Raw genomic sequence first — 114086 nt, 5'->3', positions numbered from 1 at the left:
GTGCTGATGTTGGCCGGCGTGCTGATCGGCGAATACCTCGCGCCTTGGAGCGAAAATATCGGCCAGGCCAGCCGCTCCATGGCCCAGGGCGGCGGCGAAGCGCAGAGTTCCAAGCGCGGCGTGTGGCACCGTCAGGGCAACGAGTTCGTCCACATCAACGCCGTGCAACCCAACGGCGTGCTGTATGGCGTTACCCGGTACGAGTTCGACAAAGAGCGGCACTTGCAGTCGTCGAGCTTCGCCAAGAAGGCGCAGTATCAGGGCGACCATTGGCAGCTCGAAGACGTTGCGACCACCGTATTCCATGAGCGCAACACCGAAGTGGTGCAAACCCCGACCGAGCGCTGGGACGTGCAGCTGACGCCGCAACTGCTCGGCACTGTGGTGCTCGAGCCGGAAGCGCTCTCTGTGACCGGTCTGTGGCGTTACATCCATTACCTGGCCGACCAAGGCTTGGCTAACGGCAAATACTGGCTGGCGTTCTGGACCAAAGTGCTGCAACCGGTGGTGACCGCCGCGTTGGTGCTGATGGCCATCTCCTTCATCTTTGGTCCGCTGCGTTCGGTGACGCTCGGCCAGCGCGTGTTTACCGGCGTGCTGGTGGGCTTTGTGTTCCGCATTGCCCAGGACCTGCTCGGCCCATCGAGCCTGGTGTTCGGCTTCCCGCCGTTGCTGGCCGTGCTGATCCCGAGTTTGATTTGTGCGGTGGCCGGGTTCTGGATGTTGAGGCGAGCGGGGTAAATCTCGCGCAAAGAAAAGCCGGCTTAATGCCGGCTTTTTTGTGGGCCGATGGTGAGGCCGCGATGCTTTAGCTCTTTTTCTTCTTCGGAATATGCACCAGCCGCGTCTCCGAATAGATGTCATGCCAGCTGCGTTTTTGCTTGTCCCAGAGCGCCCATAGGAAACCCAGCCCCAGGCACAGCCACGACGCCATCGACACCATAAACCGCAGCAGTGCTTGCCAAAGGCTGATGGCGCTGCCGTCGGCGTTCTGCACGCGCACGCCCCACACTTGCATGCCGAGGGTCTGGCCGGAGTGAGTCCAGAACTTGGCGAAGAAGGCGAAAATGGCCAGCAGCACCACCGTGGAAAAGACCGGATCAACATCCAGCGCTCGGTTGTTGGCCAATTCCTGCAAACGCTCGCTGCCGAAAATCAGGCGCAGCACCACCTGCTGATAGAGCAGGCCGGTGACGATGGCGATGGCCACGCACAACAGAAAGTCATAAAACATCGCGGCAAGGCGGCGGGGCAGGGCGACAGGGGGGAAGTCACCCTGGGGCTGGAGAAGACGTTTGGACATGCAAGGCTCGCGGTGAGTGAAAAGCGCGAGGCACTTTACTGCAAAAGTGGTGTTGGGAAAAAACTCGCTGTCTCGTCGGCCGGCTCTGTTGTAGGAGCAACCTTGGTCGCGAACCCTGCAAACCTCGGCGAATGGCGTTTCCAGGATTCGCCAGCAAGCTGGCTCCTACAACAAAAAGCCCCGCACTTGGCGGGGCTTTTTGTTTCGCGTTCGGATCAGCCGATAACTTGGACTTGATCTGCTTGCAGGCCTTTTTGACCTTGTACCGAAACGAAGCTGACTTTCTGGCCTTCTTTCAGGCTCTTGAAGCCGTCGCCTTCGATAGCGCGGAAGTGCACGAACAGATCCGGACCGCTTTCTGGAGTGATGAAACCAAAACCTTTCTCGTCGTTAAACCACTTGACGGTACCGTTCTGACGATTCGACATATCTTATTTCCTTGGAACTTGAGTTGATGACAGCCTCGGTTTTCTATCGAGGGCTGGACTGGTTGCAGGGAGTAAGAAAAGCCGAGCGGGATGTAGCAAATCGAAGATCTACTGCACCAGGTCGCGATTCAACGGCGACCCATGCAAACACAGTGGGCGAAAAGATACGCCAACTTTATGCCGAAAAACAACCCCCGGAATTAGCCCGTACAGCGCCTGAATACGGTGCTTCCAGAGCTTTTTGGCATAGCTTCAAAACCGCTCGGAATAGCAACTGAGTGTCGGCTGGAACACGCTTGTAAAGTCACCATGCGGTAATTGACTCGTGGAAATTTCCGAGAATACAATTAGCTTGCTAACTAATTAATTTTCTCGTGTTTCCGATGACCCTCGACGCTCTCCAGCTCAGTATCAGCAGCGGCATGGTAACGACCGCGCGCCATTGGCGACGCATTTGCCAAGCCACGCTGGCCAACTATGGAATTTCCGAAGCCTGTGCCGTGCCACTGCTGATGATCGTGCGCCTGGGCGATGGCGTGCGGCAGGTGGCAGTGGCGCAGGCGGCGGGGTTGGAAAGTCCCTCTCTGGTGCGCTTGCTTGACCAACTCTGCCGCGCCGGTCTGGTCTGTCGCTGCGAAGACCCCGACGACCGCCGCGCCAAAGCCCTAAGCCTGACGCCGCGCGGTCGCGAGCTGGCCGAGTCGATTGAAACCGAGCTGGTACGCCTGCGCCGAGACGTGCTCAAAGACATTCCCGCCGCCGACCTCGAAGCGACGTTGCGCGTGATGCGTGCCTTTGAAGACGCCGGCCGAAATCAGAATGGGGCGCCGACATGACCGGCTTCTTCGCCGGCATGCCACCGGCGCGCGACTGGTTCTACGGCGTGCGCACCTTTGCCGCCTCGATGCTCGCGCTGTACATCGCGATGATCATGCAGATGCCGCGTCCCTATTGGGCGATGGCCACGGTGTATATCGTCTCCAGTCCCTTTGTCGGCCCCACCAGTTCCAAGGCGCTGTATCGCGCGGTCGGCACATTTGTCGGCGCGGCGGCGGCCGTGTTCTTCGTGCCGATGTTTGTGCAGGCACCGTTGATGCTTTCAATAGTGGTGGCGCTGTGGACCGGCACGCTGCTGTTCTTGTCGCTGCACCTGCGCACGGCCAACAGCTACGCGCTGATGCTTTCGGGCTACACGTTGCCGCTGATTGCTCTGCCGGTGGTGGATAACCCCAGCGCAGTGTTCGATATCGCGTCGTCGCGCACGCAGGAAATTTTTCTGGGCATCGTGTGCGCCGCTGTGGTGGGCGCGGTGTTCTGGCCGCGTCGCCTGGCACCCGTCTTTATGGACGCTGCACGGGCCTGGTTCGCCGATGCCACACGCTACAGTCAGCACTTTCTTACCCGTGGCGCCTCGCCGGCCGAGGTGGGTTCTTTGCGCGCGGCCATGGTCGCCAGTTTCAACTCGTTGGAGCTGATGATTGGCCAACTCCCCCACGAAGGTGCGCAACCGCAGACGGTGCGCAACAGCAAAGAGCTGCGTGGGCGGATGATTCATCTACTGCCGGTAATCGACGGCCTGGACGACGCGCTGATCGCCATCGAACGTCGCTCGCCCGATCTGGTCGCGCTGCTCGCGCCGCTTCTGGAGCAGACCCAGCAGTGGCTCCTGAGCACCACCGAAGACGCTGACCCCGCCCGCTGGCGCGCCGTGCGCGACCAACTTGAAGCGCTGCAGCCCAGCACCGAAGCATTGGATGAGCGACGGCAATTGCTGTTGTCCAACGCGCTGTATCGGCTGGGTGAATGGATCGACTTGTGGCAAGACTGCCGCAGCTTGCAGCACGCGCTGCTGCTGGATGACCAAACTCCGTGGCGCGCGGTTTATCGCCACTGGCGCCTGGGTCGGTTAACGCCGTTTTTCGACCGGGGTCTGATGCTGTATTCAGTGGTTTCCACCGTCAGCGCGATCATTGTCGCCTCCTTGTTGTGGATCGGACTGGGCTGGACCGACGGCGGCAGCGCCGTCATTTTGGCCGCCGTGGCCTGCAGCTTTTTCGCTGCGATGGACGACCCGGCGCCGCAGATTTATCGGTTCTTTTTCTGGACTGCGATGTCGGTCTTGTTTGCCAGCCTCTACCTGTTTCTGATCCTGCCAAACCTGCACGACTTCCCCATGCTGGTGCTGGCGTTTGCCGTGCCTTTTATTTGCGTGGGCACCCTCACCGTGCAGCCGCGCTTTTACCTGGGCATGTTGCTGACCATCGTTAACACCTCCTCGTTCATCAGCATCCAGGGCGCCTACGACGCCAACTTCATGACCTTTATCAACAGCAACCTCGCCGGGCCGGTGGGGCTGTTGTTTGCGTTTGTCTGGACCCTGGTGATGCGCCCGTTTGGCGTGGAGGTGGCGGCCAAGCGCATGACCCGTTTCAGCTGGCGCGACATCGTCGCTCTCACCGAACCGGCGACGTTGGCCGAGCACCGGCGTATGGGCGTGCGCATGCTCGACCGGCTGATGCAGCATTTGCCGCGCCTGACTCAGACCGCTCAAGACACCGGCGGCGCGTTGCGTGATTTGCGCGTGGCGCTGTGTTTGCTCGATGTGCTGGCGTATCTGCCGCGCTTGCCGCAGGCCGCGCAGGGCCAGTTGCAACAAGTGGTGGCAGAGGTGGGTGAGTACTTTCGCGCCTGCCTGAAAGCGGGTGAGCGCCTGCCGGCACCCGTGGGCCTGCTGATGACCATGGACCGGGCGCGACGGGCGCTGAATGTGTCCGCCTGCGCCGACGCCGAACAGGCGCGCTTGCACAGCTTGCTCGCCCTCAGCGGTTTGCGTCTGGCCTTGCTGCCCGGCGCGGAAGTGCTGGTTGAGGCGGGTCAGGAACCGGAGCAACTTCCTTACGGTATCGATGGAGCGTCTTTGTGATCGGTGATCTGGATATCAGCGGCGTGTTTCTGCCCACGCTGTTGGTGATGATGGCGTTTACCTATGTGTTGTACCTGTTGGTGCACGGGCTGTTGAACCGCGCGCACTTCTATCGCCTGGTCTGGCACCGGGCCCTGTTTAACGTTGCTCTGTATGCCGTGCTGCTTGGTGCGGTGGATGCCATTTGCCGAAGCCTGATGCTATGAAAAAACCGATGTTGACCTTGGGCCGTGTGGTCCTGACGTTGTTAATGGTGACCCTGGCGGCCGTCGTGGTGTGGCGCATGGTGATGTATTACATGTTCGCGCCGTGGACGCGCGACGGGCATATTCGCGCCGACGTGATTCAGATTGCCCCCGATGTGTCTGGCCTAATCGAAGGCGTGAATGTGCATGACAACCAGCCGGTCAAGCGCGGCGATGTGCTGTTCACCATCGATCAGGAGCGCTTCACCTTGGCGCTGCGTCAGGCCGAAGCCAGCGCCGCCGAACGCAAGGAAGCGCTGGCCCAGGCGCAGCGTGAAGCCAAGCGTAATCGCGGGTTGGGTAATTTGGTGGCGCGCGAACAGTTGGAAGAAAGCCAGTCTCGCGAGAGCCGCGCGCAGTCCGCCGTAGCCGCCGCGCAGGTGGCGGTGGATGCCGCCAAACTGAACCTGGAGCGCTCAGTGATCCGCAGCCCGGTCGACGGCTACCTCAACGACCGGGCGCCGCGCGCCCATGAATTCGTCACAGCGGGCCGGCCGGTGCTGTCGGTGGTCGACAGCGAGTCGTTCCATATCGACGGTTATTTCGAAGAAACCAAGCTGCAGCACATTCGCGTCGGCCAAGCCGTGGACATTCGCGTGCTCGGCGACAACACCCGCCTGCGCGGCCACGTGCAAAGCGTGGCCGCTGCGGTGGAAGACCGCGATCGCAGCAGCGGCAGCAACCTTCTTCCAAACGTGAACCCGGCATTCAGTTGGGTGCAATTGGCCCAACGGATTCCCGTGCGCATTGCGCTGGACGAAGTGCCAGCGGACTTCCGCATGATTGCCGGGCGCACGGCGACGGTGTCGATTATCGAGGGCAGCGACAAGGCGGAGCCTGGGCAATGAAGCGCTATGCAGTGATCGGCTTTGCCACGGTGCTGTCCGCCTGCCAGGCGGTTGGCCCGGACTACCAGTTGCCCACTGATGCGGCGGTCGCCCGTGGCGATTTGCAGGGGCAATTGGCAACGGGCAATAGCGACGTGGTGTCGGCGCCGGTGCCGGCGGATTGGTGGCGGCTTTACCAGGACGCGCGCCTGGACCAATTGGTGCAGCAGGCGTTGGCGTCCAACACCGATTTGCGTGTGGCGGCCGCAAACCTGGCGCGTGCCCGCACGCAGGTAGAACAGGCGCAGGCCGAAGGTGGCTTCAGCGGCAGCGCGCGGTTTGGCGCGGAGCGTTTGCAGGAGTCTGGCGAGGCATTCCTGCTGGAGGAGAAAGTGCCGGTGGCCAACATTGGCAGCGGTTCGATCAACACCTCCTACCAGTTCGACTTGTGGGGCACCTTGCAGCGCGGTATCGAGTCGGCGCAGGCAAATGCCGATGCGGCTCAGGCGGCAGCGGACACGGCGCGCATCACCCTGGTGGCCGAAGTGGTTCGCGCCTACACCCAGGTGTGCGCCGCCAATGAAGAGCGGCACATCGCCCAGCAGTCGTTGGACTTGCAAGAAAAAGGCGTGACCCTGGTGCAACGCCTGCGCGATGCCGGGCGCGGTGACGAAACCCAGGTGACGCGCACGCAAACCCAGTTCAAATCGCTGCGCGCGGAAATGCCGCGCTACGACGCGGCACAGCAGGCGGGACTGTTCACGTTGTCGATGCTGGTTGCCAAGCCGGTCAGCGAGCTTCCAGCCGGGGTGAGCGACTGCGCCGAGCTGCCGCATATCGCCCAACTGGTGCCAGTGGGCGACGGCGCGGAGCTGCTTAAGCGGCGTCCGGATATTCGCCAGGCCGAGCGCAATCTGGCCGCCGCCACGGCGAAGATTGGCGTGGCGACCGGGCAGCTTTATCCAAACATCAGCATTGGCGCGACGGTCGGTACGGTGGGCATTCTTGAGCACCTGGGCGAGCCGGCGACTAATCGTTGGGGCTTCGGTCCGCTCATCAGCTGGACCATTCCCACCAACGGCGCTCGAGCCCGCATTCGCGAAGCCGAAGCGGCGACGCAGGCGGCGCTGGCGCATTTCGACGGTGTGGTGCTTAACGCCGTACGCGAAACGCAGACAGGACTGGTGCAATACAGCGCCATGCTTGACCGTCGCGACGCCTTGGCTGACGCCGAGCATTCGGCGCAGCAGGCGGCGGACCAGACGCACCAATTCTTCCAGGCCGGCCGCGCGTCGTTTCTTGCCGACCTGCAAGCGACTAGAACCTACACCGACATGCGCGCGCAGTTGGCTGCGGCCAATACGCAAGTGGCGATGGCGCAGATCAATTTGTTCTTGGCGTTGGGCGGGGGTTGGCAGAAGCCGTAGAGCAAAAGCTTCGCGAGCAAGCTCGCTCCTACAGATTGCGCGCGTGTAGGAGCGAGCTTGCTCGTGAAGCGCTTTATAAAAACGCAGGCATAAAAAAAGGCCTTGCTTAGCAAGGCCTTTCTAATGTGCTTGGTGCCCCGGGGGAGACTCGAACTCCCACTCCTTTCGAAAACGGATTTTGAATCCGCCGCGTCTACCAATTCCGCCACCAGGGCACATAGGGCGCGCAGTATAGGGAGAGGTTTGCGTGTGGTCAACGGGGTCGCGTGGTGAATTTTGCGTATTTCCGTTAAACTTCGCGCCCCTGAAAAATGACCTCCCACCATGCGTGTTGCCGATTTCAATTTCGAGCTGCCAGACGCCCTGATTGCGCGTCACCCCTTGGCCGAGCGCCAGGGCAGCCGCCTGCTTTGCCTTGACGGCCCGACCGGCGCTTTGGCGCACCGTCAGTTTTCCGATCTGCTGGAGTACCTGCGGCCGGGCGATTTGATGGTGTTCAACAACACCCGCGTCATTCCCGCGCGCTTGTTTGGCCAGAAGGCCTCTGGCGGCAAACTGGAAGTGTTGGTGGAACGCGTGCTGGACAACCGCCGCGTGCTCGCCCACGTGCGCTCAAGCAAATCGCCGAAACCGGGCTCGACCATTCTTATTGATGGCGGCGCTGAAGCGCAGATGCTCGCGCGCCACGATGCGTTGTTCGAGTTGGGCTTCAACGAAGACGTATTGCCGCTGCTCGAGCGCGTCGGCCATATGCCGTTGCCTCCTTATATAGATCGCCCCGACGACAACGCCGACCGCGAGCGTTATCAGACCGTGTACGCCGAGCGTGCCGGTGCAGTGGCGGCGCCTACCGCCGGCCTGCATTTCGATCAACCGTTGCTGGAAGTCATCCGCGCCAAAGGTGTGGTCACCGCGTTCGTGACGCTGCACGTTGGCGCGGGCACTTTTCAGCCTGTGCGCGTGGAAAAGATCGAAGACCACCAAATGCATAACGAGTGGCTGGAAGTGACCGAAGAGGTGGTCGAGGCCGTCGCTGCCTGCCGCGCACGGGGCGGCCGGGTGATTGCAGTGGGGACCACCAGCGTGCGCTCGCTGGAAAGCGCGGCGCGCGATGGCCAGCTCAAACCGTTCAGTGGCGACACCGACATCTTCATCTACCCCGGCCGGCCGTTTCATGTGGTCGACGCCTTGGTGACCAATTTCCATTTGCCGGAATCGACATTGCTGATGCTGGTTTCCGCATTTGCCGGCTACCCGCAAACCATGGCGGCCTACGCCACGGCCATTGCCGAGGGTTACCGATTCTTCAGTTACGGTGATGCCATGTTCATTACCCGCAACCCCGCCGCGCGCGGACCCGAGGAGCACGCATGAGCCGCACCTGCCGCATGACATTCGAACTGCTGGCCACCGATGGCAAAGCCCGCCGTGGTCGCCTGACCTTCCCGCGCGGCGTTGTCGAAACGCCGGCGTTCATGCCAGTGGGCACCTATGGCACGGTGAAGGGCATGCTGCCGCGCGACATCGAAGCGATTGGCGCGCAGATGATCCTCGGCAATACCTTCCACCTGTGGTTGCGCCCTGGCATGGAAGTCATCAAACAGCACGGCGACCTGCATGACTTTATGCAGTGGAAGGGTCCGATCCTCACCGACTCCGGCGGCTTTCAGGTGTTCAGCCTGGGCGCCATGCGCAAGATCAAGGAAGAGGGCGTGACCTTCGCCTCGCCGGTCAACGGCAGCAAAGTGTTCATGGGCCCGGAAGAATCGATGCAAGTGCAGCGCGATCTCGGCTCCGATGTGGTGATGATTTTTGACGAGTGCACGCCGTATCCGGCCGACCTCGACGTGGCGCGCACCTCCATGGAACTGTCGTTGCGCTGGGCCAAGCGTTCGAAGATTGCCCATGGCGACAACACCGCCGCACTGTTCGGCATCGTTCAGGGCGGCATGCACCAGGACTTGCGCATGCGCTCGCTGGAAGGCCTCAGCGAAATCGGCTTCGATGGCTTGGCCATTGGCGGCTTGTCGGTTGGCGAGCCGAAGGAAGAGATGATTCGCGTGCTGGACTACCTGCCAGGGCAGATGCCGGCGGACAAACCGCGTTACCTCATGGGTGTTGGCAAGCCTGAAGACCTGGTCGAAGGTGTGCGCCGTGGTGTGGATATGTTCGACTGCGTGATGCCCACGCGTAACGCGCGCAATGGTCATTTGTTTGTCGATACCGGCGTTCTGAAAATTCGCAATTCGGCTCATAAGCAAGACAACAGCACGCTTGATCCGACCTGCGATTGCTACACCTGCCAGAACTTCTCCCGGGCCTATTTGCACCACTTGGATAAGTGCGACGAAATGCTCGGTAGCATGTTGAATACCATCCACAATTTGCGTCATTACCAGCGCCTGATGGCTGGTTTGCGCGAGGCTATTCAACAGGGTACATTGGCCGCCTTCGTCGATTCCTTCTACGCCCGGCGCGGTCTCACCACACCGCCGCTGGACTGATCGTTTACCTTATAAAAGAATCTTTAACAGGAGTTTTACATGGGCTTTTTCATTTCCGACGCGCTCGCTGAAACGGCACCAGCCGCTGCTGCTGGCCCGGTGGGCGGCGACAGCATGTCGATCATTTTCCTGGTCGGCTTCATGGTCATTTTCTACCTCATGATCTGGCGCCCACAGGCCAAGCGCGCGAAAGAGCAGAAGAACCTGCTGAGCAATCTGCAGAAGGGCGACGAAGTAGTCACCTCCGGTGGTATCGCCGGCAAGATCACCAAAGTGACTGACGATTTCGTGGTTATCGAAGTTTCCGACACCGTTGAACTGAAAATTCAGAAAGGCGCCATCGGTGCCACGTTGCCCAAGGGCACTCTGAAAGCCATTTAAACTTCACAATTTTTACCATTCGACGGGGCGCTAAAGGCGCCCCGCGTCATAAGCGGGCGGCGTCATGCTGAACAAATACCCTCTGTGGAAATACCTGCTGATCGTCGCGGTTCTGGTGATCGGCTTCATTTACTCTGCGCCGAACCTGTACCCGGATGACCCGGCCGTACAGATCAGCGGTGCCAGCACCGCGTTGCAGGTCGGCCAGGCTGATCTGGATCGCGCGAGCAAGGCGCTGACTGACGCAGGTATCGAGGTCAAAGCGGCCACGTTGGCTGCGCAGGGGAAGGGCGGCCTGATCCGTCTGGTCAAGAAAGAACAGCAACTGCCAGCCAAAGACGTCGTTCGCAAAGTGATGGGCGACGACTACGTGGTGGCGTTGAACCTGGCGCAAACCACGCCGACCTGGCTGCGCAACCTGGGCGCCAGCCCGATGAAGCTGGGTCTGGACTTGTCCGGTGGTGTGCACTTCCTGCTGGAAGTGGACATGGACAAAGCGCTGGACGCGCGTCGCAAAGTGTACGAAGGCGATGTGAAGAGCTTGCTGCGCAAAGAGCGCGTGAAGTACCGCAGCCTGCCTGAGCAGGGCGGCGCCATTCAGCTGGGCTTCAGTGACGACGAGTCGCTGACCAAGGCGAAAACACTGATCCGCAAAGATTTCACAGATTTCCAGGTGACCGAAGTCGAGCGCAATGGCATGCAAGTGCTGCGTCTGGAAATGACGCCGGCCAAGCTGGCTGAGATTCGCGAATACTCCATCAAGCAGAACTTGACCACGGTACGTAACCGCGTCAACGAACTGGGTGTGGCCGAACCGCTGGTTCAGCGCCAGGGTGCCAACCGCATCGTGGTTGAGCTGCCGGGCGTGCAAGACACCGCCGAAGCCAAACGTATTCTCGGTAAAACCGCCAACCTGGAGTTCCGTCTGGCGGCTGGCCCTGATGCGACCAAGGCGACCACTGAGTCCTTTGAGTTCCGCGAGCCGGGTCGTCCGGCTGTGCCGTTGGAGCGTGGCTTGATCATTACCGGTGATCAGGTGACCGACGCCTCGGCCAGTTTCGATGAGAACGGCCGTCCGCAAGTAAACATCCGTCTTGACGGCCATGGCGGCGAACTGATGAGCCGCGCCACGCGCAGCAACGTCGGTCGTAGCATGGCGGTGATCTTTATCGAGCAGAAGCCGACCACGCGCTATACCAAGCAAATGGTCAACGGCGTCGAGCAAGACGTAGCCGTACAGACGTTTAAAGAAGAGAAGAAAATCATCAGCCTGGCGACCATTCAGTCGCCGCTGGGAAGCCAGTTCCGTATTACCGGTCTGGAAGGCAAGGGCGAATCGTCTGAGCTTGCCCTGCTGCTGCGTGCTGGTGGTTTGGCGGCGCCGATGTACTTCGCCGAAGAACGCACCATCGGCCCGAGCCTGGGTGCGGACAACATCACCAAAGGTATCGATGCTTCGCTGTGGGGCATGCTGCTGGTGTCGCTGTTCATCATCTGCATCTACCGCTTCTTCGGTGTGCTAGCCACTGTGGCGCTGGCCTTCAACATGGTCATGCTGTTGGCGCTGATGTCGCTGTTGGGCGCTACGCTGACCTTGCCAGGTATCGCCGGTATCGTGTTGACCATGGGTATGGCGGTGGACGCCAACGTACTGATCTTCTCGCGGATACGCGAAGAGATTGCCAATGGCATGTCGGTGCAGCGCGCGATTCACGAAGGTTTCGACCGCGCCTATGCCGCGATTCTCGACGCCAACCTGACCACGCTGTTGGTCGGTGGCATCCTGTTCGCCATGGGTACCGGGCCGATCAAAGGCTTCGCGGTGACCATGTCGCTGGGTATCGTCACTTCGATGTTCACCGCCATCATGGTTACCCGCGGCATGGTTAACCTGATTTTCGGTGGTCGTGACTTCAAGAAGTTGTGGATTTAAGGGGCCGCTATGAAACGTACGATTAAGTTTATGGCCGTGCGCAACATCGCGTTCGGCTTCACCGTGCTGCTCACCGCCATCGCGTTGTTCAGCTTGTTCCACAAGGGTTTGAACTACGGCCTGGACTTCACTGGCGGTACGCTTATTGAACTGACCTACGAGCGCGACGCGAACCTGCTACAGGTGCGTGAAGAACTGCAAAAGGCCGGTTTCAACGATGCCGTGGTGCAGAGCTTTGGTGCTGCTAACGAATTGCTGGTGCGTATGCCCGGCGATGATCCACAGCTGGGCACTCGGGTTGCCGAGGCACTGCGCGCGGTAGACGGCGATAACCCTGCGACCGTCAAACGCGTTGAGTTCGTTGGCCCGCAAGTAGGTGAGGAGCTTCGCGACCAGGGCGGCTTGGGTATGTTGCTGGCCCTGGGCGGCATCATGCTTTACCTGGCGTTCCGCTTTCAGTGGAAGTTCGGGCTTGGCGCCATCGCCTCGCTGATCCACGACGTGATCGTGGCGATGGGCGTGATTTCCTACTTCCAGATCACGTTTGATCTGACCGTGCTGGCGGCAGTGCTGGCGATCATTGGTTACTCGCTCAACGACACCATCGTGGTATTCGACCGTGTGCGGGAAAACTTCCGCGTGCTGCGTAAAGCCACGCTGATCGAGAACATCGACATTTCCACCACGCAAACCTTGCTGCGCACCATGGCGACCTCGATTTCGACTTTGCTGGCCATTGCAGCGCTGTTGTTCTGGGGTGGCGATAACCTTTACGGTTTCTCCATCACCCTGTTTATCGGGGTGTTGGCCGGTACCTACTCCTCGATTTACATCGCCAACGTGGTGCTGATCTGGCTCAACCTGAATGTTGAAGACCTGATTCCACCGGCTACCACTGAAGCGGTTGACGAACGCCCCTAAGCGTCCCGTCCAACTGGAAGCCGCGGGCGCGCTCATAGCGCTCCGCGGTTTTTTTTCGTCGGCAGTTTTGAACTGGCTGTAGGAAATAGACTCCAAGGCTAGGAGAAAGGCGCTACGGCGTCTCGGTGTGAACCAGGAGGTTAAAGTGAACAAGTCGATGCTAGTTGGTGCGGTGCTGGGCGCGGTAGGTGTTACCGCCGGAGGTGCTGTTGCAACTTACAGCTTGGTGGGTGGCGGTCCTGAATACGCGCAAGTGCTCGCGGTGGAACCGATCAACGAAACCATCAAGACTCCGCGGCAAGTTTGCAAAGATGTAACCGTCACTCGGCAAAAACCGGTCAAGGATCAACATCAAATCGTCGGTAGCGTATTGGGCGCTGTGGCAGGTGGTCTGCTCGGTAACCAGGTTGGCGGCGGTAACGGCAAGAAAATTGCCACCGTAGCGGGTGCGGTTGGCGGCGGTTATGCCGGTAACAAGGTGCAGGAAAACATGCAGTCCAATGACACCTATACCACCACCGAAACCAAGTGCAATACGGTCACCGACACCAGCGACAAGCTGGTCGGCTACAACGTGAAGTATCAGTTGAAAGATAAAGTGGGTCAGGTGCGGATGGATCGTGATCCGGGCAGCCAGATTCCGGTCGATGAAAAAACCGGTCAGCTGATTCTGGGTCAGAACCAGCCCGTCCAGCAGTAAGAAAAAAGCGTCCTTCGGGACGCTTTTTTTCGCCCATAAAAAAACCGGCGCATGGCCGGTTTTTTTATCGCCCTAAGGCTTAGCGTTTTTGCTGAGCCGACAGGTGCGGCTGAATGGCTGTCAACACTGCCTTGAAGCATTTGGTGTTGCCCGCTACCACGTGGCCCTTTTCGAGGAATTCGTGGCCACCCGTGAAGTCGCTGACCAAGCCGCCCGCTTCCTGAATCAGCAGCACGCCTGCAGCCATGTCCCATTCCGACAGGCCCGCTTCCCAGAATGCATCGAAACGGCCAGCGGCCACGTAAGCCAAGTCCAGGCTAGCCGCGCCGGCGCGGCGGATGCCGGCGGTTTGGCCGACCAGGCTGCGGAACATGCCGAGGTAGTTGTCGAGACCGTCCATTTGATCGTCGCGGAACGGGAAGCCCGTGCCGAGCAGGGCGCCTTCGAGGCTGGTGCGACCGCTAACGCGCAGGCGGCGGCCGTTCAGTTGGGCGCCGCGGCCGCGGCTGGCGGTGAATTCTTCTTGGCGAACCGGGTCGAGAACGACCGCGTGTTCGAGGCGGCCACGGTATTTGCAGGCGATGCTGACCGCGAAGTGCGGGATGCCACGCAGGAAGTTGGTGGTGCCGTCCAGTGGGTCGATGATCCAGAGGTAGTCTTCGCCGTCGCCACTGCCGGCGTGCAGGCCGGTTTCTTCGCCGAGGATGGCGTGGGTTGGGTAGGCTTTGCGCAGCGCGGTGATGATGCTGGTTTCAGCGGCGCGGTCCACTTCGGACACGTAGTCCTTGGCGTCTTTTTCGTCGACCTTGATGGTGTCCAGGCGCTCGATGGAGCGGAAGATCAGTTCACTGGCGCTGCGGGCGGCGCGCAGCGCGATATTCAGCATAGGCTGCATGGAGGGTCACCTGGGTCGTTAAAGAAAGCCGAGCATTCTAACAGAAAACCATAGATGAAGAAGGCCCACCTGGCGTGCGCATGGTGTTTGCAAAGTCGCTTCTGTAAGATTTGCCTCCCTTTGTTGTCCGTGTGAGCGCTTTCGTTGCTGGAAAATATCCGCGTCGTTTTGGTCAATACCAGTCATCCCGGCAATATCGGCGGCGCCGCGCGGGCGATGAAAAACATGGGTTTGTCGCGCCTGGTGCTGGTCGATCCGCAAGACTTTCCCAGCCACGAAGCCAGCGCCCGGGCGTCCGGTGCCGATAGCATTCTTGAAGCTGCACACGTTGTCGCCACGCTCGAAGAGGCGCTGGTTGGCTGCACGCTGGTGCTGGGAACCAGTGCGCGCGATCGCCGAATGCCGTGGCCCATGCTCGACCCTCGTGAGTGTGGCGTGCACGCCGTCGAACGTGCCGCCGAAGGGGGCGAGGTGGCGCTGGTTTTTGGTCGCGAATATGCCGGCCTTACCAATGAAGAATTGCAGCGTTGCCACTACCACGTACACATTCCGTCCGACCCCGACTTCAGCTCCCTTAACCTTGCTGCTGCCGTGCAGGTGCTCTGTTATGAGGTGCGTATGGGGTGGCTGGCCAGCCAGGGGCAAAGCAAGCGCGCGGAGAAAACCGAAGTGGCGTCGCCGCGTAGCGAGCAGTTGTCGACTATGGACGAGTTGGAGCGGTTTTACGGCCATCTGGAAGCGACGCTGGTGCAGATCGGTTTTCTGGACCCGGAAAACCCCCGGCATTTGATGTCGCGTTTGCGTCGGCTGTTTGCCCGAAGCGCGGTGAGCCAGTCGGAAATGAATATTCTGCGCGGCATTTTGACCGAGACTCAAAAAGCCGCTCGCGGTGAGCCACACAAGCGGAGAAGTGACGATGTTTGAGCGCGTACGAGAAGACATTCAAAGCGTATTCCACCGAGACCCGGCGGCGCGTAACGCTTTCGAAGTTCTGACGTGCTACCCGGGTCTGCACGCCATTTGGTTGCATCGCCTGTCTGGCTGGTTGTGGTTGGCCGGCTGGAAATGGCTGGCGCGGATGGTCTCGAACTTCGGTCGCTGGTTGACCGGCATCGAAATTCACCCAGGCGCAAAAATCGGCAAGCGCTTCTTTATTGACCACGGCATGGGCATCGTCATCGGCGAAACCGCCGAGATTGGCGACGACGTTACCCTTTATCAAGGCGTGACCCTGGGCGGCACCAGTTGGAACAAAGGCAAGCGTCACCCAACATTGGAAAACGGTGTGGTAGTGGGAGCGGGCGCCAAGGTGCTCGGGCCGTTCACGGTTGGCGCGAACGCCAAGGTTGGCTCCAATGCGGTGGTAACCAAGCCGGTGCCGGCCGGTGCGACGGTTGTCGGCATTCCGGGGCGCATCATCGTCAAGGCTGATGACGAAGCAGAAGCAAAGCGCCAGGCCATCGCCGAAAAGCTCGGGTTCGACGCTTATGGCGTCAGTCCTGACATGCCTGATCCCGTGGCCAAAGCCATCGGCCAGATGCTCGATCACCTGCAGGCGGTAGACGGTCGCCTGGAAGGCATGTGCTCGGCGCTCAAGGCGCTGGGTAGCGATTATTGCGCGAAAGATCTGCCGACATTGCGTGACGAAGACTTCAACGACGTCTGCAAGGGTCTGGACGACAAGCCCGCCGCCTGACGCGCGCCGCTATGCGTTTTTTGCTATGATTCGCGCCCTTCATTTTGCGCAATCCCGAGTGTTTTAATCGGTCTTATAGTTGACCTAAATACTCGGGAATAGCATACTTACGGCATATTCAGTGATCTTGCGGTACAAGCCATGCGACTGACTACCAAGGGCCGTTACGCCGTGACCGCCATGCTCGATTTGGCACTTCATGCCCAGCATGGTCCGGTTTCTCTGGCGGATATTTCCGAGCGCCAGGGCATTTCCCTGTCTTACCTCGAGCAACTATTCGCCAAATTGCGTCGCGGAAATCTGGTTTCCAGTGTGCGCGGTCCCGGTGGCGGCTATCAATTGTCGCGCGATATGGGCGGCATTCAGGTTGTGCAGGTGATCGATGCTGTCAACGAGTCGGTCGATGCCACTCGCTGCCAAGGCTTGAGCGGTTGCCACGATGGCGACACCTGTTTGACTCACCATTTGTGGTCCGACCTGAGCCAGCAAATTCACGAATTTCTTAGTGGTATCAGCTTGGCCGACCTTGTCACCCGTCACGAGGTGCAAGACATCGCCAGGCGCCAGGATCAGCGTCACTGCTCAGGCAGAACGCCTCGCATGGATAAAATTGAAGCGTCCGCCATCGATTGAGTAGGGCGCCAGGCTGACCGGCCTACACCTGATTAGGAGACATCAATGAAATTGCCGATTTATCTCGATTACTCCGCGACTACACCGATTGATCCTCGTGTGGCGCAGAAAATGAGCGAATGCCTGTTGGTCGACGGTAACTTCGGTAACCCGGCCTCGCGCTCCCACGTGTTCGGCTGGAAAGCTGAAGAGGCGGTGGAAAACGGTCGCCGTCAGGTGGCTGAGTTGGTAAACGCCGACCCGCGCGAAATCGTCTGGACTTCCGGTGCTACCGAGTCGGACAACCTGGCTATCAAGGGTGTGGCGCACTTCTACAAGAGCAAGGGCAAACACATCATCACCTCGAAGATCGAGCACAAAGCGGTGCTGGATACCACGCGCCAACTTGAGCGCGAAGGTTTCGAAGTGACGTATCTCGATCCGCAAGAAGATGGCCTGATCACCCCGGCCATGATCGAGGCGGCCCTGCGTGAAGACACCATTTTGGTGTCGATCATGCACGTCAACAACGAGATCGGCGTGATCAACGACATCGCGGCCATTGGTGAGCTGACTCGCTCGCGCGGCGTGTTGTTCCACGTCGATGCGGCTCAGTCCACCGGCAAGGTCGATATCGATCTGAGCAAGCTGAAGGTCGATTTGATGTCCTTCTCGGCGCACAAAACCTACGGCCCTAAAGGCATCGGTGCGCTGTACGTCAGCCGTAAGCCACGTGTGCGTCTGGAAGCTCAGACCCATGGCGGCGGTCATGAGCGCGGCATGCGCTCCGGCACCTTGGCCACTCACCAAATCGTCGGCATGGGCGAAGCGTTCCGTATCGCCAAAGAAGAAATGGCCCAGGAAAACCAGCGCATCGCTGCCCTGAACGAGCGCTTCTTCAAGCAGGTCGACGGCCTGGAAGAGCTGTATGTGAACGGCAGTAGCACCGCCCGCGTGCCGCACAACCTGAACCTGAGCTTCAACTATGTGGAAGGCGAGTCGCTGATCATGGCGCTTAAAGACCTGGCGGTTTCGTCTGGTTCGGCCTGCACCTCAGCCTCCCTGGAGCCTTCGTATGTACTGCGCGCCCTGGGCCGCAACGACGAACTGGCACATAGCTCGATCCGTTTCACCTTCGGCCGTTTCACCACCGAAGAAGAAGTTGACTACGCCGCAGCCAAAGTACGCGAGGCAGTTACCAAACTGCGCGAGCTGTCGCCGCTGTGGGACATGTTTAAAGAAGGTGTCGATATTTCCAAAGTGGAATGGGCGGCACATTAATTAGCTGCCAATAAGAGCGGCACCTGCTCCTGATGAGAGAGAAATGAATCATGGCTTATAGCGAAAAGGTCATCGACCACTACGAGAACCCGCGCAACGTCGGCAAGATGGACGCGGAAGATCCTGATGTCGGCACCGGCATGGTCGGCGCGCCGGCGTGCGGCGACGTGATGCGTCTGCAGATCAAGGTTAACGAGCACGGCGTTATTGAAGACGCCAAGTTCAAAACCTACGGCTGCGGTTCGGCTATCGCCTCCAGCTCCCTCGCCACCGAGTGGATGAAGGGCAAAACCCTGGATGAAGCCGAAACCATCAAGAACACCCAGTTGGCTGAAGAGCTTGCTCTGCCACCGGTGAAGATCCACTGCTCGGTACTCGCCGAAGACGCCATCAAGGCGGCCGTTCGCGACTACAAGCAGAAGAAAGGCCTGCTCTAACCAGCAGTCGTTTGCGACTAAGGAGTTCTCATGGCTATCAGCATGACCGAAGCGGCGGCCCAACACGTACGCCGCTCCCTCGACGGGCGTGGCAAAGGTGACGGTATTCGCCTGGGTGTTCGCACCACCGGCTGCTCGGGCCTGGCCTACGTCCTGGAGTTTGTCGACGAAGCACAAGGCGAAGACCAGGTGTTCGAAAGTCACGGCGTGAAAGTGATCATCGACCCGAAAAGCCTGGTGTACCTCGACGGTACTGAACTGGACTTCGTCAAAGAAGGTTTGAACGAAGGCTTCAAGTTCAATAACCCCAACGTGCGCGGCGAATGTGGCTGCGGCGAGAGCTTCAACATCTGAGGCTGGCTGTGGGCACCCCTTGTCACTTTGCATTGTTTGACCTGCAACCCAGCTTCCGTCTGGATCTTGAGCAGTTGGCTACGCGGTATCGCGAGCTGGCGCGCAGCGTGCACCCCGACCGTTTTGCCGACGCTTCTGAGCGCGAGCAACGGTTGGCGCTGGAGCATTCGGCGAGTCTCAACGAGGCCTACCAGACGCTGAAAAACGCGCCAAAACGGGCGCGTTATCTGCTGGCGTTGCGTGGCCACGAGCTGCCGCTGGAAGTCACCGTGCAGGATCCCGAGTTCCTCATGCAGCAAATGCAATGGCGTGAGGAGCTTGAAGACTTGCAAGACAGCGCCGACCTGGCCGGTGTCGCCACATTCAAGCGCCGCTTAAAGGCTGCTCAGGATGAGCTGAACGACCGTTTTGCCGCCTGTTGGGATGAGAGCGCGCGTATCGACGAGGCCGAACGCCTGGTCCGCCGCATGCAGTTCCTCGACAAGCTCAGCTACGAAGTGCGCCAGTTGGAAGAGCGCCTCGACGATTAATTCCGCGCCGCCCAGGCGGCGCGCCTGATGCGCAGACAAGCATGGCATTACTGCAGATCGCTGAACCCGGGCAAAGCCCGCAACCGCATCAACGGCGTTTGGCCGTTGGTATTGACTTGGGCACCACCAACTCGCTGGTAGCGGCGTTGCGCAGTGGCGTTTCGGCGCCCATCGCCGACGCCGGTGGCGAGGTCATCCTGCCGTCCGCCGTGCGTTATCACAGCGATCACGTTGAGGTCGGGCGCGCTGCCAAGGCGGCCGCCGCCAGTGATCCGTTCAATACCGTGCTGTCGGTTAAACGCTTGATGGGTCGCGGCCTGGCAGATGTGAAGCAGCTCGGTGAGCAGCTGCCTTACCGTTTTGTCGGTGGCGAATCGCACATGCCCTTTATCGAAACGGTGCAGGGCGCCAAAAGTCCGGTGGAAGTGTCTGCCGAGATTCTCAAAGCACTGCGTGTGCGTGCCGAAGCTGCGTTAGGCGGTGACTTGGTTGGCGCGGTGATCACCGTTCCGGCTTACTTCGACGATGCACAGCGCCAAGCCACCAAAGACGCCGCCCGCCTGGCTGGCCTCAACGTGTTGCGCCTGCTTAACGAGCCGACCGCCGCAGCCGTGGCCTATGGGCTCGATCAAAAAGCTGAAGGCGTAGTCGCCATTTATGACTTGGGCGGCGGCACCTTCGATATTTCGATTTTGCGCCTGACTGGCGGCGTGTTCGAAGTGCTCGCCACCGGCGGCGACACCGCGCTTGGCGGCGACGATTTCGACCATTCCATTGCTGGCTGGATTGTTGAGCAGGCGGGTATTTCCACCGACATCGCCCCCGGTGAGCAGCGCGGTTTGTTGCAGGCCGCTTGTGCTGCCAAAGAAGCGCTGACCGACGCCGATTCTGTGAACGTCAGCTTCGGCGACTGGAGCGGTGAGCTGTCACGCGCCCATTTCGATAGCCTCATCGAGCCCATGCTGCAACGCAGCCTCAAAGCCTGCCGCCGCGCCGTGCGTGACGCAAACATCGAAGTGGATGAGGTTAAAGCTGTGGTCATGGTCGGCGGCTCGACTCGCGTGCCGCGTGTGCGTACGGTGGTGGGCGAGCTGTTTGGCCGCACGCCGCTGACCGATATCGACCCGGATCAAGTGGTGGCCATTGGCGCCGCGATTCAGGCCGACACCTTGGCGGGCAACAAACGCAATGGCGAAGAGCTGCTGTTGCTAGACGTCATTCCGCTGTCCCTGGGGCTGGAAACCATGGGCGGCTTGATGGAGAAAGTCATTCCGCGCAACACCACGATTCCGGTTGCCCGCGCGCAAGACTTCACCACCTATAAAGACGGCCAAACGGCCATGATGATTCACGTGCTGCAAGGCGAGCGCGAGCTGATCAGCGACTGCCGCTCCCTGGCACGCTTCGAGCTGCGCGGCATTCCCGCCATGGTGGCCGGCGCGGCGAAAATTCGTGTGACCTTTCAGGTGGATGCCGATGGCCTGCTCAGTGTTGCCGCACGCGAATTGGCGTCCGGCGTTGAAGCCAGCATCCAGGTGAAGCCGTCCTACGGTCTCACCGACGGCGAAATCGCCCGCATGCTTCAGGACTCGTTCCAGAACGCCGGCGATGACAAGGTCGCCCGCGTTTTGCGTGAGCAGCAAGTGGATGCGCAGCGTTTGATCGAGGCCGTTCAAGCCGCGCTGGAAGCGGACGGCGAGCGGTTGCTCGACGCCGAAGAGCGCATGGTCATCGACCTGCAGATGCAGGAACTGAGTGAATTGATGAAAGGCTCGGATGGTTATGCCATTGAGCAGCAGACCAAGCGCCTGTCGCAGGTCACCGACGCCTTTGCTGCCCGCCGTCTGGACTCGACGGTGAAAGCCGCGCTGGCAGGGCGCAATTTGAATGAAATTGAGGACAACTGATGCCGCAGGTTATTTTTCTGCCCCACCCGAAATTTTGCCCTGAAGGCATGGTTGTCGAGGCTGAACCGGGCACTTCCATTCTGGATTTGGCGCATGAGCACCATATTGAAATGGAAAGCGCCTGCGGCGGCGTCTGCGCCTGCACAACCTGCCATTGCATCGTGCGCGAAGGGTTCGATTCGCTGGAAGAAGCGGACGAGCTCGAGGAGGATTTTCTCGACCGTGCCTGGGGGCTTGAGGCCCAGTCGCGTCTGGCGTGTCAGGCGATCGTTGGCACCGAAGACATTACTGTCGAAATTCCGAAATACTCGCTCAACCACGCCGCCGAAGCGCCGCATTGATTCAAGGAAGTGTCATGAGTCTGAAATGGACTGATGTTCTGGAAATCGCTATTCAACTGGCTGACAGCAAGCCCGACGTGGATCCGCGCTACGTCAACTTCGTCGACCTGCAGCGTTGGGTCGCTGCATTGCCTGAGTTCAACGACGATCCGCAACGTGGCGGTGAGAAAGTATTAGAGGCTATTCAGGCGGCGTGGATCGAAGAAGCCGATTGAATTCACCTCGGTTGGCGCACCACAGCTGGGCGCCAGCCCTACGCATTTAACAGGAACCCGCGTATAATTCGCGGGTTTAATTTTTGGCTTAACTCTCAGTTTCTGGAGCTTCACATGGCTGTTCAACGCACTTTCTCCATCATCAAGCCCGACGCCGTTGCTAAAAACGTAATCGGCGAAATCGTTACCCGTTTCGAAAAAGCCGGCCTGCGCGTCGTAGCTTCGAAAATGAAACAACTGTCCAAAGCTGAAGCTGAAGGCTTCTACGCTGAGCACAGCGCTCGTGGCTTCTTCGGCGAGCTGGTTGCTTTCATGATCTCCGGTCCGGTTGTTGTTCAGGTTCTGGAAGGCGAAGACGCCATCGCCAAAAACCGCGAACTGATGGGCGCGACCAACCCTAAAGAAGCTGCTGCCGGCACCATCCGCGCTGACTTCGCTGACTCGATCGACGCCAACGCCGTTCACGGTTCGGACTCCGAAGCCGCTGCTGCTCGCGAAATTTCGTACTTCTTCGCTGCAACCGAAGTAACTGCACGTACTCGCTAATCAGCGAACGGGCGAGGGTGAAGACATGACTGAAGCTACCGGCAAAATCAATCTCCTGGGTCTGACCCAGCCTGAGATGGAACAATTCTTCGACTCTATCGGGGAGAAGCGTTTTCGTGCCGGTCAGGTGATGAAGTGGATTCACCACTTTGGCGTCGATAATTTCGCCGCCATGACCAATGTCGGCAAGGTCTTGCGCGAAAAGCTCGAGGCCCGTGCCGAGATTCGTGGGCCGGAGGTGGTGAGTGAAGACATCTCCACCGACGGCACCCGCAAATGGGTCGTGCGTGTGGCCTCTGGCAGCTGTGTCGAGACCGTATACATTCCCCAAGGCAGTCGCGGCACCCTCTGCGTTTCCTCGCAGGCCGGTTGCGCGCTGGATTGCAGTTTCTGCTCCACCGGTAAACAAGGTTTCAACAGCGATCTGACGGCGGCCGAAATCATCGGCCAGGTGTGGATCGCCAACAAATCGTTCGGCAGTGTGCCGGCGAAAATTGATCGCGCCATCACCAACGTGGTGATGATGGGCATGGGCGAACCGCTGTTGAACTTCGACAACGTGGTTGCCGCCATGCACCTGATGATGGACGACCTCGGCTACGGCATTTCCAAGCGCAAGGTGACGTTGTCTACCTCCGGCGTGGTGCCGATGATCGACAAGCTCGGCGAAGTCATCGACGTGTCCCTGGCGCTGTCACTGCATGCGCCTAACGATGCGCTGCGCAACACACTCGTGCCGATCAACAAGAAGTATCCTCTGGCGATGCTGCTCGCGGCTTGCAAGCGCTACGTGGCGCGGCTTGGCGAAAAGCGTGTGTTGACCATCGAGTACACCTTGCTCAAAGACGTCAACGACCGCACCGAACACGCTGAGGAGATGATCGAGCTGCTCAAGGACATTCCTTGCAAGATCAACTTGATCCCGTTCAACCCTTTCCCCCATTCCGGTTACGAGCGGCCCAGCAACAACAGTATTCGCCGCTTCCAAGACCTGCTGTATAAAGCAGGGCACAACGTCACCGTGCGCACCACGCGCGGCGAAGACATTGATGCTGCTTGCGGGCAACTGGTTGGCCAGGTTATGGATCGCACCCGCCGTAGCGAGCGCTACATTGCCGTGCGCCAACTGAGCAACGAGGCTGACGCTCCACGTACCGCTGCAAACCGAACCTAAGGTAGGACACCTATGACATTGCGCACTGCGCTGCTGCTTCTGTTCACTGGCTTACTGTTTGGCTGTGTCTCGACGGGTCAGGTCGACCCGATGAAAACCGACAAAGGGCGTGACGAAGCGCGTGATGCGTACATTCAACTGGGCATCGGCTACCTCAATCAAGGCAACACCGAGCAGGCCAAGGTGCCGTTGAAAAAGGCCTTGGAGCTTGACCCAAGCAATGCTGACGCCAATGGCGCGCTCGCCATCCTGTTCCAAACCGAAATGGAGCCGGAACTGGCCGATGAGCATTTTCGTAAAGCCATCTCCAGCCGTCCGGATCCGCGCTTTCTGAATAACTACGGGGCATTCCTGTACGAGCAAGGCCGTTACCAGGAAGCCAAAGATCGCTATCTCGAAGCGGTAAAAGACAACATGTACCCGGAGCGCTCGCGGGTGTTCCAGAACCTTGGCCTGGTTTCTTTGAAACTCAAAGACCGCGCCCAGGCCAAACAATACTTCGAGCGTTCGATTCGCCTGAACAAACGACAGGCACGCCCGCACTTGGAGCTGGCCAAGCTGGCCTATGAAGACAAGGAATACGTGCCCGCGCGCAAGTATTACGACGCCTTCAGTAAGCTCACCGAACAAAATGCTGAAAGCCTGCTGCTTGGCGCTCGACTGGCCAAGATCTTCGACGACCGCGACAAAGCGGCGACGCTTGGCCTGCAGCTCAAACGTCTCTATCCCGGTACGCCGGAATACAAGCAATACATGTCGGAGCAATGATGAAAGCGGTGCATCCAGAAGCTCTAGCGGTCTCTCGCACTAACCCCGGCGAGACGCTGCGCAAGGCCCGCGAAAACCGGAACTGGTCGCTGGCCGACGTGGCCGGTCAGCTCAATCTGACCACCCAACGCCTCACCCAATTGGAAGCTGGACAGTTCGATCAACTGCCAGGCCACACGTTCGCGCGCGGTTATGTGCGTGCCTACGCCAAGCTGCTGGGCATGGACCAAACCCTGATCGTTCAGGAGTTCGACCAATACACCGGCACCGATGCCACCGGCAGTAGCGTGCATGGCCTGGGGCGTATCGAAGAGCCCATGCGCCTTTCGCAAAACTTGCTGCGTATCGTGTGCCTATTGCTGTTGCTGGCCATGGTGGCGGGTGGTTTCTTCTGGTGGCAGGACCAATCCGCTGGGCGCACCACTGAAACAGGCGGCATCAGCCTAGGCCATGTTGAAGTCGATGGCGCCGATGGCAAAACTGAAATTCACCCGTTGGACGAGCCGGAAGATCAGGCGGTGGTCGACGCCGAAGGCGCCGAAGAAGCCGTGCCCGCCGAGGTGTCGCCTGAAGTCGCGATGCAGCCGGAAGCCCCTGTCGCTCAAGCCCCGGTTACAACGCCCCCAGTCACAACCGCGCCAGGCGCAACGGCCCCGTCCGTAGCGAGCCCTGCACCGGCCGCTCCCGCTTCCGCGCCGTCACCCACACAAGCGCCCGCCGCCCCGGCTGTGCCTGCAGGCCAGACACCTCAGGCCGCGCCCGCTGCGCCGGTAGTGGCCGCTGCTGGTGAAGGCGTAGTGGCGTTGGATTTCAGCGCGAACTGCTGGATCCAGCTCACCGATGGCAACGGAAAAGTTGTGGTCAGCGGTTTGAAACGCGCCGGCGAAAAGCTCGAAGTCTCTGGCAAAGCGCCGCTTGAACTGCGCCTGGGTTATGCCCGCGGCGCGCAAGTGCGCTTCAACGGTCAGGCCGTTGACGTAGCGCCGTTCACCAGTGGCGAAACCGCCCGTATCAAGTTGGGACAATAACCATGCACGCCGAATCGCCAATCATCCGTCGCGTCTCGCGCAAGATCTGGGTAGGTTCCGTACCGGTCGGCGGTGACGCGCCGATTGCTGTGCAGAGCATGACCAACACCGACACCTGCGACGTTGCGGCCACCGTCGGTCAAATCCGTCGCCTGGAAGAAGCCGGCGCCGACATCGTGCGCGTTTCCGTGCCGGATATGGACGCCGCCGAAGCCTTCGGCAAAATCAAATTGCAGAGCAACGTGCCGCTGGTGGCCGACATTCACTTCGACTACAAAATCGCCCTGCGCGTGGCTGAGTTGGGTGTTGACTGCTTGCGTATCAACCCGGGCAACATCGGCCGCGAAGACCGCGTGAAAGCCGTGGTTGAAGCCGCACGCGACCGTGGCATTCCAATTCGCATCGGCGTGAACGCCGGCTCGCTGGAAAAAGACCTGCAAAAGAAATACGGCGAACCGACCCCTGAAGCGCTGGTGGAGTCGGCCTTGCGCCACGTCGAGCACCTCGACCGTCTGAATTTCCCCGACTTCAAGGTCAGCGTCAAAGCGTCCGACGTATTCATGGCCGTGGCGGCTTATCGCCTGCTGGCCAAGCAAATCGAGCAGCCGCTGCACCTGGGTATCACCGAGGCTGGCGGCTTGCGCTCGGGAACGGTGAAGTCGGCCGTGGGCCTGGGCATGCTGCTTGCCGATGGAATTGGCGATACCATCCGCATCTCGCTGGCGGCAGACCCGGTGGAAGAGGTGAAAGTCGGGTACGACATCCTCAAATCCCTGCGCTTGCGCTCGCGTGGCATCAATTTTATTGCGTGTCCAAGCTGCTCTCGCCAGAACTTCGACGTGGTGAAAACCATGAACGAGCTGGAAGGGCGCTTGGAAGACTTGCTGGTTCCGCTGGACGTGGCCGTAATCGGCTGTATCGTCAACGGTCCTGGCGAGGCCAAGGAAGCCCATATCGGCCTCACTGGCGGTACGCCGAATAACCTGGTGTACATCGACGGCAAGCCCGCTTCAAAGCTGACTAACGAAAATCTGGTGGATCAGCTTGAACAGATGATTCGCCAGAAAGCGGCCGAAAAGGTCGGAGCCGACGCAGCGCTTATTGCCCGCGGCTAATAAGAAGAACTCTAAGGATTCTGTGTGAGTAAGTCCCTGCAAGCCATTCGTGGCATGAACGACATTCTTCCGGAGCAAACCCCGCTCTGGCGCTACTTCGAAAACAGCGTCGCTGGTTTGCTCGACGGCTATGGCTATCGCCAAATCCGCATGCCCATCGTCGAAGCGACCGAGCTGTTCAAACGCTCCATCGGCGAAGTAACCGACATCGTCGAAAAAGAGATGTACACCTTCGACGACCGCAACGGCGATTCCCTGACCCTACGCCCGGAAGGCACCGCCAGCTGCGTTCGTGCCGTGCTTGAACACGGTATTTCCGGCGGTGGCCAGGTGCAGAAACTCTGGTACATCGGTCCGATGTTTCGCCATGAGCGTCCGCAAAAAGGACGCTATCGCCAGTTTCACCAAATCGGCGTGGAAGTGTTCAACCTCGACGGTCCGGACATCGACGCGGAATTGATCATTCTGACCTGGCGCCTGTGGGGCCTGCTGGGCATCCGCGATGCGGTGAAACTCGAGCTCAACAGCCTGGGCACCAGCGAAGCGCGCGCCACCTACCGTGACGCGCTCGTGCAGTACTTATCCGCGCGTGCCGATCAGCTTGATGAAGACAGCAAGCGCCGTCTCCACAGCAATCCATTGCGCGTCCTCGACAGCAAAGTGCCGGAAACACAGGCGCTGCTGGTCGATGCACCGAAGCTGGCTGACTACCTCGACGACGCCTCGCGCCTGCACTTCGAAGGCTTGAAGACCCGTTTGGACGCCGCCGGTATTCCGTATGTGCTTAACAGCAAGCTGGTGCGCGGCCTGGATTACTACAGCAAAACCGTCTTCGAATGGGTCACCGACAAACTCGGCGCCCAAGGCACCGTGTGTGCCGGTGGGCGCTACGATGGTCTGGTCGAGCAAATGGGCGGCAAGCCCACGGCCGGCGTGGGTTTCGCCATGGGTATCGAGCGTCTGATTCTGCTGCTCGAAACCCTGGAAAAAGTACCGGAAGAAATTGCGCGCCAAGTCGACGTGTACTTCTGTGCATTTGGCGACGCGGCCGAACTGGCCGGGCTGCAACTGGCCGAGCGTCTGCGTGATCAGATTCCGGGCCTGCGCCTGGTGGTTAACGCCGGCGCCGGTAGTTTCAAAAGCCAGCTGAAGAAAGCGGACAAAAGCGGCGCGTTGTTCGCCGTGGTGCTGGGCGAAGACGAATTGGCTCAGCAAGTGGTAGGTTTCAAACCGCTCCGTGGTCAGGGCGAACAAGAAAATATTGCCTGGGATGCTCTGGCCGAGCGCCTGGTAACCCGCTTGCAACAGGCGTGACAGCGGGTTCAAAACACAACCGGTGTGAACACCAGGTTTGAGCATTCAGCAGGTTTAAGGAGCATTGGCGTGTCGAGTACCGAAGACGAACAACTGGCGGATATCAAGGATTGGTGGAACCGCAACGGCAAACCCCTGCTGACCGGTGGCGTGCTCGCCCTGGCAGTCGTGGCGGGCTGGAATTACTGGCACAAGTACCAGACCTCCCAGGCCCAAAATGCCTCGATGCTTTATCAGCAACTGCTGGAAACCACTTTTGACCCAGCCGGCAAACCGGACGTCGCTAAAGTGGCCGAGCTTTCCAACAAGCTTAAAGCCGATTACGCAGGCACTTATTACGCGCAGTACGCCAGCTTGTTTGCGGCGAAAATCGCGGTGGACGCCGGCAAGCTCGACGATGCCGCTGCAGAGCTGAAAACAGTGGTCGACAAGCCTGTTGACGCCACTATTCAGGAGCTCGCACGTCAGCGTCTGGCCCGTGTTCTGGCTGCTCAGAACAAGGCTGAAGAAGGTCTCAAGCTGCTTGATGGCGATGCGGAAAAAGCATTCGTTGCCAGCCGCGAAGAGCTGAAAGGCGACCTGCTGGTCAAAGTCGGCCGTGCCGATGATGCCCGTGGCGCTTATGAAAAGGCCAAGGCAGCCCTGTCCGATGAAGCGGCAGTGGGTGGCTTGCAAATGAAGCTCGACGATCTGGCCAAAGGGGATGCGTGAAGTGATGCGCTGGAAATATGCCGCACTGCTGGCCCTGGCCGTTCTTGCCACGGGTTGCAGCAGCACTAGCAAGAAAGAACTGCCACCAGCCGAGCTGCCCGACTTCACCGAAGAAGTTGAGCTGAAAAAAGAATGGAGCCGCTCGATTGGCGATGGCCAGGGCGACACGTTCAACATGCTCGTGCCTGCCATTGATGGCGACACCATTTTCGCCGCTGACGTCAACGGCGAAGTCATGGCCATCAACCGTTTCTCCGGCGACAAGCTGTGGGAAACCGACCTCGACCTGCCGGTATCGGGTGCCGTTGGCGCCGGTAGCGGTCTGGTACTGGTCGGCACGCTGAAGGGCGAAGTGGTTGCCCTGGACGGTGCGACCGGCGAAGAGAAATGGCGCGCCAAGGTCACCAGCGAAGTGCTGGCACCGCCGGCCACCAACGGTGATGTGGTCGTGGTGCAAACCCAGGACGACCGCATCATTGGCCTGGAAGCCAGCAGCGGCGCTCAGCGCTGGATCTACGAAAGCACCCCAGCGGTGCTGACCCTGCGTGGCACCGGCGCCCCTGTCGTTAACGACCGTCTGGCCTTCGCCGGCCTGTCAACCGGCAAGGTGATTGCTCTCGACACCCAGCGCGGCTTGCCGGCGTGGGAACAGCGCGTTGCCGTGCCACAAGGTCGCTCCGAGCTGGACCGCGTGGTCGATATCGACGGCGGTCTGCTGCTTTCGGGCAACACCCTGTACGCGGTGACTTACAACGGTCGCGTCGCCGGTCTTGATGCGAGCAATGGCCGCATCATCTGGCAGCGCGAAGCGTCGAGTAACGTCGGCCTGGCCGAGAGCATCGGCAGCGTTTACCTCTGCCTGGCCAATGGCACCGTGGAAAGCGTCGATGAGCGTTCCGCTTCGGCGCTGTGGAGCAATGAATCCTTGGCGCGCCGTGAGTTGTCGGCGCCGGAAGTGTTCTCCAGCTACATTGCCTTTGGTGACTTCGAAGGCTATTTGCACTTGGTCAGCCAAGTAGACGGTCGTTTTGTCGGGCGTACGCGCATCGACAGCGACGGTCTGCGTGCTCGGCCATTGGTGGTCGCCGACTGGCTGTACGCCTTCGGTAACAGCGGTGAGTTGGTTGCGCTGACCATCAAGTAGGTGGGGCTCAGCGGGCGGCTCCCACTATGGAGCAACCCGTTGGCTAACCTACGCTTCATGAGTCCGGCCGCTGCCGTTCGACGGTAGCGGCCTTTGTGTTTTCTGCAATTGAGTGGAGGGGCCGCATGGTTCCCGTAATCGCCCTGGTGGGCCGTCCTAACGTCGGCAAGTCCACCTTATTTAACCGCCTGACCCGAAGTCGCGACGCCATCGTCGGCGACCTGGCTGGTCTGACCCGTGATCGCCAGTACGGTGAAGCCAAATGGCAAGGGCGAACCTACATCCTGATCGACACCGGCGGTATCTCCGGTGACGAGCACGGCATGGACGAAAAAATGGCCGAGCAGTCGCTGCTGGCCATTGAAGAAGCTGACGTAGTGCTGTTCCTCGTGGACTCGCGCGCAGGCTTCACCGCCGCCGACCAGATGATTGGCGAGCACCTGCGCAAGCGCAACAAGACTTCCTACGTGGTCGCCAACAAAGTCGACAACATCGACCCCGACCTGGCGCGCGCCGAGTTCGCCCCGCTGGGCATGGGCGATGCGATTCCAATCGCCGGCGCCCATGGCCGCGGTATTGCGCAGATGATGGAAATTGCCCTGGGCAGCTTTCCTAAAGATGACGCCGAAGAGCCGGAAGAAGGCGAAGAGGAAGTGGTGGCCGAAGGTCAGGAAGCCAAGCGCATTCCGGGCCCGAGCGAAAAAGACGGTATCAAGATCGCCATCATTGGCCGGCCTAACGTCGGCAAGTCGACGCTGGTAAACCGCATGCTCGGCGAAGACCGGGTCATCGTCTACGACCAGCCCGGCACCACCCGCGACAGCATCTACATTCCCTTCGAGCGTAACGAAGAGAAGTACACCCTGATCGACACGGCCGGTGTGCGCAAACGCGGCAAGATCCACGAAGAGGTGGAGAAGTTCTCCGTCGTTAAAACCCTGCAAGCGATCAAAGACGCCAACGTCGTGATTTTTGTAATGGACGCCCGCGAAGGCGTGGTCGATCACGACCTGAACCTGCTGGGTTTCGCCTTGGAATCGGGCCGTGCTCTGGTGATCGCACTGAACAAGTGGGACGGCATGGAGCCGAGCGAGCGCGATTACGTCAAAACCGAGTTGCAGCGTCGCCTATTTTTCGTCGATTTCGCCGACATCCACTTCATTTCCGCACTGCATGGCACCGGCGTGGGCAACCTGTACCAGTCGGTGCAGAACGCTTTTAAATCCGCTGTTACGCGCTGGCCTACCAGCCGTCTGACGCAGATTCTCGAAGATGCCGTCAGCGAGCACGCTCCACCCATGGTTGGCAGCCGTCGCATCAAATTGCGCTACGCCCACTTGGGCGGTGCCAACCCGCCGCTGATCGTGATTCACGGTAACCAAGTGGAAGCGGTGCCGAAGTCATACGTTCGGTACCTGGAAAATACCTACCGCCGCGTTTTGAAACTGGTCGGCACGCCGATTCGCATCGAATTCAAAGGCGGCGAGAACCCGTACGAGGGTAAGAAAAACACCCTGACGGATCGCCAGGTAAACAAGAAACGCCGCCTTATGTCGCACCACAAGAAGGCTGACAAGAAGCGCCGCGACAAGAAGTGATGGGTTCGGCATCGATCGGCTGCGCGTCGGCATTGCTGGCGCTGGGGTTGTGGGGCTGCGCAGGTTTGTAGATCAAAAGCATCGCGGCTGAAGCCGCTCCTACAAAAGGCCCGCCGTTGAGGTTTGTGTAGGAGCTTCAGCCGCGATCCCTGCAAACGGCAAGCTCAAGCATTGGCGGCAAAAACGGTTATAGCGATAGACGAAAGGGCACCTGCGGGTGCCCTTTTTCGTGTCCGACCGATCCGTTATCCTCGCCCGTCATGGCCGCACCAGAGCCATCAATGCTCACACCAGGAAGACGTGATGATCACCAGCAAGTTGCCCAACATCGGCACCACCATTTTCACTCGCATGTCTCAGTTGGCTAACGAGGTCGGTGCGCTGAATCTGTCCCAGGGCTTCCCGGACTTTGATGGTCCGCAGGCACTGCTCGATGCGGTCGCCCGCCATGTTCACAGTGGGCATAACCAGTACGCGCCGATGACGGGCCTGCCCGCTTTGCGTGAGCAGGTGGCGGCAAAGATCGCAGCTTGCTACGGCCGACACGTTAGCGCCGACAGCGAAATCACGATTACTCCTGGCGCGACCCAGGCGATTTTTTGTGCGATTCAGACGCTGATTCGCCCGGGCGACGAGGTGATTGTTTTCGACCCGAGCTACGACAGCTATGAGCCGTCGGTTGATCTGGCCGGTGGGCGCTGCGTTCATATCCCGCTCAGCCAACCGGACTTCGGCATCGACTGGCAGCGTCTGGCCGATGCCATTTCCCCGCGCACCCGTTTGATCATCCTCAACAGCCCGCACAACCCCAGCGGCGCGCTTATTTCGCGCGCCGACCTGGACCAACTGGCCGAGCTGATCCGCGACCGCGATATCTACCTGATCAGTGACGAGGTGTACGAACATCTGGTGTTCGATGGCCGCACGCATGACAGCGTGCTGGCGCATGACGAGCTGTACGAGCGCGCGTTTGTGGTCAGCTCCTTCGGCAAGAGCTACCACGTCACCGGCTGGAAAACCGGCTACGTGGTCGCCCCGCCCGCGCTCAGCGCGGAACTGCGCAAAGTGCATCAATACGTCAGCTTTTGTGGCGTCACTCCGTTGCAATGTGGATTGGCTGACTTCATGGCGGCGAACCCGCAGCACGTAAATGAGCTGCCGGCGTTCTACCAAGACAAGCGCGATCTTTTCTGTGATCGCCTGCAATCTTCGAAATTTCGCTTCACCCGCACGGCCGGAACCTTCTTCCAGCTGGCCGACTACTCGGCCATTCGCGACGATCTGGATGACGTCGCCATGGCTGAGTGGCTCACCCGCGAGCACCGGGTTGCGGTCATTCCTATTTCAGTGTTCTACCAAGAACCGCCGCAGGGCTTGCGGCTAGTGCGGTTCTGCTTTGCCAAACGTGAAGAAACCCTTATTCAAGCCGCGGAGCAGCTATGTCGGATTTAACCAGCGGACGCGACATCAGTAGTCTTCCTGACCTCAAGTTGGCGCTGGTGCAAACCACGCTGGCCTGGCACGACCCGGCGGCCAACTTTAGCCACTTCGAGGCGTTGCTGGAGCAAGCCCACGGCGCGCATTTGGTGGTGCTGCCGGAAATGTTCACCACCGGTTTTTCCATGGACTCCGCCACCTTGGCCGAGCCGGAGGAGGGCACCACGTACGCCTGGCTTCGCCAGCAGGCCAAACGCCTGGATGCGGTTATCACCGGCAGCGTGATCATTCAGGCCGCCGACGGCAGCCACCGCAATCGCCTGTTATGGGCGCGCCCGGATGGCGAGATTTTGCATTACGACAAGCGCCATCTGTTCCGTATGGCCGGCGAGCACAAGCACTACAGCCCGGGCGAGCGCCAGGTGCAGATGGAGCTGCACGGCTGGCGGATTCGACCGCTGATTTGCTACGACTTGCGTTTTCCCGTGTGGAGCCGCGACCCCCATAACACCGACCTGTTGCTTTACACCGCCAACTGGCCGGCGGCGCGCCGTCTGCACTGGAATCGGCTGCTGCCGGCGCGCGCCATTGAAAACCTCTGTTTCGTCGCCGCCGTGAACCGTATCGGCAGCGACGGTAAAGGCCACCCTTATAGTGGTGACAGCCAGGTGCTCGATTTTCAGGGCGAGCCACTGCTGGAGGCGAACGCTGGCGATGGCGTGTTCAGTGTTGTGCTCAAAGCGGCTGACCTGGCCGCTTATCGCACGCGCTTCCCGGCGTATCTGGATGCTGACGCCTTCACGCTTTAACCCGCCGACTAACAGCGGCGTTAGAAGCGAAGCAGGCCGGCCCGGGGCAGGATTTCATTGTTCTCCATCAGCATCCCGCCTTCAGTGTTCAACTCTGAAAGCCGGCCTGTGATGTTCAGTGACTCAAGCCCGTGGATGATTGAGTCACGCCGGTTGTGCACGATGTCGGCGGTTATGCTGACTTGCAGGCCATCGAGGGTCGACTCCTGGTCGTTAGTCGCTTTTTTTCCGGCATCGATAACAAGGTTGCCGCCGCTGCTGATCATCGATTCCGTGCGGTTGTAAAAATCGCCCGCGGAGGTCAGCGTAAGGTCTTCCCAAGTCGTCAGAATTGCGCCGTGCTCGTTGATAAACGACTGACCACTGCTCATGGTCAGATTGCCCGTGCTGAAGATCATGCCGGTGTTGGTCAAGTTGCCCTTGGCCGTGACCGATGTTGTTCCGCCCGAGTCAATCTGCGCCGCCGTTGTCACGCTGGTACCTGCGTTTAACTCGATGTTGCCTGAAGCGGCTATGGTCGAATCGGATTCGCTGTGCAGGCTGCTTTTGGAATCAATGCGGATATCACCAAGCGAAGCAAGGCGCGCTCCGCTGTCGAGTTGGAACGTGTAGGCGGCTAGGTCTATGTGTCCGGCAGCCGTTACGTGGCTGGCATTCACCAAATAAAGATCGGATTTCATCAACACATCACCGCCGGCCGATACGGGGTTGTGCAGGTAGATACTCTCGTCTGATGAAAGTTGAATGTTGCCGCCGGCGAACAGGCCAGGCTCGTGGGCAAAGGACTGAGGCGGCTGGACGTCGCCACTCGCTTTCACGATCTCGATGTCACCACTGGCCCGTATGACGATGTCGCCACTCACATGCATCGCTCCGGCATGACGCACGCCAGGGCCTTCTTCGGTGCTGATCAATGCGATGTGGCCGCCGTACATGGCGCCGGCGGCGGAACCATCAATTGCAATCTCCGGCCGGCCTTGGTCGGCCCTGGCACCTTTGCTGATGCTGCGGTTGAGCACATCGTATTGGTTGGAGCCGGCGATGAGCTGGACGTCTGCAGTGGCGTGCGGCGCGCCGATGCTCCCATTCAAAACAATGGCGCGGGCGATCACGTCGAAATAGCTGAGGCCGCTGGTGTCGACGCCAGCAGCATTGATCACCACCCTGTTGCCATTGGCGGGGACGCTCAGCTTAAGCCCATCGGCGCCGTTCGGGATTGCCGTAGTGGCCGCGAAGCCTCTGACGTTGAGGGTGGTTACGCCGTTGAGCGTCAGGCCATTGGGGTTGGCAATAATGAGGTCGGCGCGGGCGCCGAACACCTCAAGAATGCCTTCGATGTGGCTGGGCTGCATGCCCGTTACTTCGCCGAGAATCAGGGTAGCGTTGGTGCTCAGGTTTGGGTTGGCGGGCAGTGCGCCGGCCAACTGACTTTGTCCGTGCTCCGTGCTGTTGTTGAAAACCACACCCGGATTCTTAACGTCAAAGTGCTCGAATCGATTGTGGGAAATGCCGTGGCTGTTGGGCGCCACAATGTTAATGACTGGCACGCCCGATGCGGAAACCGTGGAGACAGGGAGTTCCGCGCGGCCGGTGATCACGATTTCGGCCGGGGCGAGGCTTGAAAAACACGCCGCGGCTAAGGCGAGTAACGAAGAAAGCGGCGGGGTGCGGCCTGGAAGTAACCGCGACGATTGGTGATGCTTTACGTTGTTTATGGGTTTCAAAGCGCTGTTCTCTATCTTGATTAATTGAGACACAGGCTAGCCACCTCGGATTTTGCTTATGCAGCACGGCTCGCTGCGGGCCGTAGGTAGTCTCTTTCTTACCCCAGGTTTTGGTGTAAGAAAACTCTGCTTGGATGTCTAGCACAACGAAAAAGGGCAGCCCATGGGCTGCCCTTTTCTCATCACGTTTACATCATTCTGCCAGAGCCACTTCTGGTGTTTCCGGTGGCTTTGGCAGCGACGACAGCAGCGCCATGATCAGCGCCGCCAGATAGGGCAAGGACTGCACCAGCAGCATCGCCACCCAGAACTTAACATCGTTGCTTGGGAAGCCCTGAACGATGCCGATGCCCACCGCAGCGCCCCACAGCAGCAGCATGATGAAGACTTCCTCACGCGCTTCGGCCATGGCCACCATAAAGCCGTGGCTGGAGCGCATTTTCGGCGTGCGGAAGAACGGGATGCTGGTGGTGAAGAAGCCGTACAGCACCGCCTTGGCGATGGTGTGCGACAACGCCAAGCCAGCCAGCGCCGCGCAGAACGCATCCTTCAAGTTAACGCCAACCGCGCGCTGATAGAGGAACACGATCTTGCCGAATTTGAAGAAGAACAGTGCCAGTGGCGGAATAGCGAAAATCAGCAACGGCGGGTCAACCCGCTGCGGCACGATAATCATCGCTGCCGACCACAACAGGGCGCCTGCGGTGAAGAAAATATTCAAACCGTCGGCAACCCACGGCAGCCAACCGGCGACGAAGTGGTAACGCTGACCGCGTTTGAGCTCGGTTTCTTTACCGCGGAACAGTTGGCGGGCATGGCCTTTCATAATCTGAATGGCGCCATAGGCCCAACGGAAGCGCTGCTTTTTGTAGTCGATAAAGGTGTCGGGCATCAGGCCCTTACCGAAGCTGTCGTAGGCATACGCAGCGGAATAGCCTTTTTCGAATACGCGCAGGCCCAGCTCGGCGTCTTCGCAAATGGTCCAGTCGGCCCACTTCAGTTCGTCCATTACGGTGCGACGAATCATGGTCATGGTGCCGTGCTGAATGATCGCGTCGCGGTCGTTGCGGGTCACCATGCCGATGTGGAAGAAGCCTTTGTACTCGGCGTAGCAGAGCTTTTTGAAGGCGCTGCCATCTTGGTCGCGATAGTCCTGCGGCGATTGCACCACGGCGATTTTCGGATCGGCGAAGTGCGGCACCATGTGCTTGAGCCAGTTCGGGTCGACGCAGTAGTCCGAGTCGATAACCGCCACCACTTCAGCATCCGGCGCGGTGTGCGGCAGGATGTAGTTCAGTGCGCCGCCTTTGAAACCATGCAGCGGCGCCACGTGGAAGAAACGGAAACGCGGGCCGAGCTCTTCGCAGTAAGCCTGTACCGGTTCCCATACGGCCGGATCTTTGGTGTTGTTGTCGATGATCAACACTTCAAAGTCGGGGTAATCGAGGGCGGCGAGGGCGTCGAGGGTTTGTTTCACCATCTCCGGCGGCTCGTTGTAGCACGGCACGTGAATCGACACTTTCGGCCGGTACGTGCTGTCGCCGCTCACGGGAATAAACGGACGGCGGCGCTTGTGAACCCACACCGCCTCGGCCAGTTCGTGCGCCTCGGTAAGCAGCACGATAAATACGCCGATAGCACCCACGCCCAGCAACAAGCCGACCGTGAGGCTGAACCAGGTGCTGTATTGCTGGCTGTAGTCGTAGCCGATCCACACCAATACCGAACCGCCGGCGAAAGCCACGAAGGTCAGGAAGGTGCGACCGCGTTGGCGCAGGGCGCTGCCGTCAATCAGCAGCAAGGCCAGGGCCAGCATCGCCAGTACCACCGAACCGATGGCCAATACGCGCCACTGCGGAATAGCGACAACCGGGCCTTCAAACGCGAACTTCTGTTGGCGCGCGGCGTTAAACACGCCCCAGTACGCACCTACGGAACCTTCGTCGCTGGCCTTCCACGGTTGGTCAAAGGCTTCGATCACGAAGTAGTTGTAGCCTTTGGCGTTCAGCGTGTTGACCAGGGTGCGCAGGTAAATGGCCTGGTCCGCCTGGGTGGCGTCCGCACCGCCGCGCATACGGCCGTTGCTCGGCCAGCCCACTTCCGACAGCAGCAATGGTTTTTTCGGGAAGATCCGTTTCAGGTCGCGCGCGCGGTCGAGCACGAACTGCGTGGAGTCTTCCATGGGAATGAATTCCCAGTACGGCAGGATGTGCGCGGCCACCAGGTCGGTGTGGTTAGCCAACTGGGGGTATTTCTCCCAGATGTGCCACTGCTCCGAGGTCGTCACCGGCACTTTCACCTGCGCGCGAACGCGGTCGATGAAGCTCATCAGTTGCTTGGGCGTTACTTCGCGGCGGAACAGCGCCTCGTTACCCACCACCACGCGAACGACGCTGCGTGAGGAGTTGGCGATTTCAATACCACGGGCAATTTCGCGCTCGTTGCGCTCCTCGTCCGGGCTGATCCAGATGCCCAAGGTGACGCGCAAACCGAACTCTTCGGCCAGCTTGGGAATGTCGCCCAAGGAGCCGTCCACCGAATAGGTGCGCACGTTGTCGGTGTGCTTGCTGAGAAGACTGAGGTCTTCACGCATTTGCTCGTCGGTGGGGTATTGATCTTTCTGCGGGTTCTGGTCGAGCCGGAACGGCGAGAAGGAAAAACCGGAGATTTGTTCAGGCCAATCCGGTGCACTGACCGGACGGTTATACAGTGCCCAGATACCGGTGAAGAGCGCGGCGATTGCCACGAATACCACCAGGTTGAGTCCAAATTTACGCGATGACATAGACGTTTCAGGTTCCAAAGGGTGGAACGGAGAGGTGCCGGCGAGCGCCGGTCGGCGCGCATCCTACTCCGGCGATAAATGGCTGTATAGCTCAGCTCATTTACCCGGTTTTATCGCCCGCAAACCTTGGTCAGCGCCGTCTGTCATTAGTTCGCCATCAGCCAGAACGCGCGGGATCCATCGGTGTGCAGTACCGGTGGCAGTTAAGCATAAGCAGGCATCGCTGCGCACGCGCCAGGCCATACTCAAACGTGCGCGACGGCACGCGCTGAAGCAGGCGTTTTACCGTCGGTACTTGGGCCTGGCGACCGCGCTCCCTATAATGCGCGCCGATTTGCCGGCTGCCCGCGCTAAGCGGGTGCCGTTATAGAGGTGCTGTGATGAGTACAGATGAACAACGCTTTGGCGGCATCGCCCGCTTATATGGTCGCGACGGTTTGGCGCGCCTGGGGGCCGCTCACGTCGCCGTGGTCGGCATCGGTGGCGTTGGCTCATGGACGGCCGAAGCGCTGGCGCGCAGTGGCGTCGGCGAAATCTCGCTGTTCGACCTGGACGACGTCTGCGTCAGCAACACCAACCGGCAAATCCATGCACTGCAGGGCGCGATTGGCCAGTCCAAGGTCGAAGTCATGGCTGAGCGCATTCGCGCGATCAACCCCGCTTGCGTGGTGCACGCGGTCAGCGACTTCGTCACGCGCGAGACCATGGCGCAGTACATCACCGTGCAGCTCGATTGCGTGATCGACTGCATCGACAGCGTGAACGCCAAGGCCGCGCTTATCGCCTGGTGCAAGCGCCGCAAGATTCAAATCATCACCACCGGAGGCGCGGGAGGGCAGATTGACCCGTTGTTGATTCAGGTTGGCGATCTGAACAAAACCGTCAACGACCCGCTGGCCTCCAGCGTGCGTTCGGCGCTGCGCCGCGACTACGGTTTTTCCCGCACGCCGGGCCGCCATTACAGCGTTCCGTGCGTGTATTCGCGCGAGCAGCTTCGCTATCCCAAGCCCGACGGCAGCATCTGCCTGGAGAAGAAGTTTGTCGGCGATGGTGTGAAGCTCGACTGCGCCGGCGGCTTTGGTGCGGTGATGATGGTGACCGCCACCTTTGGCATGGTGGCGGCGGCCAAGGCGGTGGATAAGTTGGTGGCCGGGGTCCGTCGGCCTTCGGAGCGGATGCCGGGGTAAGCGCAACGCTTTGAGTTGAGGTGTTGGGGGCGGATGCGTTTCCTGTGGCGGCCAATCGCGGCTGAAGCCGCTCCCACAGGTTGTTCGTGCTTGTGTACCAAGAAACTTACCGAGTTGTGACGTGCTTTTCACAGCGCCTCAGGCACACTGCAAGCGCCTCCGGTTCGCCGGTTTTCTTGCGGATTTCTTCATGTCCTATCCCTCGTTCAAGGCGCGTCGCCTGCCTGTCACATTGCTGTTGTCCACCGTGCTGCTGGGCGCCTGCGCCAGTAAGCCCAACGATTTGCGTAACCCTCACGAAGCTATCGCGGCTTTTGCCGATAAGTCTTACCAGGCGCCGATTCATGGTCCCGTCCAGGGCTGGGAGGCGCAGTTCACCGTGGCCGAACAACCCATCGACGTCACCTGGCTAGCCCCGGCGCAGGGCGCTGCGCCAGCGCCGTTAGTGGTGTTCTTGCCCGGCCTCGGTGAAGGCGCGGGCGCGGGGCTGCAATGGCGTAAGGCGTGGGCGCAGGCGGGTTACGCCGTGGTGTCGATTCAGGCGCCGCAGGTCGGTCGCGGCATTTATTCCAGCAGCGAGGCGCAGGCCGGCACCTTTCGCGGTATCGCTCAGCGCGCCTATGCGGATCCCGCGTTGAAAGCACGCCTCAACGCCGTTGCGCAGGTGCTTAATCAATTGCGCGTACGCGGCCAGGGTGGTGACGCGCAGGTGGCGGGTGTCGACTGGAACACGCTGGCCGTCGCCGGCTACGACCTGGGCGCGCAAAGCGCTGCGGCGTTGGCAGGCGACAGCATGCTCCCCGGTTGGCAGCCCAAAGCGGTGCTGCTGCTAAGCCCCTACGTCGGCCCCGGCGTTGCTGCCGCGCGCGTCGATGTACCGTTGCTGAGCGTGACCGGCCCCCACGATGAGGACCCGTTCAGTTGGGTGGAATCTCCAGAGCGGCGCCAGGCCATTTGGCGAGGCAATCCCAATCCTGGCAGCTATCAGTTGATCGCGAAAAATGCCCAGCATCCTTTGTTCAGCGGTTCGTTGGACGAATTACCTGGGCCAGACGATGCCGAGCAAAAACGCCCGCCCCGTGACCCTGACCTGGGCGCCGGCGCAGGTGGTCGCGACGGCACCAGCGGCCCGCCCGGCGCCGACGGTGGCGAAACGCCGAAGCGTCGTCCGCGGCCCGACACCATGGGCCACGGGCAAGACAGTCAGAACTGGTTTGATGCCCATCAAGTCGCCAACGTACAGGCGGTGAGTACGGCGTTTCTCGACGCCACGCTGCGTCAGTCGGCCGAAGCCAAAACGTGGCTGGGTACTGAGGCGGCCAAGGCCATTGGCCCGGCTGCGTCTATCGAGGCGCGTTAGCGGTCAGTTCCGCCATACGCGTGAGCACGGCTTGCAAGCCGTTGCTGCGCGAGGGCGACAGGTGACGGGCCAGGCCGAGCTGGGCAAACCAGTCGGCCAGGTCGAGCTGTTTCAGGTCGTCTGCCGCTAGGCCGTTAACCCGCACCAATAACAGCGCCAGCAGCCCACGAATCAGGCGGGCATCGCTGCTGGCGCGAAATTGCCAGCCGTCACCCTGCTGCGCGCCCACCAACCACACCTGGCTCTCGCAGCCGGTGACGCGAGTGCCCTCGGTGCGTTCCTCGTCAGCCAGTGGCGCCAGCTGTTCGCCCCAGCTCATCAGAAGGCGGGCCCGTTGTTCCCAACTCATCGGTTCGCTGAAGGCCGCCAGGGCGGCGTGGGCAGCGCTCGGCAGGTTCATTGCAAAATCTCCAGAGCCTGGTCCAGCGCGGCGAAAAAGCGCTGCAAATCGCTGCTGTCGTTGTACAGGGCTAACGATGCGCGAATCGCACCCGGCAACCCCAGGCCACGCAATAAAGGCATTGCACAGTGGTGGCCAGCGCGCACGGCGATGCCTTGCTCGGTGAGCAAGTGCGCCAGGTCGGCGCTGTGCACGTCTTCCACCACAAAGCTGGCCAGCGCGATGTCCGGCTCGCCTAACAGGCGTACGCCAGCGCGAGCTTTGAGGCCGGCCACCAACTCTTGATGCAGGGCCGTTTCGTGGGCGAGCACCGCGTGCGCGTCGAGGCTGGCGAGGTAGTCCAGCGTCGCGCCAAGGGCAATCACGGAGGACACCGCTGGCGTGCCAGCTTCGAACCCGAGCGGGGCCGGGCGGAACTTGGCGGTGTAGTAGTCGGTTTGCAGCAGCATTTCGCCGCCGAACTGCCACGGCAGCACGCGTTCCAAGGCGGCGGCGCGGCCATAGAGCACGCCCACGCCGTCCGGGCCGTAGAGCTTGTGGCTTGAGCACACGTAAAAGTCGCAGCCCAGTTGCTGCACGTCGTGGCGACCATGAACCACGCCTTGGGCGCCATCAATCACGGTGATGGCGCCATGGGCTTTTGCCAGGACCAGCAACTCATTCACCGGTTGCCAGGTGCCGAGTACGTTGGACAGTTGGCTCACCGCCAACAAACGCGTGCGCGGGCCGATCAATTGCTGGGCAGCCGCCAGATCGATGCGCCCCTCAGTGGTGATCGGCAACACAATCAACGCCAGGTCGCGACGCTGCGCCAGTTGTTGCCAAGGCAGCAAGTTGGCGTGGTGCTCCAGGGCGCTGATGACTATTTCATCGCCAGAGTGGAAGTGCTCTTCGAGCCCATAAGCCAGCAGGTTCAGCGCTTCGGTGGCGCCGCGGGTAAACACGATTTCCTCACTGCTGGCGGCATTCAACCAGCGCGCCGCTGTGCCCCGGGTTGCTTCAAACGCGCGCGTGGCTCGTTCGCCCGGCAAATGCTGGGCACGGTGCACGTTGGCCGCGCCCGCGCTGTAGTAGCCGAGCAGCGCATCGATCACGGCTTGCGGCTTCTGTGAAGTGGCGGCGCTGTCGAGGTAGGTCTGGCCTTCGGCAGCGAGGGCAGCGAGGGCGGGGAAGTCAGAGCGCCAGGGAGAATGGATGAGCATCTGAGACCCTGGGTCGATTTACGGAAGGGGTGGACCGGCACTGCGCTTCGGCCGCGAGGCTTTTGCTTAAAAGCTCGCGGCTGAAGCCGCTCCTACAGGAGTCGTCGGCGTCTGTTGGATCAGTTGTGCGCGTGCAGGGCTTCGTTGAGTTCGATCGCGGTTTTGTGCGATTTGGCTTCAACGGCGCCGGTCTGCGAGTTGCGACGGAACAGCAAGTCTGGCTGGCCGGCCAGATCGCGAGCCTTGAGCACTTTTACCAGTTGGTTCTGGTCGTCCAACAGCGCGACTTTGGTGCCGGCCGTGATGTACAGACCCGACTCTACGGTATTGCGGTCGCCCAACGGAATGCCGATGCCGGCGTTCGCGCCGATCAGGCAGCCTTCGCCCACGCTGATAACGATGTTGCCACCGCCAGACAACGTGCCCATGGTCGAGCAACCGCCGCCCAGATCCGACCCTTTGCCCACGAACACGCCAGCCGACACGCGGCCTTCGATCATGCCTGGGCCTGCGGTGCCGGCGTTGAAGTTGATAAAGCCTTCGTGCATTACCGTGGTGCCTTCGCCCACATACGCGCCGAGGCGGATACGCGAGCTGTCCGCCAGACGCACGCCAGCAGGCACGACGTAGTCAGTCATTTTCGGGAATTTATCCACCGAGAACACTTCCAGCAGTTCGCCCTTGAGGCGCGCTTCCAGTTGACGTTCTGCCAGTTCGCTTAGGTCGACCGCGCCCTGGCTGGTCCACGCCACGTTCGGCAGCAGCGGGAAAATGCCGGCCAGGCTTAGGCCATGTGGCTTGACCAAACGGTGGGAGAGCAGGTGCAGCTTCAGGTAAGCCTCGGGCGTGGACGTCAACGCGGCGTCTTCGGCCAGCAGGGTCGCCACCAGCGGGCGCTGGCTTTCGGCCAGGCGGGTGAGCAGGGCGGCTTGCGCGGCATCGACATTTTTCAGCAGGTCGGCCAGTTCGCCAGCCTGATTGCTGGTGAAAGCGACCGCTTGGTTGCCGCCGCTGTAGCCGAGTTTGGCGCTGACTTTGGCGACCAGTTCTTCGGACGGGTTGAGCAGCGGCAGGGCGTAGAACACTTCCAACCAGTTGCCTTCGCGGTTTTGAGTGCCGACGCCGAAGGCCAGGCTGAACAGGGAATTGGACATAGTGTTTCCTCTTGCTGAATTAGGTCGACGCGCCGGTTGGCGGCGGTTGTCACGGTGTTATTGCGCGTGCCTGGTCATGGCCAGGCCACGGGTTATTCGCGGTGCAAGTGCCCTACTTGAAAGCGGCCGAATAGCTATCAGGCTGGAAACCGAGCAGGGTTTTGCTGCCCAGGTCGAGCACCGGGCGTTTGATCATCGACGGCTGCGCCACCATCAGCTCAATCGCCTTGCTCTGGTCGAGGTCGCTTTTGTCAGCGTCGCTCAATTTGCGAAATGTGGTGCCGGCGCGGTTAAGCACTTTTTCCCAACCATGTTCGTTGCACCATTGCTGCAAATGCTCACGGTCGATGCCTACGGCTTTGTAGTCGTGAAAGGTGTAATCGACCTTGTGCTCGTCCAGCCAGGTACGGGCTTTTTTCATCGTGTCACAGGCTTTGATGCCGTAGAGGGTGATGCTCATGCGTTTGCCTTGTTCTGAAGGAAGGCGCGAATCCGCGTGGCGGCTTCCACGCATTCGGCCAGCGGGGCGACCAAGGCCATGCGCACGCGGCCGGCGCCGGGGTTGAAGCCGTCGACCTCGCGAGAAAGATACGAGCCAGGTACCACCGTCACGTGTTCCTGAGCGAACAATTCACGGGTGAAGTCGGCGTCGTCCATCGGCGTTTTCGCCCACAGATAAAAGCCACCGTCCGGGCGCTGCACGTCCATCACCGGCTGCAGTATGTCCAGCACGGCGTCGTATTTTTCCCGGTACAGGTCGCGATTAGCGCGCACATGGGCTTCGTCGTTCCAGGCGGCCACGCTGGCCAGCTGGGTTTGCACCGGCATGGCGCAGCCGTGGTAGGTACGGTACAGCAGGAATGATTTCAGGATTGCGGCATCGCCGGCGACGAACCCGGAGCGCAAGCCCGGCAGGTTCGAGCGCTTGGACAAACTGTGGAACACCACGCAGCGGGCGAAGTCACTGCGACCCATAGCGGCGCAGGCGCTGAGCAGGCCGGCCGGTGGATTGGCTTCGTCGAAATACAACTCGCTGTAGCACTCGTCGGCGGCGATCACGAAATCGTACTGGTCGGCCAGGCTGATCAGCTTTTGCAGTGTTTCCTGTGGAATCAGCGCGCCGGTCGGGTTGCCGGGCGAGCACAGGAACAGAATCTGGCAGCGCTGCCAGACGTCGGCCGATACCGCGTCGAAGTCCGGGTTGAAGCCGTTCTCTTCCAGGCACGGCAGGTAGTGCGGCTTGGCACCGGCCAGCAGGGCCGCGCCTTCGTAGATTTGGTAGAACGGGTTCGGGCTGACCACCAGACCGTCATCGCTGCGCTGCACCACGGTTTGCGTGAAGGCAAACAACGCTTCGCGCGTGCCGTTGACCGGCAGCACGTGGCGCGCGGCGTCGAGCCAGCCGGCCGGCACGTTGAAACGCCGCTCGCACCACTGCGCAATCGCCTCGCGCAGTGCGGGAATGCCCAGCGTCGTTGGGTACACCGCCAACTGGTCGAGGTTGTCACTCAGGGCCTTGGCGACGAAATCGGGCGAGCGGTGTTTGGGCTCGCCAATCGACAAGGCAATGGCGCGTTTGTCGGCCGGCGGCTGAGCACTGGCCAGCAGGGCGCGGAGCTTTTCAAACGGGTAGGGCTGCAGGTTGTTCAGGGCGTCATTCATGTGCGGCGTGTCGTTCTATTCAAATACTGATTCGGGAAAGCTCGACCCGATTGCCGTCGGCATCGGAGAGCTGTTCGATGATCGCGTCCTGCAAGCGGGCACACAGGTCGGGATCGGAAAGCGGTTGGTTGCGCGCATCGGTGACAAAAAACACGTCTTCCACGCGCTCGCCCAGGGTGGCGATCTTGGCGTTCTGCAACGACAAGTCGAAGTCGAGGAATATCTTGCCAATGCGGGCCAGCAAGCCAGGGCGGTCCGGGGAGGTCAGCTCCAGCACAGTGACCGGGCGCCCGGCGTCGTTGGAAATGATCACCTGCGGGGCGAACGCGAAGTGCTTGAGCTGACGCGGCACGCGGCGCTGGATGATGGTCGGGTAGTCATCCGGATGGCTCAGGGCGCTGACCAGCCCTTCGCGAATTTCCTTGATGCGCACCGGGTTATCGCCAATCGAGCCGCCATCGGCGTCGAGCACCACGTAGGTGTCGAGGGTGAACTGGCTGGTCGAGGTAATCACGCGGGCGTCATGGATGTTCAGGTTCAACTGGTCCATGGCCGCCACGGTTACAGCAAAGAAGTCGTGCTGGTCAGGCGCGTAAATGAAGATTTGCGTGCCGCCTTCGAATTCTCGCTGGGTCGTTTCCTTGATCAGCACCAACGGGTCGTGCGCGGAGCTGTGTTGCAGGATGGCGTCGGTGTGCCAAGCCACGTCGCCTGCGGTGTGGCGCAGGAAATAGTCATCGCCCAATTGCGACCACAGCTGTTCGGCGTCGTCGGGGTCGGTGCCGCTGCGCACCAGAATGTCGAGCGCCGCGTTTTGGGTCTGGCGAATCTGTTCTTCGCGGTCGACCGGATGCTCCAGCCCACGGCGCAACGCGCGCTTGGTTTCGCTGTACAGCTGGCGTAGCAGGCTGGCGCGCCAGGAGTTCCAGAGGGTCGGGTTGGTGGCATTGATGTCGGCGACAGTGAGCACGTAGAGGTAATCGAGGTGCACCTGGTCACCCACCAGTTGGGCGAAGTCGTGGATCACCTGCGGGTCGGACAGGTCTTTGCGCTGGGCCGTGGTCGACATCACCAGATGGTTCTGCACCAGCCAGACGATCAGGCGGCTGTCCCAGGCGGGCAGCTGATGCCGTTCGCAGAAGGCCTGGGCGTCTACCGCGCCAAGCTCGGAATGGTCGCCGCCGCGACCTTTGCCGATGTCGTGGTACAGGCCGGCCAGGTAAATAAGCTCGGGCTTAGGCAGCGTGCCCATCAGCTTACTGGCGAGCGGAAATTTCTCGGAAATCGGCGTGTACTGCAGCTTGCGCAGGTGCTTGATCAAATTCAGCGTGTGCGCATCGACGGTGTAGATGTGGAACAGGTCGTGCTGCATTTGCCCAACGATGTCGCCGAACTCCGGCAAGTAACGGCCGAGAATGCCGTAGCGGTTCATCCGTCGCAGGTTGCGATGAATGCCGATCTCGCACTTGAACAGTTCGATAAACAGGCTGGTGTTGCGGATGTCTTTGCGGAACTCGTCGTCAATCAGGTGCCGGTGTTCACGCAGCAGGCGCACGGTGTCGGCACGCACGCCTTTGATTTCCGGGTTCTGCGCCATCAGCACAAACACTTCGAGAATCGCGAACGGGGTGCGCTTGAAGACGTTGGACGACGTGACTTCGATGTAGCCGTCGCGCAGCTGGAAGCGGCTGTTGATCGGCAGTACCTGGCGACCCTCTTCGCTGCGCAGAATCACCTCTTCGAAGTGCTGCACCACCAGCTCACTGAGCTCGGAAATGCTCATCACCACGCGGTAGTAGTTCTGCATAAAGTGTTCGATGGCCAGCTTGCCGTTGCTGTCTTCAAAGCCCAGCAGCGTGGCGATGGCGCGCTGGTGGTCGAACAGCAAACGGTCCTCGGCACGGCCGGCGAGCATATGCAGGGCGTAGCGCACCTTCCACAAAAACTCTTGGGAAGAGGCGAGCAGAGAGTATTCGCTTTCCAGCAAAAAACCTTGGCCGACCATGGCGTGCAGGTTGAGCGTGCCGAAGTGGCGGCGGGCTACCCACAGAATGGTCTGAATATCGCGAAGGCCACCGGGCGAGCCTTTGACGTTTGGTTCCAGGTTGTACTCGGTGTCGTTGTACTTGGCGTGGCGCGCGGTTTGCTCGGCACGCTTGGCCAGGAAAAACTCTTTGCTGGGCCACATCTTGCTGGTGCTGGTGACCTCGATCATGCGTTGGCGCAAGCGCTCCGGCCCAGCAATGGTGCGGCTTTCCATCAGGTTGGTGACAACCGTGAGGTCTGCCTGCGCTTCGGAGGCGCATTCGTCTACCGAACGAACGCTTTGGCCTACTTCCAGGCCGATGTCCCAGAGCAGCGTGAGAAAACGCTCAATGGAGTCGCGGAAAATCTCGTGATCCGCGCTGTCGAGCAACAGCAGCAAGTCGATGTCCGAATACGGGTGCAGCTCTCCGCGGCCATAGCCGCCGACCGCCAGCAGCGCGATATCGGCGTCTTCGCTCCAATCGAACTGCGCCCAGGCCTCCCGCAGGATCTGGTCAATGCACCACGCGCGGTCTTCGACCAGCCGACGAACGTCGCGGCCTTCTTTGAAGCGCAGGTCCAGCACCTCATGGGCGCGGCGGATGGCCTTCTTGAATGCCGCGATGGGGCTGGCTTTCAGCGCCAGTTCCGCCTGGAACTGGCCGCGGTCGAACAACTCGGGATCCACCTGCGGCATTCAGCAGCTTTCCTTTCTATCTATAGGGGAGCGGGCGTTGGAGCAACGATGCCTCAGGCCGACGTGCGGGCAATGGTGTCGTCCGAGCGCAGGGTGAAGATTTCGTAGCCGGTGGAGGTCACCAAAATGGTGTGTTCCCACTGCGCCGAGAGCTTGCGGTCCTTGGTGATCGCGGTCCAGCCGTCGCCCAGCAAACGGGTTTCGGCACGGCCCTGGTTGATCATCGGTTCGATGGTGAAGGTCATGCCTTCCTTTAATTCCATGCCGGTGCCCGCGCGGCCGTAGTGCAGCACTTGCGGTTCTTCGTGGAACACCTTGCCGATGCCGTGACCGCAGTACTCACGCACCACGGAGAAACCGTTCTTCTCCGCGTGCTTTTGAATGACTTCGCCGATGTCGCCCAGGCGCGTGCCGGGCTTGACCAACTCGATGCCTTTGTACATGCATTCCTGGGTGATCTTGGACAGGCGCACCGCCCATTCAGGGACGTTGCCCACATGGAACATTTTGCTGGTGTCACCGTGGTAGCCATCTTTGATCACGGTGATATCGATGTTCAACACGTCGCCGTCTTTCAGCGGCTTCTCGTTCGGAATGCCGTGGCAGACCACGTGGTTGATCGAGGTGCAGATGGACTTGGGGTAGCCCTTGTAGTTCAGCGGGGCGGGAATGGCCTGTTGAACGTTGACGATGTAGTCGTGGCAGATGCGGTCGAGCTCGTCGGTGGTGACACCGGGCTTGACGTATTCGCCGATCATTTCCAGCACTTCACTGGCCAGACGGCCGGCGATGCGCATTTTTTCGATTTCTTCGGGCGTCTTGATAGTGACGGTCATACACACTCTCTCAGCGCCCGTTGGCGCCTGGCAAAAATACGGAAAGCGCGATTCTAGCATTGGGAAAGGGCTATCTAGCCACTTTAGGGGTGAGCCCTACGGGCATTGCCGGCTTTCCTTATAGTAATAGGGCGCTGGGGCTGAAGCGGTTGCGGCGTTTCGAGCAACTTTTCGGGTTCCGTTCCAGCGCCTCCTGTGCTATAAAGTGCGCCGCTTTCAGGGCAGCAGTCCGAAAGCCTAAACCCCACACACGTATCGACACGATGGCCTGGGTGCCTTTCAGTTAATTGCTCGCAGTTAATTGCTGGAGGTTGGTCATTGGGATACGTGGAGGCCTAACCCGACTTATCAAGGAACTATCATGTCCCAAGTCAATATGCGCGATATGCTGAAGGCCGGTGTGCACTTCGGCCACCAGACCCGTTACTGGAACCCGAAAATGGGCAAGTACATTTTCGGCGCGCGCAACAAGATCCACATCATCAACCTCGAAAAAACCCTGCCAATGTTCAACGACGCGCTGTCGTTCGTTGAGAAACTGGCTTCGGGCAAAAACAAAATTCTGTTCGTCGGCACCAAGCGTTCCGCTGGCAAGATCGTTGCTGAAGAAGCAGCACGTTGCGGTTCGCCGTACGTCGATCACCGCTGGTTGGGCGGCATGCTGACCAACTACAAAACCATCCGTCAGTCGATCAAGCGTCTGCGTGATCTGGAAGTTCAGTCGCAAGACGGCACTTTCACCAAGCTGACCAAGAAAGAAGCGCTGATGCGCACTCGTGATCTGGAAAAACTGGACCGCAGCCTGGGTGGTATCAAGGACATGGGCGGCCTGCCTGATGCCCTGTTCGTAATCGACGTTGATCACGAGCGCATCGCTATCACCGAAGCTAACAAGCTCGGTATCCCGGTTATCGGCGTAGTCGATACCAACAGCAGCCCGGAAGGTGTTGATTTCATCATCCCAGGTAACGATGACGCCATCCGCGCCATCCAGCTGTACATGGGTGCAATGGCTGACGCAGTAGTGCGTGGCCGCAGCAACGCCAACGGCGGCACCGACGAATTCGTCGAAGCCCCGGCCGCTGCTGAACAAGCTGAAGGCTGAGTAGGCCGCGTCTAGCGTCTCTCGGTTAGCAAAAAGGGGGCTAGGCCCCCTTTTTGCCACCTTAGAATTGATCATCATCCGGCTCGCCGGGTGGGACTTATCCAAGAGGATTTCGAAATGGCAGAGATTACTGCAGCGCTGGTTAAAGAACTGCGTGAGCGTACTGGCGAAGGCATGATGGATTGCAAAAAGGCCTTGACCAAGGCTGGCGGCGACATCGAGAAAGCCATCGACGATATGCGTGCTTCGGGCGCCATCAAGGCTGCCAAGAAAGCCGGTAACGTGGCCGCCGAAGGCGCCATCGCGGTTAAAGTTGCGGCCGACAACAAGCGCGCCGTGATCATGGAAGTGAACTCGCAGACCGACTTCCTGGCTCTGCAAGACGACTTCAAGAAATTCGTTGCTGACAGCATCGACCAGGCTCTGGCCGAAAACCTGACCACCGTTGAGCCGCTGATCGCTGCTCGCGAAACTGCCCGCGTTGAGCTGGTGGCCAAGGTTGGTGAGAACGTCAACATTCGCCGTCTGACCGCTGTTGAAGGCGACGTGCTGGGTGCTTACGTTCACGGCAACAAAATCGGCGTGATCGTTTCGCTGAAAGGCGGTACTCCTGAACTGGCTCGCGACATCGCTATGCACGTTGCTGCCAGCAACCCTGAGTTCCTGCTGCCATCGGAAGTTTCTGCTGAAGCCATCGAGCGTGAGAAGGGCGTTTTCCTGTCCCTCAACGAAGACAAGATCAAAGGCAAGCCAGCCGAGATCGTTGAGAAGATGGTGGCCGGTCGTATCTCCAAGTTCCTGGCTGAAGCCAGCTTGGTAGAACAGGCTTTCGTTAAGGATCCAGAAGTCACCGTTGGTGCTCTGGCCAAGAAAGCCGGCGCTGAAATCGTTTCCTTCGTACGTTACGGCGTAGGCGAAGGCATCGAAAAAGTTGAATCGAACTTCGCTGACGAAGTAGCGGCTCAACTGGCTGCCAGCAAGCAGTAAGACGGGTTTCAAGCTGTCGCCCCGAAGAGGCTGCCCGCTCACGCGCGCAGCCTCTTTGTCGAAGTGGGGCCGACAATTGCATGTGTAAGCGGTATTGGTGCACTGTGCTGCACCAATTGCCATGGGCGCTGTCCAAGCGCTCGATCAATGCGGGCATATAGCCTGTTCAGAATTCAAACGCCGCAGGAGAGACACGCATGGCTCAGCAGGTGAGTGGTCGCCAACCTCGCTACAAACGCATTCTGCTCAAACTTAGCGGCGAAGCCTTGATGGGATCCGAAGATTTCGGTATCGACCCCAAGGTGCTCGACCGTATGGCCCTTGAAATCGGCCAACTGGTCGGTATCGGTGTTCAGGTAGGCCTGGTGATTGGTGGCGGTAACCTGTTCCGCGGCGCGGCATTGAGCGCTGCCGGCATGGACCGTGTCACCGGCGACCACATGGGTATGCTGGCCACGGTGATGAACGCCCTGGCCATGCGCGATGCGCTGGAGCGCTCGAATATCCCCGCTATCGTAATGTCGGCGATTTCCATGGTTGGCGTGACCGACCATTACGACCGCCGCAAAGGCATCCGTCATTTGAATTCCGGCGACGTAGTGATTTTCGCTGCGGGCACCGGTAACCCGTTCTTCACCACCGACTCCGCAGCGTGCCTGCGCGCCATCGAAATCGATGCCGACGTGGTGTTGAAAGCGACCAAGGTGGACGGCGTGTACACAGCCGATCCATTCAAAGACCCGAACGCAGAAAAGTTCGACAAGTTGACCTACGACGAAGTGCTTGATCGCAAGCTCGGCGTGATGGACCTGACGGCCATCTGTCTGTGTCGCGATCACAAGATGCCGCTTCGGGTCTTCAATATGAACAAGCCCGGCGCACTGCTTAACGTAGTAGTGGGCGGCGCGGAAGGAACCCTGATCGAGGAAGGCGAGCAATGATCAACGAAATCAAGAAAGATGCCCAAGAACGCATGCAGAAAAGCCTGGAATCGCTTGTCCACGCTTTCAGTCGCATCCGCACCGGCCAGGCGCACCCAAGCGTGCTCGGCGGCGTGATGGTGCCTTATTACGGCGCCGACACCCCGCTGAACCAGGTCGCCAACGTGACCGTTAAAGACTCCCGTACCCTGCAAATCGTCGCCTTCGAGCGCAACATGCTCTCGGCTGTCGACAAGGCCATCCAGAGTTCGGGTCTGGGCTTGAATCCAACCAACCTGGGCGAGCTGCTGCTGGTGACCATGCCGGCGCTGACCGAAGAAACCCGTCGCGGTTTCACCAAGCAAGCCCGTGACGCCGCTGAAGATGGTCGCGTAGCCGTACGTAATATCCGTCGTGATGCGCTGAGCCAACTGAAAGATTTGGTGAAAGAGAAAGAAATCAGCGAAGACGAAGAGCGCCGCGCGGCTGACGACATTCAAAAGCTGACGGACAAGTTCGTCGCCGAGATCGAAGTAGCCGTTAAGCAGAAAGAAGCGGATTTGATGGCCGTTTGACGGCCGGTTTCGTCATGGAAAAGACCGTAAAGGCCGGCTCGCCGGGCGTGCCACGACATGTGGCGATCATCATGGATGGCAATAACCGCTGGGCCAAGAAGCGCCTGCTGCCTGGCGTTGCCGGGCACAAGGCCGGCGTCGATGCGGTGCGTGCAGTCATTGAAGTGTGCGCCGAGGAAGGCGTTGAAGTGCTCACCCTGTTTGCCTTTTCCAGTGAGAACTGGGACCGGCCGGCAGATGAAGTGGGCGCCTTGATGGAGCTGTTTCTTTCGGCCCTGCGGCGCGAGGCCCGGCGACTGAATGCCAATGGCATCAGCTTGCGCATCATCGGCGACCGCTCGCGCTTCCACCCTGAGCTGCAGAGTGCAATGCGCGAAGCCGAGGCGTTAACTGCCGGCAATGATCGGTTTGTCCTGCAAGTGGCGGCCAACTATGGCGGCCAGTGGGACATCGCTCAGGCCGCTCAGCAGTTGGCGCACCAGGTGCAAGCCGGGCATCTTCGTCCCGAAGACATCACTCCGCGTTTGCTTCAGGGTTTGCTGGCAACCGGCGATCAGCCCTTGCCCGACCTGTGCATCCGCACCGGGGGCGAGCACCGCATCAGCAACTTCCTGCTCTGGCAGCTTGCTTATTCCGAGCTGTATTTCTCCGACCTGTTCTGGCCGGACTTCAAACACGACGCCATGCGCAAAGCGCTGGCCGATTACGCTACCCGCCAGCGTCGCTTTGGTAAGACCAGCGAGCAGGTGGCAGCGGAGGCTCGCGCACAATGTTGAAGCAACGAATCATCACCGCCCTGATTCTGGCCCCCATCGCCCTGGGTGGATTTTTCCTCCTCAGTGGCGCGGCGTTCGCCTTGTTCATCGGTGCGGTGGTTACGCTCGGTGGCTGGGAATGGGCGCGTCTGGCGGGCTTCAATGCGCAGGCCGCCCGTGTGGGTTATGCGGCCGTTGTAGCGGTGTTGCTGTTCGGGCTTTATCACATTCCTGCTCTGGCCCCAGTGTTGCTGTTGCTGGGCATTGTCTGGTGGGTGGCGGCGACGTTTCTGGTTATCAACTTCCCGGAAAGCAGCCGCTACTGGACGTCTACGCCCATTAAGCTGGTGATTGGCTTGTTGGTTCTGCTGCCGGCCTGGCAAGGCCTGGTGCTGATCAAGCAGTGGCCGCTGGCGAACTGGCTGATCTTTGCGGTGATGGTGCTGGTGTGGGGCGCTGACATTGGGGCTTACTTTTCCGGTCGCGCCTTTGGCAAACGCAAGCTGGCGCCCAAGGTCAGTCCCGGCAAAAGCTGGGAAGGCGTATTCGGCGGCTTGCTGACCTGTCTGCTGATCGCTATCGGCGTGGGCGTTTACCGCGGTTGGAGCGCTGGTGAGTTCGCTCTGGGATTGGCGGGTGTGGCGCTGGTGGTGATGGTTTCCGTAGTGGGCGATCTCACTGAAAGCATGTTCAAGCGCCAAGCCGGCCTGAAAGACAGCAGCAATTTGCTGCCCGGTCATGGCGGTGTGCTTGACCGCATCGACAGCCTGACCGCCGCCATCCCGATGTTTGCCGTATTGCTCTGGGGCGCTGGCTGGGGTTCGCTGTGACTCAACCGCAACAGATCACCGTGCTGGGAGCTACCGGCTCCATCGGCCTGAGTACGCTCGACGTCATTGCTCGTCACCCGCAGCGTTATCAAGTGTTTGCCCTGAGCGGTTTCTCCCGTCTGGCTGAGCTTGAAGCGTTGTGCCTGCTCCATCGCCCGTGCTACGCCGTGGTCGCCGATGCAGTCGCCGCCAACGGCCTGCGCTCAGCGCTGCAGGCAGCAGGTCTGGCCACTCAGGTGCTGGAAGGGGAGGGCGGCCTTTGCGAAGTGGCGGCGCACCCTGAGGTTGACGCAGTCATGGCGGCTATCGTCGGCGCGGCGGGTTTGAAGCCTACGCTGGCGGCAGTCGAGGCGGGCAAGAAGGTATTGCTGGCCAATAAAGAAGCGTTGGTAATGTCCGGTGCGCTCTTTATGCAAGCCGTGCGCAAAAGCGCTGCGGTGTTGTTGCCCATCGACAGCGAGCACAACGCGATTTTCCAGTGCCTGCCTACTGATTACGCGCGCGGTCTTAATAATGTAGGCGTGCGCCGAATTCTGTTAACCGCCTCGGGCGGGCCATTTCGTCAGACGCCGTTGGGCGATCTTCAGCACGTAACTCCCGAGCAAGCCTGCGCCCATCCCAACTGGTCCATGGGCCGCAAAATTTCCGTCGACTCCGCCAGCATGATGAACAAAGGCCTCGAGCTGATTGAAGCGTGCTGGCTGTTCGACGCACCGCCCTCGAAGGTCGAGGTGGTGATCCACCCGCAAAGCGTTATTCACTCGCTGGTCGATTATGTCGATGGCTCGGTGTTGGCGCAGTTGGGTAACCCGGACATGCGCACGCCCATCAGTCACGCCTTGGCCTGGCCTGAACGCATTGACTCCGGCGTGCTGCCCTTAGACCTCTTTGCCATCGCCCGTCTGGATTTTTTGCCGCCCGACGAGCAGCGCTTCCCTTGTTTGCGCCTGGCGCGGCAGGCTGCCGAAGCCGGCGGAACGGCACCCGCTGTATTGAATGCGGCAAACGAAGTGGCGGTGGCGGCGTTCCTTGAGCGGCGCATTTGTTTCCCAGAGATCGCGAGTATGATTGACGCGGTCTTGAATGCTCAGCCGGCGGTGCCGGTCGACAGTCTCGACGCCGTGCTGGCGGCTGACGCCAGTGCACGCGTTCAGGCTGAGCATTGGTTGAGTCACCACGGGCGCTAAGCCCGGAGGATGTAAATGAACATGCTGTATATGGTTTGCGGTCTGCTGGTCGCCCTGGGCGTGCTGGTTACCTTCCACGAGTTCGGCCATTTTTGGGTCGCTCGCCGCTGTGGTGTGAAGGTGCTGCGTTTCTCCGTAGGTTTTGGCACGCCGCTGGTGCGCTGGCATGACCGACACGGCACCGAATTCGTTGTGGCCGCCATCCCACTGGGTGGCTACGTGAAAATGCTCGATGAGCGCGAAACCGACGCGGTCATCGCGCCTGAAGATCTTCCTTTCACTTTCAACCGCAAGCCGGTGCTGCAGCGCATCGCCATTGTGTCTGCCGGTCCGATCGCTAACTTCCTGCTGGCCATCTTCTTCTTCTGGATTCTGGCCATGATGGGCAGCCAGCAGGTTCGTCCGGTGATCGGTGCCGTCGAACCGCAGAGCCTGGCGGCGCAGGCAGGTCTGAAAAGCGGACAGGAAATTCTCGCGGTTGATGGCGAACGTACGAGCGGTTGGAGTGCGATTGGTCTGCAATTGGTGCGTCGACTGGGCGAGACCGGGCAGATTTCCGTTCAGGTGCGCGAGCCTGGTTCGACCACCGAGACGGCTTATCAGGTTCAGTTGCAGGACTGGCTGAAAGGCGCCGATGAGCCCGATCCCATTTCGTCTTTGGGCATTCGCCCTTGGCGCCCGGTGCTTGAGCCGGTGCTCGCGACCCTTGATCCTGATGGCCCGGCACAAGCTGCCGGCTTGAAAGTCGGTGATCGCCTACTGAGTCTTGATGGCGCGGCGTTGAGCGACTGGCAGCAACTGGTGGACGGCGTGCGACCGCGTGCCGGTCAGCGCGTGGTGCTGGCGGTTCAGCGCGACGGCCAATCGCTTGAAGTGCCCGTCACGCTCGCCTCCAAAGGCAACGACAAGGCCCAGTCGGGCTATCTCGGCGCAGGTGTGCAGGGCGGTGAATGGCCGGCCGATATGCTGCGCGAAGTCAGTTTTGGTCCACTGGAATCCGTGTCTCAGGCGCTGAATCGCACCTGGACGATGAGCCTCTTGACCCTTGATTCCCTGAAGAAAATGCTCTTTGGTCAGCTCTCGGTAAAAAACTTGAGCGGGCCGATAACCATTGCTAAAGTGGCGGGCGCTTCGGCCCAGTCCGGCCTAGGGGATTTTCTGAATTTCCTGGCTTACCTGAGCATTAGTCTGGGGGTTCTCAATCTGTTGCCGATTCCCGTGCTTGATGGGGGGCACCTGCTTTTCTATCTGATCGAATGGGCGCGTGGTCGTCCAGTGTCGGAGCGAGTGCAGGGGTGGGGGATGCAGATCGGCATCAGTCTGGTGGTTGGCGTGATGCTGCTGGCGCTGGTTAACGACTTGAGCCGGTTCTGAGTTTCAGCGAAACACCGTTCACCGAATTACAAAAAGTGCCGCAATCGCGGCAGATTTTTTATCGTCAGTTGGAATAAGAAAGGACTTCATGAAACGTCTGCTGCTGCTACCTGTGGTGCTCTTCGCACTGATGATCGCCGAAGTTCACGCCGAGTCCTTCACCATCTCCGATATCCGCGTCAACGGCCTGCAGCGGGTTTCCGCCGGCAGCGTGTTCGGCGCCTTGCCCCTGAACGTAGGTGAAACCGCTGACGACCGCCAATTGGTCGAAGCCACCCGCTCGCTGTTCAAAACCGGTTTTTTCCAAGACATTCAGCTGGGTCGTGACGGCAACGTGCTGGTCATCACCGTGGTTGAGCGCCCGTCGATTTCCAGCATCGAAATCGAAGGTAACAAGGCAATCACCAGTGAAGACCTCCTTAAAGGTTTGAACCAGTCCGGACTGTCTGAAGGCGAAATTTTCCAGCGCGCTACCCTCGAAGGCGTGCGTAACGAACTGCAGCGTCAGTACGTGGCTCAGGGCCGCTACTCGGCCGAGATTGAAGCCGAAGTTATTCCCCAGCCGCGCAACCGCGTCGCGCTGAAGATCAACATCAACGAAGGCACCGTGGCGGCCATCCAGCACATTAACGTGGTGGGTAACACCGTGTTCCCGGATGAAGACCTGGTTGATCTGTTCGAGTTGAAAACGACCAACTGGCTGTCGTTCTTCAAGAACGACGACAAGTACGCCCGTGAAAAGCTTTCCGGTGACTTGGAACGTCTGCGCTCCTACTACCTGGACCGCGGCTACATCAATATGGACATCTCTTCCACCCAGGTATCCATCACCCCGGACAAGAAGCACGTCTACATCACCGTCAACGTTGATGAAGGCCAGAAGTACAGCGTTCGTGAAGTGAAGCTCAGCGGTGACCTCAAAGTGCCTGAGGACGAAGTCAAAGCGCTGTTGCTGGTGAAGAAAGGTCAGGTGTTCTCGCGCAAGCTGATGACCACCACCTCCGAGCTGATCACCCGCCGCCTGGGTAACGAGGGTTACACCTTCGCCAACGTTAACGGCGTACCGGAAGCTCACGACGACGACCACACCGTATCCATTACTTTTGCCGTTAACCCTGGCAAGCGTGCTTACGTAAACCGCATCAACTTCCGCGGCAACACCAAGTCCGAAGACGAAGTGCTGCGTCGTGAAATGCGTCAGATGGAAGGTGGTTGGGCTTCTACTTATCTGATCGACCAATCGAAAACCCGTCTTGAACGTCTGGGCTTTTTTAAAGAAGTGAACGTCGAAACGCCGCAAGTGCCGGGCACCGACGACCAGGTTGACGTGAACTACAGCGTGGAAGAACAAGCCTCCGGCTCGATCACCGCCAGCGTCGGTTTCGCCCAGAACGCCGGTCTGATCCTCGGTGGTTCGATCAGCCAGAACAACTTCCTGGGTACCGGTAACAAGGTCAGCATTGGTTTGACCCGCAGCGAATACCAAACCCGTTATAACTTCGGCTTCGTTGATCCCTACTGGACCGTCGACGGTGTGAGCCTGGGCTACAACGCCTTCTACCGCACCACTGACTACGATGAGCTCGATACCGACGTATCCAGCTACGCCGTGGACAGCTTTGGTGGTGGCGTGAGCATCGGCTACCCGATCAGCGAAACCGCGCGCCTGACCTTTGGTTTGACCGTGCAGGAAGATGAGATCAAAACCGGTGACTACACCGTTGACGAAATCATCAACTTCCTCGATCAGGAAGGGGACAACTTCCTCAACTTCAAAGGCTCCGTCGGCTGGTCCGAATCCACCCTGAACCGTGGCGTGTTGGCCAACCGTGGTCACTCGCAAAGCCTGGTGCTGGAAAGCACCATTCCAGGCAGCGACTTGTCCTTCTTCAAGTTGGACTACCGCGCGCAGATCTTCGCGCCGCTGACCACCAACACCACCATGCGTTTCCATACCGAACTCGGTTATGGCGACGGCTACGGTTCCACCTCCGGCCTGCCGTTCTACGAGAACTACTACGCCGGTGGTTTCAACTCGGTTCGCGGTTTCGAAGACAGCAGTCTCGGCCCGCGCAGTACTCCGAGCTTCGTGCCTGGCGGCGGTCGCGACAAATACGGTCGCTACACCGACCCGGACCAAGATCCGCTGCCGTTCGGCGGTAACGTGTTGATCCAGGGTGGTGCGGAATACCTGTTCCCGCTGCCTTTCGTGAAAGATCAGCGTTCCCTGCGTACCTCGTTGTTCTGGGATGTGGGTAATGTGTTCGACACCAACTGCAGCTCCACGCAGAAAAATCGTGGGGACAGCGGTTGCGATCTCGACCTGAGCAGTCTGGCCAGCTCCGTGGGTGTTGGCGTGACCTGGATTACTGCGCTGGGTCCGCTCAGCTTCAGCTTGGCCATGCCAATCAAGAAGCCGGACGATGCAGATACACAAGTGTTCCAGTTCTCTCTCGGTCAGACTTTCTAATTACCTGATCACACAACAGTTTTGCAGGAGTACATCGTGCGCAAGTTGATTCAGTTGGTATTGTTAAGTGCTGCCGTTCTGGCAGGTCCGGCTTTCGCCGACATGAAAATTGCTGTGCTGAACTATCAGCAGGCGCTGCTCGAGTCGGACGCGGCGAAGAAGTACGCCGTCGATGCCGAGAAGAAGTTCGGTCCGCAGCTGACCAAGCTCAAATCCTTGGAAACCAGCGCCAAAAGCATTCAGGATCGTCTGGTTAAAGAAGGCGAGAAAATGCAGCAAGGCGAGCGCGAGCGTCTGGAGCTTGAGTTCAAGCAAAAGGCCCGCGACTTCCAGTTCCAGTCCAAAGAGCTGAACGAAGCCAAAGCCGCTGCTGACCGTGAAATGCTGAAAAAGCTGAAGCCAACTCTGGATAAGGCCGTTGAAGACGTCATCAAAAATGGCGCCTTCGATCTGGTGCTGGAGCGCGGTGCGGTGATCGATGTCAAACCTCAGTACGACATCACCCGCCAAGTCATCGAGCGCATGAACCAGTCGCGTTAATCATGACAGCTTTGGTTTTCTCCCTCGGCCAACTGGCCGAGCGCCTCGGCGCTACGTTGCGTGGCGCCGAGGACACTCGCATCACCGGCCTGGCTACCTTGCATGAGGCAGGCCCGGACCAGCTGAGTTTTCTCTCCAATCCCCAATACCGCAAATACCTTGCCGACACCAAAGCCGGCGCGGTGTTGCTGACGGCTGCGGATGCCGAGGGCTTTGCAGGCGCGGCGCTGATCGTGCCGAATCCTTACCTGGCCTACGCCGAACTTTCCCATCTGTTTGATCGCAAGCCGCGCGCGGCTGCCGGTGTGCACGCCACAGCGGTAGTGGCTGACGATGCGCTGATCGACGCGACCGCCAGCATTGGCGCGTACGCGGTCGTCGAAAGCGGCGCGCAGGTCGGTCCAGGCGTTACCGTTGGCGCTCAGTGCTTTATCGGTGCGCGCACGGTGATCGGCGAGGGCGGTTGGCTTGCTCCACGTGTGACGCTGTATCACGACGTGCACATTGGTAAGCGCGTGGTCATTCAGTCGGGCGCTGTTATCGGCGGCGAAGGCTTTGGCTTCGCTAACGAAAAAGGCGTGTGGCAGAAAATCGCGCAAATTGGCGGCGTCACGCTGGGTGACGACGTCGAAGTCGGTTCCAACACCACCATCGACCGTGGTGCGCTGGCCGACACCATCATCGGTAACGGCGTAAAGCTGGATAACCAGATCATGATCGCCCACAACGTCCAGGTTGGTGATCACACCGCCATGGCCGCCTGCGTGGGCATTTCCGGCAGCACCAAAATCGGTAAGCACTGTATGCTTGCCGGCGGCGTTGGGTTGGTCGGGCATATCGAGATTTGTGATGGTGTGTTTGTCACCGGTATGACCATGGTTACCCGTTCCATTACCGAACCCGGTTCGTATTCTTCCGGCACCGCCATGCAAACGGCTGCGGACTGGCGTAAAAGCGCTGCCCGTTTCCGCAACCTGGATGACATGGCCCGTCGCCTGCAGCAGCTAGAAAAGCGTCTGGCCGCCGTGACCCCGGCCGACGATGCTTCATCTGATGCGTGACTGACAGCATTCGTCAGTCCCCTTCCTCTCTTACAGGCTTTTCCGAACATGATGGACATTAACCAGATCCGCGAATACTTGCCGCACCGCTACCCGTTCCTGCTGGTAGACCGTGTGGTCGACTTGGATGTGGCAGACACCAAGACCATTCGCGCCTACAAGAATGTCAGCATCAACGAGCCTTTCTTCAACGGCCACTTCCCTGAGCACCCGATCATGCCGGGCGTGCTGATCATTGAAGCCATGGCCCAAGCCGCCGGCATCCTTGGTTTCAAAATGCTCGACGTGAAACCTGCCGATGGCACGCTTTACTACTTCGTAGGCTCGGATAAGCTGCGTTTTCGTCAGCCCGTGACCCCGGGCGACCAGCTGATTCTTGAAGCCCGTTTCATCAGCAGCAAGCGCAGCATCTGGAAATTCGAATGCCGCGCGAGCGTTGATGGCAAGGAAGTATGCTCGGCAGAAATCATCTGTGCGGAACGCAAACTATGAGTTTGATTGACCCTCGAGCGATCATCGATTCGACTGCCAAACTGGCCGACGACGTCGAAGTCGGTCCTTGGTCGATTGTTGGGCCTGGTGTAGAAATCGGTGCGGGCACGGTGATCGGGCCCCACGTGATTCTCAAGGGGCCGACGCGCATTGGTAAGCACAACCGCATTTACCAGTTTTCGTCTGTGGGCGAAGACACGCCGGACCTGAAGTACAAAGGCGAAGACACTCGTCTGGTCATTGGTGACCACAACGTGATCCGCGAAGGCGTGACCATTCACCGTGGCACCATTCAAGACCGCGCCGAAACCACCATCGGCGATCACAACCTGATCATGGCGTATGCCCATATCGGTCACGACAGCGTCATCGGCAACCACTGCATTCTGGTCAACAACACCGCCCTGGCCGGTCACGTGCATGTGGACGACTGGGCGATTTTGTCCGGTTTCACGCTGGTGCATCAGTTCTGCCACATCGGCGCCCACAGCTTTTCCGGCATGGGCACCGCGATTGGCAAAGACGTGCCGGCCTACGTCACCGTATTCGGTAACCCGGCCGAAGCGCGCAGCATGAACTTTGAAGGCATGCGCCGTCGCGGTTTCAGCGAAGAGGCGATCCAGGCGCTGCGCCGCGCTTATAAAGTGGTGTATCGCCAGGGGCTGACCGTCGACAAAGCGCTCGCTGACCTGGCCGATTCGGCTGCCCAATACCCGGAAGTCGCCGTGTTCATCGACTCCATCAAAGCCTCTTCTCGCGGCATCACTCGCTGATCATGGCGGGTCCAGTACGCATCGCCATCGTTGCCGGTGAGGCTTCGGGCGATATTCTCGGCGCCGGCCTGATGCAGGCACTCAAGGCGCAACATTCTCAAGTCGAGTTCATTGGCGTTGGCGGTCCGCGCATGCAGGCCGAAGGGTTGACGTCGTATTTCCCAATGGAACGCTTGTCGGTCATGGGCCTGGTGGAAGTGCTGGGTCGCCTGCCGGAGCTGCTGTCACGGCGCAAACGTCTGGTGCAGACCTTTATTGCCGCCAAGCCAGACGTGTTCATCGGTATCGACGCGCCAGATTTCAACCTCGATCTCGAACTCAAACTGCGCCGCGCCGGCATCAAGACCGTGCACTACGTAAGCCCATCCGTTTGGGCCTGGCGGCAAAAGCGCGTGCTGAAAATTCGCGAAGCCTGCGACCTGATGCTGACCCTGTTCCCGTTCGAGGCGAAGTTCTACGACGACCATCAGGTGCCGGTCCGCTTCGTCGGCCACACGCTGGCGGATGCCATTCCGTTGGAAGCCGACCGAGCCGGTGCACGCGCTGAGCTGAATCTTCCAGATGATGCGCCGGTCGTGGCGCTGATGCCGGGCAGTCGCGGCGGGGAAGTGTCGCGTCTCGGCGGCCTGTTCCTCGATGCAGCGGTGCGGTTGCGCGCGCTGCGCCCCGGCGTTCGTTTTGTGTTGCCGTGCGCCAGCCCCGAGCGCCGCACGCAAATCGAAGCACAGCTGGCAGGCCACGATATTCCTGTGACCCTGCTCGACGGCCAGTCGCATACCGCTTTGGCCGCCTGCGATGCGGTGCTTATCGCCTCGGGCACCGCGACCCTTGAGGCGCTGCTATACAAACGGCCGATGGTGGTGGCGTACCGCGTAGCGCCGATGACCTACCGCATTCTCAAACGCATGCTGAAAAGCCCGTACGTGTCGCTGCCCAATCTGCTGGCCGGCCGACTGCTGGTACCCGAGTTGCTGCAAGACGACGCGACGCCGGATGCCCTGGCAAACACCCTGGCCCCGCTGTTGAGCGGCGGCGAAGCGCAAACCGAATTGTTCGACCAGATTCACCGCACCTTGCGCCGCGACGCCTCCACCGAGGCTGCAAAAGCGGTGCTGGAATTGGCGGGAGCACGCTGATGCAAATGGGCCTGGATTTCACCTTGGTTGAAGAGTTGGTTGCCGGCGTCGATGAAGTCGGTCGCGGGCCGCTGTGCGGCGCGGTGGTGACGGCGGCGGTGATCCTCGACCCGACGCGGCCGATTCTCGGGCTCAACGATTCAAAGAAACTCACCGAAGCCAAGCGCGAACTGCTCTTCGATGAGATCAAGGAAAAAGCCTTGGCCTGGTGCATCGCCCGCGCTGAAGTGGAAGAAATCGACGAACTGAATATTCTGCACGCCACCATGCTGGCGATGCAGCGTGCCGTTGAAGGCCTGAGCGTGACGCCGCGCCTGGCGCTGATCGATGGCAACCGTTGCCCGAAACTGAAGGTGCCTAGCGCTCCGGTGATTCAGGGCGACGCTCAGGTGCCGGCCATTGCTGCCGCGTCCATTCTGGCCAAGGTCAGTCGCGACCGGGAGATGCAGGCGCTCGACCTGATCTACCCCGGCTATGGCATGGCCACGCACAAGGGCTATCCCACGCCGGCGCATCTGGAAGCCTTGCAGCGCCTGGGCCCGACGCCGATTCATCGGCGCTCGTTCGCGCCTGTTCGTGTGCTGGTTGAAGCGGCTGCGCTGATCAAGGTTTAACAACCGCAAGCTGATGTTTGCGCCAAGGCCCGGTACAATCCGGGCCTTGTCGTTTTTGCGCTTTATAGGATCAGCATGCCGGCCACTTTTGTTCACCTGCGTTTGCATACCGAGTTTTCCCTGGTCGATGGTCTGGTACGGGTCAAGCCTTTGGTCAAGGCTGCCGCCAGCTCCGGTATGCCGGCCGTGGCGGTGACCGACCAGCGCAACCTGTGCTCGCTGGTGAAGTTCTACAAAGCGGCCATGGGCGCCGGCATCAAGCCGATTTGCGGCGCTGACCTGATGCTCGCCAGCAAAGACGAAGACGGCCCGCTGAGCCGCATGACCCTGCTGGTGATGAACGCCAAGGGTTATCGCAATCTCACCGAATTGATCTCGCGCGGTTTCACCGAAGGCCAACGCAATGGCGAAGTGATCATCGAGCGCGAGTGGGTGAAAGAAGCCTCGGAAGGACTGATCGCCTTGTCCGGTGCGAAAGAGGGCGAGATCGGCCTCAGTTTGCTCGCCGGCAATCTTCAGGAAGCCGAAGCCAGCCTACGCGAATGGCAGGACGTGTTCCCGGATCGCTTCTACCTCGAGCTGCAACGCACCAGCCGTACTAATGACGAAGAATATTTGCACCTGGCCGTCGACCTGGCCGGTCGCTGCGACGCGATGCTGGTGGCCACCAACGACGTGCGCTTCATCAAGCAGGGCGACTTCGAAGCCCACGAAACCCGCGTCTGCATCGGTGAAGGCCGCGCCCTCGACGACCCGCGTCGCGCCCGCACCTACAGCGATCAGCAATACCTGAAGTCGCCGGAAGAAATGTGGGAGCTGTTTAGCGACATTCCCGAAGCGCTGGAAAATACCGTCGAAATCGCCAAGCGTTGCAATATCGAAATTCTGCTGGGCAAGAGCTTCTTGCCGAACTTCCCCGTGCCCGATGGCATGACCATGGACGAGTTCTTTCGCAAGATCTCGTTCGAGGGTCTGGAAGAGCGCCTGGCGGTGTTGTGGCCGAAAGAAACCACGCCCAACTACGAAGAGAAGCGTCAGGTTTACATTGATCGGCTGAATTTCGAGCTGGATATCATCATCCAGATGGGCTTCCCCGGTTACTTCCTGATCGTGATGGACTTTATCCAGTGGGCCAAACGCAACGGTATCCCGGTCGGCCCGGGCCGGGGGTCAGGTGCCGGTTCGCTGGTGGCCTATGTGCAAAAGATCACCGACCTGGACCCGCTGCAGTACGACCTGCTGTTCGAACGCTTCCTGAACCCGGAACGGGTGTCGATGCCCGACTTCGATATCGACTTCTGCATGGACGGCCGCGACCGCGTTATCGAATACGTGGCCCAGGCCTACGGGCGCAACGCGGTTAGCCAGATCATCACCTTCGGTACCATGGCCGCCAAGGCCGTGGTGCGAGACGTGGCGCGGGTCCAGGGCAAGTCGTACGGCCTGGCGGATCGTTTGTCGAAGATGATTCCGTTCGAGGTCGGCATGACCTTGGAAAAAGCCTACGAGCAAGAAGAAGCGCTGCGCGATTTCCTCAAGATTGACGAGGAAGCGGCGGAAATCTGGGAGATGGCCAAGAAGCTTGAAGGCATCACCCGTAACGTCGGCAAACACGCCGGTGGTGTGGTTATCGCGCCGACCAAACTCACTGACTTCGCCGCGATCTATTGCGATGACGAAGGCGGTGGTCTGGTTACCCAGTTTGACAAAGACGACGTGGAAGCCGCCGGCCTGGTGAAGTTCGACTTCCTCGGCCTGCGCACCCTGACCATCATCGACTGGGCGCTGAAAACCATTAACCGCGAGCAGGCCAAGGCTGGCCTGGAACCGCTGAACATCGATTTCATTCCGCTAGACGACAAGCCGACCTACGCCTTGCTGCAAAAGGCGGAAACCACCGCCGTGTTCCAGCTTGAATCGCGCGGCATGAAAGAGCTGATCAAAAAGCTCAAGCCCGACTGCCTGGAAGACCTCATCGCACTGGTGGCCCTGTTCCGCCCGGGCCCGTTGCAGTCCGGCATGGTGGATGACTTTATCAACCGTAAACACGGTCGCGCTGAATTGGCGTATCCGCATCCTGACTATCAATACGACGGCTTGCGCCCGGTACTGGCGCCGACTTACGGCATCATCCTGTACCAGGAACAGGTGATGCAGATCGCCCAGGTCATGGCCGGCTACACCCTCGGCGAGGCGGACATGCTGCGCCGCGCCATGGGTAAGAAAAAGCCCGAGGAAATGGCCAAGCAGCGCGGCGGTTTCATTGAGGGTTGCGCGAAGAACAATATCGACGCGGACCTGGCCGGTAACATTTTCGACCTGGTGGAAAAGTTCGCCGGTTACGGCTTCAACAAATCTCACTCCGCCGCCTATGGCCTGGTTTCGTACCAGACGGCGTGGCTGAAAGCGCATTACCCGTCGCCGTTCATGGCGGCGGTGTTGTCGGCGGATATGCACAACACCGACAAGGTGGTTACGTTGATCGAGGAGTGCCGCAGCATGAAGCTGCGCCTCGATGCGCCGGATGTGAACACCTCGGAATTTAAATTCACCGTGAACGACGATGGCCGCATCGTCTACGGTCTAGGCGCCATTAAAGGCGTGGGCGAGGGGCCGGTGGAGGCGATAGTTGAATCGCGCCAGGCCGGTCCGTTCAAAGACCTGTTCGACTTCTGCGCCCGCGTTGACCTCAAGCGCATCAACAAACGCACCACTGATGCGCTCATTCGCAGCGGCGCGCTGGATCGTCTGGGCCCGTATTTCCACGACGAAATCAAAGCCTACCAAGCCAACATCGACCGCAATCGCGCGGTGCTGTTGGCGTCGATGGAAGAAGCCATTCAGGCCGCCGAGCAGACTGCCCGCAGCCATGACAGCGGCCACGCCGACCTGTTTGGCGGCGTGTTCGCCGATACCGATGCCGACGTCTATGCCAAGCACAAGAAGGCCAAAGAGCTGTCGCTGAAAGAACGCCTGCGCGGCGAGAAAGAAACCCTCGGCCTGTACCTGACCGGTCACCCGATTGACGAATACGAAGGTGAAATCCGCCGCTTCGCCCGCCAACGAATTATTGATCTGAAACCCGCCCGCGACAGTCAGACCATTGCGGGCTTGATCGTTAACCTGCGCGTGATGAAGAACAAGAAGGGCGACAAGATGGGCTTTATCACCCTCGACGATCGCTCGGGGCGCATCGAGGCCTCGCTGTTTGCCGAGGCCTTCAACTCGGCGCAAGCCTTGCTGCAAACCGATGCGTTGGTGGTGGTGGAAGGCGAGGTGAGCAACGACGACTTTTCCGGCGGCCTGCGCCTGCGGGCCAAGCGCGTGATGAGCCTGGAAGACGCGCGTACGGGCCTGGCCGAAAGCCTGCGCGTACGGGTGAAAAGCGATGCCTTGAAAGGTGATCGCCTACGCTGGTTGGCGGAGCTGTGTAAGCGTCACCGTGGCGGTTGCCCTATCACGCTCGACTACACCGGCAGCGAAGCCAAGGCGCTGCTGCAGTTCGGTGAAGGCTGGCGCATCGACCCGGCCGATGGATTGATTCAAACATTGCGTGACCAGTTCGGGCGCGACAACGTCTTTTTGCACTATCGCTAGCAAGTACCACTTGATCGCTAGTAAGCGAGCGGCGCCGAGCGCCATTTTTACTCTCGACCTGAATGCGCCTGTTCCCGTAAGGTAAGGCGCTCAACGGACTCAGCCGCCGGCCCCTGGCCAGGCGCAAGACGGATGACTATGAACCCGAATTTTCTCGATTTCGAACAGCCGATTGCCGATCTCCAAGCAAAGATCGAAGAGCTGCGCCTGGTCGGTAACGACAACTCGCTGAACATCAGCGATGAAATTGCCCGTCTGCAAGACAAGAGCAACACGCTGACCGCCAGCATTTTCGGCAGCCTCACCAGTTGGCAAATCGCCAAGCTGGCCCGCCATCCCCGTCGACCTTATACGCTCGACTACATCGAACATATCTTCACCGAGTTCGACGAACTGCACGGCGACCGTCACTTCTCCGACGACCCGGCCATCGTCGGCGGCGTAGCGCGTTTGAATGACCAGCCGGTGATGGTCATCGGTCACCAGAAAGGCCGCGAAGTGCGTGAGAAGGTTCGCCGTAACTTCGGTATGCCGCGTCCTGAGGGGTACCGCAAAGCTTGTCGTCTGATGGAGATGGCTGAGCGTTTCAAAATGCCGATCCTGACCTTTATCGACACGCCCGGCGCCTATCCAGGTATCGACGCGGAAGAGCGCGGCCAGAGTGAGGCAATTGCCTGGAACCTGCGCGTGATGGCGCGGCTGAAAACCCCGATCATCGCCACCGTTATTGGCGAAGGCGGTTCCGGTGGTGCATTGGCCATTGGCGTATGCGACCAACTGAACATGCTGCAGTACTCCACCTACGCGGTGATCTCGCCAGAAGGCTGCGCGTCCATTTTGTGGAAAACCGCCGAGAAAGCGCCGGACGCTGCCGAGGCCATGGGCATTACGGCTGAGCGCCTGCGAGGCCTGGGCATCGTCGACAAAGTGATCGACGAGCCGTTGGGTGGCGCACATGCGGCCCCGGCCGTTGCTGCTGAATCGATCCGGGCGGCCCTGAGCGAGCAGCTTCAATCGCTGCAAAAGTTCGATATCGATGGGTTGCTGACCCGCCGTTACGAGCGCCTGATGAGCTACGGCGTCTAAGGTGAAGCTTCACGCCAGGTTGCTAGCGGGTCTGGCACCCTGGCGCAGCGCACCGGCCTGGCATGTGGCTTTGTCCGGTGGGCTTGATTCCACCGTGTTGCTCCATCTTCTGGCTACGCTCGGGAAAACCGAGCGCCTGCCGCCTCTCTCTGTCCTTCATATTCATCACGGCCTTCAGGCTGCGGCCGACGCGTGGCCGGCCCATTGCCAACAGCTGTGCGATGGTCTGGGCGTGCCGTTGCGGGTGGTTAATGTGCACGTTGCTGCTGGCGCGAGCGTCGAGCGCGCAGCGCGCGAAGCGCGGTACCAGGCATTCGCCCAAGTACTGCGGCAGGGCGAGGTACTGCTGACGGCGCAGCACCGTGATGATCAGGCTGAAACGCTGCTGTTCCGCTTGTTGCGCGGCGCCGGGGTGCGCGGCCTGGCGGGCATTCCGCCAAGTCGGCCGTTGGCGGCCGGTGTGGTCGTGCGGCCGTTGCTGGATTGCTCGCGCGCCGACCTGTTGGCGTACGCGCTCGAGCATGGCCTGCGATGGGTGGAGGATCCCAGCAATGGCGACACCGGTTTTGCCCGCAATCATCTGCGTCATCAAGTCTTTCCCCAACTCGCCGTGCACTGGCCGCAAGCGGCGCAGACCATGGCGCGTACGGCTGCGCATTTGCGCGAGGCGCAGGGGCTGTTGGATGACCTGGCCGCGCTCGATCTCGCCCCTGCGCAAAGCGCCAATCCGCTGCCGTGGCTGAACGTGCCGTCGCTTGAATTGCAGCCGCTGCTCGGCCTTTCCCCCGAGCGCCAACGCAACGCGCTGCGCCATTGGCTCGCGCCGCTGACGCTGCTGCCAGACAGCGAGCATTGGGCCGGTTGGAACGACCTGCGCGACGCGGCGGGCGATGCGAAACCAGTGTGGCGTTTAGCCGATGGCGAGCTGCATCGCAGTGGCGGGCGGCTGTGGTGGCTCGCGGGCAGTTGGCTCGCGGCACCCGAGCCGGCACCCGAGTGGACGCATCCCGGCCAGCCGTTGGCCTTGCCCGGCAATGGCGAGCTGCACATTGAGGGCGAGGCGCCGCAGGGTCCGTTGCGCGTTTGTTATCGCCAGGGCGGCGAAGTGATGAATGTGCCAGGCCGGGGGCATCGCGACCTCAAACGGCTGCTCAACGAACACGCCATGCCGACATTTGTGCGCAAGCGATTGCCCTTGTTGTATCGCGGCGACGAGCTTCTGGCGGTGGCAAACCTGTCTGCAATCCGCGGCCCTGCTGACGCTGGCTTGCGATTGCACTGGCAGCCACCGACGAATGACCAACGTTTGAGCTGAAAGGGTAGTTCCGGTAGACTACGCTCCCGTCTCATACAGCTAATGCGCAGGCCTTCCGGTTCTCTGCACGGCTATCAATTTTCAAGGCACGGCCAACAGGCTTTGCTGGTAATGGTGGGCAGCAGCCCTCCTTCAGCTTTCCCCGGCGGCGCAAACCGCCTAAACGCAGACTTCTAGGGTTTTTCATGACGCGCTACATATTCGTCACGGGCGGTGTTGTTTCTTCATTGGGGAAAGGCATCGCCTCGGCTTCATTGGCGGCTATCCTGGAGGCGCGGGGCCTGAAGGTCACGATGCTCAAACTGGACCCTTATATCAACGTCGATCCGGGCACGATGAGCCCGTTCCAGCACGGTGAAGTGTTCGTCACTCACGACGGTGCCGAGACCGACCTCGACCTGGGCCACTACGAGCGGTTCATCCGCACCACCATGACCAAGGGCAACAACTTCACCACCGGCCGCGTCTACGAAGACGTGCTGCGCAAAGAGCGCCGTGGTGATTACTTGGGTGCGACCATTCAGGTCATTCCGCACATCACCGACGAAATCAAACGCCGCATCATCAAGGGTGCTGGCGATGCCGACGTGGCCATGGTGGAAATCGGCGGTACCGTTGGCGACATCGAGTCCCAACCGTTCCTCGAAGCCATTCGCCAACTGCGCGTGGAAGTGGGCGCCAAGCGCGCCATGCTCATGCACCTGACGCTGGTGCCGTACATCGCCACGGCTGGCGAAACCAAAACCAAGCCGACTCAGCATTCGGTAAAAGAGCTGCGCTCCATCGGCCTGCAGCCAGACGTGCTGATCTGCCGTTCCGACCACCCGATCGACGTGTCTTCGCGCCGCAAAATCGCCCTGTTCACCAACGTGGAAGAGCGCGCGGTAATCGGTCTGGAAGACGTCGACACCATCTATAAAATTCCTTCCGTGTTGCACGCCCAGGGCCTGGACGATTTCGTGGTCGAGCGTTTTGGCCTGGAATGCGGCGGTGCCGATTTGTCCGAGTGGGAGCGCGTCGTCGACGCCAAGCTCAACCCGGAAAAAGAAGTCAACATCGCCATGGTCGGTAAGTACATGGAGCTGCTGGACGCTTACAAATCGCTGATTGAAGCGATGAGCCATGCCGGCATCCAGAACCGCACCAAGGTCAATCTGCGCTACATCGACTCTGAAGACATCGAGCAAAAAGGCACCGGCCTGCTTGAAGGCGTGGACGCCATTCTGGTGCCCGGCGGCTTCGGTCTGCGCGGCGTGGAAGGCAAGATCACCACGGTGCAATACGCTCGTGAAAACAAGATTCCGTACCTGGGCATCTGCCTCGGCATGCAAGTGGCTGTTATCGAGTTCGCCCGTAACGTGCTGGGCTGGACCGACGCCAACTCCACCGAATTCGACAAGGTCAGCGGCTATCCGGTCGTGGGTTTGATCACCGAGTGGGAAGACGCCGGCGGCGGTGTGGAAATTCGCACCGAAGCCTCCGACCTGGGCGGCACCATGCGCCTCGGCGCGCAAGACTGCCATCTGGAAGCGGGCTCGAAAGTATTCGACTGCTACGCCAAAGAAACCATCGTCGAGCGTCACCGTCACCGCTACGAAGTGAACAACAACCTGCTGCCGCAACTGCAGGACGCCGGCTTGAAAATTACCGGTCGCTCCGCTGACGGCGCGCTGGTGGAAGTGGTTGAAGCGCCGGATCACCCGTGGTTCGTGGCCTGCCAATTCCACCCCGAGTTCACCTCCACTCCGCGCGATGGTCACCCATTGTTCAGTGGTTTCGTTAACGCCGCACTGGCGCAGAAAGCGAGAAAGGCATGACCCAGAAAGTCGTCAAAGTTGGCGCCATCGAAATCGCCAACGACAAACCCTTCGTGCTGTTCGGCGGTATCAACGTTCTAGAGTCGCGCGACCTGGCCATGAAGGCCTGTGAAGAGTACGTACGGGTTACCGAAAAGCTCGGCATCCCTTATGTATTCAAAGCCAGCTTCGACAAAGCCAACCGCTCCTCCGTCAGCTCCTTCCGTGGCCCAGGCCTGGAAGAGGGCATGAAGATTTTCGAAGAAGTGAAGAAGACCTTCGGCGTGCCGGTCATCACCGACGTGCACGAGCCCGAGCAAGCGGCGCCAGTCGCTGCCGTGTGCGACATCATTCAGTTGCCCGCTTTCCTGTCGCGTCAAACCGACCTCGTCGTGGCCATGGCCAAGACCGGCGCGATCATCAACATCAAGAAAGCCCAGTTCCTCGCTCCGCAAGAAATGAAACATATCCTGGCCAAATGCGTCGAAGCCGGGAATGACCAGTTGATCCTGTGCGAACGCGGTTCCAGTTTTGGCTACAACAACCTCGTGGTAGACATGCTCGGCTTCGGCATCATGAAGTCGTTCGAATACCCGGTGTTCTTTGACGTGACCCACGCTCTGCAAATGCCGGGCGGGCGCTCCGATTCGGCAGGCGGTCGTCGTGCGCAAGTAACCGACCTCGCCAAAGCGGGCATGAGTCAGGGCCTGGCGGGCTTGTTCCTCGAAGCCCACCCGGACCCGGACAACGCCAAGTGCGACGGTCCGTGCGCCTTGCGTCTGGACAAGCTGGAGCCGTTCCTTACCCAGCTCAAAGCGCTGGATGATCTGGTCAAGAGCTTCCCGCCGATTGAGACTGCCTAAGCGCAGGAATCTTCGGTAAAGTGCCGCTCGGGCGAGCTCTGACCCGTGAGTCAGAGAGTCGTCGAGCGGGCTGGTTTTGTTCCAGGCAGCCTGCATCAACCTCTCTGCAGCGCCGTTTTCGTCAAATTTTGGAGTGTTAACAACAATGGCAAAGATCGTCGACATCAAAGGTCGTGAAGTTCTCGACTCCCGTGGCAACCCGACCGTCGAAGCGGACGTCATTCTCGACAACGGCATCGTCGGCAGCGCGTGCGCACCCTCGGGCGCTTCCACCGGTTCGCGCGAAGCGCTGGAACTGCGTGATGGCGACAAGAGCCGTTACATGGGCAAAGGCGTGTTGAAAGCTGTGGCCAACATCAATGGCCCGATCCGCTCGTTGCTGCTGGGCAAGGACCCGGTTGATCAGAAGGCTCTCGACCAGGCGATGATCGCCCTCGACGCCACCGAAAACAAAGCCAGCCTGGGCGCCAACGCCATCCTCGCTGTGTCGCTGGCCGCTGCCAAAGCTGCCGCACAAGACCAAGACCTGCCGCTGTACGCCCACATCGCCAACCTCAACGGCACCCCCGGCGTTTACTCCATGCCGGTGCCGATGATGAACATCATCAACGGCGGCGAGCACGCGGATAACAACGTCGACATCCAGGAATTTATGGTTCAGCCGGTTGGCGCGAAAACCTTCGCCGATGGCCTGCGCATGGGCACTGAAATTTTCCACCACCTCAAAGCCGTCCTGAAAGCGCGCGGCCTGAGCACTTCGGTGGGTGACGAAGGCGGTTTCGCACCGAACCTGGCTTCCAACGAAGACGCGCTGGCTGCCATCGCCGAAGCCGTTGCCAATGCCGGTTACAAGCTGGGCACCGACGTGACCCTGGCCCTGGACTGCGCTTCGAGCGAGTTCTTCGAAGGCGGCAAATACGACCTGGCCGGCGAAGGCAAAGTGTTCGACGCCGCCGGTTTCGCTGACTACCTGGCTGGCCTGACCCAGCGTTACCCGATCATCTCCATCGAAGACGGCATGGACGAGTCGGACTGGGACGGCTGGAAAGTGTTGACCGATAAGATCGGCGACAAAGTCCAACTGGTCGGCGACGATCTGTTCGTCACCAACACCAAGATCCTCAAAGAAGGCATCGACAAGTCGATCGCCAACTCGATCCTCATCAAGTTCAACCAGATCGGCACCCTGACCGAAACCCTGGAAGCCATTCAAATGGCCAAGGCTGCCGGTTACACCGCCGTGATCTCGCACCGTTCGGGCGAAACCGAAGACAGCACCATCGCCGACCTGGCCGTGGGCACTGCTGCCGGCCAGATCAAAACCGGCTCGCTGTGCCGCTCCGACCGCGTGTCGAAGTACAACCAACTGCTGCGTATCGAAGAGCAGTTGGGCGCAAAAGCACCGTACCGTGGTCGTGCCGAGTTCCGCGGTTAATTCGCGGATGGTAAAAAGGGGCAGCGCGAGCTGCCCTTTTCATTGAGATAGTTATTTTGCGTAGCCCTTACTGGTTATTCGTCGTTCTGATCCTTGTGCTGGCAGGTCTGCAGTACCGCTTGTGGGTGGGCGAGGGCAGCTTTGCGCAGGTCACCGACTTGCAGCGACAAATCGCCGAACAAAAGGGCGAAAACGAAAACCTGCTGGAACGTAACCGTATCCTCGAAGCTGAAGTCATGGAGCTGAAGAAAGGTATGGAAACCGTGGAAGAACGTGCCCGTCACGAACTGGGCATGGTCAAAGAGGGCGAAACCCTCTATCAGCTAACCGAATGACCTCGCCTGCTTTGCCTGCCTTCTGGGCTTTGATCCCGGCCGCAGGCGTCGGCGCCCGAATGCTCGCCGACCGGCCCAAGCAGTATCTGCAACTGGCTGGTAAAACCATTCTCGAACATACCCTCGACTGCTTCCTCGACCACCCGCAATTGCGCGGCTTAGTGGTGAGTTTGTCGGTGGACGATGCTTATTGGCCGACGCTGCCCTACGCCAGCAACGAACGCATCCAACGTGCCGATGGCGGCGCCGAGCGTGCCGGCTCGGTGCTCAACGGCCTTATCCGATTGGCCGAACTGGGCGCCGGTGAAAACGACTGGGTGCTGGTGCACGACGCCGCGCGGCCGAACCTGTCGCGCTACGACCTCGACCTGCTGCTCGCCGAACTGGCAAACGACGAGGTCGGCGGCTTGCTGGCCGTGCCAGCGCGCGACACCTTGAAACGTGCCGGTGCCGATGGCCGCGTGGCCGAGACGGTCGACCGCTCGGTGATCTGGCAGGCCTTCACCCCGCAAATGTTCCGCCTCGGCACATTGCACCGCGTGCTGGCGGATGCGCTGGTTTCTGGCGTTCGGGTCACCGACGAAGCCTCGGCTATCGAATGGGCCGGGCAAGCGCCGCGCTTGGTTGAAGGGCGGGCGGATAACCTCAAAGTGACACGGCCGGAAGACCTTGAGTGGCTGCGTCAGCGCTGGGCGCATAAGCGCTAACGGCCCCGATCGAGGTCCTTTAGGAGCGGCTTTAGCCGCGATGCTTTTCAAATCACAAGCATCGCGGCTAAAGCCGCTCCCACAAAAAAAGACAGTTCAGTTGCTCACCCCAAATGCCCCAACCCCGCCTTCAGGTGATCCACCAACTGCCTCACCTTCGGCGACAAATGCCGCTGCTGCGGATACAACGCCCACACCGCGGTATTCGGCGCCTGATGCTTCTCCAGCAATGACACCAGCGCACCGCTGCGCAAGTGCTCCTGCACGTAATAGTCCGGCAACTGGCACAACCCCAATCCTTGCAGCGCCGCATCCAGCACCGCCTGCCCGCTGTTGCAGCGCCAGTTGCCGTGCACGCGCTGCGACACTTCGCGGCCTTCCTGCTGAAAACTCCAACTGTCGCTGCTGCCGATCAGGCAGTTGTGCTGGTTGAGCTCCGACAGGCTGTGCGGCCGCCCATAACGCTGCACATAGCTGGGCGCCGCGCACAGGTACATGCGGCGCGGCGCCAGGCGCGTGGCCACCAGTCGTGAGTCTTGCAGGCGCCCCAGGCGAATCGCCAGGTCGAGGCCGTCCTGCACCATGTCGAGGGTGCGGTTGCTCAGTTCGATGTCCACTTTCAACTGCGGATGGCGGCTCATGAATTGCGTCACCAGCGGCACTATAAAGCGCTCGCCGTAGGCTACCGCGCAGGTCATGCGCAGCAAGCCTTTCGGCTCGCTGCCCAAGTCGCCGACCGCGCGCAGCGCTTCTTCGCGGGCATCTTGCAGGCGCTGGCAATGCTGCAGAAACGTTTGCCCCGCTTCGGTCAGCGCTACGCGCCGGGTGCTGCGGTAGAACAGGCGCGTTTGCAGGCTTTCTTCGAGGCGAGCGATCTGCCGACTGACTTGCGAAGACGACAGCCCCAGCCGCTGAGCCGCTGCGGTGAACTGCCCGCACTCGGCCACCGCGACAAACTCGTCCAGCCCTTCCCAACTGTTCATGACGCGCTCCGTCCAGTGTCCCCAAATGCCGCGATTATCCCTCAATGGCAATAATGTTTTGCTAACTCCGCGATTATTTACGGTAAGCACTGTGGACTACACTTTGCGCCACTGCTTAAACCTGCTGGAGAGCGACCATGATCAAGTCCCGTGCTGCCGTAGCCTTTGCCCCGAACGAGCCGTTGAAAATTGTCGAAGTCGACGTCGAAGCGCCGAAGGCCGGCGAAGTGCTGGTGCGCATTGTCGCCACCGGGGTGTGCCATACCGACGCGTACACCCTGTCGGGCGCTGACTCCGAGGGCGTGTTCCCAGCCATTCTCGGCCACGAAGGCGGCGGCATTGTTGAAGCCGTTGGCGAGGGCGTGACCTCGGTAAAAGTCGGCGATCACGTGATTCCGCTGTACACCGCCGAATGCCGCGAATGCAAATTCTGCAAATCCGGCAAAACCAACCTGTGCAGCTCGGTGCGCGCTACTCAAGGCAAGGGCCTGATGCCCGATGGCACCAGCCGCTTCTCTTACCAAGGCCAGCCGATTTACCACTACATGGGCTGTTCGACCTTTTCCGAGTACACCGTGCTGCCGGAAGTGTCGCTGGCGGTCATTCCGAAAGAAGCGCCGCTGGAAAAAGTCTGCCTGCTGGGCTGTGGCGTCACCACCGGCATCGGCGCCGTATTGAACACCGCAAAAGTGGAAGAGGGCGCCACCGTGGCCATCTTCGGCTTGGGCGGCATCGGCCTGGCGGCGATCATCGGTGCAAAAATGGCCAAGGCTTCGCGCATCATCGCCATCGACATCAACCCGGCCAAATTCGACGTGGCCCGCGAATTGGGCGCCACCGACTTCGTCAATCCGAAGGACTACGACAAGCCGATTCAGGACGTGATCGTCGAACTCACCGATGGCGGCGTGGATTACAGCTTTGAATGCGTCGGCAATGTGCAACTGATGCGCGCGGCGCTGGAATGCGCGCACAAAGGTTGGGGCGAGTCGGTGATCATCGGCGTGGCCGGTGCCGGTCAGGAAATCAGCACCCGTCCGTTCCAACTCGTTACCGGTCGCGTCTGGCGCGGTTCGGCATTCGGCGGCGTCAAAGGCCGCACCGAGTTGCCGAGCTACGTGGAGAAAGCGCAGAAGGGCGAGATTCCGTTGGATACCTTCATCACCCACACCATGGGGCTGGACGAAATCAACGAAGCCTTCGACCTGATGCACGAAGGCAAAAGCATTCGCACCGTTATCCACTACTGATCCCAGGGCGGGCTTTCCCATGACCCTTGAAATCGTTTCCAGCAACAAAGCGTTCGGTGGCTGGCACAAGCGTTATCGCCACCGCTCCAGCTCGCTCAACTGCGACATGGTGTTTGCCGTCTACCTGCCGCCGCAGGCCGAGCAGGGCGCCAAGCTGCCGGTGTTGTACTGGCTCAGCGGCCTGACCTGCACCGATGAAAACTTTATGCAGAAAGCCGGTGCCCAGCGCCTGGCGGCCGAGCTGGGCTTGATCATCGTCGCGCCGGATACCAGTCCGCGCGGCGAAGGTGTGCCAGACGACGCAGCCGGCGCTTATGACTTCGGTCTGGGTGCGGGCTTTTACGTCAACGCCACGCAGGAACCGTGGGCGCGCCACTATCGGATGTACGACTATGTGGTGCAGGAATTGCCCGAGCTGATCGAAGCCAACTTCCCGGTTTCTGACAAACGCGGCATCAGCGGCCACTCCATGGGCGGCCACGGCGCGTTGATCTGTGCGCTGAAAAATCCGGGGCGTTATCAGTCGGTGTCGGCGTTCGCGCCGATTGCCAACCCGCTGAACTGCCCGTGGGGCGAGAAAGCCCTGGGCAATTATCTGGGTGCCGACCGTTCCCGTTGGCGTGAATGGGACGCCAGCGTGTTGATCGCTGATGCCAGCGAAAAGCTGCCGATTCTGGTGGACCAAGGCGACCGCGACGATTTCCTCGAAGGGCAACTCAAGCCTCAGGCGCTGGAAGCAGCAGCCAAGGCGGCGGGCCATCCGCTGACCCTGCGGATGCAGCCGGGGTATGACCACAGCTATTACTTTATCGCCAGCTTTATTGATGACCACTTGCGCCATCATGCGGCGGCGTTGAAGTAGCACAGGGGCTGAGACCCCGATTGCCCGATCGAGGCTGAAGCCTCTCCTACAAGAATCGCGGTTCTCATGTAGGAGAGGCTTCAGCCTCGATGCTTTTGCGCTACCTGTTTCAAGTGCCAGCGGCGCTCACGGGGTCCTTCGGGTAAACTCGCGACTTTTCCCAGGACCCCTCGGCTCATGCGTATCGGCCACGGCTACGATGTTCACCGCTTTTGCGACGGCACCTTTATTACCCTGGGTGGCGTGAAGATTCCTCACAAGTTCGGACTGCTTGCCCATTCCGATGGCGACGTACTGCTGCATGCCTTGAGCGATGCCTTGTTGGGCGCTGCGGCGCTTGGCGATATCGGCAAACATTTCCCCGATACCGACCCGAACTTCAAAGGCGCCGACAGTCGAGTGTTGCTGCGTCATGTGGTCGGGCTGATCAAGGCCAAGGGTTGGAAAGTCGGCAACGTCGACGCCACCATCGTTGCCCAGACGCCAAAAATGGCACCGCATATCGAAACCATGCGCGCCGCCATCGCTGCTGACCTTGAGGTCGCGCTGGATCAGGTCAACGTCAAAGCCACCACCGAAGAAAAACTCGGGTTTACCGGCCGTGAAGAGGGCATCGCCGTACACGCGGTCGCCCTGTTGGTAGCGCAATGAACGAACTCGAATTGCTCGGCCCTCGTGCCTATGGTGAAGCGGCCGGGCGCGCGGTGCTCAAGGCCACTGCCGAAGATTTTCAAGTCGACGAAGTGCTCGACATCCCGCTCGCTGGCGAAGGCGAACACTTGTGGCTGTGGGTGGAAAAACGCGGTCTGAATACTGAAGACGCCGCGCGCCGCCTGGCTAAAGCTGCTGGCGTGCCGTTGCGCATGATCAGCTACGCCGGGCTCAAAGACCGGCAGGCCCTGACCCGTCAATGGTTCAGCCTGCACCTGCCAGGCAAGGCCGACCCGGATTTTTCCGCCGCGCAAAGCGACAGCCTGATCATCGTCAAAACCGCACGGCACAAACGCAAGCTGCAACGCGGCGCCCACTCGGCCAACGGTTTCACCTTGCGCCTGACCCAACTGCAAGGCGACAGCGCGACCCTCGACGCGCGGCTGGAACAAATCAAAGCCCATGGCGTGCCGAACTATTTCGGTGAGCAACGCTTCGCCTATCAGGGCGGCAATGTGGTGCAGGCCCGCGATTTCGCCAGTCGCGGCGAGCTGCCGGACGCGCGCAATGTGCGCTCGCGTTTGCTCTCGGCGGCGCGCAGTTACGTGTTCAATCAGGTGTTGGCCGCACGTGTCGCCGACGGCAGCTGGCAGCGTGCGCAGGTCGGCGACTTGCTGGCCTTTACTGACAGCCGCAGTTTCTTCCCGGCCGGTGAGGCCGAGTGCAGCGACCCGCGTCTGGCCATTCTCGATCTGCATCCCACCGGCCCGTTGTGGGGCGAAGGGGTGTCGCCTTCCGCCGGTGCGACCCATGAAATCGAGCAAGCGGTCGCGGCAAAAGAGGCGGCGTTGTGCGACTGGTTAATCTCTGCGGGCATGGCTCACGAACGGCGTATCCTGCGCCTCCCCATCGGCGGTTTGACGTGGCATTATCCCGAGCCTGACATTCTGCAACTGGAATTCGTCTTGCCGGCTGGATGCTTCGCCACCGCTGTGGTGCGTGAAATCGTCGAGTTGTTGCCGGCAGGGCAGACGGACAACTCATGCGTATTCTGATTTCAAACGACGATGGGGTGATGGCTCCCGGCCTCGCCGCGCTGCATGGCGCGCTGGCGGATTACGCCGAGTGCGTGGTAATTGCCCCCGACACGGACAAGAGCGGCGCCAGCAGCTCGTTGACACTCGATCGTCCGCTGCACCCGATGGTATTGCCCAACGGTTTCATCAGCATCAACGGAACGCCAACTGACTGCGTGCACCTGGGCCTCAACGGCTTGTTGCCCGAGCTGCCAGACATGGTGGTTTCCGGCATTAACCTGGGCGCCAACCTGGGCGACGACGTGTTGTATTCCGGCACCGTGGCGGCCGCGCTCGAAGGGCGTTTTATCGGCTGCCCAGCCTTCGCCTTTTCTTTGGTTTCCCGGCAAACCGACAACCTGCCGGCCGCTGCGTACATCGCCCGCCGTTTGGTGGAAGCGCGAGACAAACTCGATTTGCCGCCGCGTACCGTGCTCAACGTGAACATTCCCAACTTGCCGCTGGACCACATTCGCGGCATTCAGCTGACGCGCCTGGGCCATCGCGCCCAAGCCGCAGCGCCGGTGAAGGTGGTTAACCCGCGCGGCAAGGAAGGCTATTGGATTTCGGTGTCGGGTGACGCGGAAGACGGCGGCCCCGGCACCGACTTCCATGCGGTGGTGCAAGGCTACGTGTCGATTACGCCGCTGCAACTGGACCGCACCTTTAACGAGGCGTTTGCAACGATCACGCCTTGGTTGGAGGGGTTGCTCTAATGTCGCGCGGGCAAGACGATCTGCAACACCGTGGTATCGGCATGACCTCGCAGCGCACCCGCGAGCGCCTGATTCAACGCTTGTACGACGAAGGCCTCTCCAACGCCCGGGTACTTGAGGTTATTCGCCGCACGCCGCGTCATCTGTTTGTTGATGAAGCCTTCGCGCACCGTGCGTACGAAGACACCGCGCTGCCCATCGGCCATAACCAGACTATCTCGCAACCTTATATGGTCGGGCGCATGACCGAGCTGCTGTTGGCGGCCGGGCCCTTGGACAAAGTGCTGGAAATCGGCACCGGCTCCGGCTATCAGACGGCGGTTTTGGCCCAATTGGTTGAGCGAGTGTTCTCCGTGGAGCGTATCCAGGCTCTGCAAGAACGCGCGAAAGAACGATTGCTGGCACTCAACCTGCGCAACGTGGTCTTTCGTTGGGGTGATGGCTGGGAAGGCTGGCCGGCACTGGCCAGTTACAACGGCATCATCGTGACCGCCGCTGCGGCTGAAGTGCCACAAGCGCTGCTGGATCAACTCGCCCCAGGGGGGCGTCTGGTGATTCCGGTTGGCGCGGGCGATGTTCAGCAACTGATGTTGATCATCCGTGAAGAGCACGGCTTCTCCCGTCATGTGCTGGATGCGGTGCGTTTCGTACCTCTTCTGAACGGCCCTACCGCTTGAGTTGGGCGAGGGTGGCACTACTTAAGTATGGGTTTTGTCGTTTTACATTTTTCAACAGTCACCGGAAAGGGAGAGGCGGGTGAGTCTCACAGCCATTCAGCAGTGGATTTGCATCGCAGGCGCCAGACGTCTGGTGAGTGGCTGGGTCCTTGGAGTGTTACTGGTCGGTTGCAGCAGCACCCCACCTGGTGGTGTCCGTGTGGTGGATCGCACCGCCGGCGGCTCGACTACCAGCACCAGTGCGGCCACGCCGCAGCGTCCCGCGACGACTACCGGCCAATACCGCGTCCAGCGCAGCGATACCCTTTATTCCATCGCCTTCCGTTTCGGCTGGGATTGGCGCGCGCTAGCCGCGCGAAACAACATTCCAGCGCCGTACACCATCAAGGTCGGTCAGGTGATCCGCTTCGACGGCGGGCGTTCGCCAACGGTAGTCAAAGGTCCGATGGCAACAGCCAATAACGGCAACAAGCCGCCCTTGGTGGTGGTGCCGACCAACACCGTTCCGGTCATCGCCAGGCCCGCCCAACCCCCGGTTGTTACCACGCCAGCGACCACGCCAGTGCAGGCTGTGAGTCGTTCTGCTACAGGCTGGGCATGGCCTACAGGCGGGGCATTGATCGGTAAATTCTCCTCAAACGGTAGTTTGAATAAAGGAATTGATATAGCTGGGGAATTGGGCCAGCCTGTTCTTGCCGCGTCGGATGGTTCTGTTGTGTACGCCGGAAGTGGATTACGGGGCTACGGCGAATTAGTGATCATCAAACACAGCGATACCTACGTAAGCGCTTACGGTCACAACCGCAAGTTGCTGGTAAGGGAGGGACAGCAAGTCAAGGTCGGGCAGACGATTGCCGAAATGGGTTCCACCGGCACCGATCGGGTGAAGCTCCATTTTGAGATTCGCCGACAGGGTAAACCTGTGGATCCGCTGCAATTTTTGCCTGCGCGTTGAAAGGTTGTCAGCCCGCTCCAGCCACGTAGGCCGGACGGGCTCAGGGATTGCCATGGATTAAGGTGATGCCGGGGCTTATGTCGAACTCAGCAAGGGATAAGAACAATGGCACTCAACAAAGAAGCGCCGGAGTTTGACTTGGATGATGACGTGCTGCTCATGGAGCCCGGCATCGTCTTGGACGACGTGCTTAACGATGAGCCGGAAGCTCCGGCTAAACGCACGAAGGCCAAGCAGTCCACTGCGGTCAAGCAACACAAATACATCGACTACACCCGGGCGCTAGACGCCACTCAGCTTTACCTCAACGAAATCGGTTTCTCCCCCCTCCTGACTCCCGAAGAAGAAGTCCATTTTGCGCGGCTGGCGCAGAAGGGCGACCCTGCGGGCCGTAAGCGCATGATCGAAAGTAACCTGCGCCTGGTGGTGAAGATTGCCCGTCGGTACGTCAATCGGGGCTTGTCCCTGCTGGACTTGATCGAAGAAGGCAACCTTGGGCTGATTCGGGCGGTTGAGAAGTTCGATCCTGAACGCGGTTTCCGTTTCTCCACTTACGCCACGTGGTGGATTCGGCAGACCATCGAACGCGCGATCATGAACCAGACGCGCACCATTCGTTTACCTATTCATGTGGTCAAGGAGCTAAACGTCTACCTGCGCGCCGCGCGCGAATTGACGCAGAAACTTGACCACGAGCCCTCCGCCGAGGAAATCGCCAACCTGCTGGAAAAACCGGTCGGCGAGGTCAAGCGCATGCTTGGCCTCAATGAACGGGTGTCCTCGGTCGACGTTTCGCTTGGCCCGGACTCCGACAAAACCCTGCTCGATACCCTGACCGACGACCGCCCGACCGATCCCTGCGAATTGCTGCAGGATGACGATCTCTCGCAAAGCATCGATCAGTGGCTCTCGGAGCTGACCGACAAGCAGCGGGAAGTGGTCGTCAGACGTTTTGGTCTGCGCGGTCACGAAAGCTGTACGTTGGAAGAAGTGGGTCAGGAAATCGGTTTAACCCGTGAGCGGGTGCGACAGATTCAGGTCGAAGCGCTTAAGCGACTGCGGGAAATCCTGGAAAAGAACGGTCTCTCCAGTGACGCGTTGTTCCAATAACCTCGTTAAGACCGCGCAAAAAACACCCGGCTCAGGCCGGGTTTTTTGTCGGTGTCTTCCTGCAAGTGTCAGCTTTGTAAGACATTGCTTACAGGGCGTGTAAGTGATTCGAGGAATGATTAGCCGGCGTATCGCCTGCGTTACACTGAGATTGAATAGCAAGTCATTGAAATATAAGAAATAAGTTAATTTTTGAGAGTGCGCGAGACTGTCCGTTAGGCGATTTCGCGACTTGAACGGTATCTGGATATCGCTAATATCACCCCTGTGCTTACGGACTAGCACGGGCTGAAATGGATATCGGCCAGGAACCATCGAAGGACACGATTCATCAGGACGATGAGCAGGAAATAGAGGGATTAGGGACGAAAGAGTGGGCGGGTCAAACCGCCCCTTTTTTTTGCCTGCCGAAAGGTGGGCACAACAAAAGGCCCGCATTGCGGGCCTTTTGTCTTTCACGGTGTTTGTCCTGCAGCGGGAAGCACTCGTCGGTGCGTTCTCTCGCTCTGGAAGCCTGGCGCTTAGCGCTCCAGGAGTTCCAGTTTGTTTTTCTTGCCATCCCACTCTTCAGCGTCTGGCAGCGCTTCTTTACGCTCGGTGATGTTCGGCCAGATTTCAGCAAGGTCGGTGTTCAACTGAATGAACTCTTGCATATCTTCAGGCACTTCATCTTCCGAGAAGATCGCTTGGGCCGGGCATTCTGGCTCGCACAGGGCGCAGTCAATGCACTCGTCCGGGTGGATCACCAAAAAGTTCGGGCCTTCGTAAAAGCAGTCCACCGGACACACTTCTACGCAGTCGGTGTACTTGCACTTGATGCAGTTGTCGGTGACGACGAAGGTCATTTCTAATTCTCTCCTCAGGCGGCTGGGGAGCCCGGTTCAGTAATTGAGCTCCTCGGCTCGGGAAACGAGAGCGGCAGTCCAGGCTAATAGACCACCGCTTTCCCAAAGCGCGCGGGATTCTAACAGCTTGCGCGCGCAGGCGTTAGATGCGTGCCTTCAATGTATATAACAGTTCGAGTGCGCGGCGCGGGGTTAAATCATCGGGATTGATGCGGCCCAATTCTTCAATCACCGGGTGCGGCGCGCTGGCGAACAAGTCGCTTTGCACCGGCACTGCCGGTTTGCCTGGCTCGCTACGCGGCTGCTCGTGGGGCAGCGCGGTAGTTTCCAGGCGTGCCAAGTGCTCCTTGGCGCGCACGATCACATCACCCGGCACGCCCGCCAACTGCGCAACTGCCAAGCCATAACTCTGGCTCGCCGGCCCCGGCAGCACGTGGTGTAGAAACACGATGCGCTCGTTGTGCTCGGTGGCGTTCAAATGCACGTTGGCGACAATCGGCTCGCTTTCCGGCAACACCGTCAGCTCGAAGTAATGCGTGGCGAACAGGGTATAGGCACGCAAGCGCGCCAAATGTTCGGCCGCCGCCCAGGCCAGAGACAGGCCGTCAAAGGTGCTGGTGCCGCGACCGACTTCATCCATCAGCACCAGGCTGCGTTCGGTGGCGTTGTGCAGAATGTTGGCCGTCTCGCTCATCTCCACCATAAAGGTGGAGCGACCGCCGGCCAGGTCGTCGCTCGAGCCGATGCGGGTAAAGATGCGGTCCACCAGCGACAGCTCGCAACTGGCCGCCGGCACGAAGCTGCCGATATGGGCGAGCAGCACAATGAGTGCGGTCTGGCGCATGTACGTGGACTTACCGCCCATGTTCGGGCCGGTGATGATCAGCATCCGCGTGTTGTCATCGAGGCTCAGGTCGTTGGCCACGAACGGTGTGGTCAGCACCTGTTCCACCACCGGGTGGCGGCCCTGGTTGATGCGCATGCACGGCTCATCGACAAAGCGCGGGCGGTTGAGGTCGAGGGTCAGGGCGCGTTCGGCCAGGTTGCTCAGTACGTCCAACTCGGCCAGGGCGCCAGCCGAATCCTGCAGCGGGCCGAGGTGGCCGATCAAACGCTCCAACAGCTCGTCGTACAGCATCTTTTCCCGCGCAAGCGCCCGGCTCTTCGCCGACAGCGCCTTGTCTTCGAACTCTTTCAGCTCCGGCGTAATAAAGCGTTCAGCGCCTTTGAGCGTTTGGCGGCGGATGTAGTCGGCCGGCGCTGACTCGGCCTGTTTGCTCGGCAGCTCGATAAAGTAGCCGTGAATGCGGTTGTAGCCGACCTTCAAATTGGCCAGGCCGGTGCGCGCTTTTTCCCGCGCTTCCAAGTCCATCAGAAATTGGCCAGCGTTTTCGCTGAGTGACTGGAGTTCGTCCAGTTCAGGGTCGTAGCCGGTCTTCAACACGCCGCCATCGCGGATTACCGCCGGTGGATTGTCGATAATTGCACGGGCCAGCAGCTCGGCCAGTTCCGGGTATGTGCTCACGGTGCCGGCCAGCGTTTGCAGGTGCGGGCTTTCAAGATTGGCCATCGCCATCTGCAGCTCCGGTAACGCTGCCAGGGCATCGCGCAGACGCGCCAAATCGCGAGGGCGCGCATTGCGCAAGCCGATGCGCGCGAGAATGCGCTCCACGTCGCCGATCTCTTTTAACTGTGGCTGCAAGTTCTCAAAACGATAGCGTTCGTGCAGGCAGGCAATCGATTCCTGGCGGGCGTCCAATACGGCGCGCTGGCGCAGCGGGCGGTTCAGCCAGCGGGTCAGCAGGCGGCTGCCCATGGCGGTTTGGCAGCGGTCGACCACCGATTGCAGCGTGTTGTCGCGGCCACCGGCGAGGTTGGTGTCCAGCTCCAGATTGCGCCGGCTGGCGCCGTCGAGAATCACCGTGTCGTCGAGGCGCTCATGGCGCAGGCTGCGCAGGTGGGGCAGGGCGGTGCGCTGGGTTTCCTTGGCGTAGGCCAACAGGCAACCGGCGGCGCCGATGGCCAGGGTCAGGGTTTCGCAACCGAAGCCCTTGAGGTCTTGCGTGGCGAACTGTTGGCACAGGCTCTTGTGCGCCGAATCGCGCTCGAAATCCCACGGCGCGCGGCGGCGAGAACCGCGGCGTTTCTCAGCCGGCAGACCTTGCGGCCAATCATCTGGAATCAACAGCTCAACCGGATTCAGGCGCTCCAGCTCGGCCAGCAAATTCTCCCAGCCCGGTATTTCCAGCACACTGAAACGGCCGCTGGTGATGTCCAGCACCGCCAGGCCAAACAGGCGTTCATCGCCGAGCACGGCGGCGAGCAAATTGTCCCGGCGCTCATCGAGCAAGGCTTCGTCGCTGACCGTGCCGGGGGTGATGATGCGCACCACCTGACGTTCGACCGGACCTTTGCTGGTGGCCGGATCGCCGATCTGCTCACAAATAACTACCGACTCGCCGAGCTTCACCAGCTTGGCCAGATAACCTTCGGCGGCGTGGTAAGGAATGCCGCACATGGGAATGGCCATGCCCGCCGATTGGCCGCGCGCGGTCAGGGTAATGTCGAGCAACTTCGCGGCTTTTTTCGCGTCTTCGTAGAAAATCTCGTAGAAGTCGCCCATGCGGTAAAACATCAACTGGTCGGGGTGCTGATTCTTCAGCCGCCAGTACTGCTGCATCATCGGGGTGTGTGCGGAGAGATCGCTCATTACCAGGCCTTGCGCGCAAAAGGCGCTAGTGTACGGTATCCCCCTCATCCTCTTTAAGCCCGGAGATTGCCTTGGACGCGATTACTCAACTGGCCGCGCAACTGGGCCAGCGTCTGCGTGCGCTGGACGCGCGTGTCACCACTGCCGAGTCATGTACCGGTGGCGGCATTGCCGAAGCCATTACGCGAATTCCGGGAAGCTCCGCTTGGTTTGAGGCCGGTTACGTCACTTATTCCAACGCCCAGAAGACCCGTCAGCTTGATGTGCCAGCTACTTTATTTGCCTCGGTGGGTGCGGTCAGCCGTGAGGTTGTCGAAGCCATGGCGCGCGGAGCACAAGACAAAAGCGCTGCACAATTTTCCGTAGCCGTCAGCGGCGTTGCCGGCCCGGACGGCGGTTCAGTCGACAAACCTGTAGGCACCGTCTGGCTGGCTTGGGCGAATGGGGACCAGGTGTTTACCGGCAAGCGTCTTTTTGCTGGCGACCGTGACGCGGTGAGACGACAAACGGTGGAAGCCGCACTGGACGGGCTGATCCGACTAGCTGCAGGAGAAATTCCGGATCAGGGGTAGGCGCTCGACTTGCGCTGTGGAATAATACTGGCTACTTATACAGTTGTTAGCGGCCGCTAGGCCCTCTTGATCACGTGAGGATTCAATGGACGAGAATAAGAAGCGCGCCTTGGCTGCAGCCCTGGGTCAAATCGAAAAACAATTCGGTAAAGGCGCAGTCATGCGCATGGGCGACCACGAACGTCAGGCCATTCCGTCGATTTCCACCGGCTCCCTGGGCCTGGACATCGCCCTTGGCATTGGCGGCCTGCCACGCGGTCGTATCGTAGAAATCTACGGTCCGGAATCGTCGGGTAAAACCACACTTACCTTGTCCGTTATCGCTGAAGCCCAGCGCATGGGCGCCACCTGCGCCTTCGTCGATGCGGAACACGCGCTCGACCCGGACTACGCCGGCAAACTCGGCGTCAACGTTGACGACCTGCTGGTTTCCCAGCCTGATACCGGCGAACAAGCGCTGGAAATCACCGACATGCTGGTGCGCTCCAATGCCATCGACGTAATCATCGTCGACTCCGTTGCCGCCCTGGTGCCGAAAGCGGAAATCGAAGGCGAAATGGGCGACATGCACGTCGGCCTGCAAGCCCGTCTGATGTCGCAAGCGCTGCGTAAAATTACCGGCAACATCAAAAACGCCAACTGCCTGGTTATCTTCATCAACCAGATCCGTATGAAAATCGGTGTGATGTTCGGTAGCCCCGAAACCACCACCGGTGGTAACGCGTTGAAGTTCTACGCCTCGGTGCGTCTGGACATCCGTCGTACCGGCGCGGTGAAAGAAGGCGACGAAGTGGTCGGCAGCGAAACCCGCGTGAAAGTGGTGAAAAACAAGGTAGCCCCGCCGTTCCGTCAGGCTGAGTTCCAGATTCTGTACGGCAAAGGCATCTACCGTAACGGCGAGATCATCGACCTGGGCGTGCAACTCGGTCTGCTGGAAAAATCCGGCGCCTGGTACAGCTATCTGGGTAGCAAGATCGGTCAGGGTAAAGCCAACTCGGCCAAGTACCTGGAAGATAACCCGGAAATCGCCAAAACCATCGAGAAGCAGATCCGCGATCAATTGCTTATGGCCGGTAAAGATGCAGCCGCAGCGGCCGCCGCCGCCGCTGTAAACAACACCGAAGACGATCTGGCAGACGCCTGAGTCTGATATGTCCGTCGTACTCGACAGCCCTGCCGCAGTAAGACGGACAGCCATGGACTTGCTCGCACGCCGCGAGCATGGCCGTGTCGAGTTAACCCGCAAATTGCGCCAACGCGGCGCCCCGCCTGAACTCATCGAACCGGAACTCGACCGCTTGACGCAAGAGGGTCTGCTGTCCGAATCCCGCTACCTCGAAAGCTTCGTTTCCTACCGTGCCCGCTCTGGCTACGGGCCTATGCGCATTCGCGAGGAACTGGGGCAGCGTGGACTGGCGCGCGCCGATATCGAACAGGCGTTGCGTGAATGCGGGATTGATTGGCGTGAACAGATGAACGAAGTCTGGCAGCGCAAATTCGGCGAGCAACCGAACGACGCCAAGGAGCGCGCCAAGCAAGGGCGCTTTCTTGCGTATCGCGGTTATTCCATGGACATGATCAGCCGCCTGCTGCGCGGTGAGCTGTACGATTGAAGTTCTCTTCCCGCCTATCCAAAACCTGACAACCAGCGCAGCACCGTAGGAGCGGCTTCAGCCGCGATGCTCTTAATTGGCGCCCCGCGCTCTTGGGAATCGACCTGGGTCTACGCCCAATTCTCCGGCGTATTGAAAAAGTCATACAACTCCCGCAGCCGCCCATATTCCCGCCCGCGAAAGGCAAACGCCACGCGATGTAACTCCGCCAGTTCCGGCTCATCCCCTTCGTTCTCGAAGGCGCCTTGCTGCTGCACAAAGCCGCCGCTTTTGCACAGGTCTGCAAACAGCTCGGGCAATTGTTCGACTGCCTCAGCCGAAAGCCCATGGTTTAGCCGCACTACAAAACGATCCTTCAGCCAGCGGCTCGAATGAAAGTTGCTGTAGAAGCGCGTGATCTGCTCAACCGCTTCATCCGCGCTGTGCGCCATGGTCAGCAGTTTCATGTCGCTGGGCAGAATGTAGCCGTTGCCCTCCAACTGGCGGTGGATAAACGCCAGGGCGTCTTTCCAGAAACTGCCGTCGGGTTCGTCCAGCAGCACCACCGGAACCAGCGGACTTTTTCCGGTCTGGATCAATGTCAGCACTTCCAGCGCTTCGTCCAACGTGCCGAAGCCGCCTGGGCAAAGCACCAGGGCGTCGGCTTCTTTAACGAAGAACAACTTGCGCAGAAAGAAGAACTTGAATGACAGCAGGTTGCTGCTGCCTTGCATGGTGGCGTTGGCGCTTTGTTCGAAGGGCAAGCTGATGTTGAGACCCAAGCTGTGTTCGAGTCCTGCTCCTTCATGGGCGGCAGCCATGATGCCGCCGCCGGCACCGGTAATCGCCATCAGCTCGTTGCGCGCCAACGCGGCGCCAAGTTCTTTGGCGAGTTGGTACACGGGGTGGTTTGCCGGCGTGCGCGCCGAACCGAACACAGTCACTTTGCGACGACGCTTGAACTGCTCCAGCACGCTGAAGGCATGCTCCATCTCGCGCAGGGTTTGCAGCATGATCTTGGCGTCCCAGCGGTTGCGATCGGCCTGGGCCATGCGAATCACTGTGGAGAGCATGTCGCGGTACAGCGACAGGTTGAGGCTGGAATCAGGCGTGGCGAGGGCGAGCAATTCGTCGACTTTGGCGGCCAGGTCAACGCTCGGGGTTTGCACATGACGGTTGAGGTAATCGTCCGGTTCGTAAGGCATGGAACAGCTCCTTGAGGGTGAACCTTGGATCGGAAGCGGCAGGTTGGGTGAAGCCGATCGCGGCTCGACCCAACCTGAAGTAAAGCTTATTTGATCGAGCAGTCAGCTTTGCTGAAGTTTTCGGCGGCGATGTAGTTGTTGGTTTTGTATTCGCTGAACTGGTAACGCAGCACGGCGCCACGGGCCAGCAATTGGCGGAAGCCGTTGTTCTGGCAGACGCTGGCGCCCAGTTGCTTGCGCACGGCGTCCGGATTGCCGCGCATTTGTGCGGCGTGCGCAGGCTGAACGCTCAGGTGGTTGATCAGCACGTTGCCGTCAACGGTGTAGCCCTGATCGAGAATGTCCTCGTTGATAGCCCGCGGTGTGCCTTCGCTGCTTTGGGTGGCCACCTGATTGAGCAGCTTGTTCAGCTCGAAATCCTGAAGCGAGGCCGCGTGCGCAGCGGGAAGGGCGAAGCAAAAGGCCAGGGCCGTGAAGCGCAGCATGTAAGTCTCCATATCCATAAAGCGGGTTGGACCCTGGCCTCAAGGCTAGGTTCGTTAGCCCGCAACTATTACGTGGGCCAGCGCTCAGCCCGGGTTGCATCCTGACCAACCGCCTGCGGCAGATCAAGCGCGAGCGCGCCACCTGCGCATTCCCAACAAGCGTTCTTCCTTTATTTGCGACCAACGCCGCTCAGCGCGCCGATATCGTCGGCAAACGACCAAGTTCCTTGGGCTCGCGAAAATATCCGAATCTTTTTGAATTATTTAGTCATACAAATCTGTACGGCTTGGTGTGAAACGGTAACGGTTTTATTACACCGGCGCATGGGGCCTGAAGCCCCTGGCGGCGGGCCTCGGGGGAAACCGACGTTTTGCCAGGTGCAATCCGGCCACGTTCACAGCGGCTCGGGTGTTACCTCGGCCCAGGCCAGATAGGACCGTAGGCAGTACGAAGGATCGGGGATCGTCAGCAAAGGCGGCCGGTCACAGGTCGCATACCGCTTCATTCGAAAGTCGGTTTTATCGCTGCGCTACAGAAGTTCCGGTTGGCCTAAACCGGAGACGTATCGCGGCTTATATCGTGCGTGTAGGAGTCGAGAATAATGATAAGAACTCGCCCATCTTGCTGGCAGACCGCGCTTTACAGCGGGAGCTTGATGTTGGTTTGGACCTCCGGAGCTCTGGCGTCCGGTTACCACTTTGGTTCGCAGTCGGTGGCAGCCCAGGGCACAGCCCACGCGAACGGCGCGGAAGCGGTCGACCCTTCGACCATTTTCTACAACCCCGCAGGCCTTGCGCGCTTACCCGGCACCCAGGTCACCAACGGCATCACCATCGTCATTCCCAAGGGCAGCTTTAAAGACACCGGCAGCACCGACGTTTTCGGTAATCCCTCCGGTGGCACCGGGGCGGGTTCTTACCTGCCAGATGCGGCAGCCGCACCGGACTTCTATTTTTCCAGCCAGATCAATGACAACGTCACCGTCGGCCTTGGCATCTTCGTGCCCTACGGCGCCAAGCTTGATTACAAGGAGAACTGGAGCGGTCGCTACGGCATTCAGTCGGCGAACCTGGAAACGGTGAACATCAACCCGAGCATTGCCTACCGCTTCAATGAGCACCACAGCATTGGTTTTGGGCTGTCGGCGCAGTACATCAAGTCGATTCAGCGCGGGGCGGCAGATGTGAAAGGGGCTTCGCGGCAGTTGGCTGGGCAGTTTGTGGAGGCTAATTACGATTCGACCCGCAACGCGGCGGATCCAATTTTAGGCCCCGTGGTAGGACTGATCGCGGGCGTGCCGGTGCCTGATGAAATCACTTCTTGCGGTGGAGTGTCGGACCGCGATGGGTTTGTCGACTGCGTCGCGCAAAATTTTGCAGACAACGTCGAGGGCGATGGTTACTTCCGCGTCAAAGGTGATGACTGGGGATTTGGCTGGAACATTGGTTACATGTTCGAGCCAACTGAAAGCACGCGTTTTGGCATTGCCTACCGGTCTCATATCAAACATACGATGGAGGGCGAAACCAAGTGGAGCTTTGCCGATGTAAGCGGTTCGGTGCCCTCACCCGCGACTGACTTAAGCGGTGGGGTGACGATCCCAATCTTCGATATCTATGTGCCGCCAAGAGAGTCGTTGCAGCAGGTCTTCGATCCAAACAATTGGATCAATCCAGGCAATTTCGCGGCGTCCAATCTTCATCCTAATTCCACAGCCAAGACCAACATCGACACGCCTGAGTCGCTGTCGATCAACGCCTTTCACCAGTTGAACGACAAAGTCGCTTTCATGGGCGACGTCACCTGGACCCGGCATTCCCGTCTCGACACGGTCGGTATTCAGCTCAAACAGGTAAACGGTTACCCCTACTTCAACGGCGTAAATGAGGGCGACGCCACGGTCGACCAAGACTGGAACGACACCTACAAAATCTCCCTCGGTATGAACTACCAATGGGACAAAGACCTGATGCTGCGCACCGGCGTCGCCTACGACAAATCCCCCGTCAGCGGCAGCGATAAACGTCACCCGGCGTTCCCGGATGCCGACCGTTACTGGTTGTCCTTCGGCGCCAACTACAAGTTCGACGAGGACACGTCGGTCGATCTCGCCTACAGCTACGTGCAATTCGCCAGCGGCAAGATGGATTACAAAGACGGCTGCTCGCCAGCGGGCTGGGCGCCCGGCGGAGGCAGTCTTTACGTCGACAGTGGCGTGCGTTGCACCGGCAACGGCGGCAACTTCAAGGGTGAGTATGAAACCCGTATTCACTTCGTAGGCTTGGCCTTCAACCAGTCGTTCTAACCCCCTCGCCCGGCGGGTCGTCTGTCGACCCGCCTCAGGCCCGCTGCGGTTTTGCCCAGCGCCTCTGCTAGACTCGCCGGCTTCTTTTTTGCTGGTCGGATGCAGTCGATGATCTCCTTTTCTTCCCGCGCGGACCGCCCGCAATGAGCCACGCCGTCTCGCGTTTACGCCTGGAGCGGCTGGAGCTCAGCACCAAGCCGTTCACCGCGCGTGGTTCCCGAGCGCCGCGTTGCGAGGGCTGTCGTGTAATTCCGGAATACTGCCTGTGCGCGCTGCGGCCGAAGGTGCCGACCAATGCCGGCATGTTTCTGCTGATGCACGACGTCGAACCGTTGAAGCCGACCAACACCGGCTGGCTGATCGCCGACCTGGTTACCGACACGTTCGCCTACCGCTGGTTTCGCACCTCGGTGGAGCCGGAAATTCCAGCGCTGCTCAACGACCCGCAATGGCAACCGTACGTGGTCTTTCCCGGTGAGTTTGTCGCGCCTGAGCGGGTGGTCACTGAAGTGAAGGTGGAGGAGGGCAAGCGGCCTCTGTTTATCTTGCTGGACGCGACCTGGACCGAGGCCCGCAAGATGTTTCGCAAGAGCCCCTATCTGGACAAGTTTCCGGTGCTCAGTTTGCAGCCCGAACAGCTGTCGCGTTATCGCCTGCGTCGGTCCAAGCGTGACGACCATTTGTGTACGTCGGAAGTGGCGGCGTTGTGTTTGGAGCTGGCGGGCGAGCCGCGTGCCGGGGCGGCACTGGATGCATATCTGGATGTGTTTACCGCCCATTATCTGGGGGCGAAGTTTCAGCGGCCGGTGGATTTGGAGGATGAGGTGCATCGGCGGATGGGTGAGTATTTGTAGGGTGAGCGGCTAAACGCTTGCCCTCTCCCTAACCCTCTCCCGCAGGCGGGCGAGGGGACAGACCGAATCGCCTATTAGCTCCCTCGCCCCTCGGGGAGAGGGCTGGGGAGAGGGGGCTGCGGTTTCGAACCGGAACGCCCTAAACCACCTTCCCCTCAACCACTTCCTCCGCCACCTTGCGCGGCCAAAGCTGCGCCACCAACATGCCGGCAAACATCAGCGCGCAACCGATATAGCCGCGCAGGTGCAGCGACTCATCGAGAAACAGCGCTCCGGCTACCGCGGCGAACACCGCTTCCAGCGAAAAGATGATCGCCGCGTGCGAGGCGATGGCGTGCTTCTGCGCAATCACCTGCAAGGTGTAAGCGATGCCAACCGAAATAAGCCCGCCATAAATGATCGATGGCCCGGCAGTGATGATGCCGGTCATTTGAATATCTTCCAGCGTGACGGCGAGGCCCAGGCTGATGACGGCGCAGACGGCGAACTGAATGGCCGCCAAGCGGATCGGGTCGAAGCGGCCAGCAAAATAGCCCACGAGCAAAACGTGCGTGCCCCACACAAATGCGCCCGCCAGTTGCAGCCAATCGCCGGAGGCCACGTGGAAACCGTCGCCGACGCTGAGCAGAAACATGCCGATCACCGCCAACACGCAACCGAGCCACGTGCCGATGCCGGTTTTGTGGCCGAGAAAAAGGCCCACCAGCGGCACGATGATGACGTACAACCCGGTGATAAAGCCGGCGTTGGTTACGCTGGTGAACAGCAGTCCCACCTGCTGCAGGTTAATGCCCAGGGCCAAAACCAGGCCCATCAATCCGCCGCCTATAAATAAGCCGCGATTGAACGGTTGTTTGTTGCCACGACTGAGCAGGTAGACCACCGGCAACAACACCAGCGTGCCCAAGGCGAAGCGCAGGCCGGAGTATAAATATGGGCCGATGGAATCCATGCCCATGCGCTGCGCCACGAAGGCGCTGCCCCAGATAAGCGCGGTGGTCAGCATTAACAGGTCGGCGCGCAGGGCTTGGTTTCGCATGGTCGGTCTCGGCAGGAAAAGCCTCGAACTGTGCCGCAAACCTAAAGGCTTGACCACCCCATTCTGGCTCGGCATGCTGGGCGCCGCCGCTGCGCTGCACACCCCGCGCGGCGGTACTTTCGTACACCGAGAAGCGCCCCCTTAAAACAAGAGCAGCCCATGGCCGACTACGAAATCCTGATTGCCGATGATCACCCGCTGTTTCGCAGTGCGCTGCACCAAGCCCTGACGTTGGGCCTCGGCCCGCAGGTGCGTCTGGTTGAGGCGGCGAGCATCGCCGAGCTTGAAGCGCGACTCGGGGAAAAGTCGGATTGGGATCTGGTCTTGCTCGACCTCAACATGCCCGGCGCCTACGGGTTTTCCGGTTTGGTGATGGTGCGGGGGCAATATCCGCAGGTGCCGGTGGTGATGGTGTCGGCACAGGAAGAAGCAGCGGTGGTAGCCCGCGCCCGTGAATTCGGCGCCAGCGGGTTTATTCCCAAATCCAGCCCGTTGGAAACCATTCAGCAAGCGGTGCGCGAGGTGCTCGACGGCGACGTCTGGTGGCCGCCGCAATCGGAAGAAAGCGCGGGTCTGTCTGCCGAAGCGAAGGCAGTAAGCGCCGGTCTGGCCAGCCTGACACCGCAGCAGTTTCGCGTGTTGACCATGGTGTGCGATGGCTTGCTGAATAAGCAGATCGCCTATGAACTGAACGTGTCCGAGGCCACCATCAAGGCTCACGTCACCGCCATTTTCCGCAAACTGGGTGTGCGCACCCGCACGCAAGCCGCGCTGCTGTTGCAACATCTGGAATCCATTCCCGCCAGCTAAGCGTCAGCAGGTCGTTGGTTTTTCACGCATTTTTGACCGCGTTTGACGTAGCCTGCGGCCTCACAAATTTTGGTTGTATTTCCCATGTCGCCATTCAAAGGCCAGACCGGCTTTAAACGTGTTCTCAACGCCACCGGCTATTCCTTCGACGGCCTGCGCGCCGCCTTCACCGGTGAAGCAGCGTTTCGCCAGTTGGTGCTGCTCAATGTGGTGTTGATTCCCCTGGCGTTCTGGTTTGACGTCAGTCGCGGCGAACGCGCCCTGATGATCGGCGTGTGCCTGGTGGCGCTGATCGTCGAGTTGCTCAACTCGGCAGTAGAGGCGGCGATTGACCGTATTTCGCTGGAGCTGCATCCGTTGTCGAAAAATGCCAAAGATATGGGCAGCGCCGCGCAGTTTGTAGCGCTGAGCCTGATTGGTAGTGTCTGGTTGGTAATTCTTCTGGGTTGAAAGCAAAAAGCATCGCGGCTGAAGCCGCTCCCACAAATTGTGCGATTCGTAGGAGCGGCTTCAGCCGCGATGCTTTTCAAGCAATCGAGGGCAACACAATCTCATCGCTGCGCCGCACCCCGGCGGTCAGCTTGCGGCACTGCTCGAGAAACTCGCGCATGGCGCTGGTCTGGTACTTCTGCTTGTGCCAGATGAAGTAGAACTGCCGCGTCAGATCCAGTTCGGGGGTTTCCACTGGCACCAGGCTTCCGCGGCGAAACGCATCGCGCAGTGCCAAGCGGGAGATACAACCAATCCCCAGCCCCGATTCCACTGCGCGCTTGATAGCTTCGGTGTGTTCCAGCTCCAATCGAATGTTCAGCGCGGTGGGGTGGTGGCGCATGGCTTGGTCGAAGGTCAGCCGCGTGCCGGAGCCTTGTTCGCGAAGAATCCAGGCTTCCTGCGTAAGCTCCAACAGCGAAGCGCGGCCGTTGGCGGCCAACGGATGCTGCGGCGCGCAAAACACCACCAACTCGTCTTCTACCCAGGGCTGCACTTCGATGTCCGGGTGCTGGCAGTCGCCCTCGATCAGTCCCAAATCAATTTCATAATGCGCTACCTGCTGTACAACGTGCGCCGTATTTTGCACATGCAACTTCACGCGGCATTCGGGGTGTTGCTGCATGAAGCTGCCGATCAGCAACGTGGCCAGATAGTTACCGACCGTCAGCGTGGCGCCCACGGATAACGAGCTGAAACCGCCCTGACCGTTGAGCATGCGCTCGATCTCTTTGGCTTGATCGAGCAGCGCAACCGCCTGCGGCAATAGCTGATGACCCAAGGCGTTGAGCGATAGGCGTTTGCCCGCGCGGTCGAACAACTGGCAGGCCGATTGGCGCTCCAGTTCGGTAACCGCAGTGCTCGCCGCAGACTGTGACAGCGCCAACGATTCAGCCGCCCGTGAGACGCTTTCCTGTTGGGCGACGGCGACGAAAACCTGAAGTTGGCGGAGTGTGAATCGCATATCTATATAACCGATAACCTATATCTTAATAATCCACTTAACAGATATGGTTGTCGCCCTTAAAATGCCGCGCATTGGCACCCGTCGGTCGGGTGAGCGCGATTCATCGAGGAAGCAAGCATGAGCAACTTGAACGTCGAGCGTGTGCTCAGCGTCCACCACTGGAACGACACCCTGTTCAGCTTCAAAACCACCCGCAACCCGGGCCTGCGTTTTGAAAACGGCCAGTTCGTAATGATCGGCCTGCAACAGGAAAACGGTCGCCCGCTGATGCGAGCTTACTCGATTGCCAGCCCGAACTATGAAGAGCACCTGGAGTTCTTCAGCATCAAGGTTCCGGATGGTCCGCTGACTTCCCAACTGCAACACCTGAAAGTCGGCGACGAGCTGATGGTCAGCCGCAAACCCACCGGCACCCTGGTGCTGGACGATTTGCTGCCGGGCAAACACCTCTACCTGCTAAGCACCGGCACCGGTCTGGCGCCATTCATGAGCGTGATTCAAGACCCCGAAACCTACGAGCGTTTCGAGAAGGTCATCCTGATTCACGGCGTGCGCTACGTGAACGAAGTCGCCTACCGCGAGTTCATCACCGAGCATCTGCCGAAGAACGAATTCTTCGGTGAAGCGCTGAAAGAAAAGCTGATCTACTACCCCACCGTGACCCGCGAGCCTTTCGAGAACATGGGCCGCCTCACCGACCTGATGCGCAGCGGCAAGCTGTTCACCGACATCGGCCTGCCACCGATCAACCCGCAGGACGACCGCGCGATGATCTGCGGCAGCCCGAGCATGTTGGACGAGACCAGCGAAGTGCTGGATGGGTTTGGTCTGAAGATTTCGGCTCGCATGGGTGAGCCGGGGGATTATCTGATCGAGCGTGCATTTGTAGAGAAGTGATCGCGAATAATAAAAAACCCGCCTATATGGCGGGTTTTTTTATCACTGACCGATCGGCTGCGCGTCGGCATTGCGGCGTTAAAAATGTTTTTTAAATGCTCATTGGCTACAGCCAACTGCGCTTTAAAAAACATTTTTGCCTTGCACTGCTCTAGCTCGCTCGATCTCGATACGCGTGATGCTGAAATCGCAGAAGAGCGGCACGGCGGTTACGCTGCAACCACCTCAACCACACAAATCTGCTCCGGCGTCGGGTAATGCCAGCGCACCTGCACGTCCCACAATTGCGTGCCGTAAATACGGCTGGGCTCGGGCTGCTGATACGCAGGCCGAGGATCTTGCGCCAGGCATTGTTCGATCAGCTCACGCAGCGGTTGCTGCAACTGCTGGCCGTGCTCCAGCGCCTGAGCTAGCGCTGCATCGCTCCACACCACATCTATCAGCGTCGGCGCGCCAGCGGCCATGTGGTTGAACGCGCCGCTCACCGAGTCGGCATACGGCACGTAGGGTTTGATATCCAGCACCGGCGTGCCGTCGAGCAGGTCGATGCCGGACAACCAGAGCTTGCCGGCTTCAACCCTTTCAAGCTTCACCACCGATTGACCGATGCCGTTGGGCCTGTGCGTGGCGCGGGTGGCGAATACGCCCATGGACTGGTTGCCGCCCAGGCGCGGCGGGCGCACTTTCAGGCGCGGTTTGTCTTCCAGGGCCTGGTGAAAAAGGAATAGCAGCCACACGTGGCTGACCTGCTCCAAGCCTTCCACGGCTTCGCCGCTGTCGAAAGGTGGCAGCAATTCCAACACCCCGCGCGCGGCGGGGGCCAGTTGCGGTTGGCGGGGAATGGCGAACTTCTCCTTGAAGCAGGAGCGCACCACGCCGATGGGGGAAACCGAATAAGACATAAAAAAGCCCGGTGGAAAACCGGGCTAATCATACCTGTCACATCTGACGTTTAGAAAAAGCGCTTGAGTTGGCTAACTGCTGTTCGGCTCTTGAATCACGCTCTTTCGGGCTAAGACCAGACAAGGCGAAACCTCGTTTTGAAGCGCAGCGTACTGCAGTACGTGAGCATTCAAAACGAGGTTTCAACGCCGTATGGTCGACGACCGGAGGAGCGTTACGGTCTACATCGCAAAACCGCCGTCGATGGGAACTACTGCGCCCGTCATATACGCGCCAGCCTTACTCGCCAACGCAATCGCCAACGCGCCCATTTCCTCTTCACGTCCCCAACGCTTCATCGGAATGATCGCGGTGTCTTCAGCCAGCGCTTCTTCATCGTTGGCGATATGGCTGGTCATCTTGCTCGGGAAACGGCCCGGCGCGATGACGTTGACGTTGATGTGCTGGCTCACCAAGTCCCGCGCCAGCGAGCGCGACAAGTGATGCAGCGCCGCCTTGCTCGGACCGTAGGCGTAGGCTTCTTCGCCGTACGAGGTAATGCCGGCCACCGAGCCGATGTTGATGACCCGCGCCGGGCTTTCGCTGTTGCCAGCTTTGCGCAGCAGCGGCAGGAGCTTTTGAATGCAGAGGAACACCGAGGTTACGTTCAGCTGCATGACCTTTTCGAAGCCTTTGACCGGGTAGGTTTCCAGCGGTGCGCCCCAGGTGGTGCCGGCGTTGTTGACCAAGATGTCGAGCTTGTCGATTTGCCCGCTCAGCTGCTCGGCCAAGGCAACCACACCTTCCTCGTGGGCGAGGTTGGCGGCGATGCCATGGCACTCGCCAAAGGCCGACAATTCGGCGGCCGTGGCGGCGCACGCTTCGCCATCGCGGGCGCATACATACACGCGGGCGCCGGCTTCAACGAACGCTTTGGCGATCATCTTGCCAATACCACGGGTGCCGCCGGTCACCAACGCGGTGCGGCCTTGCAGGGAAAAGTAGGAATGCATGGGGAGCGCTCTTGTCAGGGTTGTTGTGCAACTACCCTAATGCGCGGGGCGCGATTGCGCAGGAACTATTGCCGCTGAGAATGCGAGGTTATGCAGAACGCTGTTCGTGTGGGAGCGGCTTCAGTCGCGATGCGTTTCATGGCTAACGCATCGCGGCTGAAGCCGCTCCCACAGTGGGTTATTTGTCGCGTACGCGCTGGGTCAAGCCTTTGAGGAAATTGCGCAGCAACTGGTCGCCACAGGTGCGGTAGTTGCTATGGCCGAACTTGCGGAACAAGGCGCTGAGTTCCGGCTTGCTCACGGGGAAATCCACGCTCTGCAAAATCTCGTGCAGGTCTTCTTCTTTAAGCTCGAAGGCGACACGCAGTTTCTTCAGCACCATGTTGTTGGTGACCGGCAGTTCGATGGGCTGCGCCGGGCGGCTGTCGTCTTTGCCGCGCAGGTGCACGATCAGGCCGTCGAGGAAATGCGCGAGCACATCATCGTCGCACTCCAGGTAACCCTCTTCGTCGTCCTTTTTCAGGTAGGCGCGCAGGGTGTCGAGGTCTACGTCCAGGCCGGACAGTTTGATGACCTGCACCACTTTCGCGTCGCTGAGGTCGAGCATGTAGCGCACGCTGCGCAGTACGTCGTTATTAATCATGGAAGCGGTCCTGAAAGGGAAAGGGCGGCGCGGCGGCCTTAGAATTTTTCGGTTTTGGCCAGGTAGCGCCACTGCCCGGCAGGCAGCTTGCCCATCGACACGCCGCCGATGCGGATGCGCTTGATGCTGGTCGGCGTCAGGCCAACGCTGGCGCAGAGCGCGGCAACCAGGCCCGGCGCCGGATTCTTCAGCGCAAAGCGCAGGCGCGTTTCGCTCTGCCAGCTGGCTTTAACCGGTGGCAGCACCTGGCCTTTGTGGGTGCGGCCCTGGTTGAGGCGGCTCAAGCCGTGCTCGATCATTTCGCCGCTGACTTCCACCACGTACTCCTGCTCGATCTTGGCCAGGTCGTCGGTGAGCTTGCGCAAAATCTTCCAGTCCTGGGTAAACACCAACAGGCCCGACGCGTTTTTCTGCAACGGTGCGCTGCTGTTCAGGCGCAGGAAGTGGCCCTTGAGCGGACGAGTGCCGAAGCGGTGTTCGGCCGACAAGGTGGCGGGGCTGATCAGCGCGTGCGCGCTGTCGATATCCAGATCGGGCAATTGGTTGAACAGGATGGTGACCGGCTCGGGCGGGGTGAGCACGGCGTCCGGCAGCAGGGCGACGGTTTGCTCGCCGACCTTGAATTGCGGCTCGTCGACGACTTCGCCATCCACCGTCACCCAGCCGCCCTCGATATACAGTTCGGCCTCGCGGCGCGAGCAGCCGATCACTTCGATCAGGCGTTTGGAAAGGCGAATGGGGTCTGTCATGACGAGGGCCGAAAAGTAGGGGGCGGGCATTGTACCCGCCTGGGCTGAGTAAGGCCCGACTGATTGGTATCGGGCGAGCGTACGGCCAGGCCGCTATCGCCGCGGCGGCGCTTGTCAGTCTAGACGCCTCTAGCGCGCCAAATGCTTAGCTACGGTGAGGTCCAGCCCGGTCATAAAGCGTTCCACCGCGTCGGTGTAGGCGCCGGGCGTACCGAGCAGCTGGTTGATTTCCTTATGGCTCATGTCTTGTTTCATCACGCTGATGCGCACGTTCAGCGCTGCGCCGTGGTCGGCAAACCGCTGCGCCTGCTCGCAGGACACCTCCCGCCGGGTCGAGCACACCGCCAGCATGGGCGGCGCGCCACTGGCCAGCACGTAATTGGGGGACGTTTGCTGCCAGTAGCTGGGGTCGCTACCGAACGCTTGGTCGTAAAAACGCATGTGCCGCGCCTGCATGATTGTTTCCACATCCAGCGCAGCGCTATCGAGCGCCACCGTGCCCAACCAGGGCGTTACGCCCTGGGCGGTAGCGAGCGACGGCGAACTGGTCAGGAGCGCGACCAGATGCGCCCCGGCCGAGTGGCCAATCACAATCAGGTGCTCAGCCGAACCGCCCCAACTGGCTGCTTTTGCCTGGGTCATGGCCAGCGCCTTGGCAACCGCTTCGGCCTGCTGCAACGGTTTGGTGTCCGGTAGCAGCGGGTAATTGGTGCTGACCAGAATGAAGCCCTTGCTGACCCAACGCGCGACCTTGTTGGCCACCACTTGCTCGGCGCTTTTGTCACCGGTGCGCCAGGCGCCGCCATGCACCATGAAGATGATCGGTGCGGCGCTGGGCGACTTGGGCAGGTAAACATCCATGCGCTCGCGGAGGTCGCGTCCGTAGGCAAGGTCTTTGATGACCGTGGCGCCGTCGGGCAGTTTTAGCGCCGCGCTGGTTTCACTGCTTTGCTCGCGCTCGGCACGGCGCTCTTTGATTTTCTCCAGCAACGGGCCGGCACACGCCGTTTGCAACACCAGGCTAATAAGCAGCACGAACGCAAAGGGAGAGCGGTGGGAACGCAGCGACATGGGAGGCTCCAGGCAACGCAGTTATCGAGACGTGCGACAGCAAATTTAAGATCATCGCCCACCCAGTCGCCGATACGGACCGCACAGTTTACGCAGGCGCGGCAGCACGCACCGTGAAGGCCAGCCATAAAAAAGCCCCGCATCGGCGGGGCTTTTTGTTTACAGGGTTTCGGCCCAGAGGTCGTACTCGTCGGCGTCGGTGACGCGGCACATCACTTTGTCGCCGGGCTTGAGGTCCTGGTCGCTGTCGACATACACGCGGCCGTCAATTTCCGGGGCGTCGAAGAAGCTGCGGCCGATGGCGCCTTGCTCGTCCACTTCGTCAATCAGCACTTCGATCTCTTTGCCGATTTTCAGCTGCAGGCGGGCGGCGCTGATGGCTTGCTGGTGTTCCATGAAGCGGTCCCAGCGCGATTGCTTGACGTCGTCCGGCACGACTTGCGCATCCAGCAAGTTGGCCGGAGCGCCTTCAACGGGCGAGTACTGGAAGCAGCCGACGCGGTCGAGCTGGGCTTCGGTCAGCCAGTTGAGCAGGTACTGGAAGTCTTCTTCGGTTTCGCCGGGGAAGCCGACGATAAAGGTGGAGCGAATAATCAGTTCCGGGCACTGCTCGCGCCAGCTTTTGATGCGGGCCAGGGTGCGGTCTTCAAACGCCGGGCGCTTCATAGCTTTGAGGATTTTCGGGCTGGCGTGCTGGAAGGGGATGTCCAGGTACGGCAGGATTTTGCCCGCCGCCATCAGCGGAATCACGTCGTCGACGTTCGGGTACGGGTACACGTAGTGCAAACGCACCCACACGCCCAATGTGCTGAGTGCTTGGCACAGCTCGAGCATGCGGGTTTTCACCGGCTGGCCGTTCCAGAAATCGGTTTTGTATTTCACGTCAACGCCATAGGCGCTGGTGTCTTGCGAAATCACCAGCAGCTCTTTGACCCCCGCTTTAACCAGACGCTCAGCCTCGCTAAGCACCTCGCCCACCGGACGGCTGACCAGCTTGCCGCGCATCGACGGAATAATGCAGAAGCTGCAACTGTGGTTGCAGCCTTCGGAAATCTTCAGGTAGGCGTAGTGGCGTGGGGTGAGCTTGATGCCTTGCGGCGGCACCAGGTCGATAAGCGGGTTGTGGTCTTTACGGGGCGGCACCGCGTCGTGCACGGCGTTGACCACTTGTTCGTACTGCTGCGGACCGGTAACGGCCAATACGCTGGGGTGCACGTTGCGGATGGCGCTTTCTTCCACGCCCATGCAGCCGGTGACAATAACCTTGCCGTTTTCGGCGATGGCTTCGCCGATCACTTCCAACGATTCCGCTTTCGCGGTGTCGATGAAACCGCAGGTGTTGACCACCACCACGTCGGCGTCCTGATAGGTCGCCACGACTTCGTAGCCTTCCATGCGCAACTGGGTGAGGATGCGTTCGGAATCGACGAGTGCCTTGGGGCAACCCAGGGATACGAAGCCGACTTTCGGCGTGGCGACGGTGGACATGACTAACCTCAGGCGTTTGGACGGGCGCTTTTTTGGGCGCCTCTGGTCAAAAAGTGCGCAATTCTAGCGGCAGGCCACCCGCTTGAACAGCCTCCATCCGGCAGGTAACGCCTCAGCTATGCTCTGGGCGGGCGCTGCGCGGGCAGACGCGCTTGAATTGCTTGGGGCAACGGTCGTTCATTTATAGAAAAGCTGCGTTTGTTTGTTCGGGTTTGCCGGCTCAGCCAGCGTAAACAGGTGCTCTGGACGCGGAGTTTCAGGTATAAAGCCGCCCAGTTTCAGGTGCACACGATTCACTCAGGAGCTTAGTGCATGTCCAAAGCGCAGTCCGCGCCCGGTAAGTCTTCGACCGTCAGCTTGATGGTCGCCGCCGTCGGTGTAGTGTTTGGCGATATCGGTACCAGCCCGCTGTACACCCTTAAAGAAGTGTTCAGCCCGCACTACGGCGTGCAGGCCAACCATGACGGCGTGCTCGGCATTCTGTCGCTGATTTTCTGGTCGCTGTTCTGGGTGGTGTCGCTCAAGTACGTGCTCTTTATGCTGCGCGCCGACAACCAGGGCGAGGGCGGCGTCATGGCCCTGACCGCATTGGCCCGTCGTGCGGCCAATGACTACCCGAAACTGCGCAATGTGCTGGTGCTGCTCGGCCTGTTCGGCGCGGCGCTGTTCTACGGCGACAGCATGATCACGCCGGCCATCTCGGTGCTCTCAGCGGTAGAAGGTCTGGAGTTGGCGTTCGACGGCATCGACCATTGGGTGGTGCCGTTGTCGCTGGTGGTGCTGGTGGCGTTGTTTCTGATCCAGAAGCACGGCACCGCGCGCATCGGCATTCTGTTCGGCCCGGTGATGCTCACCTGGTTCAGTGCCCTGAGCGTGCTGGGCATCTACGGCATCATGCAAAGCCCCGAAGTGCTGCATGCGCTGAACCCGTATTGGGCCGTTAACTTCTTTATTTCCCATCCTGGCATTGGCATCACCATTCTCGGTGCGGTGGTGCTGTCGCTGACGGGCGCCGAGGCGCTGTATGCCGACATGGGCCACTTCGGCCGCAAGCCCATTGCCCGCGCCTGGTTTGTGTTGGTGCTGCCGGGCTTGGCGCTGAACTATTTCGGGCAGGGCGCCTTGCTGCTGCAAAACCCGGAAGCGGCGCGCAACCCGTTCTACTTGCTGGCGCCGAGCTGGGCGCTGCTGCCGATGATTCTGCTGTCGACCTTCGCCACCATCATTGCCTCCCAGGCGGTGATTTCCGGGGCCTTCTCCCTGACGCGTCAAGCCATTCAATTGGGGTACGTGCCGCGCATGTTTATTCAGCACACCTCTAGCCACGAGCAGGGCCAAATCTACATTGGCGCGGTGAACTGGACGCTGATGGTGGGCGTGGTGTTGCTGGTGCTGGGTTTCGAATCGTCCAGCGCCTTGGCTGCTGCGTATGGCGTGGCGGTGACGGGCACCATGTTGATCGACACGCTGCTGGTGTCGGCGGTGGTGCTGCTGCTGTGGCGTTGGTCGCCGTGGGTGTCGGTGCCGATGCTGCTGGCGTTCTTTCTGGTCGATAGCCTGTTCTTCGCCGCCAACCTGCCCAAGGTGCTGCAAGGCGGCGCCTTCCCGGTGGTTGCCGGTAGCGCATTGTTTATTCTGATGACCACCTGGAAGCGCGGTCGCCAATTGCTCGTGGATCGCCTCGACGAAAGTGCCATTCCGCTGCCGCTGTTTATCAGCAGTATTCGCGTGCAACCGCCGCATCGCGTGCAGGGCACCGCCGTGTTCCTCACCGCCCGCGCCGACGCGGTACCGCACGCGCTGTTGCATAACCTGCTGCACAACCAGGTGCTGCACGGAACGGTGGTGCTGCTGACGGTGATGAACGAAGACGAGCCGCGCGTACCCAACGAGCGCCGCTTTGAGGTGGACGCCTTCGGCGAAGGCTTCTACCGCGTGGTGCTGCACTTTGGGTTTATGGACGAAACCGACGTGCCGGCCGCGCTGGGCCTGTGTCACCTCGAAGGGCTGGACTTCAGCCCGATGCGCACCACGTACTTCCTGAGTCGCGAAACCATTATTTCCACCAAGTTGGTGGGCATGGCGCGGTGGCGGGAAATGCTGTTTGCCTTTCTGCTAAAGAACGCCAACGGCAACTTGCGCTTCTTCAACCTGCCGCTTAATCGAGTGATCGAGCTGGGGACGCAGGTCGAGATTTAACCTCGTGTAAAAGACGTTGGGCTTCCTTTCTCAGCCCAACCTACGGTTTTGTAGGTTGGGCTGATGGGGGAAGCCCACGCCATTGTCAGCGTCGGCTCGGCAACATGCGCCGCAGCGTGTTATCGCGAATCACGTAGTGATGCGCCAGCCCAGCCACGGCGTGCAGGCCAATCAGCCAATACCCCACCGAACCGCCTAACTCGTGCCACTCCTTGATCTGCTTGGCCAGGTCCGGGTTCTTGTCCACCAGCGGTGGCAGCTCAAGCCCGAAGAACGGCACCGGTTTGCCGGCAGCGCTGAGGATCAGCCAGCCCGCGAAGGGCAGCCCGATCATCAACAGATAGAGCGCCGCGTGTACGAGCTTGGCGGCCAGCATTTGCCAAGTGGGCGGCGCGGGCGCGATCAGCGGGGTTGGGCTGATCAGGCGCAGCAGCAAGCGCAGCCACACCAGCAGGAACACGCTCAGGCCGAGCATGAAGTGAAACTGCTTCATCAGGTCGCGTTCCACGCTGTCTTTGGGAAAGATCCCGCGCAGTTCGATGCAGGCGTAGACCGCCGCCAACAGAATGACCATCAGCCAGTGCAGGGTGATATTCGCAGTGCCGTAGCGCGCTTCGGTGTTTTTCCAGCTCATCAGGTTTTTCCTTTTCGACAAAAAGCCCGCTCTGCGGCGGGCTGAAAGGAGACCTTAGCATTTTGCCGGCGTCTGTCTGTGAAGCCGGCAAAACGAAAAAACCGAAGATTACGGCGCGGGGCGCTTTTCGATGTCTTTGATCAGGCGTGCGGCGAGGGCCGGGTAGTCCTCGTCGAAATGGTGGCCGCCGGGCAATTCCAGTCGCTCACCGACGGTGGTGCTTTCGGTGCAGCCACTTTCATTCGCTTCGTCTTTGCCATATACGCACAGCACTTTCGCGGCCGGCAGCTTCGCCACTTCCGGGCCGGTGGCGGCTTCTTTGCCCGCCGTTCCGAGCCAACCTTGCACTTCAATTTCAAAGCTGCCGCTGCGCGCCAGGGCGATCAGTTGAATGGCCCGCACTTGTTGCTGCTGCGCGGCTGGCAGGCGGTTGTAGATGGCGGGCAGCACGTCGGCGCCGAATGAATAGCCGATCAGCACGAAGTTCTTCGCACCCCATTTTTCCCGGTACAGCTTCATCAGCTTGGCCAGGTCGGCGGCGCTTTGTTCCGGGCTTTTGTGCTGCCAGTAGTAGCGCAGGGCATCAACGCCCACGACCGGGTAATTGCGCTTGGCCATTTCTTCGGCCACGTCGCGGTCCAGGTCGCGCCAGCCGCCATCGCCCGAGTAGAACAGGCTGACGGTATCGGAGGCTTTGTCGCTATCCACGGCTGGCACTTCCACCACCGGCATGGCATCGCTTTCACCTTGCAGCAGGTTGCGCAACTCTTTGTCGAGCACTTGCGGCAGTGTGGTGTCGTAGTCGCTGATGCTGGTGACGCCGTTGCTTTGCTCGCGTGCGAAGGCGGCGCTCGGGTCGTCCGGGTTGTCGTTCCAGGCGGCTACCCAGCGGCCGTGGGGCGCTTTCAGCGGTTGTTGGCAGACGGGTTTTTCGATGGAGAAATCCACCGACAACGCTTTGGCCTGATCGCTGGTCTGCCCGGCCAGCCAGTTCCACGCCAGGGTGGCGCCCGGGCCGATGCCGGCCACCAGCGTCGCGGGGCCGTCCAGTTGGGCCAGGCTTTCTTCCAGACGCGTTTGTTGCACCGCGCAGTCGCTACCCTCAAGGGTGAACTGCACCACTTGCGCCTGGCTGTCGCGGCTCAGCGCCAGCAGTTGTGCGTCGGTCAACTGCATGTCGGCCGGCACGCCGATCGCCACTTGCGCCTTGGCCGCTTTGGCTGGCACTGCCCGCGACAACGCGCTGCCATCGCTCAGTTGCAGATGTTCCACGGTCGGCGCGCCGCCGCCGCTTTTGTACAGCAGCGCGGCAACGGCCACTGCGGTTATCAGCAGTGCGACCAACAGCGGTCGCCAGTAGCGTCGAGTCATCAGCGTTTCACCAATCCTGTTAAACCGCCGGCAATCAGCGCAGCGGTGTCGGCCAATGCCACCAGCGGGTCGAGGCCGGCCGGTACGGCCATGTAGCGCGGCTCCCAGTCGGGCTGAAATTTGTCTTTGAAGCGGCGCAGGCCCTGGAAGTTATACAACTGCTCGCCACGGCGGAACACCATGGCGCCCAAGCGTTGCGTCAGCGGTGCGCCGCGCCGTGGTTGCAGACCCGACAGCGGCACCATGCCCAGGCTGAAGCGGCTGTAGCCGGCCTGCTTGTAATGCAGGATCAGGCCGAGCATCAGGAATTCCATAGTCAGCTTCGGCGCCTCGGGGTGCGCGCGCATCAGGTCCAGGCTGGCCAGTTCCGTGCTCTGGGTTTCCAGCAGGTTGGCGAATGCCACCGCGCGGCCTTCGAAGCGAATCACTGCAATGCGGAAATGCTTGAGGTACGACTCGGTAAAGCGGCCGAGAGAGAAGCCTTTCTCGCGCACATTTTTGCCTTCGACCCAGGCCGCCGAAATGGCTTGAAGTTCGTCCATCGGCGCGGCACCGGCTTCGAAAATTTCCAGAGACAGGCCGTCGCGCCCGCCACGGTTCCAGGTGTAGCGCAGGTCTTTCATCTCTTTGCCTTTGGCTTCGAGATCAAAGGCTGGCAGATCGACGCGCGCCTCTTCGCCGAGCTTCAGGGCGGTCAGGCCGATGTCCATGTAGAACGGCAGGTTCTCGGCACGCACTTGGTAGAACACGGGGCGCGCGTGGTGCAAATCGCATAGGTCGCGGAATTGCCAGATCAACTCAGCGCGCTGTTGCGCCGGGCCGATGGGGTCGTACAGAGCGATCATGCTGCGGCCACGGCGGGCGTACATCAGGAACGCGTCGTTGTCTTTGTGGAACAGCAGCGCTTTATCGCCGGTCAGGGCCAGGCCGCCATCGGGTTGGTCGGAGGCGCGAAGGATGCGGGCCGCATTGTCCAATTCGGCTTCGTCAGGCAGGCGAATTTCCGGTGGCTCGGTACGCAGCAGCCAGGTCAGCACCACGATCACCAGCAGCAAGGCGCTGCCCAATGCCGAGCGCAGCGCACGCGGGGCGCCGGCGTCGAGCGCGAACTGCCACCACAGCTCATGGTTGTACGGCACGTCCTGGTAGGCGAAGAACATCAGCCAGATCGAGGCGCCGAGCACGCACAGGGCGGCCACCAGGTAGACAGAGGAAAACGGCAATTCCAACAAGCGGCTCGGGCGATAGAACGACCGGCGGAACACGGCGAGCAGGCTGGCGGTGAGAATCAGCAGGCTGGCTTCTTCCCAATCGAAGCCCTTCATCAGCGACAGCAAGGCGCCGACCAGCAACAACACCATGGTCAGCACCCAGGCTGCCGACAAGCGTCGACGCAAGCCTTGAGCGAGCAGCAGGCAGAGCACGCCGATCAGGCTGGCGCCCAAGTGCGAGGCGTCGATCAGGCGGTGGGGAATCAGAAAGCCGAGGTCTTCGATGCGTGAGTCGATGGCCGGCGTTGCGCCGGAAAATAGCAGCACCATGCCGGAGATAAACACCAGCAACGCCAACACCGGCGCGGCCAGGCCCGAGGCGACGCGCACGGCCTGATGCTTGACGATCAGCCGGTAGGCCTCGTTGCACAGCAACAACAGGCACGCCACCAACAGCGGCAGCACCACATAAATCAAGCGATACAGCAGCAGCGCGGCGGCCAGCGGCGCGCTGCCAAGTTGGTCGGCAAAGGCGGCCAGCAACACTGCCTCGAACACGCCGACGCCGCCTGGAACGTGGCTGAGTACGCCGGCGGCCAGGGCCAACAAGTAAATAAGCAAGAACGCGCCGAAGGGCGGTGCCTCGGGCAACAGCAGGTACAACACGGTGGCGGCTGCGGCCACGTCCAGTGCGGTGATCACTAGCTGCAACGCCGCCAATCGCCAGCCCGGCAAGCGCAGGGTGCGGCGCCCGAGCTGAATCAGCACGTTATGGGGGAAGGGTTGTTCAGGCAGGCGACGGCGCTTGATCGCCACCAGCAGTGCGCCGCAGCCCAGCAGAATCGCTACGGCAATCGCCGCCAACACGCTAGCGGGCAGGCGCAGGGCGCTGGCGGCGGCGGGCAGGTCGCTGAGGGTCGCCAGCGCCGCCAACACCGGTAAGGCGCAGCCCAGCGAGAGGCTGGCGAACAGCGTCATGCGCGCGACTTCGCCAGGGCCAAGGCCGTTCCGCGCGTACAAGCGGTAGCGCACCGAGCCGCCGGAGAGCATCGACAGGCCCACCGCGTTGCCAATGGCAAAGGCGTTAAAACCGCCAAACGCCAGGGCAGGCAGCGGCAGGTTCACATTGGCGAAACGGCTAGCGGACCATTCGTAGCCGAGCAGAATGACAAAACCCACGGCGGTGGCCGCCAGCGCGCCGAGCAAGGCGCTGGTGGGAACATGCAGCACCGACTCGCGCAGGGAATCGGGATCCAGGTCGTTGACCAAATGGCGGCAGGCAATCAGCGCAATGGTAAATAACAGCAGCGTAACGGCCAGGCCGAGGGGCTGGCGGTATCTGCTCAGGCGCTCCATCCACTGCAAGCGTGACGGATGAACGTCGGACGCTGGCGGGTGTTGCGCATCGGGAGGGTTAGCGCGCATCCGGCACCTCAACAGTGCAATGAGTAGCCGATAGGCAAGCGAGACAGAATGGGGAAGCGCAGGTGGGGCGCGAAGCGCGGTGCGGTCCTGGATAAAGCATGCATGACTCCCTATGGCGAACGAGCCCGGCAATGATCAGCTGCGTAGCGGCGCGGAGCAACCGGTTTGCACGTTCCATCGGCGCTTGTTTCAAAGGGGAGCTGTCTGCAGGCTTCATGGCGCTCGGCAACCCTCCTTCTATATAGAAGAAAAAGCTGCCGCCTGATGATGGTGAGGCGAACATGGCAGGGTTTACCAAACGCCAGAAACACAAAAGGCCACTTGTTTCCAAGTGGCCTTTAAATGTTTGGTTGCGGGAGCCGGATTTGAACCGACGACCTTCGGGTTATGAGCCCGACGAGCTACCAGACTGCTCCATCCCGCGCCGGCAATTCTACAGTTCGAGGCGTTTGTGTCAACCGTTAATTTCTTTTTTATCAAAGAGTTATGCGCCAACAAAAACGCCGGGCAACAAAAAAGGGCCACTTAGTGATAAGTGGCCCTTTGTTTGTCTGGTTGCGGGAGCCGGATTTGAACCGACGACCTTCGGGTTATGAGCCCGACGAGCTACCAGACTGCTCCATCCCGCGCCGCACATTCTACAGTCGAAGTCTTCTCTGTCAACCTTTAATCTTGAAAAACTGTTGTTTGTTCAGATGCTTAGCGCAGCCGCGATGCTACACTGCGCCTTCCCAGCCCATGCCAGGCGGGGCTTACCGGACTTTTCGTGCGCAAGATTATCCACGTGGATTGTGACTGTTTTTACGCAGCCATCGAGATGCGCGACGACCCGCGTCTGGCCAATAGGCCGATTGCCGTGGGCGGCTCGGCCGATCGTCGTGGGGTGATCGCCACCTGCAACTACGAAGCCCGCGCATACGGCGTTCGCTCCGCGATGTCCTCCCGCCATGCGCTCAAGCTGTGCCCCGACCTGCTGATCGTGCGGCCGCGCATGGACGTTTATAAGGAAGCGTCCCGCGAGATACAGGGGATCTTCCGCGAGTACACCGACATCATCGAACCGCTGTCGCTGGACGAGGCCTATCTGGATGTCTCCGATTGTCCGCACTTCGCCGGCAGTGCCACGCGTATTGCCCAAGACATTCGCCGCCGTGTTTCCATGCAGGTGCACATCACCGTGTCGGCCGGCGTGGCGCCTAACAAGTTTCTGGCCAAAATCGCCAGCGATTGGCGCAAACCTAACGGCCTGTTTGTGATCACCCCGGACGAAGTCGAGGGGTTTGTCGCGGTGCTGCCGGTGAGCAAACTGCACGGCGTGGGCAAGGTGACGGCCGACAAAATGCTGCGCCTTGGCATTGAAACCTGCGCGCAGCTACGCGAGTGGAGCAAGGTTGAGCTGGCGCGCGAATTCGGCAGCTTTGGCGAGCGCCTGTGGAACCTGGCGCGCGGCATCGATGAGCGTCAGGTGCAGGTAGACCACCGCCGCCAGACCATGAGTGTGGAGACCACTTACGACAAAGACCTGCCCGATCTTGAAGCCTGCCTGGAACGCTTGCCTGGGCTTCTGGACGAGCTCGACCGCCGCATGCAACGCCTCGACGACAGCTACCGGCCGGACAAACCGCTGGTGAAATTGAAATTCCATGACTTTACCCAGACGACGTTGGAACAGGCCGGTGCCGGGCGGGATTTGGACAGTTACCGGAAGTTGCTCAGCAGTGCGTTTGAACGCGGGGGGAAGCCGGTGCGGTTGATTGGGGTGGGGGTGCGGTTGATTGATTTGCGGCGGGTGAGTGAGCAGTTGGAGTTGTTTGAGCGGTGAGTGGTGAGTGATGAGCAGGGCGCTTGCTGATTTGCTCGTCACTTGGACGATTCGGGATCCAGAGTCGCCAGGCGAGCACCGTTACTTGAAAGATACTGGATCCCCGCATTCGCGAGGATGACGGTGGGTGGGCAAACAAGTGGTTTCCAAACGTTTGGGCCCTACGGCGACTTACAAAACCCACCGTCATTCCCGCACTGGCGGCGGTCCGACGATTCGGAATCCAGAGTCGCCCGGCGAGCACCGTTACTTGAAACATACTGGATCCCGAATCGTCGGACCGCCGCATTCGCGGGGATGACGGTGGAGGTTCCAGCAGATGGTCATCCTCGCGCTCAAGCCGTACGGCGCTTATACAAAACCCACCGTCATCCTCGCGAACGCGGGGATCCAGAGTGGTCCGTCGAGCACCGTTACCTAAACATACTGGATCCTGAATCGTCGGACCGCCGCCTTCGCGAGGATGACGGTGGGTGTTCAGTACTCTCTGTCATTCTGAAGATGGGTGGTCACGGTGACGGTAAAACAATCATCTCAACCCCCCAACCCTCAATACTCCGCCGCCCACAACCGAATGGGCTTCCCCTGCGCCGGCCACAGCTGCAGTTGGTCGATCGCCGAAATATCCCAACGCTCAACAGCACTCAATGCATCCAGGAAGCGTTGTTCCTGCTCCATCAAGGCCGGGGCGCACATTTTTCGGGTGCTGCCGGCCTGGCTGAAGCTGATCTGTTGCCCCTTGAGGCTGTATGCCGCGAACCAATGGTTGCAGCCGGCGCTGCCAAAGGCACGGCCGTCTGCGCCCAGGGTTAGGGTCAGGTGGCTGTTGTCGATCAGCGGACGCTCACCGATCCATTCCACTTGATAGGCGCTGTCCTGTTGCAGTTGCGGGGTGCTGCTGGCGCAGCCGAGCAGGCTGAGGGCGAGCGCGCCGAGGGCGAGGGGTGCTTTCATGACGGGTCCTTATTGCGACTGGTCCTTGGTTTGGCACGCCGGGCACAGGTGGCGTCCGTCGCGGTTTTGCCAGTGCAGTTCGGCGATTCTGGCTTCGGCAGCCGGCGCATGGGCCTTCTTGCCAAGCGCCGCATCCACGGCAAATTCAAAGTCCAGCTGTTTGTCGCAGCTGTCGCATTTCACGTGCCAGTTGAGGATAGACAATTCGGTGAACACCGGCCCCTGCGCAACGGCGACCCACTGGCCGGTGGGGTTGATCAGGTGGCGAACCTTGTCGACGTTCAGGCGCATGCTCAAGTCGCGGCTGCCTTTGAGGGTTACCAGCAGCACGTCGCCGCTTTTTACCGAGCCGCCGTTGCCAGTGACCTGGTAGCGGCCGGGCACCAGGGCACGGCATTCGATCAGGGTGTGTTCAGGGTTGAGCAGGTTGTAGCGAAAGTCGTGTTCGGCCATGGTGCGGGTTCAATTCGGTCAGAAAAACAAGGGCAGCATGGTAGCACGGGCCTTGCCGGCTGCCGGGCTGCGGCGGGCAGGTGAGTCAGATCGCATGTGCCGTTTGCGCCAGGCGGAGCATTGCCGCGTCCAGTTCATCGAGTGCCTCGCGGTACGCCGGGTCAGCTTGTTTAAGCAGCGTCTCCGTGCGTTGGCAGACGGCGCGTAATTGCGGCACGCCGCAGTAACGGGTGGCGCCATGCAGGCGATGCACGCGTTCGATCAGCGCGCCGCGATCGTCACTGTCACGGGCCTGGCGAATGGTTTCCCGGTCGCCCTCCAGCGAGGCCAGCAGCATCGCCAGCATGTCCGCCGCCAAGTCAGCTTTGCCAGCGGCCAGGCGCAAGCCTTCCTCTTCATCGAGCACCTTGTGCTGGGGCGCGGCGTGGAGCGGCGTCGTTTCCGTTGAGCGCTCGCTGCCTTGGTTGCGCAAACCCAGGCCTGTCCACTTCAGCACCACCTGCGCCAATTGCCGCTCACTAATGGGTTTGGTCAGGTAGTCGTCCATGCCGCCCTGCAGCAGCGCACGTTTTTCATTGGCCAGGGCATGAGCGGTGAGGGCGATGATGGGCGTGGGCACGGCTTCCTGCTC

The 114086-nt window shown here is 60.2% G+C and carries 107 protein-coding genes and 3 tRNA genes (2 of these 110 cut by a window edge); 76 read left to right on the top strand and 34 right to left on the bottom strand.

The annotated features are described in order from the left end of the window. Nucleotides 1-741: the 3' portion of an LPS export ABC transporter permease LptG gene (lptG, locus tag AC0IW7_RS00990; RefSeq protein WP_463539893.1), read on the top strand. Its footprint begins 321 nt before the window's first position; only the last 741 of its 1062 coding nucleotides appear in the window; its start codon lies off the left edge, out of view; the stop codon is at nt 739-741. A gap of 67 nt (nt 742-808) precedes the next feature. On the opposite strand, the gene AC0IW7_RS00985 is transcribed toward lptG, so the two are convergent. Further along, the gene (locus AC0IW7_RS00985) at nt 809-1303 is read right to left on the bottom strand and encodes an RDD family protein (protein ID WP_463550395.1); all 495 of its coding nucleotides are present in this window, start codon (nt 1301-1303) and stop codon (nt 809-811) included. 215 nt (nt 1304-1518) lie between these two features. Then, nucleotides 1519-1731 (bottom strand): cold-shock protein, encoded by a 213-nt coding sequence (locus AC0IW7_RS00980; RefSeq protein WP_122452556.1) that lies wholly within the window; start codon nt 1729-1731, stop codon nt 1519-1521. Nucleotides 1732-2114: 383 nt separating this feature from the next. Between AC0IW7_RS00980 and AC0IW7_RS00975 the strand changes: the two genes are divergently transcribed. From AC0IW7_RS00975 to AC0IW7_RS00955, 5 genes are read left to right on the top strand one after another with little or no spacing between them, the layout of a single operon-like run. After that, the gene (locus AC0IW7_RS00975) at nt 2115-2567 is read left to right on the top strand and encodes a MarR family winged helix-turn-helix transcriptional regulator (RefSeq protein ID WP_471815398.1); all 453 of its coding nucleotides are present in this window, start codon (nt 2115-2117) and stop codon (nt 2565-2567) included. Then, entirely contained in the window at nt 2564-4654 is a 2091-nt protein-coding gene (locus tag AC0IW7_RS00970) for an FUSC family protein (RefSeq protein WP_471815397.1), read from the top strand. The genes AC0IW7_RS00975 and AC0IW7_RS00970 overlap by 4 nt, the downstream gene beginning before the upstream one ends. After that, the gene (locus tag AC0IW7_RS00965; protein ID WP_122494117.1) at nt 4651-4860 is read left to right on the top strand and encodes a DUF1656 domain-containing protein; all 210 of its coding nucleotides are present in this window, start codon (nt 4651-4653) and stop codon (nt 4858-4860) included. The genes AC0IW7_RS00970 and AC0IW7_RS00965 overlap by 4 nt, the downstream gene beginning before the upstream one ends. After that, nucleotides 4857-5747, top strand: a complete 891-nt coding sequence (locus AC0IW7_RS00960; RefSeq protein ID WP_463383638.1) for an efflux RND transporter periplasmic adaptor subunit — start codon at nt 4857-4859, stop codon at nt 5745-5747. Before AC0IW7_RS00965 ends, AC0IW7_RS00960 begins: the two co-directional genes overlap by 4 nt. Further along, nucleotides 5744-7153, top strand: a complete 1410-nt coding sequence (locus AC0IW7_RS00955) for an efflux transporter outer membrane subunit (protein WP_471815396.1) — start codon at nt 5744-5746, stop codon at nt 7151-7153. The genes AC0IW7_RS00960 and AC0IW7_RS00955 overlap by 4 nt, the downstream gene beginning before the upstream one ends. Nucleotides 7154-7283: 130 nt before the next feature. Here AC0IW7_RS00955 and AC0IW7_RS00950 read toward each other — a convergent pair. Beyond that, nucleotides 7284-7368, bottom strand: a tRNA-Leu gene (locus AC0IW7_RS00950). A 109-nt stretch (nt 7369-7477) separates the two neighbouring features. Here AC0IW7_RS00950 and queA point away from each other — a divergent pair. The 6 genes from queA (at nt 7478) to AC0IW7_RS00920 (ending at nt 13592) form a co-directional block, all read left to right on the top strand. Next, a complete protein-coding gene (gene queA, locus AC0IW7_RS00945; RefSeq protein ID WP_471815395.1) occupies nt 7478-8527 on the top strand; it encodes a tRNA preQ1(34) S-adenosylmethionine ribosyltransferase-isomerase QueA in 1050 nt (349 codons plus the stop codon). Nucleotides 8528-8541: 14 nt separating this feature from the next. After that, nucleotides 8542-9657 carry a tRNA guanosine(34) transglycosylase Tgt gene (gene tgt, locus AC0IW7_RS00940; protein ID WP_206000611.1) on the top strand — a complete coding sequence of 372 codons (1116 nt, stop codon included), beginning with the start codon at nt 8542-8544 and terminating at the stop codon, nt 9655-9657. Between the two features lie 39 nt (nt 9658-9696). Next, the gene (yajC, locus tag AC0IW7_RS00935) at nt 9697-10038 is read left to right on the top strand and encodes a preprotein translocase subunit YajC (protein ID WP_122452563.1); all 342 of its coding nucleotides are present in this window, start codon (nt 9697-9699) and stop codon (nt 10036-10038) included. 64 nt (nt 10039-10102) lie between these two features. After that, nucleotides 10103-11971 carry a protein translocase subunit SecD gene (gene secD, locus AC0IW7_RS00930; protein ID WP_471815394.1) on the top strand — a complete coding sequence of 623 codons (1869 nt, stop codon included), beginning with the start codon at nt 10103-10105 and terminating at the stop codon, nt 11969-11971. Nucleotides 11972-11980: 9 nt separating this feature from the next. Next, complete coding sequence (gene secF / locus AC0IW7_RS00925; protein ID WP_471815393.1) at nt 11981-12892, top strand: protein translocase subunit SecF; 912 nt, start codon at nt 11981-11983, stop codon at nt 12890-12892. Nucleotides 12893-13037: 145 nt separating this feature from the next. After that, nucleotides 13038-13592, top strand: a complete 555-nt coding sequence (locus AC0IW7_RS00920; protein ID WP_122494110.1) for a glycine zipper 2TM domain-containing protein — start codon at nt 13038-13040, stop codon at nt 13590-13592. A gap of 79 nt (nt 13593-13671) precedes the next feature. Here AC0IW7_RS00920 and suhB read toward each other — a convergent pair whose 3' ends face one another. Continuing rightward, on the bottom strand, nt 13672-14487 hold the full coding sequence (suhB, locus tag AC0IW7_RS00915; RefSeq protein ID WP_122494109.1) for a type III secretion system regulator SuhB: 816 nt from the start codon (nt 14485-14487) through the stop codon (nt 13672-13674). A 144-nt stretch (nt 14488-14631) separates the two neighbouring features. Between suhB and trmJ the strand changes: the two genes are divergently transcribed. From trmJ to AC0IW7_RS00810, 21 genes are all read left to right on the top strand, one after another. After that, nucleotides 14632-15411, top strand: a complete 780-nt coding sequence (gene trmJ, locus AC0IW7_RS00910) for a tRNA (cytosine(32)/uridine(32)-2'-O)-methyltransferase TrmJ (RefSeq protein WP_471815392.1) — start codon at nt 14632-14634, stop codon at nt 15409-15411. Beyond that, a complete protein-coding gene (cysE, locus tag AC0IW7_RS00905) occupies nt 15404-16183 on the top strand; it encodes a serine O-acetyltransferase (protein ID WP_122494107.1) in 780 nt (259 codons plus the stop codon). The genes trmJ and cysE overlap by 8 nt, the downstream gene beginning before the upstream one ends. 141 nt (nt 16184-16324) lie before the next feature. Continuing rightward, a complete protein-coding gene (gene iscR / locus AC0IW7_RS00900; RefSeq protein ID WP_122452570.1) occupies nt 16325-16816 on the top strand; it encodes a Fe-S cluster assembly transcriptional regulator IscR in 492 nt (163 codons plus the stop codon). 45 nt (nt 16817-16861) lie between these two features. Next, the gene (locus tag AC0IW7_RS00895; protein WP_471815391.1) at nt 16862-18076 is read left to right on the top strand and encodes an IscS subfamily cysteine desulfurase; all 1215 of its coding nucleotides are present in this window, start codon (nt 16862-16864) and stop codon (nt 18074-18076) included. 50 nt (nt 18077-18126) lie between these two features. Continuing rightward, on the top strand, nt 18127-18513 hold the full coding sequence (gene iscU, locus AC0IW7_RS00890) for a Fe-S cluster assembly scaffold IscU (protein ID WP_471815390.1): 387 nt from the start codon (nt 18127-18129) through the stop codon (nt 18511-18513). Nucleotides 18514-18543: 30 nt separating this feature from the next. Beyond that, a complete protein-coding gene (gene iscA / locus AC0IW7_RS00885; RefSeq protein ID WP_122494105.1) occupies nt 18544-18867 on the top strand; it encodes an iron-sulfur cluster assembly protein IscA in 324 nt (107 codons plus the stop codon). Between the two features lie 8 nt (nt 18868-18875). Beyond that, a complete protein-coding gene (gene hscB / locus AC0IW7_RS00880) occupies nt 18876-19397 on the top strand; it encodes a co-chaperone HscB (protein WP_471815389.1) in 522 nt (173 codons plus the stop codon). 41 nt (nt 19398-19438) lie between these two features. Continuing rightward, nucleotides 19439-21304 carry a Fe-S protein assembly chaperone HscA gene (gene hscA, locus AC0IW7_RS00875; RefSeq protein ID WP_471815388.1) on the top strand — a complete coding sequence of 622 codons (1866 nt, stop codon included), beginning with the start codon at nt 19439-19441 and terminating at the stop codon, nt 21302-21304. Further along, a complete protein-coding gene (gene fdx, locus AC0IW7_RS00870) occupies nt 21304-21645 on the top strand; it encodes an ISC system 2Fe-2S type ferredoxin (protein WP_122452574.1) in 342 nt (113 codons plus the stop codon). Before hscA ends, fdx begins: the two co-directional genes overlap by 1 nt. A gap of 14 nt (nt 21646-21659) precedes the next feature. Continuing rightward, the gene (gene iscX / locus AC0IW7_RS00865; RefSeq protein WP_122494102.1) at nt 21660-21860 is read left to right on the top strand and encodes a Fe-S cluster assembly protein IscX; all 201 of its coding nucleotides are present in this window, start codon (nt 21660-21662) and stop codon (nt 21858-21860) included. 114 nt (nt 21861-21974) lie between these two features. Continuing rightward, the gene (gene ndk / locus AC0IW7_RS00860; RefSeq protein WP_108095966.1) at nt 21975-22406 is read left to right on the top strand and encodes a nucleoside-diphosphate kinase; all 432 of its coding nucleotides are present in this window, start codon (nt 21975-21977) and stop codon (nt 22404-22406) included. A 25-nt stretch (nt 22407-22431) separates the two neighbouring features. Next, on the top strand, nt 22432-23580 hold the full coding sequence (gene rlmN, locus AC0IW7_RS00855; protein WP_122452576.1) for a dual-specificity RNA methyltransferase RlmN: 1149 nt from the start codon (nt 22432-22434) through the stop codon (nt 23578-23580). Nucleotides 23581-23592: 12 nt separating this feature from the next. Beyond that, the gene (gene pilW, locus AC0IW7_RS00850; protein WP_471815387.1) at nt 23593-24348 is read left to right on the top strand and encodes a type IV pilus biogenesis/stability protein PilW; all 756 of its coding nucleotides are present in this window, start codon (nt 23593-23595) and stop codon (nt 24346-24348) included. Further along, the gene (locus AC0IW7_RS00845) at nt 24348-25376 is read left to right on the top strand and encodes a helix-turn-helix domain-containing protein (protein ID WP_471815386.1); all 1029 of its coding nucleotides are present in this window, start codon (nt 24348-24350) and stop codon (nt 25374-25376) included. The genes pilW and AC0IW7_RS00845 overlap by 1 nt, the downstream gene beginning before the upstream one ends. Nucleotides 25377-25378: 2 nt before the next feature. Next, entirely contained in the window at nt 25379-26491 is a 1113-nt protein-coding gene (gene ispG / locus AC0IW7_RS00840; RefSeq protein WP_471815385.1) for a flavodoxin-dependent (E)-4-hydroxy-3-methylbut-2-enyl-diphosphate synthase, read from the top strand. 24 nt (nt 26492-26515) lie between these two features. Then, on the top strand, nt 26516-27805 hold the full coding sequence (gene hisS, locus AC0IW7_RS00835) for a histidine--tRNA ligase (RefSeq protein WP_471815384.1): 1290 nt from the start codon (nt 26516-26518) through the stop codon (nt 27803-27805). A gap of 69 nt (nt 27806-27874) precedes the next feature. Next, entirely contained in the window at nt 27875-28516 is a 642-nt protein-coding gene (locus tag AC0IW7_RS00830; RefSeq protein ID WP_471815383.1) for a YfgM family protein, read from the top strand. Continuing rightward, nucleotides 28509-29660 (top strand): outer membrane protein assembly factor BamB, encoded by a 1152-nt coding sequence (gene bamB / locus AC0IW7_RS00825; protein ID WP_122494096.1) that lies wholly within the window; start codon nt 28509-28511, stop codon nt 29658-29660. The genes AC0IW7_RS00830 and bamB overlap by 8 nt, the downstream gene beginning before the upstream one ends. A gap of 125 nt (nt 29661-29785) precedes the next feature. Next, a complete protein-coding gene (gene der, locus AC0IW7_RS00820; RefSeq protein WP_122494095.1) occupies nt 29786-31258 on the top strand; it encodes a ribosome biogenesis GTPase Der in 1473 nt (490 codons plus the stop codon). A gap of 303 nt (nt 31259-31561) precedes the next feature. Beyond that, nucleotides 31562-32710, top strand: a complete 1149-nt coding sequence (locus AC0IW7_RS00815; protein ID WP_471815382.1) for a pyridoxal phosphate-dependent aminotransferase — start codon at nt 31562-31564, stop codon at nt 32708-32710. After that, nucleotides 32698-33504 carry an amidohydrolase gene (locus AC0IW7_RS00810; RefSeq protein WP_471815381.1) on the top strand — a complete coding sequence of 269 codons (807 nt, stop codon included), beginning with the start codon at nt 32698-32700 and terminating at the stop codon, nt 33502-33504. The genes AC0IW7_RS00815 and AC0IW7_RS00810 overlap by 13 nt, the downstream gene beginning before the upstream one ends. 20 nt (nt 33505-33524) lie before the next feature. Here the strand turns inward: AC0IW7_RS00810 and AC0IW7_RS00805 are convergent, their stop codons facing one another. Further along, nucleotides 33525-35261 carry a filamentous hemagglutinin N-terminal domain-containing protein gene (locus tag AC0IW7_RS00805; RefSeq protein ID WP_471815380.1) on the bottom strand — a complete coding sequence of 579 codons (1737 nt, stop codon included), beginning with the start codon at nt 35259-35261 and terminating at the stop codon, nt 33525-33527. A 160-nt stretch (nt 35262-35421) separates the two neighbouring features. Beyond that, nucleotides 35422-38013: a glycosyltransferase gene (locus AC0IW7_RS00800; RefSeq protein WP_471815379.1), complete on the bottom strand. Its 2592-nt coding sequence runs from the start codon at nt 38011-38013 to the stop codon at nt 35422-35424. A gap of 380 nt (nt 38014-38393) precedes the next feature. On the opposite strand from AC0IW7_RS00800, the gene tcdA reads away from it, so the two are divergent. Together tcdA and AC0IW7_RS00790 are read left to right on the top strand one after the other, a co-directional pair. Further along, a complete protein-coding gene (tcdA, locus tag AC0IW7_RS00795) occupies nt 38394-39200 on the top strand; it encodes a tRNA cyclic N6-threonylcarbamoyladenosine(37) synthase TcdA (protein ID WP_471815378.1) in 807 nt (268 codons plus the stop codon). Between the two features lie 190 nt (nt 39201-39390). Further along, on the top strand, nt 39391-40560 hold the full coding sequence (locus AC0IW7_RS00790; RefSeq protein WP_471815377.1) for an alpha/beta hydrolase: 1170 nt from the start codon (nt 39391-39393) through the stop codon (nt 40558-40560). Here the strand turns inward: AC0IW7_RS00790 and AC0IW7_RS00785 are convergent. The 7 genes from AC0IW7_RS00785 to map form a co-directional block, all read right to left on the bottom strand. After that, the gene (locus tag AC0IW7_RS00785; protein ID WP_471815376.1) at nt 40544-40960 is read right to left on the bottom strand and encodes a SufE family protein; all 417 of its coding nucleotides are present in this window, start codon (nt 40958-40960) and stop codon (nt 40544-40546) included. The two genes, AC0IW7_RS00790 and AC0IW7_RS00785, sit on opposite strands and share 17 nt — an antisense overlap. Next, nucleotides 40957-42162 (bottom strand): aminotransferase class V-fold PLP-dependent enzyme, encoded by a 1206-nt coding sequence (locus tag AC0IW7_RS00780; protein WP_471815375.1) that lies wholly within the window; start codon nt 42160-42162, stop codon nt 40957-40959. The genes AC0IW7_RS00785 and AC0IW7_RS00780 overlap by 4 nt, the downstream gene beginning before the upstream one ends. A 119-nt stretch (nt 42163-42281) precedes the next feature. Then, nucleotides 42282-43316: a 2,3,4,5-tetrahydropyridine-2,6-dicarboxylate N-succinyltransferase gene (gene dapD / locus AC0IW7_RS00775; RefSeq protein ID WP_463550379.1), complete on the bottom strand. Its 1035-nt coding sequence runs from the start codon at nt 43314-43316 to the stop codon at nt 42282-42284. Between the two features lie 112 nt (nt 43317-43428). Continuing rightward, complete coding sequence (locus tag AC0IW7_RS00770) at nt 43429-43776, bottom strand: ArsC family reductase (protein ID WP_471815374.1); 348 nt, start codon at nt 43774-43776, stop codon at nt 43429-43431. Further along, nucleotides 43773-44978: a succinyldiaminopimelate transaminase gene (gene dapC / locus AC0IW7_RS00765; protein WP_471815373.1), complete on the bottom strand. Its 1206-nt coding sequence runs from the start codon at nt 44976-44978 to the stop codon at nt 43773-43775. Before dapC ends, AC0IW7_RS00770 begins: the two co-directional genes overlap by 4 nt. Nucleotides 44979-44997: 19 nt before the next feature. After that, nucleotides 44998-47700, bottom strand: a complete 2703-nt coding sequence (locus AC0IW7_RS00760; RefSeq protein ID WP_471815372.1) for a [protein-PII] uridylyltransferase — start codon at nt 47698-47700, stop codon at nt 44998-45000. A 53-nt stretch (nt 47701-47753) separates the two neighbouring features. Continuing rightward, nucleotides 47754-48536, bottom strand: a complete 783-nt coding sequence (gene map, locus AC0IW7_RS00755) for a type I methionyl aminopeptidase (RefSeq protein ID WP_471815371.1) — start codon at nt 48534-48536, stop codon at nt 47754-47756. A gap of 361 nt (nt 48537-48897) precedes the next feature. Here map and rpsB point away from each other — a divergent pair, with 361 nt between their 5' ends. The 23 genes from rpsB (at nt 48898) to ispD (ending at nt 74489) form a co-directional block, all read left to right on the top strand. Continuing rightward, nucleotides 48898-49641: a 30S ribosomal protein S2 gene (gene rpsB / locus AC0IW7_RS00750; RefSeq protein ID WP_122494081.1), complete on the top strand. Its 744-nt coding sequence runs from the start codon at nt 48898-48900 to the stop codon at nt 49639-49641. Between the two features lie 117 nt (nt 49642-49758). Further along, nucleotides 49759-50628: a translation elongation factor Ts gene (gene tsf, locus AC0IW7_RS00745; RefSeq protein ID WP_471815370.1), complete on the top strand. Its 870-nt coding sequence runs from the start codon at nt 49759-49761 to the stop codon at nt 50626-50628. Between the two features lie 197 nt (nt 50629-50825). Continuing rightward, nucleotides 50826-51569 carry a UMP kinase gene (gene pyrH, locus AC0IW7_RS00740; RefSeq protein ID WP_122452598.1) on the top strand — a complete coding sequence of 248 codons (744 nt, stop codon included), beginning with the start codon at nt 50826-50828 and terminating at the stop codon, nt 51567-51569. Beyond that, on the top strand, nt 51566-52123 hold the full coding sequence (gene frr, locus AC0IW7_RS00735; RefSeq protein WP_122494080.1) for a ribosome recycling factor: 558 nt from the start codon (nt 51566-51568) through the stop codon (nt 52121-52123). The genes pyrH and frr overlap by 4 nt, the downstream gene beginning before the upstream one ends. A gap of 14 nt (nt 52124-52137) precedes the next feature. Continuing rightward, nucleotides 52138-52899: a polyprenyl diphosphate synthase gene (gene uppS, locus AC0IW7_RS00730; RefSeq protein WP_122494751.1), complete on the top strand. Its 762-nt coding sequence runs from the start codon at nt 52138-52140 to the stop codon at nt 52897-52899. Beyond that, nucleotides 52893-53708: a phosphatidate cytidylyltransferase gene (locus tag AC0IW7_RS00725; RefSeq protein ID WP_471815369.1), complete on the top strand. Its 816-nt coding sequence runs from the start codon at nt 52893-52895 to the stop codon at nt 53706-53708. The genes uppS and AC0IW7_RS00725 overlap by 7 nt, the downstream gene beginning before the upstream one ends. Next, nucleotides 53705-54895 carry a 1-deoxy-D-xylulose-5-phosphate reductoisomerase gene (gene ispC / locus AC0IW7_RS00720; protein WP_471815368.1) on the top strand — a complete coding sequence of 397 codons (1191 nt, stop codon included), beginning with the start codon at nt 53705-53707 and terminating at the stop codon, nt 54893-54895. Before AC0IW7_RS00725 ends, ispC begins: the two co-directional genes overlap by 4 nt. A gap of 15 nt (nt 54896-54910) precedes the next feature. Next, nucleotides 54911-56269, top strand: coding sequence for a sigma E protease regulator RseP (rseP, locus tag AC0IW7_RS00715; protein ID WP_471815367.1), 1359 nt, complete (start codon nt 54911-54913; stop codon nt 56267-56269). A gap of 88 nt (nt 56270-56357) precedes the next feature. Then, a complete protein-coding gene (bamA, locus tag AC0IW7_RS00710) occupies nt 56358-58739 on the top strand; it encodes an outer membrane protein assembly factor BamA (RefSeq protein ID WP_463383615.1) in 2382 nt (793 codons plus the stop codon). A 36-nt stretch (nt 58740-58775) separates the two neighbouring features. Next, nucleotides 58776-59279 (top strand): OmpH/Skp family outer membrane protein, encoded by a 504-nt coding sequence (locus tag AC0IW7_RS00705; RefSeq protein WP_122494075.1) that lies wholly within the window; start codon nt 58776-58778, stop codon nt 59277-59279. 2 nt (nt 59280-59281) lie between these two features. Beyond that, a complete protein-coding gene (gene lpxD / locus AC0IW7_RS00700; RefSeq protein WP_471815366.1) occupies nt 59282-60340 on the top strand; it encodes a UDP-3-O-(3-hydroxymyristoyl)glucosamine N-acyltransferase in 1059 nt (352 codons plus the stop codon). 48 nt (nt 60341-60388) lie between these two features. Next, nucleotides 60389-60832, top strand: coding sequence for a 3-hydroxyacyl-ACP dehydratase FabZ (gene fabZ, locus AC0IW7_RS00695; RefSeq protein WP_122452607.1), 444 nt, complete (start codon nt 60389-60391; stop codon nt 60830-60832). Beyond that, nucleotides 60829-61605, top strand: a complete 777-nt coding sequence (gene lpxA / locus AC0IW7_RS00690; RefSeq protein WP_122494073.1) for an acyl-ACP--UDP-N-acetylglucosamine O-acyltransferase — start codon at nt 60829-60831, stop codon at nt 61603-61605. Before fabZ ends, lpxA begins: the two co-directional genes overlap by 4 nt. A gap of 2 nt (nt 61606-61607) precedes the next feature. Continuing rightward, complete coding sequence (gene lpxB, locus AC0IW7_RS00685) at nt 61608-62741, top strand: lipid-A-disaccharide synthase (RefSeq protein ID WP_471815365.1); 1134 nt, start codon at nt 61608-61610, stop codon at nt 62739-62741. After that, a complete protein-coding gene (gene rnhB, locus AC0IW7_RS00680) occupies nt 62741-63355 on the top strand; it encodes a ribonuclease HII (RefSeq protein WP_471815364.1) in 615 nt (204 codons plus the stop codon). The genes lpxB and rnhB overlap by 1 nt, the downstream gene beginning before the upstream one ends. Nucleotides 63356-63430: 75 nt before the next feature. Then, nucleotides 63431-66952, top strand: a complete 3522-nt coding sequence (dnaE, locus tag AC0IW7_RS00675) for a DNA polymerase III subunit alpha (protein WP_471815363.1) — start codon at nt 63431-63433, stop codon at nt 66950-66952. A 138-nt stretch (nt 66953-67090) separates the two neighbouring features. Further along, the gene (locus AC0IW7_RS00670) at nt 67091-68038 is read left to right on the top strand and encodes an acetyl-CoA carboxylase carboxyltransferase subunit alpha (RefSeq protein WP_463542232.1); all 948 of its coding nucleotides are present in this window, start codon (nt 67091-67093) and stop codon (nt 68036-68038) included. 1 nt (nt 68039) lies between these two features. After that, the gene (tilS, locus tag AC0IW7_RS00665; RefSeq protein ID WP_471815362.1) at nt 68040-69353 is read left to right on the top strand and encodes a tRNA lysidine(34) synthetase TilS; all 1314 of its coding nucleotides are present in this window, start codon (nt 68040-68042) and stop codon (nt 69351-69353) included. 185 nt (nt 69354-69538) lie between these two features. Continuing rightward, on the top strand, nt 69539-71170 hold the full coding sequence (locus AC0IW7_RS00660) for a CTP synthase (RefSeq protein WP_471815361.1): 1632 nt from the start codon (nt 69539-69541) through the stop codon (nt 71168-71170). Continuing rightward, nucleotides 71167-72012 carry a 3-deoxy-8-phosphooctulonate synthase gene (gene kdsA / locus AC0IW7_RS00655; RefSeq protein WP_122452614.1) on the top strand — a complete coding sequence of 282 codons (846 nt, stop codon included), beginning with the start codon at nt 71167-71169 and terminating at the stop codon, nt 72010-72012. The genes AC0IW7_RS00660 and kdsA overlap by 4 nt, the downstream gene beginning before the upstream one ends. Before the next feature lie 145 nt (nt 72013-72157). Continuing rightward, on the top strand, nt 72158-73447 hold the full coding sequence (eno, locus tag AC0IW7_RS00650; RefSeq protein WP_471815360.1) for a phosphopyruvate hydratase: 1290 nt from the start codon (nt 72158-72160) through the stop codon (nt 73445-73447). A gap of 56 nt (nt 73448-73503) precedes the next feature. Next, nucleotides 73504-73782: a cell division protein FtsB gene (gene ftsB / locus AC0IW7_RS00645; RefSeq protein ID WP_122452616.1), complete on the top strand. Its 279-nt coding sequence runs from the start codon at nt 73504-73506 to the stop codon at nt 73780-73782. Beyond that, the gene (gene ispD, locus AC0IW7_RS00640; protein WP_471815359.1) at nt 73779-74489 is read left to right on the top strand and encodes a 2-C-methyl-D-erythritol 4-phosphate cytidylyltransferase; all 711 of its coding nucleotides are present in this window, start codon (nt 73779-73781) and stop codon (nt 74487-74489) included. Before ftsB ends, ispD begins: the two co-directional genes overlap by 4 nt. Nucleotides 74490-74593: 104 nt before the next feature. Here the strand turns inward: ispD and AC0IW7_RS00635 are convergent, their stop codons facing one another. Continuing rightward, nucleotides 74594-75472 (bottom strand): LysR family transcriptional regulator, encoded by an 879-nt coding sequence (locus AC0IW7_RS00635; RefSeq protein ID WP_471815358.1) that lies wholly within the window; start codon nt 75470-75472, stop codon nt 74594-74596. Nucleotides 75473-75609: 137 nt separating this feature from the next. Between AC0IW7_RS00635 and AC0IW7_RS00630 the strand changes: the two genes are divergently transcribed. The 8 genes from AC0IW7_RS00630 (at nt 75610) to rpoS (ending at nt 82769) form a co-directional block, all read left to right on the top strand. Beyond that, nucleotides 75610-76722, top strand: coding sequence for an S-(hydroxymethyl)glutathione dehydrogenase/class III alcohol dehydrogenase (locus AC0IW7_RS00630; RefSeq protein ID WP_122452619.1), 1113 nt, complete (start codon nt 75610-75612; stop codon nt 76720-76722). A 19-nt stretch (nt 76723-76741) separates the two neighbouring features. Continuing rightward, nucleotides 76742-77584 (top strand): S-formylglutathione hydrolase, encoded by an 843-nt coding sequence (fghA, locus tag AC0IW7_RS00625; RefSeq protein WP_122494062.1) that lies wholly within the window; start codon nt 76742-76744, stop codon nt 77582-77584. A 177-nt stretch (nt 77585-77761) separates the two neighbouring features. Further along, nucleotides 77762-78235: a 2-C-methyl-D-erythritol 2,4-cyclodiphosphate synthase gene (ispF, locus tag AC0IW7_RS00620; protein ID WP_471815357.1), complete on the top strand. Its 474-nt coding sequence runs from the start codon at nt 77762-77764 to the stop codon at nt 78233-78235. Next, nucleotides 78232-79290 (top strand): tRNA pseudouridine(13) synthase TruD, encoded by a 1059-nt coding sequence (gene truD / locus AC0IW7_RS00615; RefSeq protein ID WP_471815356.1) that lies wholly within the window; start codon nt 78232-78234, stop codon nt 79288-79290. The genes ispF and truD overlap by 4 nt, the downstream gene beginning before the upstream one ends. Further along, complete coding sequence (gene surE / locus AC0IW7_RS00610) at nt 79278-80027, top strand: 5'/3'-nucleotidase SurE (protein ID WP_471815355.1); 750 nt, start codon at nt 79278-79280, stop codon at nt 80025-80027. The genes truD and surE overlap by 13 nt, the downstream gene beginning before the upstream one ends. A gap of 41 nt (nt 80028-80068) precedes the next feature. Continuing rightward, entirely contained in the window at nt 80069-80704 is a 636-nt protein-coding gene (locus AC0IW7_RS00605; protein ID WP_463384742.1) for a protein-L-isoaspartate(D-aspartate) O-methyltransferase, read from the top strand. Between the two features lie 79 nt (nt 80705-80783). Continuing rightward, entirely contained in the window at nt 80784-81659 is an 876-nt protein-coding gene (locus AC0IW7_RS00600; protein ID WP_471815354.1) for a peptidoglycan DD-metalloendopeptidase family protein, read from the top strand. Between the two features lie 105 nt (nt 81660-81764). Continuing rightward, the gene (gene rpoS / locus AC0IW7_RS00595) at nt 81765-82769 is read left to right on the top strand and encodes an RNA polymerase sigma factor RpoS (RefSeq protein WP_463560343.1); all 1005 of its coding nucleotides are present in this window, start codon (nt 81765-81767) and stop codon (nt 82767-82769) included. Nucleotides 82770-83290: 521 nt separating this feature from the next. On the opposite strand, the gene fdxA is transcribed toward rpoS, so the two are convergent. Further along, nucleotides 83291-83614, bottom strand: a complete 324-nt coding sequence (gene fdxA, locus AC0IW7_RS00590; protein WP_122494056.1) for a ferredoxin FdxA — start codon at nt 83612-83614, stop codon at nt 83291-83293. A 142-nt stretch (nt 83615-83756) separates the two neighbouring features. Further along, on the bottom strand, nt 83757-86324 hold the full coding sequence (mutS, locus tag AC0IW7_RS00585) for a DNA mismatch repair protein MutS (protein WP_471815353.1): 2568 nt from the start codon (nt 86322-86324) through the stop codon (nt 83757-83759). A gap of 71 nt (nt 86325-86395) precedes the next feature. Between mutS and AC0IW7_RS00580 the strand changes: the two genes are divergently transcribed. From AC0IW7_RS00580 to recX, 3 genes are all read left to right on the top strand, one after another. Continuing rightward, nucleotides 86396-86896 (top strand): CinA family protein, encoded by a 501-nt coding sequence (locus AC0IW7_RS00580; protein ID WP_471815352.1) that lies wholly within the window; start codon nt 86396-86398, stop codon nt 86894-86896. Between the two features lie 85 nt (nt 86897-86981). Further along, the gene (recA, locus tag AC0IW7_RS00575; protein WP_122452630.1) at nt 86982-88040 is read left to right on the top strand and encodes a recombinase RecA; all 1059 of its coding nucleotides are present in this window, start codon (nt 86982-86984) and stop codon (nt 88038-88040) included. A gap of 7 nt (nt 88041-88047) precedes the next feature. Next, the gene (gene recX, locus AC0IW7_RS00570) at nt 88048-88509 is read left to right on the top strand and encodes a recombination regulator RecX (protein ID WP_471815351.1); all 462 of its coding nucleotides are present in this window, start codon (nt 88048-88050) and stop codon (nt 88507-88509) included. Between the two features lie 110 nt (nt 88510-88619). Here recX and AC0IW7_RS00565 read toward each other — a convergent pair whose 3' ends face one another. Then, entirely contained in the window at nt 88620-89693 is a 1074-nt protein-coding gene (locus tag AC0IW7_RS00565) for an LOG family protein (protein WP_471815350.1), read from the bottom strand. Nucleotides 89694-89779: 86 nt separating this feature from the next. Beyond that, a complete protein-coding gene (locus AC0IW7_RS00560) occupies nt 89780-90178 on the bottom strand; it encodes a quorum-sensing-regulated virulence factor family protein (protein WP_463539841.1) in 399 nt (132 codons plus the stop codon). A 713-nt stretch (nt 90179-90891) separates the two neighbouring features. Here AC0IW7_RS00560 and AC0IW7_RS00555 point away from each other — a divergent pair. Together AC0IW7_RS00555 and AC0IW7_RS00550 are read left to right on the top strand one after the other, a co-directional pair. After that, nucleotides 90892-92484 carry an OmpP1/FadL family transporter gene (locus AC0IW7_RS00555; protein ID WP_471815349.1) on the top strand — a complete coding sequence of 531 codons (1593 nt, stop codon included), beginning with the start codon at nt 90892-90894 and terminating at the stop codon, nt 92482-92484. Nucleotides 92485-92627: 143 nt separating this feature from the next. Beyond that, nucleotides 92628-93338, top strand: coding sequence for a tRNA-uridine aminocarboxypropyltransferase (locus AC0IW7_RS00550; RefSeq protein WP_463550355.1), 711 nt, complete (start codon nt 92628-92630; stop codon nt 93336-93338). A gap of 139 nt (nt 93339-93477) precedes the next feature. Here the strand turns inward: AC0IW7_RS00550 and AC0IW7_RS00545 are convergent, their stop codons facing one another. Further along, on the bottom strand, nt 93478-94377 hold the full coding sequence (locus AC0IW7_RS00545) for a DMT family transporter (protein ID WP_471815348.1): 900 nt from the start codon (nt 94375-94377) through the stop codon (nt 93478-93480). Between the two features lie 159 nt (nt 94378-94536). Here AC0IW7_RS00545 and erdR point away from each other — a divergent pair, with 159 nt between their 5' ends. Both erdR and AC0IW7_RS00535 read left to right on the top strand, forming a co-directional pair. After that, entirely contained in the window at nt 94537-95187 is a 651-nt protein-coding gene (gene erdR / locus AC0IW7_RS00540) for a response regulator transcription factor ErdR (RefSeq protein WP_122494047.1), read from the top strand. 84 nt (nt 95188-95271) lie between these two features. Beyond that, nucleotides 95272-95637, top strand: a complete 366-nt coding sequence (locus AC0IW7_RS00535) for a diacylglycerol kinase (RefSeq protein WP_122494046.1) — start codon at nt 95272-95274, stop codon at nt 95635-95637. Between the two features lie 76 nt (nt 95638-95713). Here the strand turns inward: AC0IW7_RS00535 and AC0IW7_RS00530 are convergent, their stop codons facing one another. Continuing rightward, the gene (locus AC0IW7_RS00530) at nt 95714-96640 is read right to left on the bottom strand and encodes a LysR family transcriptional regulator (protein ID WP_122494045.1); all 927 of its coding nucleotides are present in this window, start codon (nt 96638-96640) and stop codon (nt 95714-95716) included. Between the two features lie 120 nt (nt 96641-96760). Between AC0IW7_RS00530 and fpr the strand changes: the two genes are divergently transcribed. Further along, entirely contained in the window at nt 96761-97540 is a 780-nt protein-coding gene (gene fpr, locus AC0IW7_RS00525) for a ferredoxin-NADP reductase (protein WP_122494044.1), read from the top strand. A gap of 209 nt (nt 97541-97749) precedes the next feature. Here the strand turns inward: fpr and tsaA are convergent, their stop codons facing one another. The 6 genes from tsaA to rimO form a co-directional block, all read right to left on the bottom strand. Further along, nucleotides 97750-98442: a tRNA (N6-threonylcarbamoyladenosine(37)-N6)-methyltransferase TrmO gene (tsaA, locus tag AC0IW7_RS00520; RefSeq protein ID WP_471815347.1), complete on the bottom strand. Its 693-nt coding sequence runs from the start codon at nt 98440-98442 to the stop codon at nt 97750-97752. 222 nt (nt 98443-98664) lie between these two features. Continuing rightward, nucleotides 98665-99435 carry an SDR family oxidoreductase gene (locus AC0IW7_RS00515; RefSeq protein WP_463539834.1) on the bottom strand — a complete coding sequence of 257 codons (771 nt, stop codon included), beginning with the start codon at nt 99433-99435 and terminating at the stop codon, nt 98665-98667. A gap of 178 nt (nt 99436-99613) precedes the next feature. Then, nucleotides 99614-100078 carry a YehS family protein gene (locus tag AC0IW7_RS00510; protein ID WP_471815346.1) on the bottom strand — a complete coding sequence of 155 codons (465 nt, stop codon included), beginning with the start codon at nt 100076-100078 and terminating at the stop codon, nt 99614-99616. Nucleotides 100079-100116: 38 nt separating this feature from the next. Continuing rightward, nucleotides 100117-100827 (bottom strand): rRNA pseudouridine synthase, encoded by a 711-nt coding sequence (locus AC0IW7_RS00505; protein WP_471815345.1) that lies wholly within the window; start codon nt 100825-100827, stop codon nt 100117-100119. Between the two features lie 129 nt (nt 100828-100956). Then, a complete protein-coding gene (locus AC0IW7_RS00500; RefSeq protein ID WP_471815344.1) occupies nt 100957-101898 on the bottom strand; it encodes an alpha/beta hydrolase in 942 nt (313 codons plus the stop codon). A 159-nt stretch (nt 101899-102057) separates the two neighbouring features. Continuing rightward, complete coding sequence (rimO, locus tag AC0IW7_RS00495; protein ID WP_122494040.1) at nt 102058-103386, bottom strand: 30S ribosomal protein S12 methylthiotransferase RimO; 1329 nt, start codon at nt 103384-103386, stop codon at nt 102058-102060. Nucleotides 103387-103698: 312 nt separating this feature from the next. Between rimO and AC0IW7_RS00490 the strand changes: the two genes are divergently transcribed. Beyond that, nucleotides 103699-105585, top strand: a complete 1887-nt coding sequence (locus AC0IW7_RS00490; protein ID WP_463550351.1) for a potassium transporter Kup — start codon at nt 103699-103701, stop codon at nt 105583-105585. Between the two features lie 85 nt (nt 105586-105670). On the opposite strand, the gene AC0IW7_RS00485 is transcribed toward AC0IW7_RS00490, so the two are convergent. From AC0IW7_RS00485 to AC0IW7_RS00465, 5 genes are all read right to left on the bottom strand, one after another. Continuing rightward, nucleotides 105671-106219: a cytochrome b gene (locus AC0IW7_RS00485; RefSeq protein WP_463383593.1), complete on the bottom strand. Its 549-nt coding sequence runs from the start codon at nt 106217-106219 to the stop codon at nt 105671-105673. Nucleotides 106220-106327: 108 nt separating this feature from the next. Beyond that, nucleotides 106328-107590 carry a virulence factor family protein gene (locus AC0IW7_RS00480; RefSeq protein ID WP_471815343.1) on the bottom strand — a complete coding sequence of 421 codons (1263 nt, stop codon included), beginning with the start codon at nt 107588-107590 and terminating at the stop codon, nt 106328-106330. After that, nucleotides 107590-110226, bottom strand: a complete 2637-nt coding sequence (gene mprF / locus AC0IW7_RS00475; RefSeq protein WP_471815342.1) for a bifunctional lysylphosphatidylglycerol flippase/synthetase MprF — start codon at nt 110224-110226, stop codon at nt 107590-107592. Before mprF ends, AC0IW7_RS00480 begins: the two co-directional genes overlap by 1 nt. A 347-nt stretch (nt 110227-110573) precedes the next feature. Beyond that, nucleotides 110574-110650, bottom strand: a tRNA-Met gene (locus AC0IW7_RS00470). A 128-nt stretch (nt 110651-110778) separates the two neighbouring features. After that, nucleotides 110779-110855 (bottom strand) — tRNA-Met (locus AC0IW7_RS00465). Between the two features lie 137 nt (nt 110856-110992). Between AC0IW7_RS00465 and dinB the strand changes: the two genes are divergently transcribed. Next, on the top strand, nt 110993-112048 hold the full coding sequence (gene dinB, locus AC0IW7_RS00460) for a DNA polymerase IV (RefSeq protein ID WP_122494035.1): 1056 nt from the start codon (nt 110993-110995) through the stop codon (nt 112046-112048). Between the two features lie 549 nt (nt 112049-112597). On the opposite strand, the gene AC0IW7_RS00455 is transcribed toward dinB, so the two are convergent. From AC0IW7_RS00455 to AC0IW7_RS00445, 3 genes are all read right to left on the bottom strand, one after another. Next, complete coding sequence (locus AC0IW7_RS00455; RefSeq protein ID WP_122494034.1) at nt 112598-113002, bottom strand: META domain-containing protein; 405 nt, start codon at nt 113000-113002, stop codon at nt 112598-112600. Nucleotides 113003-113011: 9 nt separating this feature from the next. Beyond that, nucleotides 113012-113455, bottom strand: coding sequence for a hypothetical protein (locus AC0IW7_RS00450; protein ID WP_471815341.1), 444 nt, complete (start codon nt 113453-113455; stop codon nt 113012-113014). An 85-nt stretch (nt 113456-113540) separates the two neighbouring features. Beyond that, nucleotides 113541-114086 carry the 3' portion of a response regulator gene (locus AC0IW7_RS00445; protein ID WP_471815340.1) on the bottom strand. It continues 2214 nt past the right edge of the window, so 546 of the gene's 2760 nt are visible here — the last part of the coding sequence; the start codon falls outside the window, past its right edge; the stop codon is at nt 113541-113543.

The sequence above is a fragment of the Pseudomonas sp. AC229 genome (assembly GCF_979254655.1).
The sequence above is the reverse complement of the archived record's forward strand: the minus strand, read 5'-3'. Positions and strand labels throughout refer to the sequence as shown.

Coding starts and splice junctions, on each gene's coding strand:
- tsaA (WP_471815347.1), bottom strand. CDS start 98,442: ATGTCTTATTCGGTTTCCCCCATCGGCGTGGTGCGCTCCTGCTTCAAG.
- AC0IW7_RS00800 (WP_471815379.1), bottom strand. CDS start 38,013: ATGTCATCGCGTAAATTTGGACTCAACCTGGTGGTATTCGTGGCAATC.
- AC0IW7_RS00780 (WP_471815375.1), bottom strand. CDS start 42,162: ATGCTCATCCATTCTCCCTGGCGCTCTGACTTCCCCGCCCTCGCTGCC.
- AC0IW7_RS00630 (WP_122452619.1), top strand. CDS start 75,610: ATGATCAAGTCCCGTGCTGCCGTAGCCTTTGCCCCGAACGAGCCGTTG.
- tgt (WP_206000611.1), top strand. CDS start 8,542: ATGACATTCGAACTGCTGGCCACCGATGGCAAAGCCCGCCGTGGTCGC.
- ispG (WP_471815385.1), top strand. CDS start 25,379: ATGCACGCCGAATCGCCAATCATCCGTCGCGTCTCGCGCAAGATCTGG.
- AC0IW7_RS00535 (WP_122494046.1), top strand. CDS start 95,272: ATGTCGCCATTCAAAGGCCAGACCGGCTTTAAACGTGTTCTCAACGCC.
- iscA (WP_122494105.1), top strand. CDS start 18,544: ATGGCTATCAGCATGACCGAAGCGGCGGCCCAACACGTACGCCGCTCC.
- mprF (WP_471815342.1), bottom strand. CDS start 110,226: ATGCGCGCTAACCCTCCCGATGCGCAACACCCGCCAGCGTCCGACGTT.
- yajC (WP_122452563.1), top strand. CDS start 9,697: ATGGGCTTTTTCATTTCCGACGCGCTCGCTGAAACGGCACCAGCCGCT.
- AC0IW7_RS00545 (WP_471815348.1), bottom strand. CDS start 94,377: ATGCGAAACCAAGCCCTGCGCGCCGACCTGTTAATGCTGACCACCGCG.
- rpsB (WP_122494081.1), top strand. CDS start 48,898: ATGTCCCAAGTCAATATGCGCGATATGCTGAAGGCCGGTGTGCACTTC.
- AC0IW7_RS00480 (WP_471815343.1), bottom strand. CDS start 107,590: ATGACTCGACGCTACTGGCGACCGCTGTTGGTCGCACTGCTGATAACC.
- pyrH (WP_122452598.1), top strand. CDS start 50,826: ATGGCTCAGCAGGTGAGTGGTCGCCAACCTCGCTACAAACGCATTCTG.
- fdxA (WP_122494056.1), bottom strand. CDS start 83,614: ATGACCTTCGTCGTCACCGACAACTGCATCAAGTGCAAGTACACCGAC.
- bamB (WP_122494096.1), top strand. CDS start 28,509: ATGCGTGAAGTGATGCGCTGGAAATATGCCGCACTGCTGGCCCTGGCC.
- AC0IW7_RS00845 (WP_471815386.1), top strand. CDS start 24,348: ATGAAAGCGGTGCATCCAGAAGCTCTAGCGGTCTCTCGCACTAACCCC.
- dapC (WP_471815373.1), bottom strand. CDS start 44,978: ATGAATGACGCCCTGAACAACCTGCAGCCCTACCCGTTTGAAAAGCTC.
- AC0IW7_RS00980 (WP_122452556.1), bottom strand. CDS start 1,731: ATGTCGAATCGTCAGAACGGTACCGTCAAGTGGTTTAACGACGAGAAA.
- AC0IW7_RS00670 (WP_463542232.1), top strand. CDS start 67,091: ATGAACCCGAATTTTCTCGATTTCGAACAGCCGATTGCCGATCTCCAA.
- AC0IW7_RS00895 (WP_471815391.1), top strand. CDS start 16,862: ATGAAATTGCCGATTTATCTCGATTACTCCGCGACTACACCGATTGAT.
- fdx (WP_122452574.1), top strand. CDS start 21,304: ATGCCGCAGGTTATTTTTCTGCCCCACCCGAAATTTTGCCCTGAAGGC.
- kdsA (WP_122452614.1), top strand. CDS start 71,167: ATGACCCAGAAAGTCGTCAAAGTTGGCGCCATCGAAATCGCCAACGAC.
- truD (WP_471815356.1), top strand. CDS start 78,232: ATGAACGAACTCGAATTGCTCGGCCCTCGTGCCTATGGTGAAGCGGCC.
- frr (WP_122494080.1), top strand. CDS start 51,566: ATGATCAACGAAATCAAGAAAGATGCCCAAGAACGCATGCAGAAAAGC.
- AC0IW7_RS00550 (WP_463550355.1), top strand. CDS start 92,628: ATGAGCCACGCCGTCTCGCGTTTACGCCTGGAGCGGCTGGAGCTCAGC.
- cysE (WP_122494107.1), top strand. CDS start 15,404: ATGTTTGAGCGCGTACGAGAAGACATTCAAAGCGTATTCCACCGAGAC.
- fpr (WP_122494044.1), top strand. CDS start 96,761: ATGAGCAACTTGAACGTCGAGCGTGTGCTCAGCGTCCACCACTGGAAC.
- pilW (WP_471815387.1), top strand. CDS start 23,593: ATGACATTGCGCACTGCGCTGCTGCTTCTGTTCACTGGCTTACTGTTT.
- ispD (WP_471815359.1), top strand. CDS start 73,779: ATGACCTCGCCTGCTTTGCCTGCCTTCTGGGCTTTGATCCCGGCCGCA.
- queA (WP_471815395.1), top strand. CDS start 7,478: ATGCGTGTTGCCGATTTCAATTTCGAGCTGCCAGACGCCCTGATTGCG.
- AC0IW7_RS00635 (WP_471815358.1), bottom strand. CDS start 75,472: ATGAACAGTTGGGAAGGGCTGGACGAGTTTGTCGCGGTGGCCGAGTGC.
- iscX (WP_122494102.1), top strand. CDS start 21,660: ATGAGTCTGAAATGGACTGATGTTCTGGAAATCGCTATTCAACTGGCT.
- AC0IW7_RS00725 (WP_471815369.1), top strand. CDS start 52,893: ATGTTGAAGCAACGAATCATCACCGCCCTGATTCTGGCCCCCATCGCC.
- AC0IW7_RS00970 (WP_471815397.1), top strand. CDS start 2,564: ATGACCGGCTTCTTCGCCGGCATGCCACCGGCGCGCGACTGGTTCTAC.
- AC0IW7_RS00605 (WP_463384742.1), top strand. CDS start 80,069: ATGACCTCGCAGCGCACCCGCGAGCGCCTGATTCAACGCTTGTACGAC.
- AC0IW7_RS00770 (WP_471815374.1), bottom strand. CDS start 43,776: ATGAGCATCACCCTCTACGGCATCAAAGCCTGTGACACGATGAAAAAA.
- AC0IW7_RS00560 (WP_463539841.1), bottom strand. CDS start 90,178: ATGCTGCGCTTCACGGCCCTGGCCTTTTGCTTCGCCCTTCCCGCTGCG.
- fabZ (WP_122452607.1), top strand. CDS start 60,389: ATGATGGACATTAACCAGATCCGCGAATACTTGCCGCACCGCTACCCG.
- lpxD (WP_471815366.1), top strand. CDS start 59,282: ATGACAGCTTTGGTTTTCTCCCTCGGCCAACTGGCCGAGCGCCTCGGC.
- rlmN (WP_122452576.1), top strand. CDS start 22,432: ATGACTGAAGCTACCGGCAAAATCAATCTCCTGGGTCTGACCCAGCCT.
- AC0IW7_RS00515 (WP_463539834.1), bottom strand. CDS start 99,435: ATGCATTCCTACTTTTCCCTGCAAGGCCGCACCGCGTTGGTGACCGGC.
- AC0IW7_RS00810 (WP_471815381.1), top strand. CDS start 32,698: ATGTCGGATTTAACCAGCGGACGCGACATCAGTAGTCTTCCTGACCTC.
- AC0IW7_RS00955 (WP_471815396.1), top strand. CDS start 5,744: ATGAAGCGCTATGCAGTGATCGGCTTTGCCACGGTGCTGTCCGCCTGC.
- erdR (WP_122494047.1), top strand. CDS start 94,537: ATGGCCGACTACGAAATCCTGATTGCCGATGATCACCCGCTGTTTCGC.
- AC0IW7_RS00960 (WP_463383638.1), top strand. CDS start 4,857: ATGAAAAAACCGATGTTGACCTTGGGCCGTGTGGTCCTGACGTTGTTA.
- AC0IW7_RS00485 (WP_463383593.1), bottom strand. CDS start 106,219: ATGAGCTGGAAAAACACCGAAGCGCGCTACGGCACTGCGAATATCACC.
- ndk (WP_108095966.1), top strand. CDS start 21,975: ATGGCTGTTCAACGCACTTTCTCCATCATCAAGCCCGACGCCGTTGCT.
- hscA (WP_471815388.1), top strand. CDS start 19,439: ATGGCATTACTGCAGATCGCTGAACCCGGGCAAAGCCCGCAACCGCAT.
- AC0IW7_RS00985 (WP_463550395.1), bottom strand. CDS start 1,303: ATGTCCAAACGTCTTCTCCAGCCCCAGGGTGACTTCCCCCCTGTCGCC.
- rpoS (WP_463560343.1), top strand. CDS start 81,765: ATGGCACTCAACAAAGAAGCGCCGGAGTTTGACTTGGATGATGACGTG.
- tcdA (WP_471815378.1), top strand. CDS start 38,394: ATGAGTACAGATGAACAACGCTTTGGCGGCATCGCCCGCTTATATGGT.
- map (WP_471815371.1), bottom strand. CDS start 48,536: ATGACCGTCACTATCAAGACGCCCGAAGAAATCGAAAAAATGCGCATC.
- secD (WP_471815394.1), top strand. CDS start 10,103: ATGCTGAACAAATACCCTCTGTGGAAATACCTGCTGATCGTCGCGGTT.
- dapD (WP_463550379.1), bottom strand. CDS start 43,316: ATGTCCAATTCCCTGTTCAGCCTGGCCTTCGGCGTCGGCACTCAAAAC.
- AC0IW7_RS00490 (WP_463550351.1), top strand. CDS start 103,699: ATGTCCAAAGCGCAGTCCGCGCCCGGTAAGTCTTCGACCGTCAGCTTG.
- AC0IW7_RS00565 (WP_471815350.1), bottom strand. CDS start 89,693: ATGCCTTACGAACCGGACGATTACCTCAACCGTCATGTGCAAACCCCG.
- mutS (WP_471815353.1), bottom strand. CDS start 86,324: ATGAGCGATCTCTCCGCACACACCCCGATGATGCAGCAGTACTGGCGG.
- AC0IW7_RS00455 (WP_122494034.1), bottom strand. CDS start 113,002: ATGAAAGCACCCCTCGCCCTCGGCGCGCTCGCCCTCAGCCTGCTCGGC.
- AC0IW7_RS00500 (WP_471815344.1), bottom strand. CDS start 101,898: ATGTCGCTGCGTTCCCACCGCTCTCCCTTTGCGTTCGTGCTGCTTATT.
- AC0IW7_RS00785 (WP_471815376.1), bottom strand. CDS start 40,960: ATGAACCTGCCGAGCGCTGCCCACGCCGCCCTGGCGGCCTTCAGCGAA.
- dnaE (WP_471815363.1), top strand. CDS start 63,431: ATGCCGGCCACTTTTGTTCACCTGCGTTTGCATACCGAGTTTTCCCTG.
- suhB (WP_122494109.1), bottom strand. CDS start 14,487: ATGCAGCCTATGCTGAATATCGCGCTGCGCGCCGCCCGCAGCGCCAGT.
- rnhB (WP_471815364.1), top strand. CDS start 62,741: ATGCAAATGGGCCTGGATTTCACCTTGGTTGAAGAGTTGGTTGCCGGC.
- rseP (WP_471815367.1), top strand. CDS start 54,911: ATGAACATGCTGTATATGGTTTGCGGTCTGCTGGTCGCCCTGGGCGTG.
- AC0IW7_RS00760 (WP_471815372.1), bottom strand. CDS start 47,700: ATGCCGCAGGTGGATCCCGAGTTGTTCGACCGCGGCCAGTTCCAGGCG.
- lpxB (WP_471815365.1), top strand. CDS start 61,608: ATGGCGGGTCCAGTACGCATCGCCATCGTTGCCGGTGAGGCTTCGGGC.
- ispF (WP_471815357.1), top strand. CDS start 77,762: ATGCGTATCGGCCACGGCTACGATGTTCACCGCTTTTGCGACGGCACC.
- rimO (WP_122494040.1), bottom strand. CDS start 103,386: ATGTCCACCGTCGCCACGCCGAAAGTCGGCTTCGTATCCCTGGGTTGC.
- iscR (WP_122452570.1), top strand. CDS start 16,325: ATGCGACTGACTACCAAGGGCCGTTACGCCGTGACCGCCATGCTCGAT.
- uppS (WP_122494751.1), top strand. CDS start 52,138: ATGGAAAAGACCGTAAAGGCCGGCTCGCCGGGCGTGCCACGACATGTG.
- iscU (WP_471815390.1), top strand. CDS start 18,127: ATGGCTTATAGCGAAAAGGTCATCGACCACTACGAGAACCCGCGCAAC.
- tsf (WP_471815370.1), top strand. CDS start 49,759: ATGGCAGAGATTACTGCAGCGCTGGTTAAAGAACTGCGTGAGCGTACT.
- AC0IW7_RS00660 (WP_471815361.1), top strand. CDS start 69,539: ATGACGCGCTACATATTCGTCACGGGCGGTGTTGTTTCTTCATTGGGG.
- AC0IW7_RS00815 (WP_471815382.1), top strand. CDS start 31,562: ATGATCACCAGCAAGTTGCCCAACATCGGCACCACCATTTTCACTCGC.
- recA (WP_122452630.1), top strand. CDS start 86,982: ATGGACGAGAATAAGAAGCGCGCCTTGGCTGCAGCCCTGGGTCAAATC.
- surE (WP_471815355.1), top strand. CDS start 79,278: ATGCGTATTCTGATTTCAAACGACGATGGGGTGATGGCTCCCGGCCTC.
- secF (WP_471815393.1), top strand. CDS start 11,981: ATGAAACGTACGATTAAGTTTATGGCCGTGCGCAACATCGCGTTCGGC.
- AC0IW7_RS00510 (WP_471815346.1), bottom strand. CDS start 100,078: ATGATTAATAACGACGTACTGCGCAGCGTGCGCTACATGCTCGACCTC.
- AC0IW7_RS00790 (WP_471815377.1), top strand. CDS start 39,391: ATGTCCTATCCCTCGTTCAAGGCGCGTCGCCTGCCTGTCACATTGCTG.
- AC0IW7_RS00450 (WP_471815341.1), bottom strand. CDS start 113,455: ATGGCCGAACACGACTTTCGCTACAACCTGCTCAACCCTGAACACACC.
- lpxA (WP_122494073.1), top strand. CDS start 60,829: ATGAGTTTGATTGACCCTCGAGCGATCATCGATTCGACTGCCAAACTG.
- der (WP_122494095.1), top strand. CDS start 29,786: ATGGTTCCCGTAATCGCCCTGGTGGGCCGTCCTAACGTCGGCAAGTCC.
- AC0IW7_RS00975 (WP_471815398.1), top strand. CDS start 2,115: ATGACCCTCGACGCTCTCCAGCTCAGTATCAGCAGCGGCATGGTAACG.
- AC0IW7_RS00530 (WP_122494045.1), bottom strand. CDS start 96,640: ATGCGATTCACACTCCGCCAACTTCAGGTTTTCGTCGCCGTCGCCCAA.
- eno (WP_471815360.1), top strand. CDS start 72,158: ATGGCAAAGATCGTCGACATCAAAGGTCGTGAAGTTCTCGACTCCCGT.
- AC0IW7_RS00505 (WP_471815345.1), bottom strand. CDS start 100,827: ATGACAGACCCCATTCGCCTTTCCAAACGCCTGATCGAAGTGATCGGC.
- recX (WP_471815351.1), top strand. CDS start 88,048: ATGTCCGTCGTACTCGACAGCCCTGCCGCAGTAAGACGGACAGCCATG.
- bamA (WP_463383615.1), top strand. CDS start 56,358: ATGAAACGTCTGCTGCTGCTACCTGTGGTGCTCTTCGCACTGATGATC.
- fghA (WP_122494062.1), top strand. CDS start 76,742: ATGACCCTTGAAATCGTTTCCAGCAACAAAGCGTTCGGTGGCTGGCAC.